Annotated in this window: 105 protein-coding genes, 1 other RNA gene and 1 pseudogene (2 of these 107 cut by a window edge); 58 read left to right on the plus strand and 49 right to left on the minus strand. The window is 38.6% G+C overall.

Annotated elements, in window-relative coordinates; translation table 11 throughout:
• The 4 genes from F960_RS08660 to rimI form a co-directional block, all read left to right on the plus strand.
• Window positions 1-471: the final stretch of a beta-ketoacyl synthase N-terminal-like domain-containing protein gene (locus tag F960_RS08660; RefSeq protein ID WP_004862755.1), read on the plus strand. Its footprint begins 762 nt before the window's first position; 471 of the gene's 1,233 nt are visible here — the last part of the coding sequence; its start codon lies off the left edge, out of view; it ends in the stop codon at window positions 469-471.
• Window positions 472-489: 18 nt separating this feature from the next.
• Window positions 490-942, plus strand: a complete 453-nt coding sequence (gene hemJ, locus F960_RS08665) for a protoporphyrinogen oxidase HemJ (RefSeq protein ID WP_004862759.1) — start codon at window positions 490-492, stop codon at window positions 940-942.
• A gap of 239 nt (window positions 943-1,181) precedes the next feature.
• The gene (locus tag F960_RS08670) at window positions 1,182-2,063 is read left to right on the plus strand and encodes a metal-dependent hydrolase (protein WP_004862761.1); all 882 of its coding nucleotides are present in this window, start codon (window positions 1,182-1,184) and stop codon (window positions 2,061-2,063) included.
• Window positions 2,064-2,190: 127 nt separating this feature from the next.
• Window positions 2,191-2,649 carry a ribosomal protein S18-alanine N-acetyltransferase gene (gene rimI, locus F960_RS08675; RefSeq protein ID WP_004862765.1) on the plus strand — a complete coding sequence of 153 codons (459 nt, stop codon included), beginning with the start codon at window positions 2,191-2,193 and terminating at the stop codon, window positions 2,647-2,649.
• A 198-nt stretch (window positions 2,650-2,847) separates the two neighbouring features.
• Here rimI and F960_RS08680 read toward each other — a convergent pair whose 3' ends face one another.
• The 4 genes from F960_RS08680 to trxB all read right to left on the minus strand — a co-directional run bounded on the left by F960_RS08680 (window position 2,848) and on the right by trxB (window position 7,107).
• Window positions 2,848-3,663, minus strand: coding sequence for an arginyltransferase (locus tag F960_RS08680; RefSeq protein WP_004862768.1), 816 nt, complete (start codon window positions 3,661-3,663; stop codon window positions 2,848-2,850).
• A gap of 25 nt (window positions 3,664-3,688) precedes the next feature.
• Window positions 3,689-4,414 (minus strand): leucyl/phenylalanyl-tRNA--protein transferase, encoded by a 726-nt coding sequence (gene aat / locus F960_RS08685; protein WP_020846932.1) that lies wholly within the window; start codon window positions 4,412-4,414, stop codon window positions 3,689-3,691.
• A gap of 64 nt (window positions 4,415-4,478) precedes the next feature.
• A complete protein-coding gene (locus F960_RS08690) occupies window positions 4,479-6,029 on the minus strand; it encodes a methyltransferase regulatory domain-containing protein (protein ID WP_004862770.1) in 1,551 nt (516 codons plus the stop codon).
• Window positions 6,030-6,153: 124 nt separating this feature from the next.
• Window positions 6,154-7,107 (minus strand): thioredoxin-disulfide reductase, encoded by a 954-nt coding sequence (gene trxB, locus F960_RS08695; RefSeq protein ID WP_004862775.1) that lies wholly within the window; start codon window positions 7,105-7,107, stop codon window positions 6,154-6,156.
• A 346-nt stretch (window positions 7,108-7,453) separates the two neighbouring features.
• Here trxB and F960_RS08700 point away from each other — a divergent pair, with 346 nt between their 5' ends.
• The 3 genes from F960_RS08700 (at window position 7,454) to F960_RS08710 (ending at window position 13,161) form a co-directional block, all read left to right on the plus strand.
• The gene (locus F960_RS08700; RefSeq protein ID WP_004862778.1) at window positions 7,454-10,531 is read left to right on the plus strand and encodes a DNA translocase FtsK; all 3,078 of its coding nucleotides are present in this window, start codon (window positions 7,454-7,456) and stop codon (window positions 10,529-10,531) included.
• Between the two features lie 67 nt (window positions 10,532-10,598).
• The gene (locus F960_RS08705) at window positions 10,599-12,350 is read left to right on the plus strand and encodes an SWIM zinc finger family protein (protein WP_004862781.1); all 1,752 of its coding nucleotides are present in this window, start codon (window positions 10,599-10,601) and stop codon (window positions 12,348-12,350) included.
• Between the two features lie 190 nt (window positions 12,351-12,540).
• On the plus strand, window positions 12,541-13,161 hold the full coding sequence (locus tag F960_RS08710) for a LysE family transporter (RefSeq protein ID WP_004862784.1): 621 nt from the start codon (window positions 12,541-12,543) through the stop codon (window positions 13,159-13,161).
• Between the two features lie 53 nt (window positions 13,162-13,214).
• Here the strand turns inward: F960_RS08710 and F960_RS08715 are convergent, their stop codons facing one another.
• The 6 genes from F960_RS08715 to yihG form a co-directional block, all read right to left on the minus strand.
• Window positions 13,215-13,502: a PA4642 family protein gene (locus tag F960_RS08715; protein ID WP_004862788.1), complete on the minus strand. Its 288-nt coding sequence runs from the start codon at window positions 13,500-13,502 to the stop codon at window positions 13,215-13,217.
• Window positions 13,503-13,603: 101 nt separating this feature from the next.
• Entirely contained in the window at window positions 13,604-13,876 is a 273-nt protein-coding gene (gene minE, locus F960_RS08720) for a cell division topological specificity factor MinE (protein WP_004862791.1), read from the minus strand.
• Window positions 13,877-13,878: 2 nt separating this feature from the next.
• Window positions 13,879-14,691 carry a septum site-determining protein MinD gene (gene minD / locus F960_RS08725; RefSeq protein ID WP_004862794.1) on the minus strand — a complete coding sequence of 271 codons (813 nt, stop codon included), beginning with the start codon at window positions 14,689-14,691 and terminating at the stop codon, window positions 13,879-13,881.
• 65 nt (window positions 14,692-14,756) lie between these two features.
• On the minus strand, window positions 14,757-15,473 hold the full coding sequence (minC, locus tag F960_RS08730) for a septum site-determining protein MinC (RefSeq protein ID WP_004862797.1): 717 nt from the start codon (window positions 15,471-15,473) through the stop codon (window positions 14,757-14,759).
• Between the two features lie 114 nt (window positions 15,474-15,587).
• Window positions 15,588-16,649 carry an ion transporter gene (locus tag F960_RS08735; protein ID WP_004862798.1) on the minus strand — a complete coding sequence of 354 codons (1,062 nt, stop codon included), beginning with the start codon at window positions 16,647-16,649 and terminating at the stop codon, window positions 15,588-15,590.
• Window positions 16,650-16,679: 30 nt separating this feature from the next.
• Window positions 16,680-17,633 (minus strand): 1-acylglycerol-3-phosphate O-acyltransferase, YihG family, encoded by a 954-nt coding sequence (yihG, locus tag F960_RS08740; protein WP_004862801.1) that lies wholly within the window; start codon window positions 17,631-17,633, stop codon window positions 16,680-16,682.
• Between the two features lie 277 nt (window positions 17,634-17,910).
• Between yihG and F960_RS08745 the strand changes: the two genes are divergently transcribed.
• The 10 genes from F960_RS08745 (at window position 17,911) to F960_RS08790 (ending at window position 28,178) form a co-directional block, all read left to right on the plus strand.
• Entirely contained in the window at window positions 17,911-18,573 is a 663-nt protein-coding gene (locus tag F960_RS08745) for a YiaD family glycine zipper/OmpA-like lipoprotein (protein ID WP_004862803.1), read from the plus strand.
• Window positions 18,574-18,856: 283 nt separating this feature from the next.
• Window positions 18,857-20,896 carry a UvrD-helicase domain-containing protein gene (locus F960_RS08750; RefSeq protein ID WP_004862806.1) on the plus strand — a complete coding sequence of 680 codons (2,040 nt, stop codon included), beginning with the start codon at window positions 18,857-18,859 and terminating at the stop codon, window positions 20,894-20,896.
• A gap of 24 nt (window positions 20,897-20,920) precedes the next feature.
• Window positions 20,921-21,373 carry a dUTP diphosphatase gene (gene dut / locus F960_RS08755; RefSeq protein WP_004862809.1) on the plus strand — a complete coding sequence of 151 codons (453 nt, stop codon included), beginning with the start codon at window positions 20,921-20,923 and terminating at the stop codon, window positions 21,371-21,373.
• 214 nt (window positions 21,374-21,587) lie between these two features.
• Window positions 21,588-23,012: a phosphomannomutase/phosphoglucomutase gene (locus F960_RS08760; protein ID WP_035373853.1), complete on the plus strand. Its 1,425-nt coding sequence runs from the start codon at window positions 21,588-21,590 to the stop codon at window positions 23,010-23,012.
• A gap of 10 nt (window positions 23,013-23,022) precedes the next feature.
• Window positions 23,023-23,931 carry an acetylglutamate kinase gene (gene argB, locus F960_RS08765; RefSeq protein ID WP_004862817.1) on the plus strand — a complete coding sequence of 303 codons (909 nt, stop codon included), beginning with the start codon at window positions 23,023-23,025 and terminating at the stop codon, window positions 23,929-23,931.
• A gap of 120 nt (window positions 23,932-24,051) precedes the next feature.
• Window positions 24,052-24,840 carry a GNAT family N-acetyltransferase gene (locus F960_RS08770; RefSeq protein ID WP_004862821.1) on the plus strand — a complete coding sequence of 263 codons (789 nt, stop codon included), beginning with the start codon at window positions 24,052-24,054 and terminating at the stop codon, window positions 24,838-24,840.
• A gap of 98 nt (window positions 24,841-24,938) precedes the next feature.
• Window positions 24,939-25,787: a class II glutamine amidotransferase gene (locus F960_RS08775; protein ID WP_004862826.1), complete on the plus strand. Its 849-nt coding sequence runs from the start codon at window positions 24,939-24,941 to the stop codon at window positions 25,785-25,787.
• Between the two features lie 256 nt (window positions 25,788-26,043).
• Window positions 26,044-26,499 (plus strand): bacteriohemerythrin, encoded by a 456-nt coding sequence (locus tag F960_RS08780; protein WP_004862829.1) that lies wholly within the window; start codon window positions 26,044-26,046, stop codon window positions 26,497-26,499.
• A gap of 276 nt (window positions 26,500-26,775) precedes the next feature.
• Window positions 26,776-27,858, plus strand: a complete 1,083-nt coding sequence (locus F960_RS08785; RefSeq protein WP_035373825.1) for a membrane protein — start codon at window positions 26,776-26,778, stop codon at window positions 27,856-27,858.
• A complete protein-coding gene (locus tag F960_RS08790; protein WP_004862836.1) occupies window positions 27,855-28,178 on the plus strand; it encodes an RnfH family protein in 324 nt (107 codons plus the stop codon). The genes F960_RS08785 and F960_RS08790 overlap by 4 nt, the downstream gene beginning before the upstream one ends.
• Before the next feature lie 92 nt (window positions 28,179-28,270).
• Here F960_RS08790 and F960_RS08795 read toward each other — a convergent pair whose 3' ends face one another.
• Window positions 28,271-28,669, minus strand: a complete 399-nt coding sequence (locus tag F960_RS08795; protein ID WP_004862841.1) for an outer membrane protein assembly factor BamE — start codon at window positions 28,667-28,669, stop codon at window positions 28,271-28,273.
• Window positions 28,670-28,781: 112 nt separating this feature from the next.
• Here F960_RS08795 and fur point away from each other — a divergent pair, with 112 nt between their 5' ends.
• Complete coding sequence (gene fur / locus F960_RS08800; RefSeq protein WP_004862846.1) at window positions 28,782-29,219, plus strand: ferric iron uptake transcriptional regulator; 438 nt, start codon at window positions 28,782-28,784, stop codon at window positions 29,217-29,219.
• 109 nt (window positions 29,220-29,328) lie between these two features.
• On the opposite strand, the gene F960_RS08805 is transcribed toward fur, so the two are convergent.
• Window positions 29,329-30,459 (minus strand): PilT/PilU family type 4a pilus ATPase, encoded by a 1,131-nt coding sequence (locus tag F960_RS08805; protein ID WP_004862848.1) that lies wholly within the window; start codon window positions 30,457-30,459, stop codon window positions 29,329-29,331.
• Window positions 30,460-30,473: 14 nt separating this feature from the next.
• Window positions 30,474-31,511, minus strand: a complete 1,038-nt coding sequence (locus tag F960_RS08810) for a type IV pilus twitching motility protein PilT (RefSeq protein ID WP_004862851.1) — start codon at window positions 31,509-31,511, stop codon at window positions 30,474-30,476.
• Between the two features lie 122 nt (window positions 31,512-31,633).
• On the opposite strand from F960_RS08810, the gene F960_RS08815 reads away from it, so the two are divergent.
• The 3 genes from F960_RS08815 (at window position 31,634) to F960_RS08825 (ending at window position 34,371) form a co-directional block, all read left to right on the plus strand.
• Entirely contained in the window at window positions 31,634-32,323 is a 690-nt protein-coding gene (locus tag F960_RS08815) for a YggS family pyridoxal phosphate-dependent enzyme (protein WP_004862854.1), read from the plus strand.
• Between the two features lie 130 nt (window positions 32,324-32,453).
• Entirely contained in the window at window positions 32,454-33,287 is an 834-nt protein-coding gene (locus F960_RS08820; RefSeq protein WP_004862856.1) for an undecaprenyl-diphosphate phosphatase, read from the plus strand.
• Between the two features lie 286 nt (window positions 33,288-33,573).
• Window positions 33,574-34,371, plus strand: a complete 798-nt coding sequence (locus F960_RS08825; RefSeq protein WP_004862860.1) for a YajG family lipoprotein — start codon at window positions 33,574-33,576, stop codon at window positions 34,369-34,371.
• Window positions 34,372-34,899: 528 nt separating this feature from the next.
• Here F960_RS08825 and F960_RS08830 read toward each other — a convergent pair.
• From F960_RS08830 to F960_RS08840, 3 genes are all read right to left on the minus strand, one after another.
• On the minus strand, window positions 34,900-35,808 hold the full coding sequence (locus tag F960_RS08830; RefSeq protein ID WP_004862864.1) for a cation diffusion facilitator family transporter: 909 nt from the start codon (window positions 35,806-35,808) through the stop codon (window positions 34,900-34,902).
• A gap of 103 nt (window positions 35,809-35,911) precedes the next feature.
• Window positions 35,912-39,508 (minus strand): AAA family ATPase, encoded by a 3,597-nt coding sequence (locus tag F960_RS08835; RefSeq protein ID WP_004862867.1) that lies wholly within the window; start codon window positions 39,506-39,508, stop codon window positions 35,912-35,914.
• Between the two features lie 9 nt (window positions 39,509-39,517).
• Complete coding sequence (locus F960_RS08840; RefSeq protein ID WP_004862869.1) at window positions 39,518-40,771, minus strand: exonuclease SbcCD subunit D C-terminal domain-containing protein; 1,254 nt, start codon at window positions 40,769-40,771, stop codon at window positions 39,518-39,520.
• A gap of 283 nt (window positions 40,772-41,054) precedes the next feature.
• Between F960_RS08840 and F960_RS08845 the strand changes: the two genes are divergently transcribed.
• The 4 genes from F960_RS08845 to F960_RS08860 all read left to right on the plus strand — a co-directional run bounded on the left by F960_RS08845 (window position 41,055) and on the right by F960_RS08860 (window position 43,463).
• Window positions 41,055-41,471, plus strand: coding sequence for a hypothetical protein (locus tag F960_RS08845; RefSeq protein WP_004862873.1), 417 nt, complete (start codon window positions 41,055-41,057; stop codon window positions 41,469-41,471).
• A gap of 86 nt (window positions 41,472-41,557) precedes the next feature.
• On the plus strand, window positions 41,558-41,788 hold the full coding sequence (locus F960_RS08850; protein WP_035373830.1) for a hypothetical protein: 231 nt from the start codon (window positions 41,558-41,560) through the stop codon (window positions 41,786-41,788).
• 235 nt (window positions 41,789-42,023) lie between these two features.
• Window positions 42,024-42,473, plus strand: coding sequence for an ABZJ_00895 family protein (locus F960_RS08855; RefSeq protein WP_035373832.1), 450 nt, complete (start codon window positions 42,024-42,026; stop codon window positions 42,471-42,473).
• A gap of 84 nt (window positions 42,474-42,557) precedes the next feature.
• Entirely contained in the window at window positions 42,558-43,463 is a 906-nt protein-coding gene (locus F960_RS08860; RefSeq protein WP_004862879.1) for a TIGR01777 family oxidoreductase, read from the plus strand.
• Here the strand turns inward: F960_RS08860 and thiO are convergent.
• The gene (thiO, locus tag F960_RS08865) at window positions 43,452-44,570 is read right to left on the minus strand and encodes a glycine oxidase ThiO (protein ID WP_004862884.1); all 1,119 of its coding nucleotides are present in this window, start codon (window positions 44,568-44,570) and stop codon (window positions 43,452-43,454) included. The two genes, F960_RS08860 and thiO, sit on opposite strands and share 12 nt — an antisense overlap.
• A gap of 71 nt (window positions 44,571-44,641) precedes the next feature.
• Complete coding sequence (hemB, locus tag F960_RS08870; protein ID WP_004862886.1) at window positions 44,642-45,655, minus strand: porphobilinogen synthase; 1,014 nt, start codon at window positions 45,653-45,655, stop codon at window positions 44,642-44,644.
• 107 nt (window positions 45,656-45,762) lie between these two features.
• Between hemB and F960_RS08875 the strand changes: the two genes are divergently transcribed.
• From F960_RS08875 to F960_RS08885, 3 genes are all read left to right on the plus strand, one after another.
• Window positions 45,763-46,260, plus strand: coding sequence for a thioesterase family protein (locus tag F960_RS08875; protein ID WP_004862890.1), 498 nt, complete (start codon window positions 45,763-45,765; stop codon window positions 46,258-46,260).
• 319 nt (window positions 46,261-46,579) lie between these two features.
• The gene (locus F960_RS08880) at window positions 46,580-47,734 is read left to right on the plus strand and encodes an HlyD family secretion protein (protein WP_004862894.1); all 1,155 of its coding nucleotides are present in this window, start codon (window positions 46,580-46,582) and stop codon (window positions 47,732-47,734) included.
• 27 nt (window positions 47,735-47,761) lie between these two features.
• Window positions 47,762-49,273 carry a DHA2 family efflux MFS transporter permease subunit gene (locus F960_RS08885; protein ID WP_004862898.1) on the plus strand — a complete coding sequence of 504 codons (1,512 nt, stop codon included), beginning with the start codon at window positions 47,762-47,764 and terminating at the stop codon, window positions 49,271-49,273.
• 365 nt (window positions 49,274-49,638) lie between these two features.
• Here the strand turns inward: F960_RS08885 and F960_RS08890 are convergent, their stop codons facing one another.
• On the minus strand, window positions 49,639-50,352 hold the full coding sequence (locus F960_RS08890) for a YidX family protein (RefSeq protein WP_004862900.1): 714 nt from the start codon (window positions 50,350-50,352) through the stop codon (window positions 49,639-49,641).
• A 106-nt stretch (window positions 50,353-50,458) separates the two neighbouring features.
• Window positions 50,459-51,943 carry a glycerol kinase GlpK gene (gene glpK / locus F960_RS08895; RefSeq protein WP_004862903.1) on the minus strand — a complete coding sequence of 495 codons (1,485 nt, stop codon included), beginning with the start codon at window positions 51,941-51,943 and terminating at the stop codon, window positions 50,459-50,461.
• Between the two features lie 129 nt (window positions 51,944-52,072).
• On the opposite strand from glpK, the gene ssrA reads away from it, so the two are divergent.
• Window positions 52,073-52,431: a transfer-messenger RNA gene (gene ssrA, locus F960_RS21795) on the plus strand.
• 326 nt (window positions 52,432-52,757) lie between these two features.
• On the opposite strand, the gene F960_RS22955 is transcribed toward ssrA, so the two are convergent.
• Entirely contained in the window at window positions 52,758-53,411 is a 654-nt protein-coding gene (locus F960_RS22955; protein ID WP_035373839.1) for a DUF4145 domain-containing protein, read from the minus strand.
• A 544-nt stretch (window positions 53,412-53,955) separates the two neighbouring features.
• On the opposite strand from F960_RS22955, the gene F960_RS08905 reads away from it, so the two are divergent.
• Entirely contained in the window at window positions 53,956-54,339 is a 384-nt protein-coding gene (locus F960_RS08905; RefSeq protein ID WP_004862910.1) for a hypothetical protein, read from the plus strand.
• A 162-nt stretch (window positions 54,340-54,501) separates the two neighbouring features.
• On the opposite strand, the gene F960_RS08910 is transcribed toward F960_RS08905, so the two are convergent.
• The 7 genes from F960_RS08910 to F960_RS08940 form a co-directional block, all read right to left on the minus strand.
• Entirely contained in the window at window positions 54,502-55,893 is a 1,392-nt protein-coding gene (locus F960_RS08910; RefSeq protein WP_004862914.1) for a GntP family permease, read from the minus strand.
• 114 nt (window positions 55,894-56,007) lie between these two features.
• On the minus strand, window positions 56,008-57,315 hold the full coding sequence (hisD, locus tag F960_RS08915) for a histidinol dehydrogenase (protein ID WP_004862920.1): 1,308 nt from the start codon (window positions 57,313-57,315) through the stop codon (window positions 56,008-56,010).
• 147 nt (window positions 57,316-57,462) lie between these two features.
• Window positions 57,463-58,497 (minus strand): LacI family DNA-binding transcriptional regulator, encoded by a 1,035-nt coding sequence (locus F960_RS08920; RefSeq protein ID WP_004862922.1) that lies wholly within the window; start codon window positions 58,495-58,497, stop codon window positions 57,463-57,465.
• Window positions 58,498-58,796: 299 nt separating this feature from the next.
• Complete coding sequence (locus F960_RS08925) at window positions 58,797-59,723, minus strand: SphA family protein (protein WP_004862924.1); 927 nt, start codon at window positions 59,721-59,723, stop codon at window positions 58,797-58,799.
• Window positions 59,724-59,878: 155 nt separating this feature from the next.
• The gene (locus tag F960_RS08930) at window positions 59,879-60,454 is read right to left on the minus strand and encodes a cupin domain-containing protein (RefSeq protein WP_004862927.1); all 576 of its coding nucleotides are present in this window, start codon (window positions 60,452-60,454) and stop codon (window positions 59,879-59,881) included.
• Window positions 60,451-60,798, minus strand: coding sequence for a Rieske (2Fe-2S) protein (locus tag F960_RS08935; protein WP_004862929.1), 348 nt, complete (start codon window positions 60,796-60,798; stop codon window positions 60,451-60,453). The genes F960_RS08930 and F960_RS08935 overlap by 4 nt, the downstream gene beginning before the upstream one ends.
• Window positions 60,799-60,821: 23 nt before the next feature.
• Window positions 60,822-61,736: a VOC family protein gene (locus tag F960_RS08940; protein ID WP_004862931.1), complete on the minus strand. Its 915-nt coding sequence runs from the start codon at window positions 61,734-61,736 to the stop codon at window positions 60,822-60,824.
• A 111-nt stretch (window positions 61,737-61,847) separates the two neighbouring features.
• On the opposite strand from F960_RS08940, the gene F960_RS08945 reads away from it, so the two are divergent.
• From F960_RS08945 to F960_RS08970, 6 genes are all read left to right on the plus strand, one after another.
• Window positions 61,848-62,768 (plus strand): LysR family transcriptional regulator, encoded by a 921-nt coding sequence (locus tag F960_RS08945; protein WP_004862934.1) that lies wholly within the window; start codon window positions 61,848-61,850, stop codon window positions 62,766-62,768.
• Between the two features lie 307 nt (window positions 62,769-63,075).
• Window positions 63,076-64,233: an alpha/beta hydrolase family protein gene (locus F960_RS08950; protein WP_004862939.1), complete on the plus strand. Its 1,158-nt coding sequence runs from the start codon at window positions 63,076-63,078 to the stop codon at window positions 64,231-64,233.
• A gap of 19 nt (window positions 64,234-64,252) precedes the next feature.
• Window positions 64,253-65,392, plus strand: coding sequence for an FAD-dependent monooxygenase (locus tag F960_RS08955; protein WP_004862941.1), 1,140 nt, complete (start codon window positions 64,253-64,255; stop codon window positions 65,390-65,392).
• 446 nt (window positions 65,393-65,838) lie between these two features.
• Window positions 65,839-66,546, plus strand: coding sequence for a CoA transferase subunit A (locus F960_RS08960; RefSeq protein ID WP_004862942.1), 708 nt, complete (start codon window positions 65,839-65,841; stop codon window positions 66,544-66,546).
• Between the two features lie 2 nt (window positions 66,547-66,548).
• Window positions 66,549-67,178 carry a CoA transferase subunit B gene (locus F960_RS08965; protein ID WP_004862944.1) on the plus strand — a complete coding sequence of 210 codons (630 nt, stop codon included), beginning with the start codon at window positions 66,549-66,551 and terminating at the stop codon, window positions 67,176-67,178.
• Window positions 67,179-67,333: 155 nt separating this feature from the next.
• Window positions 67,334-68,518 (plus strand): acetyl-CoA C-acyltransferase, encoded by a 1,185-nt coding sequence (locus F960_RS08970; protein WP_004862949.1) that lies wholly within the window; start codon window positions 67,334-67,336, stop codon window positions 68,516-68,518.
• Window positions 68,519-68,607: 89 nt separating this feature from the next.
• On the opposite strand, the gene F960_RS08975 is transcribed toward F960_RS08970, so the two are convergent.
• Window positions 68,608-69,996, minus strand: coding sequence for an MFS transporter (locus F960_RS08975; RefSeq protein ID WP_004862951.1), 1,389 nt, complete (start codon window positions 69,994-69,996; stop codon window positions 68,608-68,610).
• Between the two features lie 472 nt (window positions 69,997-70,468).
• On the opposite strand from F960_RS08975, the gene F960_RS08980 reads away from it, so the two are divergent.
• Window positions 70,469-70,852, plus strand: a complete 384-nt coding sequence (locus F960_RS08980) for a carboxymuconolactone decarboxylase family protein (protein WP_004862953.1) — start codon at window positions 70,469-70,471, stop codon at window positions 70,850-70,852.
• An 86-nt stretch (window positions 70,853-70,938) separates the two neighbouring features.
• Here the strand turns inward: F960_RS08980 and F960_RS08985 are convergent, their stop codons facing one another.
• Entirely contained in the window at window positions 70,939-71,715 is a 777-nt protein-coding gene (locus tag F960_RS08985; protein WP_228134721.1) for an IclR family transcriptional regulator, read from the minus strand.
• Window positions 71,716-71,899: 184 nt separating this feature from the next.
• Between F960_RS08985 and F960_RS08990 the strand changes: the two genes are divergently transcribed.
• The 10 genes from F960_RS08990 to F960_RS09035 all read left to right on the plus strand — a co-directional run bounded on the left by F960_RS08990 (window position 71,900) and on the right by F960_RS09035 (window position 82,749).
• A complete protein-coding gene (locus tag F960_RS08990) occupies window positions 71,900-73,444 on the plus strand; it encodes an acetolactate synthase large subunit (RefSeq protein WP_004862961.1) in 1,545 nt (514 codons plus the stop codon).
• 10 nt (window positions 73,445-73,454) lie between these two features.
• Window positions 73,455-74,942: an aldehyde dehydrogenase family protein gene (locus tag F960_RS08995; protein WP_004862966.1), complete on the plus strand. Its 1,488-nt coding sequence runs from the start codon at window positions 73,455-73,457 to the stop codon at window positions 74,940-74,942.
• Window positions 74,943-74,973: 31 nt separating this feature from the next.
• Entirely contained in the window at window positions 74,974-75,768 is a 795-nt protein-coding gene (locus F960_RS09000; RefSeq protein WP_004862968.1) for an SDR family NAD(P)-dependent oxidoreductase, read from the plus strand.
• A gap of 27 nt (window positions 75,769-75,795) precedes the next feature.
• Window positions 75,796-76,833 carry a WD40/YVTN/BNR-like repeat-containing protein gene (locus tag F960_RS09005; protein WP_004862972.1) on the plus strand — a complete coding sequence of 346 codons (1,038 nt, stop codon included), beginning with the start codon at window positions 75,796-75,798 and terminating at the stop codon, window positions 76,831-76,833.
• An 8-nt stretch (window positions 76,834-76,841) separates the two neighbouring features.
• Window positions 76,842-77,300 (plus strand): VOC family protein, encoded by a 459-nt coding sequence (locus F960_RS09010; protein WP_004862975.1) that lies wholly within the window; start codon window positions 76,842-76,844, stop codon window positions 77,298-77,300.
• Window position 77,301: 1 nt separating this feature from the next.
• Window positions 77,302-77,904, plus strand: a complete 603-nt coding sequence (locus tag F960_RS09015; RefSeq protein WP_004862978.1) for an amino acid synthesis family protein — start codon at window positions 77,302-77,304, stop codon at window positions 77,902-77,904.
• Window positions 77,905-77,976: 72 nt separating this feature from the next.
• Window positions 77,977-78,819, plus strand: a complete 843-nt coding sequence (locus F960_RS09020; RefSeq protein ID WP_004862980.1) for an alpha/beta fold hydrolase — start codon at window positions 77,977-77,979, stop codon at window positions 78,817-78,819.
• A gap of 32 nt (window positions 78,820-78,851) precedes the next feature.
• Window positions 78,852-80,462: a bifunctional 3-(3-hydroxy-phenyl)propionate/3-hydroxycinnamic acid hydroxylase gene (locus F960_RS09025; protein WP_004862983.1), complete on the plus strand. Its 1,611-nt coding sequence runs from the start codon at window positions 78,852-78,854 to the stop codon at window positions 80,460-80,462.
• A complete protein-coding gene (locus F960_RS09030) occupies window positions 80,447-81,223 on the plus strand; it encodes a 2-keto-4-pentenoate hydratase (RefSeq protein WP_004862988.1) in 777 nt (258 codons plus the stop codon). The genes F960_RS09025 and F960_RS09030 overlap by 16 nt, the downstream gene beginning before the upstream one ends.
• A 68-nt stretch (window positions 81,224-81,291) precedes the next feature.
• Complete coding sequence (locus F960_RS09035; RefSeq protein WP_004862990.1) at window positions 81,292-82,749, plus strand: NAD-dependent succinate-semialdehyde dehydrogenase; 1,458 nt, start codon at window positions 81,292-81,294, stop codon at window positions 82,747-82,749.
• A gap of 104 nt (window positions 82,750-82,853) precedes the next feature.
• Here F960_RS09035 and F960_RS09040 read toward each other — a convergent pair whose 3' ends face one another.
• The 3 genes from F960_RS09040 to F960_RS09050 all read right to left on the minus strand — a co-directional run bounded on the left by F960_RS09040 (window position 82,854) and on the right by F960_RS09050 (window position 86,443).
• Window positions 82,854-84,380: an AMP-binding protein gene (locus F960_RS09040; protein ID WP_004862995.1), complete on the minus strand. Its 1,527-nt coding sequence runs from the start codon at window positions 84,378-84,380 to the stop codon at window positions 82,854-82,856.
• 79 nt (window positions 84,381-84,459) lie between these two features.
• A complete protein-coding gene (locus F960_RS09045; RefSeq protein WP_004862997.1) occupies window positions 84,460-85,590 on the minus strand; it encodes a DUF5938 domain-containing protein in 1,131 nt (376 codons plus the stop codon).
• Between the two features lie 49 nt (window positions 85,591-85,639).
• Window positions 85,640-86,443: an SDR family NAD(P)-dependent oxidoreductase gene (locus F960_RS09050; protein ID WP_004863000.1), complete on the minus strand. Its 804-nt coding sequence runs from the start codon at window positions 86,441-86,443 to the stop codon at window positions 85,640-85,642.
• A 201-nt stretch (window positions 86,444-86,644) separates the two neighbouring features.
• Here F960_RS09050 and F960_RS09055 point away from each other — a divergent pair, with 201 nt between their 5' ends.
• Window positions 86,645-87,292, plus strand: coding sequence for a TetR/AcrR family transcriptional regulator (locus F960_RS09055; RefSeq protein ID WP_004863002.1), 648 nt, complete (start codon window positions 86,645-86,647; stop codon window positions 87,290-87,292).
• A gap of 134 nt (window positions 87,293-87,426) precedes the next feature.
• Here F960_RS09055 and F960_RS09060 read toward each other — a convergent pair whose 3' ends face one another.
• From F960_RS09060 to F960_RS09090, 7 genes and pseudogenes are all read right to left on the minus strand, one after another.
• Window positions 87,427-88,569 carry a YgeY family selenium metabolism-linked hydrolase gene (locus F960_RS09060; protein ID WP_004863007.1) on the minus strand — a complete coding sequence of 381 codons (1,143 nt, stop codon included), beginning with the start codon at window positions 88,567-88,569 and terminating at the stop codon, window positions 87,427-87,429.
• Window positions 88,570-88,582: 13 nt separating this feature from the next.
• The gene (locus F960_RS09065; RefSeq protein WP_004863009.1) at window positions 88,583-89,908 is read right to left on the minus strand and encodes an MFS transporter; all 1,326 of its coding nucleotides are present in this window, start codon (window positions 89,906-89,908) and stop codon (window positions 88,583-88,585) included.
• A 48-nt stretch (window positions 89,909-89,956) separates the two neighbouring features.
• Entirely contained in the window at window positions 89,957-90,919 is a 963-nt protein-coding gene (locus tag F960_RS09070) for an N-carbamoyl-D-amino-acid hydrolase (RefSeq protein ID WP_004863013.1), read from the minus strand.
• Window positions 90,920-90,950: 31 nt separating this feature from the next.
• A complete protein-coding gene (locus F960_RS09075; protein WP_004863015.1) occupies window positions 90,951-92,174 on the minus strand; it encodes a Zn-dependent hydrolase in 1,224 nt (407 codons plus the stop codon).
• Between the two features lie 22 nt (window positions 92,175-92,196).
• Window positions 92,197-93,432 carry a diaminopropionate ammonia-lyase gene (locus F960_RS09080; RefSeq protein WP_004863018.1) on the minus strand — a complete coding sequence of 412 codons (1,236 nt, stop codon included), beginning with the start codon at window positions 93,430-93,432 and terminating at the stop codon, window positions 92,197-92,199.
• A 27-nt stretch (window positions 93,433-93,459) separates the two neighbouring features.
• Entirely contained in the window at window positions 93,460-94,320 is an 861-nt protein-coding gene (locus tag F960_RS09085) for a MurR/RpiR family transcriptional regulator (RefSeq protein WP_004863022.1), read from the minus strand.
• A 348-nt stretch (window positions 94,321-94,668) separates the two neighbouring features.
• Window positions 94,669-95,583 (minus strand): annotated as a pseudogene (locus tag F960_RS09090) (LysR family transcriptional regulator).
• Between the two features lie 145 nt (window positions 95,584-95,728).
• Between F960_RS09090 and F960_RS09095 the strand changes: the two are divergent.
• The 5 genes from F960_RS09095 (at window position 95,729) to F960_RS09115 (ending at window position 100,850) form a co-directional block, all read left to right on the plus strand.
• Window positions 95,729-96,763 (plus strand): cupin domain-containing protein, encoded by a 1,035-nt coding sequence (locus tag F960_RS09095; protein ID WP_004863031.1) that lies wholly within the window; start codon window positions 95,729-95,731, stop codon window positions 96,761-96,763.
• A 27-nt stretch (window positions 96,764-96,790) separates the two neighbouring features.
• Window positions 96,791-98,011 carry a 3-hydroxybenzoate 6-monooxygenase gene (locus F960_RS09100; protein WP_004863033.1) on the plus strand — a complete coding sequence of 407 codons (1,221 nt, stop codon included), beginning with the start codon at window positions 96,791-96,793 and terminating at the stop codon, window positions 98,009-98,011.
• A 2-nt stretch (window positions 98,012-98,013) separates the two neighbouring features.
• On the plus strand, window positions 98,014-98,664 hold the full coding sequence (maiA, locus tag F960_RS09105) for a maleylacetoacetate isomerase (protein ID WP_035373859.1): 651 nt from the start codon (window positions 98,014-98,016) through the stop codon (window positions 98,662-98,664).
• A 25-nt stretch (window positions 98,665-98,689) separates the two neighbouring features.
• Window positions 98,690-99,394 (plus strand): fumarylacetoacetate hydrolase family protein, encoded by a 705-nt coding sequence (locus F960_RS09110; RefSeq protein WP_004863039.1) that lies wholly within the window; start codon window positions 98,690-98,692, stop codon window positions 99,392-99,394.
• A gap of 112 nt (window positions 99,395-99,506) precedes the next feature.
• Window positions 99,507-100,850, plus strand: a complete 1,344-nt coding sequence (locus F960_RS09115) for an MFS transporter (RefSeq protein ID WP_004863041.1) — start codon at window positions 99,507-99,509, stop codon at window positions 100,848-100,850.
• Between the two features lie 112 nt (window positions 100,851-100,962).
• Here the strand turns inward: F960_RS09115 and F960_RS09120 are convergent, their stop codons facing one another.
• From F960_RS09120 to F960_RS09150, 7 genes are all read right to left on the minus strand, one after another.
• Window positions 100,963-101,928, minus strand: coding sequence for an MBL fold metallo-hydrolase (locus tag F960_RS09120; protein ID WP_004863044.1), 966 nt, complete (start codon window positions 101,926-101,928; stop codon window positions 100,963-100,965).
• Between the two features lie 31 nt (window positions 101,929-101,959).
• Window positions 101,960-102,976 carry a 4-hydroxy-2-oxovalerate aldolase gene (gene dmpG / locus F960_RS09125; protein WP_004863050.1) on the minus strand — a complete coding sequence of 339 codons (1,017 nt, stop codon included), beginning with the start codon at window positions 102,974-102,976 and terminating at the stop codon, window positions 101,960-101,962.
• Between the two features lie 11 nt (window positions 102,977-102,987).
• Window positions 102,988-103,914 (minus strand): acetaldehyde dehydrogenase (acetylating), encoded by a 927-nt coding sequence (locus F960_RS09130; RefSeq protein WP_004863052.1) that lies wholly within the window; start codon window positions 103,912-103,914, stop codon window positions 102,988-102,990.
• 19 nt (window positions 103,915-103,933) lie between these two features.
• On the minus strand, window positions 103,934-104,719 hold the full coding sequence (mhpD, locus tag F960_RS09135; protein ID WP_004863054.1) for a 2-keto-4-pentenoate hydratase: 786 nt from the start codon (window positions 104,717-104,719) through the stop codon (window positions 103,934-103,936).
• Window positions 104,720-104,782: 63 nt separating this feature from the next.
• Window positions 104,783-105,625, minus strand: a complete 843-nt coding sequence (locus tag F960_RS09140; RefSeq protein ID WP_004863057.1) for an alpha/beta fold hydrolase — start codon at window positions 105,623-105,625, stop codon at window positions 104,783-104,785.
• A 13-nt stretch (window positions 105,626-105,638) separates the two neighbouring features.
• A complete protein-coding gene (locus tag F960_RS09145; protein ID WP_004863060.1) occupies window positions 105,639-106,553 on the minus strand; it encodes a VOC family protein in 915 nt (304 codons plus the stop codon).
• Window positions 106,554-106,576: 23 nt separating this feature from the next.
• Window positions 106,577-108,136: a bifunctional 3-(3-hydroxy-phenyl)propionate/3-hydroxycinnamic acid hydroxylase gene (locus F960_RS09150; RefSeq protein WP_004863063.1), complete on the minus strand. Its 1,560-nt coding sequence runs from the start codon at window positions 108,134-108,136 to the stop codon at window positions 106,577-106,579.
• Window positions 108,137-108,509: 373 nt separating this feature from the next.
• Between F960_RS09150 and F960_RS09155 the strand changes: the two genes are divergently transcribed.
• The gene (locus F960_RS09155; protein ID WP_004863066.1) at window positions 108,510-109,154 is read left to right on the plus strand and encodes a TetR/AcrR family transcriptional regulator; all 645 of its coding nucleotides are present in this window, start codon (window positions 108,510-108,512) and stop codon (window positions 109,152-109,154) included.
• Between the two features lie 282 nt (window positions 109,155-109,436).
• Window positions 109,437-110,093 carry a hypothetical protein gene (locus F960_RS09160; protein WP_004863068.1) on the plus strand — a complete coding sequence of 219 codons (657 nt, stop codon included), beginning with the start codon at window positions 109,437-109,439 and terminating at the stop codon, window positions 110,091-110,093.
• A 106-nt stretch (window positions 110,094-110,199) separates the two neighbouring features.
• On the opposite strand, the gene F960_RS09165 is transcribed toward F960_RS09160, so the two are convergent.
• Both F960_RS09165 and F960_RS09170 read right to left on the minus strand, forming a co-directional pair.
• Window positions 110,200-110,952, minus strand: a complete 753-nt coding sequence (locus tag F960_RS09165; RefSeq protein WP_004863072.1) for an IclR family transcriptional regulator — start codon at window positions 110,950-110,952, stop codon at window positions 110,200-110,202.
• Between the two features lie 12 nt (window positions 110,953-110,964).
• Window positions 110,965-111,510, minus strand: a complete 546-nt coding sequence (locus F960_RS09170; protein WP_004863075.1) for a VOC family protein — start codon at window positions 111,508-111,510, stop codon at window positions 110,965-110,967.
• 113 nt (window positions 111,511-111,623) lie between these two features.
• Here F960_RS09170 and F960_RS09175 point away from each other — a divergent pair, with 113 nt between their 5' ends.
• The 3 genes from F960_RS09175 to F960_RS09185 all read left to right on the plus strand — a co-directional run.
• Window positions 111,624-112,475 (plus strand): fumarylacetoacetate hydrolase family protein, encoded by an 852-nt coding sequence (locus tag F960_RS09175; RefSeq protein WP_004863078.1) that lies wholly within the window; start codon window positions 111,624-111,626, stop codon window positions 112,473-112,475.
• A gap of 80 nt (window positions 112,476-112,555) precedes the next feature.
• A complete protein-coding gene (locus F960_RS09180; RefSeq protein ID WP_004863081.1) occupies window positions 112,556-114,049 on the plus strand; it encodes a bifunctional 3-(3-hydroxy-phenyl)propionate/3-hydroxycinnamic acid hydroxylase in 1,494 nt (497 codons plus the stop codon).
• Window positions 114,050-114,098: 49 nt separating this feature from the next.
• Window positions 114,099-115,343, plus strand: the 5' portion of a protein-coding gene (locus F960_RS09185; protein WP_004863084.1) for an MFS transporter. Its footprint extends 123 nt past the window's final position; only the first 1,245 of its 1,368 coding nucleotides appear in the window; its start codon is at window positions 114,099-114,101; its stop codon lies off the right edge, out of view.

The following is a 115,343-nucleotide window of genomic DNA, read 5'->3' on the forward strand; positions in this document are numbered from 1 at the left end:
GAAGTTGTTGCTTATGCTGCAAACAGTGATGGTGCGGATATGGTTGCACCATCGGGTGAAGGTGCTACACGTTGTATCTTGATGGCACTTGAAGAAGCTAAAGAGCACGGTGTGGATCAAGTTGACTATGTCAATACACATGGTACATCTACACCAGCTGGTGATGTGACTGAACTTCTTGCAATGCAACGTGCATTTGGTGAAGGTCAAGTTCCTCCACTCAGCTCTACTAAGTCAATGACAGGTCATAGCTTGGGTGCTGCAGGCGTTCAAGAAGCGATTTATAGCGTATTGATGATGCAAAATGACTTTATTGCACCAAACATCAACGTGACTGAACTTGATGAAGGCGCAAAAGGTTTTGATATTGTACTTGAAAAACGAGATGCAAAATTGAATACTGTGATGAGTAACAGTTTTGGTTTTGGCGGCGTAAATGCTTGCCTCATTTTCAAAAAGTGGGATGAATAATCCTACGTAGGATATTCAATGGATGCACCATCTGATGCTTTCTTGTGGGTAAAAGCATTACATATTATCGCTGTGGTTTGTTGGTTCGCTGCTTTGTTCTACTTACCACGTTTATATGTCTATCACGCGATGAGTGATGACACGGTCAGTCACCAACGTTTTGAGGTGATGGAACGCAAGTTGTATCGAGGAATTATGTGGCCATCTATGGTGGCTACCCTGATTACAGCGCATTTTCTAGTCGATTGGGGAGATGCAACGCGTCATTATCATGAAGCACTTTGGTTCTATATCAAAGTGGCGTTGGTGGGTTTATTGGTGATTTACCATTTTGTATGTGGTTATTATCGTAAAAAACTGATTGGTAATGCACATTATAAATCACATAAATTTTGGCGTTTTTTCAATGAAATGCCAACTTTGATTTTATTCGCTGTGGTCATTTTAGTGGTGGTGAAACCGCATTTTTAATATGATATTTTAAGTACTTAAAGCCAATTCAGTCATGAGTTGGCTTTTTTTATGTGAATAGATAATGCTTCAAAATAACATGAAATTGTCCGACAATTTGTCCACAAGCTGTCCTTAACTGATATTTCACTGTCCTGATCTGCACTTATCGCATTTTCATAAAGTCGTAATATAAGAATCAAGAAAAACAAACATAAAGTTATTTCAGATGTCTTTCACATTTGAAAGGAGATACGGCAATGAATGCTAAGGTAACTATTTCTAATCGTGCAGGCGCAACATTTCCAGTACGACGTATGAATTTTAACTTTGATGATGTACCTGAATATTGGGCAAATAATTCTGCAGGGATTACTCATTTCTTGACAGCATTATCAGCATTGTTCCCAGATGGCGAAAAACTGTTTATCGATTCAGTTCGTGCAGTACGTTACCATCCTGCGATCAAAGACAATGAAGCTTTGCAAAAAGAGATCAGTGCTTTTATTGGGCAAGAAGCAATGCATACCCAAGAGCATGTAAATTTTAATTTTTCTGCTCAAAAGTATGGTCATGATGTGGGTAAATTTGAGCGTGAAACGGGTGTGGTCATCCAAGCTGCTCGTAAGGCTTTTGCTAAATTGGTAAAACCTTTTGGTATGACTCAGGAAATGGTTGACTTGACTGCGACAACTGCACTTGAGCATTTTACTGCGACGATTGCATCACAGTTATTGACCAATAAACATATCCAAGAATTGATGACTGATCCAACCATGTCTTATATGTGGTACTGGCATGCGGTCGAAGAGAATGAACATAAAGCCGTTGCTTTTGATGTTTATGAAAGTATTTTTGGGAAAGGTGTTAAAGCGTATGCGTTACGTAGTTCAGCACTGGTTATGGCAATGACTTTGATTTTCCTTGTACAAAGCTCATTTGTGATTCGTTTGTTAAAAGAAGATGGCAAATTGAATCTGAAAGAATTGGGTACGATCTATAAATATGCATATAGCCCGTCAAAAGGCATTATTGCAGGCATGACAAAAGAAATGCTGGCGTATTTTAAACCAAATTTCCATCCAAATGATTTGGATACGGTTTCACTTTTGGAAACTTGGAAAGCAAAATTAGGTTTATAAGCGTAAGGTTGACTCTTTGGGGCAAGAAATTGCCCTATTTTTTTGCCTATTGTTTAATGTGGATTTTAATACTTCGATTTTATTGAAATTTTGCATATAATTTCTTTTTTTTATTAGATGAACGAAGATGATTCGTTTGATGCAAAAGTCAGATCTTTCAAGTGTTGCGCAAATCGAAAAGTTGGTGCAAAGCCACCCTTGGAATATCGCTCAGTTTGAAGAGTCTTTAGCAAGTTATCAATGCACTGTATTTGAAAAATCCAATCAAGTGGTTGGCTTTTGCATTTTGCAGACTGTGCTCGATGAAGCCAATTTATTGCTTATGGCGATTCATCCAAATCAACAAGGGCAGGGCTTGGGTTATCAGCTTTTGGATGAATCGATTCAAATGTTAAAAAACAATCCAATACAAATCTTTTTAGAAGTACGTGAAAGCAATACTGCCGCTATCGCTTTATATGAAAAAAGCGATTTTCATCAAATCGATCTTCGAAAAAACTATTATCCAAATAAGGATGGTAGTCGTGAGCATGCGATTATTATGGTTAAGGCATGTAGTGATGATTTTAGTCAGTTGTTTAAATAACTGATGATTTGAAAATGAAATGATCAAAAATAAAAACCCATAAAATATTATGGGTTTTTATTTTAAGTGTTAATATTGGTGTTAAGTTTTTAAATTTATTGCATTTATTTGGTAAGTTAAGTGTAATCTGGATTTTACTTGGCTTTGTAAAGACCAGAAAAACATATGAGCTAAAACTCAATATTCACTGTGTTGAACTTATTTGATGATCAAATCATTCCATTCTGAGGGAAGCGTTGTCATCAGCATCTCACCCAATTGTTCAATTTCTTCTTGGCTAAGGGTACGATTTAAACGTCGCCATTGACCATCTAAAAGCAGCTCGATTGGAACATATTGAGATTTATAATTCATTTTTGCTGAATGCGGCACCCAATAGCCTAAGTAAACATAATCTTGACCAAGTGATTGCACATATTCGATTTGTTTTAAAATTGCAAAAACACCTAAAGAACGATGTGCAAACTCAGGGTCGAAGAATGTATAAACTGCAGAAACACCATCATCTAGCATGTCACAGGTTGAAACGCTGATTAGACGCTCATCTTTCCAAAGTTCTAAGAAAAAGCTTTCACTACAGCTATGGATGAGAAATTTTTCAAATTGATCATAGCTGGGTGGAAACATATCGCCATCAGCATGTCGATCAATAATGTATTTTTCATATAAATCATAATGGATCGGAGTCGCATCTTTGGTAGAAACAATCCGAACTTGCAAATCTTGATTGCGCTTCCAAGCCTTTTTTTGCTGACTGTTCATTTTAAAACTGTCAACGGGTACACGACAGGAAAGGCATTGGCGACATAAATGACATTCTGGGCGGTAAACAAAGTCACCACTACGTCTAAAACCTAAACGTGAAAGTTCCGATAAAGTGACCACATCAATTCGATGGACAGGATCTAAGAAAACCATGCGTGCTGATTTATTTTCCAGATAACTACAGTCATGTGGAGGTGTGATGTAATACTGTAAATCATTCAATAGGGACTTGGGTAAGTATGATTTCATGTTATGTCCCTCCTTATTCATATTGTCATCGGGTGAGCCGCGCTTCTTGCGCTATTGTTTTACTTGAAAATACACCTTCTTGATATTTTTTCCAATTGATCTTTGGTTTATTTATAACAACTTGTAACGATTTTATATATTCTTGGCGAGAAATTGTACTCGCACCGAGACTTAAGAGGTGGTCATTTTCAAGTTGGCAGTCAATCCATTCCAATTGATTTTCTTGAGCAAGCAACATGAGCGCATAAAAAGCCATTTTTGAAACATCAGTTTTACGGCTAAACATGGATTCACCAAAACATCCCTGACCAATGTTCACGCCATATAATCCTCCAACCAATTTAGCTTGATCCCAAACTTCGATGCTGTAGCCATAACCTTCAAAAAATAATTCACAATAGCCATGAATGATATCTTCTGAAATCCATGTTTCATTTGCATAACTTCTTGGCAGGGCACAGCTACGAACGACGTCTTCAAAAGCATGATTAAAAGTGATTTGATAATCAAACTTCTTCATATTTCTCACTAAAGATTTGCTTGGATGAAAATCTTCTGGACGAATAATGCAACGTGGTTCTGGACACCACCAGCAAATGGGGTCACCCTCGGAAAACCAAGGGAATAACCCGTGTGTATAAGCCTCATAGAGCGTTTCTGGTGCCAGATCAGCACCGACACAAATCAGTCCTTGTCCTTCAGGATCATGCTGTATTGGATCTGGAAAAATGTACTGAGATGGAAGCATCATATTTGAGTGAATTAAAAAAGGATCAACTTTATCTTAGCTGATCCTTTGCGAAAAAAAGTCATTTTTATGCAAATAGTTTTAACTGTTTTGCGATAAGGATTTTATCGCCATCGATAAAATATTGCGCCTTTTGTTTTAAAATTTCTAAACTTTGCTGTTTGTCAGAAACAGATTGTCCATCCTTATCTAAAACGAGCCAATTTAAATCATCAAGGACAAGTTGCACAGATTGGGCAAACGCATCGGCTGAGTTATGACCTTCGATAAAATGTGCTCGATAAAATAGTTGAGTAAACTGATCAGCTACAATACCGATCCCCGTAAATGGACATGCGACTGCTTGATAGTTAATGTGATATCTAGCTTGATCTATCACATAACGGTTAAATCGTTGAGCTTGCTCAATGACTTGATCATTCACTTGATTTAGACAAGGTTGCATCACACCTAAATGGCAAAGAATCGTGATGGCATTGATCAATTGTGAATAGTTAAGCTCAGGAATAGCTTCCTCAATTTGACTGATACTTTGAGGGGCATAATCAATGTTTTTGAAATATGCGCCCAAAGGCTCATAAATTTCACTTTTTAAAGTAAATGCACCAAGAAGCCCAGCAACAGATTTTGGAAGTTGCTCTGGTGAGTTCAGCAAAATAAAAGGAATTTTGCGTAAGCGCTCTTTGGTTTGTAGCTGTGTTAAATTGTTTTTGCCTCGGATAAATAAATCTTTTCTAAACTGAGTATTTGCAAAATAATCCTTACATTGTTCTTTGAAAATAGGATGTTCAATTTGTTTTAAAAACTGTTGATGTTCTTCACTAAAATTGATGTGATCCAAATGACTAGAGAGGTTGGTTGTACCTGCATAAGACAGTTTGATATCTTCTAAAGTCCGAACAATTTGCTGAAATGAAAAGCATTGCCAATCCTGATTTAAATATTCATGAATCAGATAATTTGGATTTTGGTTTTTTAATTCTTGAACTTTGTTGAGCGCATTGGGATTACGTTTGGCAAATTCTGGATTTTGATTGAGCAAAGCTTCACTAAACTCGAGTGAGTCTTTGACATTTTGAACTGGATTGGTGCTATGGCTATTAAATTTAAAGTGACTGTGAAATAGCTCACGGATGGGCATGTTGGCAGCCCAGCCAGTAAGGCAGTTGTAACTGATATAGACTACGCCGTTGGGTTTGAGGTGTTTCCGAATAAATTTGAGGATAATATGTTGATTTTCATGGCTTATCCAGCTCCAAATTCCGTGTAAGCTAATTGAGTCAAAGCTCGGTAAATCTCGATTGAATAATTCCTCAAAACTATCATCATAAAAATGATGGGAAATGTGACTTTGTTCAGCCAAAACATTGGCATGCGCTGCATGAGCCGGATTGAAATCTGTCCCATAAAAAATGCCTAAATTTGAAACTGCATGAATATTTAAACTGACACCTTGCCCAAATCCTAGCTCACAGTGCTGATGATTTTCATTGTTTTCAGGACAGTCAATACCATTTAGAAGCAAACAAAATTTTTGAAAATTAGGACTTAAATCTCGATAATAACCATAGGTGTAGTTGACTACGGTCTGATAACCATCTGTCCAATTTGTTGTCATATTTATTCCATTCTTTTTCATGTAAAAATTCTGGTTATATTTTATAGTTCAAAAACAAAAAAACTGCCACAACGGACAGTTTTTTTGTTGAATTATTTTATGAAAAAAAGCTTATTTAGCCTTATTACTCTAAACCATCCAAATAACGGTCTGCATCAAGTGCTGCCATACAGCCTGAACCTGCTGAAGTGATCGCTTGACGATAGACATCATCAGCTACATCACCCGCTGCAAATACACCTGCAACAGAAGTCGCTGTTGCATTACCCGCTGTACCACTTTGAACTTGGATATAGCCATTACGCAGTTCAAGCTGACCTGCAAACATTTCTGTATTTGGTTTATGACCAATCGCGACAAACATGCCTGAAACATCTACAGTTTGAGTGCTGTCATCTTGAGTAGATTTCAAACGTACAGAAGTAACACCTGCAGTTTGGTCACCCAAGACTTCATCGACTTGATGATTCCAAACAATACTGATTTTTCCTTCTTTTACTTTTTCATTTAGATGATCTTGAAGGATTTTTTCAGAACGTAATTTGTCACGACGATGTACCAAAGTTACGTGTGATGCAATATTTGCCAAATATAAAGCTTCTTCTACAGCTGTATTACCACCGCCAACAACCATAACTTTTTGGTTTTTATAGAAGAAACCATCACAAGTTGCACATGCACTTACACCTTGACCCATATACGCTTGTTCAGATTCAAGACCAAGATATTGAGCTGTTGCACCTGTTGCAATAATCAATGCATCACAAGTGTATTCATCCATATCGCCTTTGAGTACAAATGGACGAGTTTTAAGATCAACTTCATTGATGTGGTCATATAAAATTTCTGTACCAAAACGTTCTGCATGGGCTTGCATACGTTCCATTAGTGCAGGACCTGTTAAACCTTCAGGATCACCCGGCCAGTTTTCTACATCAGTGGTAGTGGTCAACTGTCCACCCAATTGCATACCAGCAATGAGTGTTGGTTTTAAATTGGCACGTGCAGCATATACAGCAGCACTATAACCAGCAGGACCTGAACCTAAAATAATTAACCGAGAGTGACGAGCGCTCATGAGTCATCCTTTTTATAAAAAATATAGAAATTGCCAAAATTATACGTGAAACTTTATACTATTTGTGCGACAACTATGTAGATAATATTGATCATCTAAATCGAATTGAGCTATGAACTCTGCGATCAAGAAAGCACGATGATCATTTGAGGTATTTGTGAATGATAGCGACAGAATGAATATATCAATTTAATTCGCTGAATTCTCAACAAAGCTTTACAACACAAGTAAATAATCATGCATCTTTTTTTCAAGAACGAGTGCATAATATAAAGTTTAGTCTTTGAAGATAGCACATCGCTTCTCAAGAAAAGAGCAATTTGAATAATTGGTTACAGGACAGTATATGACTGCGGTGTCAAGTGTTTATGCACAGCGCTTATTATTAACATTTTTCTTGATTTCATTTGGGATTTATCTGTTTTTAGCAACAGTAACATATACCCCTTTTGATCCGGGTTGGATGCATATTTCAAGTGATACACAACAAGTATCAAATGCAAGTGGCGTAGCAGGTGCTTGGATTGCGGATTTGCTGTTTGGATTTTTAGGTTGGGCGAGTATTTTAATCCCAATCTTTTTATTTGTTGAGGCGATACAAGTTTGGTGGCCACATAGCTTTTTAAGTCGCCCATTTAGATTTGCTGCACAATTTTTTATTATTTTAACAACAGCAAGTATTTTGTATCTGCTTTGGAATGTTCCTGCGGATACTTTGGGTAATGCTTCAGGCGGTATCATCGGCTACGAGTTGGGCGAAAGTCTTTCTGGCTTGGTTACGATTTATGGTGCTGTATTCTTTTTAGTTGCACTGTGGTTAGTTTTATTTACGCTTGCTTTTGGTGTGAAGTGGAATAAAACATGGGCAACACTCAAAGCGACACCTGCTTATTTACAAGATCTATTTTATAAAAATGTCCCTGAAAGCGAATCTGATTTTGATTTGACCGCACCGACACAAAAGAAAAAAACTGTGGCAATAAAGGAAAGTACTCAGCCTACAGCTCAAGATGCAGAAGCGATTGCAGCATTGTCTGCAACTGAGGCAGTGACAGCAGATGCAAATACGGCTTTACATGATGCAAAAGCTGAGCGCTTATTTGCGGATATGGTTGCACGTGAACATGCTGATTCTACATATGAAGATATCGATGATGCTGAGCTTGAACAAACGATTCAAAAAGCACATGCGCTTGAGCAACAGAGCCAACGTGTTGTGGCTACTGGTGAAGTTTGGAAAGCCTTACATCAAGAAAATAATCACAAACAAGAAATTGATGCTTTATTGCGTGCAGCGGATGATGAAGAACGCGCGCGTATGCAACCAGAGCATTTGAGTGAAATGCTACAAGAAGGTACGCATACACTTCACAATACGGATGCTTCAGGGCAAAATTCGCATGATGATAAACTTGATTGGAATGATGATCAGGTTTTTGATGATTTACTGGCAGCCGTTCCAAATGGTGAAACAGCAACAGATTTACATAGTCCGTATAACCAAGAAGTCTTAGCAGATCATCAAGTGATTGGGGCAAGCGTTATCGCAGGGCAGGGCATAGCAGCAACAGCGAATCTGACAAATCAACCGCTCGAACAAGCTGCAAAAGTACCGCATAGTTTGGCAGAAGAATTAGATGATCTCGCATCACTTGTGGATGAACCTGAAGAAGTAGCACCTGCAGTGCGTACAACCAGTAGCTATGCTCAATCTACTCCATTTGTAAAAGCAGATATTCAAACCAATCTCACTAATTCACATGTATCTGAAGAAGAGAAAAATATTATTTCTTCAAATAAAGATGCATTTAGAGAGGCTTGGCAAGATACAGCAGGCAAACCAACACAAGACGAAGATGATTTTGATCTAGATGCACCTTTAACGGATGCATTTGGTCGTCCAATGTCACGTGCAATGCAAGTCGCTGAACGTCGTAAAGACTTGTCTCCGTTACCGGGGCTTGAGTTGTTGGATAGCGTTGACCCAAATAAAAAAGTCAATTTTACTGCCGAACAGCTTGCACGATTATCTGAACTTCTTGAAATTAAATTACAAGAATTTAATGTCAAAGCCAAAGTTATCGAAGCTCAACCGGGTCCAGTGGTGACACGTTTTGAACTTGATCTTGCGCCAGGTGTTAAAGCCTCTAAAGTAACCAATATTTCACGTGATTTGGCACGTTCAATGTCAATGGCTTCGGTCCGTGTAGTTGAGGTGATTCCGGGTAAACCATATATCGGTATCGAAGTGCCAAACAGTAGCCGTGAAATGGTGCGTTTGATTGAACTCTTGGAAACACCAGCATTTCGTGACCCAAGTGGCTTGATTTCTATGGCGATGGGTAAAGATATTTCTGGTAATCCTGTTTTAACTGATTTGGCAAAAGCACCACATATGTTGGTTGCGGGGACTACAGGTTCAGGTAAATCTGTTGCAGTAAATGCGATGATTTTATCGATGTTACTGAAATATACGCCTGATCAACTGCGCTTGATTTTGATCGATCCGAAACAGTTAGAACTCGCAAACTATAATGATATTCCTCATTTATTGACCCCAGTGGTTACAGACATGAAAGATGCTGTGAGTGCATTGAACTGGTGTGTTAATGAAATGGAACGCCGTTATAAACTGATGTCATTTTTGAAAATACGTAAACTGAGTGATTATAACATTAAAGTCGAAGAGGCTTTGGCAAATGGCGAAGACCTGATTGATCCGACGTGGAAGCCAAGTGATTCAGCAACACAAGAACGTGCGCCACGTTTAACTCCATTACCATCAATTGTGATTGTTGCCGACGAATTTGCAGATATGATCATGCAAGTGGGTAAAAAAGCAGAGGAAATGATTACGCGTTTGGCACAAAAATCACGTGCTGCGGGCATTCACTTATTGCTTGCGACTCAGCGTCCTTCTGTAGATGTGATTACAGGGTTGATCAAAGCCAATATTCCGACACGCGTCGCTTTACGTGTGAACAGTAAAATTGACTCGCGTACAATCTTAGATGCTGGTGGTGCAGAAGACCTGCTTGGTCATGGTGATATGTTGTTCTTAGGGCCGGGTAAAATCGAGCCTGAGCGTGTTCATGGTGCATTTATTGCGGATGATGAAGTAAACCGTATTTGTGATGCATGGCGTGAGCGTGGTTCACCAAATTATGTGGATGAAATCTTAACGCCTTACGATGAAGAACCGACTTCACGTGGTTTTGAAGACGGTGATGGCGATTCAAATCGTGATGCTTTATATGACCAATGCGTTTCCTTTGTACTTGAAACACGTAAAGTCTCTGTATCATCCCTACAACGAAAATTTAGTTTGGGTTATAACCGAGCTGCCCGTATTGTCGATCAAATGGAAGAACAGGGCATCGTCAGTGCAATGGGAGCCAACGGCAAACGTGAAATTTTGGTGTAGTTGTTTTTAGTTTAATGAAAGCCATATACTTTTACGAGGATATGGCTTTTTTAATGAAATAAGTTATATGACATTAAAATTTTTAAATGATGAAAATATTTTAGCTTTATCGACTGAGCAAATATTTCAACGTGGTATGAAATATTATCAACAAGGACGTGTTGTTGATTTAGTTCAAGCCGAAGGCATTTTTCAGGTTCAAGTCATCGGTACAAAGCTTTATAACGTATCATTGAATACACATAATTTTGCAGCGACTTGTAACTGTCCATCATTTCATGCGGAGTCATGGTGTAAACATTTGGTGGCTTTAGGGTTAACTCTGGCTCATGGGCAAATCATAGGTTCTAAAAAACCAAGCATTAAAAAAACGACAGTTAAAACAGAAAAAAATATCCCTGTAAAAATTGACTCTAACGAGTCAGCACCGAAATGGCTCGATCAAATTTCACCTGAATTGGATCAGGTACTTTCTAAATTGAGTATCGATGATCAAAATCGTATCTTTAGGCATATCCTGAGCTATTATCCTGCCGTGGAAAAAGAAATCTCGGCGATATTGGTCAAAAGAACAGACATTCTCGATTTCACTAAAAAATTAAAAAAAATAGTGAGTGCAGTAAAAAGGGCAAAAAGCATTGAAGGTATTCATCGCCAAGCTGACTCTCTCATTGCGTTATTGCAAGATCAATTTAGTCGCCTAGCTCAAAACCTTGAGGGGATGAGGATGCGTCTGGAGTGCGCTCGGCAAGTGCATACGCATATTGAAGCATTTGCGATGGCGCAAGATTATATTATTGATAAGTTATTTACCTACCTGTCGCCTATTGAAGTGTTTTTGCAAATCCATCCCAAAGAAATGCTGGATATTCTACAGGAATACTTAACAGACGAGAGTTATTTAGCCGAAGGTTTATTGTCTCAGGTGATACATTCAAGCCAAGCTGAATGTATCGAGCAAGTACATACTTGGATCGAGCAGAGTAATGTGCGTAAGATCGCTGTTGCTCAAGATAACGAATTATTTCAAAAGCATACAATGTCGATCCTCGCTGAAAATGGTCGCTCAAATTTTTTAACTTTGATTGAAGAGTGTGATCTTATCCAAGATAAGGCGGTTTATTATCGGCAGTATTATCAGAGTATTGAGGATTGGACAAACTATCTAAAGCATTCAGCTACGATCGATAATGCCCGATATGATGCGACACGTGCTCAAGCACTATTCCAGCTTGAACAATATCCGTCCTTATATATTGAACTAGAAAAATATCTTGAAAATAACCAGATCCAGCGTTCAAGGCATTTTTTTGAAATCTTAAAATTGCAAAATCAGGTGATACAACATTTAGCATTGAGTGATGCTGAAGCGCAGCAATTGCAGCAGAATATCATGCAAATGGCTTTGGATAATGCTTATTTTGATTATTTAGAAAAAACTGAATTTTATCTGGATTTGGGTAATATTTTTTATGCAAAACAAGCCTTTATTTTATTTAAAAAAGATTTGATCTACACAAAGAATAATAGTTTTGGCTTTGATGAACGTCTAAAGAAAAAATATAAAAGATTATTTGCCCGCTGGGAAATGTTGGATCATCCTCAAGCACTTGATCTTTTCATTCAACTGTTTAACTTGGAAAGTGAGTTTATCCAAACCTCAAAAAATAATAACTATGAGTATTTATTTAGTTTGCTACAGATTTTAAAAATACGTCAACAGAAGGAAGTGATTGATAAATTTTTAGATTTTGCACATACCTATCTTGCTCATAGAAAAGCATTGTTACGCCGTTTAGAAGCAGAATTTAGCCTTTAAATTTTGCTTTAAATTTATTTGAAGTTTTTAGTGAATAGTCATGCAAATATTCAGAAAAACTTTTGTGTAACTATGCTAAATAATCACACAAAAAATATATAAATTAGCGAATATTTAGTTTAGACTAATTTTGACTTCGTTATTATCCCTAACGTTGTTCATCTACTCAAAACATCCCAAAGGTAAGCTTATGTTGATCACATTATCTACCTTGGTGTTTATCCATTTGTGTGCATTGGTAACACCAGGGCCGGACTTCTTTTTAGTATCGCAAACTGCGATTAGTCGTTCACGTCAACAATCGATGTTCGTTGTAGCGGGCATTACTATGGGTATGATGTTTTGGGCAATGTTAGCAATGCTGGGTTTGAATATCATTTTTGACAAAATCACTTGGCTTAGACATGTTCTTTTGGTTTTAGGTGGTTTATATCTTTGTTATTTAGGGATTCAAATGTTACGTTCTGCCTTTGCCAAGAAGCAAAATCAGGAGATTCAGACCTTTGAATTGCCACAGTCAAATTTGTCTTTTTTTCTAAAAGGGCTATTGACCAATATTTCAAATCCTAAAGCGGTCATTTATTTTGGTAGTGTCTTTTCGGTATTTATGGCAAATCCGATTTTAGATAACGTACATTTTGTGATGTTCATTTTGGTATCAATCGTGACATTTCTATGGTTTAGTTTTGTTGCATTTGTCTTTTCATTGGCTAAGTTCAAGCAAGCATATAAAAATGCAACGCAATGGATTGATGGCATTTCAGGTGGTGTTTTTACAGCATTTGGTCTGTTTCTGATTGGTAGTAAATAAGTTTATTTTGAACATAAAAAAACCTGCATGAAGCAGGTTTTTTTATGTGAAATTTAAGCAAATTTTGCTAAAACTTCTAAAAATCCATCACGTTGACGTGGAAATTCATTGATCACGTCTTTGATGGTTTGTCCTTCTGGATTTTTTGCATTGATGTCACGACCATCGGCTTTGAATTTTACCAATAATCTTTCAAAATCATTTGGACGCATGTGTTTGTATGCATTATACAACACATGAAAATCAGCATTTACACCATCAGGAGGAAGTTGGTTCAAATAGGCAAATACACGTTCATCTGACCATTCTTCGTTGAAAGTTGCAGGCTGTGATAATGCCATGACGCAATCTCCTTAAAATTTATTTTTGTGCCTATGAAAAAGGCAAAATAACTTGCGATATTTTGCCTTGATTCAATTTATTTGACTAATCAATTATAAAATTAACGTTCTTCAGGTAAATTGATATTCATTTCCAACATTTCAATATTCGCTTCTGAGCGAACTTGCATTTGGATATGTTGTTCATCAACTCCGCTAACGTAACGGCTGACCACTTGCATGATCTCTTTTTTCATTTGATTAATCTTATCTTGACTCAAGCGACGACCTAAACCTTGTTCAGATGCCACGATTACTTTTAAACGATCTTTAGCAGTTTTGGCACTCGATTGTTTGTCATCACCTGAAAAAAGTTTACTCCAAAATCCCGCCATTATTACGCTCCAAATAGTCGTGCTAACCAACCCTTAGGTTTTGCTGTGATATGTCGATAAGGACGCTCTTCACCAAGGAAACGCGCAACAAGGTCGTCATACGCTTGTCCTGCAGCAGCTTCTGAATAAAGGATAACTGGTTTACCTTCGTTAGATGCTTGTAACACGCTTGGACATTCAGGAATTACCCCTAAGGTTGGAATACGCAAGATATCTTTAGAAATATCTTCAATGGTCAACATTTCTTGTTTATCAGCACGTTCCGGATTATAACGAGTAATACATAAATGCTTACGTATACGTCCTTCATTTTGTTCTACTTTTTTGGTTTTGCTGTCTAGCATACCAATAATTCGGTCAGAATCTCGAACGGATGAAATTTCTGGGTTGGTTACGATGATTGCTTCATCTGCATGGTACATTGATAAAATTGCACCACGTTCAATCCCAGCAGGTGAGTCACAAATAATATAATCAAATTCTTGTGAAAGCTCATCAATAACGCGAGCAACACCTTCATCTGTTAATGCATCTTTATCGCGAGTTTGCGATGCTGGCAAGATGTATAAATTTTCAATGTCTTTATCACGAATAAGTGCTTGTTGTAATCGTGCTTCATTATTGATGACATTTACAAAATCGTAAACGACGCGACGTTCACAGCCCATAATCAAATCAAGATTACGTAAACCTACGTCAAAATCGATAACAACAGTTTTATGACCACGAAGGGCTAATCCTGCTGCAAAAGATGCACTCGTTGTAGTTTTACCTACCCCGCCTTTGCCTGATGTAACGACAACAATTTTGGCCACCGAATCCACTCCTGTTATGGTCATTCCCCTTTTTTAGGGGCTTTTTTGGTGATTTAATTTATACCTTAAATTTCTAATGCCTTAAATTCAAGTTCTTGGCTATCATTTAGAAAAATATGAACTGACTTTTTAATCAAATTTTGCGGAATATCATCTGCAACGCAGTATGTCCCTGCGATAGAAATCAACTCTGCTTCTAGTGAATGACAAAAAATTCTCGCCTTGGTATTACCGCCTGCGCCTGCAATGACTCTACCACGGACATTACCGTAAATATGTATATTTCCTGAAGCAATGACTTCTGAACCGCTATTTGTCCCTGCGTTGATAATGATGTCACCATGATCTTGAACGATGCATTGTCCAGTTCTCAATATTTCATCATGATAAGATGTCGCATAACTGACATTTTTTGGCTGCGAAGTTGTAACAGATTGTTGATTTTTAGCATCAGCAGGCTCTTTTTCAACAATTTGTTCTTGAGTCGGCTTAATTTTTTGTAATGGACGATCAACGGGTAAAACAGGGAATTGAATCGAACGAGCTTGATCCCCCATCAATCCATCAATAACCGCCATAGGTTGTAAATCAAGATCAATTAAAAGCTGAATCAAAGCAATCAGTTCTTGTTCTACTGTCGTATCTAAGACTACTAAAGCTCCTTGATAAGAAGTTTCGTCGAGCATAGTACTAAGTTGCTTGCGGATGACATCATGATCATTTGTATCAAAGGTTAATCGGGTAAAATTAACCATTCTGCCAGTAATCCGAATATCAGCCATAAAAATTCCTTAAAGGGCTTTTGACCGCATAAAGTGAAGGTCAATGTCATATAGTTTAGTTGTGCAAATGCTAGAACACTTTTGCATTAATCTCTAGCAAAGATACAAATATTTTCAATGAATTGATGCTTCTTTAGCTTGATCGTTTTTTTCTAATACAAGTTGCCACTGTTTAATTTTAACTTGCTTGCGAATTGATTCTAAACTTTCATAGACTACAGATTCAACCAATTGTTCGAGTGCTTGATTTTCGATATTCATTTGGCTGACTTTTTCCGCAATCAATTCGAAGCTGGCATTGGGTTGTTTGGCATTTCCAGCGACAAAGGGATCAATTAAACCTTGAGTAATATTTTCCCCAAGTCGTTGTCCTATACTTTGTATCTGATGTTCAATCGTAGAACCTACGATAGGGATCAGTCTCAATAATTTGGTCAATTCTGGCGTGTCTGCGATGGCTTTACTAACGATCTGCCCAACATTGTCTGTGATATTGGCCTGTTGATTTTTAAGTTCAGTCGCCAATGATTCTTGTAAAACTTGTGCCAAAGTTTGCGCAAACATTTCACGGTGATGGTCAACTAGATCATGAATAATTTTTTTATGACTTGAGCTGGTATCCAATTCATGACGGATACTATCAATGACTGTAATTACAACACGATCAGAAAGTTCTTCCATGACTACACGATAATAAAACAGAGCCGTTTTCTTCCAATTTTCAGGAATTACTTTAAAGCCCAATTCTTCTAAGCGATAAGCAATGATGACTGCGCGAATCAATCTTAAAAAACGTAAATAGGGAATAATCGCTAGGACTTCGTACCAATGGATAAACGGAAAAAAGAACCAGCGTTTATGATGTTTGTGAATGATGGCAATGAACCAACGTAGCAATAATTCGCAGATTAAAAAGGTAATAAACCAGCTTTCAGTTTTGACGACCCATGGATGTAAATCTGTTTTATAAAAACTTAAAAGCTGAGGTAAATGAATTTCGTTAAATAGCCAATCGGCAAAATGACTTAACAAAAAAGCATTTAAGCAAAGGCAGACCAGATTGACGATGATAATGACCATCATAAAGATGTCATAAATCAAAAATAATTTCCAAGCTGGCGTATTGTAGTTACGCTCAAGCATGTGGATCTTTTTAGAGTTTTCTGAATCTGCCATAGCTGTCCTATTTTGTTATTTTAATATGCTTTAATTTGTAGTTTGTTGTGGTTCAGGGATTTGTGCATGAGACTGATACTTTTGTTTCATACGACTAATCAATTGATCTTTCTCAGTCCATATTTCATCGACCCATTGCTGAAAATGCTCACGGTACTCTGCATCATCTTCATAATTACCGCCTTTCACCCAATCTGGAATATCAATCTTACGCAGATTGACTGCGATACGAGAGACATCACCTAACCAAAATTCACCATAACCGGGCACACCATCAGGATAGACAATCGTCATATCGACCAAGGCATCGATTTTATCGCCCAAAATATTTAACGCAAGCGCAAGACCACCAGCCTTAGGTTTCAAAAGATTTGTATAGGGTGATTTTTGTTGATCGTGCTTTTCTTGAGTAAAACGTGTACCTTCCAAATAGTTGAGCAGGGTAAAAGGCTGGCTGAGCAATTGTTCACAAGCTTTACGTGCTTCTTCCATATCACGATGTTTTAGTTCAGGATTTTTTGCGATTTGCTCTTTACTGTGACGTTTCATCATTGGGAAGCCCAAGATTTTAAATGCCTGACCCACAAATGGAATAAAAATAAGTTCCCATTTCGTAAAAAAGCGGGTTAGAGGCATACGGGTCAAACCAAAGTATTGATTGACTGTGGTATCAACCCAGCTTTGATGATTACAAGTCATGAGGTAGCGGCCTTGCATATTGAGATCAAGACTCTCGTCAATGCTGATATCCCATTCTAAGTGTGGTAAGACATGATCAATGAGCCAATTATTTACACTGAGCCAGCTATTGGTGATTTGAATATTGGTTTCATCAACTTTGCGTGATTTCTTAAAAAACTTGGTAAAACCTAAAGCAAGTACAGGAGGGCCATGGAAAAAAGTACTTCCTGTAATGACCGATCCAACGGTTAAACCTCGTGTGATTTTTTTTAATATAGGTTGTTTAGGTTGTTCAGTTGACATACAACATTCCTGTTAAATGAAATTTTCTGAATTGAACGAATACTTGAATTTTGCAAAATGTTTGTTCATGACATGAAAGATATAATAATCAAATTCTAATCAAGTAGTATAACTTTGGATGAATTATGTTCATTGGTAACGTAAAAACATGAACATCATTACAAAATGTAAAAAATATGAAGGAATTTAACAAAAAATCAATGGTATTAGGCATATACTTGATTCATTATTTGTTTACTGTATTAAATACTAATATTTTTTTTTGAGGAGGCATGCGATGCGTGCACTAGTCATTACAACTGTTGTAGGTGCATTGGCGCTTACTGGCTGTCAAACAACTCCAACAAACGGTCAATCAAGCGGTGGCATTAGCGATTATAAAAAAACTGCCATCGGTTCTCTAATTGGTGCTGCTGCGGGTTATGGTTTATCTCGTTCAAATGCTAACTCATCTGCACAAAACAACCGTGCAGCTGCAATTGGTGCAGTTTTGGGCGCTGGTGCTGGTTTATATCTTGATAATAAAGAGAAAAAACTTCGCCAACAAATGCAAGGTACTGGTGTAGAAGTTAACCGTAATCCAGATGGTTCTGTAAACTTGATTATGCCTGGTAGCATCACATTTGATACGAACAAATCAAACATCAAACCTAACTTCTATACAACTTTGAATAAAGTTGCGCAAACTTTGACTGAAGATAACAAGAGTGCAATTCTTGTAACTGGTTATACAGACAGCACTGGTAATGACTCAATCAACATTCCATTATCACAAGCTCGTGCTCAATCAGTAGCGAACTACTTGGCTGGTCAAGGTGTTCCTTCTGCACGTATTAATGCTCAAGGTCACGGTGCTTCAAACCCTATCGCAGACAATGGTACTGCTGCGGGTCGTGAACAAAACCGTCGTGTTGAAATTAGCATCTACGCTACTCAATAATTCGACCGAATTAAAAAAATCGCAAATTTTATATTTGCGATTTTTTTTGTCTAACATTTTAGAAATAGAAATTTAAGAATCTCAGATTAGATTTTAAAACGCTTGAAATATAATCTGACTAAAATAGATATACAGCTTTTAAATCAAAATATTGCAGCCAATTTTTCTGAATGATCTTCAAATTTTTCTTTGACCTTTGCGTAAATTTTTCCGATGAAACTAACCCTAGTCATCCCAGTTTGAGATGTCTATAATCATGCTCTGATTTTAACGAGGTACTCTTATGTCATCTGCAAGTCAATTGAATGACAAGCAACTTGAAGCCATGAAATACACTCAAGGACCCTTGTTAGTGCTTGCAGGCGCAGGTTCGGGTAAGACTTCGGTAATTACAAGAAAAATTGCATACTTAGTAAAACAATGTGGTATCCCTGCATATCGTATTACAGCAATGACATTTACCAATAAAGCCGCACGTGAAATGAAAGAACGTGTCGGTAAATTATTATCAAAAGAAGATTCAAAAGGGCTTTCAGTTTCGACATTCCATACTTTTGGTCTAAATTTATTGCGTTTAGAGCTTAAAAATACGCCATTGAAAAATAACTTTTCAATTTTAGATGCGGATGATTGCAAACGAATTTTGATGGACTTAATGCATCGTGACAATATGTCGGGTGCTGAAAGTAAAGATTTGATCGCAAAAGCGATGAAAAAGATTTCAGATTGGAAAAACGATCTGATTTTGCCTGAACAAGCGCATACAACCTGTGAAACTGCAGATGATGTTCAATTGGCACATCTTTATCAGCTTTATGAGCGTAATTTACGTGCTTATAATGCGGTTGATTTTGATGATTTGATCGTGATGCCTACTCGTCTTTTACAAGACAATGCAGAGGTTCGTGATCGCTGGCAAAATCGTGTGCGTTATCTGTTGGTCGACGAATATCAAGATACCAATACAGCACAGTATATTTTGGTTAAATTGTTGGTTGGTGTCATGGGGCAGTTCACTGCCGTAGGTGATGATGACCAATCAATTTATGCTTGGCGCGGTGCAAAACCTGAAAATATGGCATTGCTGAAAGAAGATTTCCGCAATTTAAAAGTGATTAAGCTTGAACAAAACTATCGTTCGACGAGCCGTATTTTAAAAGCAGCCAACCATGTGATTGAAAACAATCCGCATATTTTTGATAAAAAATTGTGGAGTGACAAAGGTCATGGTGAAGTGATCCGAGTGATTACTTGCCGAAATGATGATGATGAATCTGAACGCGTTGTGAAAGATTTGCTAACGCATAAATTGATGAATGGCAAAAACTGGAAAGATTATGCGGTGTTATATCGTGGAAATTTCCAAGCACGTGTACTCGAAACTCAGCTTCGTCAGATGCAAATTCCTTATAAGTTATCAGGTGGTCAGTCATTCTTTGCGCGAGCAGAGATCAAAGACATCATGAGTTATTTGCGTGTCATCATCAATCCAGAAGATGACAGTGCTTTTTTACGCATTATCAATACACCTAAACGTGCGATTGGTCCTGTGACTTTGGAAAAATTGGGCTTATTTGCGCAAGAAAATCATTTATCATTGTTAAGTGCGGCAAGTGACCAACGTTTAACGATGGTTATGCCAAAAAAAGCCACAACACAATTGGCTGAATTTGCAGATTTTATCAATACCTTTACTCGCGAATTGCTCGATGATGATGAGCCAGTGCCGAAGATTCGTCAGATGATGAATGAAGCAGGCTATATCGATTATCTAAAAGAATCAGCTGCAACGCCTGCACAAGAGAAAACCAAGCTGGATAATGTGGAAATGCTGTATAGCAGTATCCAGAGTTTGATCAATCGAGCAGAAGATGTAGACGAAAAAAATATTGAAAGCGTTATTCGTAAAATGGTGCTTTTAGATATGCTGGAACAACAGCAAGAAGAAGAGGATACAGATAAGGTTAACTTGTTGACTTTACATGCCTCTAAGGGACTTGAGTTCCCATTTGTCTATATTATGGGTTTGGAAGAAGAATTGCTTCCACATAAAAACTCGATTGCTGCTGAAACGATCGAAGAAGAGCGCCGTTTGATGTACGTAGGGATTACCCGCGCACAGCAAGGTTTGACGCTGACTTTGGCAGAACAGCGTAAAAATGGTGGACAAATGAAGCAAATGACCCCGAGCCGTTTCTTGGATGAGTTACCTCAAGAAGAAGTGGATTGGTTGGGTCGCAAGAAAAAATTGGCTGAAAATGTTGATCCTAAATTACAGGCTCAGCAGTATTTGCAAAATTTAAAAGCTTTATTGAAAAAATAATTTTCTCCCTAATAGGAATTTCTTATGAAAGTTCAAGTAAAAGTACTTGATCAACGTCTAGGTCAAGAATGGCCTTTACCGACTTATGCAACAACGGGTTCAGCAGGTTTAGACTTACGTGCTTGTGTTGATGAAGCCATTGAAATTGCACCAGGGCAAACTGTTTTAGTGAAAACAGGTATGGCGATTTATATTCATGATCCAAAATATGCAGGCTTAATTTTGCCTCGTTCAGGCTTAGGTCATAAGCATGGAATTGTATTGGGTAACTTGGTGGGTTTGATTGATTCAGATTATCAAGGTGAGTTAATGGTTTCTGTGTGGAATCGTGGTCAAACAACTTTTAAACTTGAACCAGGTGAACGCTTGGCTCAGTACGTTTTAGTACCTGTTATGCAAGCAGAATTTGACATCGTCTCTGAGTTTGAAGAAACAGAACGTGGTGCAGGTGGTTTTGGGCACACTGGCAAACAATAATGTTTTAAAAATAAAAGCTTGAAATTTCAAGCTTTTATTTTGTTTTAAGATGAAATGTAACAAAAAAGCAATCGAAAAAAATCTGAAAAAAATCAAATATGACTTAATATGAGCTTAAATTAATGTAAAAGATTTTACAGAATTTATATAAGGCATGGATTTGTTTGCCTTTTTTGAAGCGTTTAAAGAGGTTAAGCAACAAGAAGTATTGCTTATGAATATACAACAACAGTTTTTTCCCACGGAAATTTTCCGTGCTTACGATATCCGGGGCAAAGCATCATTACTCAGTCCAAAAGTCATTCTTGCGATTGCCAAAGCTTTAGCTCACCAATATCAACAATTTGCCCAAGACCAAATCGTCATAGGTTATGATGCGCGTTTAATGAGTCCGATTATTGCGGATTTATTAGAGAAAAGCTTTATTCAACAAGGGTTTAAAGTTGAAAATATAGGTTGTTGCTCAACACCACAAATGTATTTTATTGCAAAACAGCAACAGGGCAATGGCATTATGATCACTGCCAGCCATAATCCTAAAACGGATAATGGCATTAAATGGGTGATCAAAGGTGAGCCACCTACACCAGAAATGATTCAGGAAGTAGGACAAGAAGCATTACAACATATTCATTCAGTTGAAGATTTAACTGATCTTTCGATCGGGCATCATCTATTTAAAGTAAATTATCTTGATCAATATCAACAAGCAATACTCGCTGATATCAAACTTAGCAAGCCATTGAAAGTCGTGATTGATGGTTTAAATGGTTCGGCAGGACAGAGTTCAGCTGAGATTTTAAAGAAATTGGGCTGTGAAGTGGTCGCGATTCGATGTGATGCCAATGGCCATTTTCCTGATCATGCGCCAGATCCATCCAAATCGATCCATTTAACAGAACTGAGAAAGCAAGTCTGTGAAACCCATGCCGATTTGGGTATTGCACTCGATGGTGATGGTGATCGGGTCGTATTGATTGATGAAAATGCCAAAATCATCAGTGCAGATCGTTTGCTTGCACTTTTTGCCAAGCTTTGCTTGACAGATCATCCGCACAAAGAAATTGTTTATGATGTGAAATGTTCAGTCATGGTACGCCAGACGATTGAAGCCTTAGGCGGTAAAGCAAAAATGCTGCGCACAGGCAGTAGTTTCCTACGTAAATATTTAGCTCAGTCAAAAGGGCAAGCTGTATTTGGTGGAGAATACGCCGGGCATTATGTCTTTAATGATGGTCGTGGCATGGGCTATGACGATGGCATTTATGCTGCACTTCGAGTCATGGAATATTTAAGTCAAAATGATTTAACTTTATCGCAAATTTTGGCTGCTTATCCTGAGCGGTGTCATACTGAAGATACTTATATTAGTACCCATAATATCAATCCATCGGTTTTATTAGATGATATTGAAACATTGAGTCAAAAAACTTCTGCCGAAATGAGCAAAATAGATGGTGTACGACTTGATTTTGATCATGGATTTGGCATTATTCGAGCATCGAATACAGGTGAATACTTTACCGTACGATTTGATGCGGATAGTCCATCAAGTTTAAATGATATCCGTAATACCTTTGTTACCATGTTAAGTGATCGATATCCCAAAATCGCACATGACATTTTAAATGCTCAATAAGGAGAGGCGAATGCCACATCAGCATACTGGCATCGACAAAGCTCAAATTTTGACTGAAGCTTTGCCGTATATTCAACGTTTTTCAGGAAAAACGCTGGTTGTGAAATATGGTGGCAATGCAATGACTGATCCTGCTTTGGAAAGTTCATTTGCTCGCGATATCGTGTTACTTAAAACTGTAGGGTTAAACCCTATTGTTGTGCATGGTGGTGGACCACAAGTCGATTCATTTTTAAAACAACTTGGTCGTGAGTCTGAACGTATCGATGGTATGCGTGTTACAGATCCAGCAACCATGGAAGTTGTAGAAATGGTGCTTGGAGGAAGTGTGAACAAATCGATTGTCAATCTGATCAATAAGCACGGCGGTCGTGCTATTGGTTTGACTGGTAAAGACGGAAATTTACTCCGTGCTCGTAAGCTTTTGATGGAAAAAGCGGACGAAAATGGTTCAGTGCAACAAATTGATTTGGGCTTGGTTGGTGAAGTGGTTGGGGTTAAAACTGACGTTCTTGAAATGTTTACCCAAAGTGACTTCATCCCAGTGATCGCACCGCTGGGTGTCGATGATCAAGGCAATACTTACAATATCAATGCAGATTTGGTTGCAGGTAAAGTTGCTGAAGCATTGGGTGCAGAAAAATTGATTTTATTGACCAATATCACGGGTGTATTGGATGAAAATAAAAATCTTTTGACTGGACTCAGCACGCAAGAAGTAGATCACCTGATTGAAACAGGTGTGATTTACGGTGGCATGATACCGAAAGTTGGTTGTGCACTGGATGCGGTCAAAGGTGGTGTGGTGAGTGCACATATCGTCGATGGACGTGTACCACATGCGACATTATTAGAAATCTTTACCGATCATGGTGTCGGTACTTTGATTACCAATCGTAGTAAAGCGGTTAAATCATAAAAACTTAAAAAGCCACCGATTTACGGTGGCTTTTTTATGTCATCATCTGTTCATTTTTACGTCATTAAGTTGTCACTGGCAATGCTTAGTGTTAATTAAAACACCAAGAGAGCCATGCAGATGTTTGCAAAATTAAATCAATATCGCCAAACTTTAAATAATTTTCCTTTACCGAAACCGAAAAAGAATCAATCACAAAATCAATATAAATTTGAATGGGCAGAAGATCTAAAACAAATACAGGAGGTTCAAAAATTTCGTGCAGAACAATTCTCTAAACAGTTTGGTATCCATTTTGCCAATGGATTAGATCAGGATGTCTATGATTTTGGCTGTGAACATGCAGTTTTGCGTGATCGTTTGACCAATGAAATCGTGGCATACACCCGCTTAAAACGCTTTCAAGGTTTTGAGCTAGCAAAAAGTTATAGCGCACAAGAATTTAAAATCGTTCCCGAATTGTCAGATTTGAGTAATGTCGTTGAAATCGGACGCACCTGTGTCCATCCACGCTATCGAAATGGACGTGCGTTATCGATTTTATGGATGAATTTGGTTCCTAAAGTCCTTTGGGAAATGCGTGCAAAATATTTGATTGGATGTGTCAGTATTCGATTGGATGGCAACGAAGCACGAGCTTATTACACCCATAAAAAGTTGCAAAATTTGAGCTTGGCACAGAAGATCAATATTCCATCACAAATGAAATTTGAACCTAAGCATCCGAACTATAGTTTTGCTCAAGATGAAAAAATACCAAAACTCTTTCAAGTCTATCTCGATATGCAAGCGAAATTGTCACCTGAAGCATTTTATGATGAAGAATTTAACTGCTTAGATTACTTCGTATATCTAGAAGTGAACAACATCGCAAAAAACTTTGTGCTAAACAAGATGGCTCACCGTTAATCAATAACGAAATAAATACTGCTTGCAAATATTCTTATTTGCAAGCAAAGCCACACTCATGCACAATATTCGTATAACAACATACAATTTGAATGAATATGTGCCAATTGCTTGGAATGAACTGTGCAACACCGACAGACATTACGTTTTCTTTTCGTGGCTTTTCCCAGCGCGCGGGGATTACATCTGACCATTCCGATGGTTTTGGGATCGCATTTTTTGAAGACAAAGCCTGCCGTTTGTTTGTTGATAATCAATCAGCAGTTGAATCGCCTATCGCAGAATTAGTCCGTAATTATCCAATCAAATCACGCAACGTGATTGCACATATTCGTAAAGCAACTCAAGGTAAAATCACTTTAGAAAACTCACATCCATTTATTCGTGAACTCTGGGGAAGACAGTGGATTTTTGCCCATAATGGTGATTTACACGACTTTGAGCCTAAACTTGCTGGACGTTATACCCCAGTAGGCAATACTGATAGTGAACGTGCTTTTTGTTATTTATTGGATCATTTGGTTGAAAAATTTGGATTTGTAGAGCCAAAAACAGAACAGATTTTTGATGCGCTAAAAGAAATCGCACCGAAGATCGCTGAATATGGAACATTCAACTATTGTTTGTCCAATGGACAAGCTTTATTTAGTTATGCAACAACCAAGTTACATTGGCTTGTTCGTGAATATCCATTCCAACATGCACAACTGATTGATATCGATGTTGAAGTTGATTTTAGTCAAGTGACGACACCGGATGATCGTGTTGCTGTGATTACGACCGAACCTTTGACACAAAATGAAAACTGGATTGCATATAAACCAGGAGAAATGATTTTATTTCAAAATGGTAAGCCGACACGCCAAGAATTAACGCATGTTGAGCGCTTAAAAAGAGAAGCAGAAAATCCGAGTTTAAAACGAATAACACAAGCAGATATATATTAATATATTTAAAATACATTTATTATAAATTTGACTATTTGCGAATTAAATTTAGTCATTAAATAATAACATTTGTATAAATTGGTTAAAAAATAACTTACTCTTTTACTAGGGTATAAATATATTTCAATTAAAAAACATAGGTTTATATATTTTTAAAAAATAAAGCATTAATCCCGACTTAAATGCTTTATTTTTATTTATTTTTTTTTATATAAGATGATTAACAACAAGCAAGTTTGATTTTAAGGGTGGTCACATGAAAATGAACTGGATTCCAGCTTATAATACTGGTATCGATGTGATCGACGATCAACATAAAAGAATCTTAGACTATATTAATCAATTAGATTCAGTAGAAGAAAATACCAATCGTGATGATATAAAAAATATTCTAAACGATATTATTGACTATACACAGTCACATTTTACTTTTGAAGAAAGCTTACAAGTAGAAGCACAATATAAATATGCTGTACCACATAAAAAAGTGCATGATTTATTTATAAAAAGAATCGAAGGATATAGACAAAAATTTCAGGACGGGGAATCAATAGAAAATGAACTGCATGAAGTTCTATCAAAATGGCTTATAAATCATATACAACACGATGATGCAGATTATGTCGATTCGGTAAAAGAAAATATGATTGGGGTAATAAAAAAGCAAGAACAACAAAAGGGAAAAGGTTGGTTTAAACGACTATTTTCCTAAGATTTATAATAATAAATAACAATAAGTTTTCAGAATAATAATTTTCAAGACTCAGCGCAGCAAATCATCATTTACATGGTGATTTGCTCTTCTTTTTAACAGTAAGTTTCATTTAAATTTTGACATCGTTATTTGATCTTATTTTGATGTTTTAAAAGATATTTAGTGAGCCAAAGAAGCCTATTTTCGAAAACATCTATAGATTGTGCAAGAAGTCTTTTGATTTTAAAGCGTGACAAAGGCAAAATAGCATCAGTTATATAGACGGAATACGGTATGCAGGACAATTCTATGTCGAGATGGTTAGCTCCACTGATGGCATTTTGCGTTTCATTTTTGATTATCGCTGCAATTGCTTCAAGTGTTGATATCTCTATTGATCGCCAATTAGATTTTTGGTTGCTTTGGTTAGGCACGATGTGCATTTTGGCATTACCTGTGGTGTTTTTGGAAATTGCCTTAGCAAAACGTGCAAAAACATCTTCATTGAATGCTTTAATGAGTTTAACCCGAGATGCGGATGCTTCATCTAAATGGCGTATCGTGGGTTGGTTGGCCGTTGTCTTCATACCATTTTTATCAGGGGCTATGCTCAGCAATAGTAGTCAAATATTGATTGCGCAATCTGGGCTGAGCTTTGCACCAAATCTTGTCTTTATCGGTTTGGCTGTTGTAGCTTTTGCTTTATCTTTTTTGCCACGTCAAATTTTGGCGATTATCACTGCTTTAGGCGTGATTGCATCATTGGTGATGGCAAATGTCATGGGTACAGCTTTGCAACCTTGGCATATGACTGCTTTAGGTTTCAATGAATGGGGCAATGCAACGGTCTTGGCATTGATTGCAAGTGGTCTTGGTTTGGGAATTTATTGGCAAACCAATACTTCTTTGACCCAACAAGAAAGCGCGACTAAATCTGCATTGCCGATTTGGATTGCACAATTACTTGCTGTGATTGCATTTGGTTTCTTTGCGGTTTCAAATCAAATTACAGGCTATACCATCATTGCTGCAACTTTGGCTGCAACTGCTTTATTGTTGCAATTGGCTCGTGAACAACTGCAACAACGTCAAATTTCAATCCTTATCCAATTTGCGGTGATTCTTATTGCACTATTGGTGTGGGCAATCCCACAAGTGAACTCAATTTTCAATGTTGTGTTGATGCTTTGGGGCTTGGTGATTTGTTTGATCTATTCAGTTTTTGTTGGATGGATCATGAAAATCAGTCATTTACGTAAAGCAATGAATTTTAGTAGCGAACTTTTTTATAATGTTTGGCGTATTTTCATTCGTATCATTTTACCGTTGGCTATTGTTATTGCGATGATTTCTGTGATTGGACAGTTATTGGCATGAGTAATCAACAAAAAGTATGGGTTGCTTATGCTGCGCTAGATGAGCAATTTGTGATTGAAGTGGCATTCCAAGAGCAGATGAGTATCTTGGATGCCATAGAGCAAAGTGGTATTCAAAATAAAACAACACTGCCTGAGCCTCTAAACTGCGGTATTTTTGGCGTTAGAGTCAAAGATTTACAAAGTAAATTACAAGCAGGGGATCGGGTAGAGATTTATCGTGCCTTGACGATTAATCCGAAAGATATTCGTCGTAACCGTGCGATCAAAAATCCAGTTGGTCGGTATTGTCGTGGCAATCGTTTTAAGTTATCAAAATAAAATTATTGCTCTGTTTTACAGATAATCGCTTTAAGCTATCGCATTTATTAAAAAAACCCCTCATTGAGGGGTTTCTTTTTATTTTAAAGTGTCTATAGTGAGGGCGCACTTAAGATTGCTTCTTTTGAAGCAGGTAAGCCCGGTTGAGATTCAGGAATGGTATCTAAACCGTCAATTTTGTTGACTACACCAGTGTCATCAAAGTAAATTGTTAAATGCTGACCATGTGCAGCAGGAATCTTAGCTTTTTTGGCATAGGTTCCTGGGATATAGTTGTAAACGTAATCCCAACGTGTTGGATTCAGAGGATCCGCAATTGTTGGGCTACCAAGCAAAAAGCGAACTTGTTGATAATTCATTCCTACTTGAATTTTTGAAGCTTGAGCTTTGGTTAATGGTGTTCCTTGTGGTATATCTACTTTGTATACGCCGAAAACTGAGCACCCACCAAGTAGTAAAGTGACAAATAAGGTCAACATGATTTTTTGCATTTTGCTACACTATCCCAATTAATTATTGATGCATTTGATCTAGGGATAGATCATACTGCATCTCAACATTATTGCATATTCCAACTTAAAATTTGTTTAGAGACCCTTCTTCATGGCTATTTCAAATCAAGATTTACGTAAAGCTGGACTAAAAGTAACTCTTCCACGTATCAAGATTTTGGAATTATTAGAAAATTCAAAACAACACCACTTGAGCGCGGAAGACATTTATAAAACATTACTAGAACAAGGTGAAGATGTTGGTCTAGCTACGGTTTACCGAGTGTTAACGCAATTTGAAGCTGCAGGTATTATTCAGCGTCATCACTTTGAAAACAATCATTCTGTTTTCGAAATTATGCAGGATGACCATCATGATCACCTTGTTTGCCAAAACTGCAATAAAGTAATTGAATTTACTAATGATTTAATTGAAAGCGAACAGCATTCAGTCGCTGATAAACATGGCTTTACCTTGACTGGACATTCACTTAACTTATACGGTTATTGTGATGAGCCTGAATGTCAGGAAGCGATGCGTAAAAAATAAAATCACATAAATACAACAATTAGGGGGAGTTTTATAGCTTCCCCTATTTTATTGCGGTTTAAAAAAACGCTAAATTATACTTTGCGCCACTCTGTTGAATTATTCAACATCATTTTATTTCATCAAATTTATCAAAAGAAATTTTATAATTTAAATTTCTAAAGGCTTGATCTCCACCATTGGCCAATTTAATTTGTAGTCTAAGATCATTGGCCGAATCTGCATATTTCAAAGCATCTTCATAAGTAATCATTTTATTTTGATAGAGCGAAAAAAGTGCTTGATCGAAAGTTTGCATTCCCAATTCATTTGAACGCTGGATGATTTCTTTAATTTCGTGAATATTACCTTTGCGAATCAGATCAGAAATAAGCGGTGAGTTGATGAGTACCTCAATCGCTGCATGTCTTTGACCGCCGTTGCTAGATGGAATGAGTTGTTGTGCAATGATGGCTTTTAAATTTAGAGATAAATCCATATAGAGCTGATTGTGGCGGTCTGTTTCAAAGAAATGAATGATGCGATCCAAAGCTTGATTGGCATTATTTGCATGCAAAGTTGCCAAAACCAAATGTCCAGTTTCAGCAAAAGCGATAGCATGATTCATGGTTTCTCGCGTTCGGATTTCACCAATGACGATGACGTCTGGCGCTTGGCGTAACGTGTTTTTTAAAGCAATCTCATAAGAATCAGTATCAATACCGACTTCACGCTGCGTAATAATACAGCCTGCATGTTCATGAATAAATTCAATCGGATCTTCAATCGTGACGATATGTCCTTTGGTTTTTTGATTGCGATAACCAATCATTGAGGCGATAGAGGTTGATTTTCCTGTGCCAGTTCCACCGACCAAAATGATGATACCACGTTGAGTTAAGGACAAATCTTTTAAAATAGGTGGCAATGCCAGTTCATCAATACTCGGAATTTTGCTTTCGATCCGTCGAATGACCATCGCAGGTTGATCTTTTTGCTGAAAAGCGCTGACCCGAAAGCGGATTGAACTTTCATGATGCGTGATAGCAAAATTACACTCATGGGTTTCAGCAAATTCAATACGTTGTTTTTCACTTAATATAGAAAATAAAATTTGTTGAATTATCTCGCCATTCAATTTAGTTTTAGTGACGGGAATAATTTGCCCATTTATTTTTAATGAAGGTTCTACACCAGCAGTAATAAATAAATCTGATGCTTTTTGCTCGCTCATCAAAGAGAGTAAACCGTAAAAGTCCATGTCATTTACTCCACTTATAGAAATAATTCGGGTTGTTTTGCATAATTTCGAGCAGTCGTTGCAGCAATCGTTCCTTTCGTGACTAAAGCTTTTAAACTCTGATCGAGTGTGGTCATGCCATAACTTGCTCCAGTTTGAATGGATGAATACATTTGAGCGACTTTATTTTCACGGATTAAGTTACGAATCGCAGGAATGCCAATCATAATTTCATGCGCCGCGACACGACCACCTGTTGCTTTTTTTAATAAGACTTGTGATACCACTGCCTGCAAAGACTCAGATAACATGGCACGGATCATGTCTTTTTCTGCGGCAGGAAAGACATCAATTATTCGGTCAATGGTTTTTGAAGCGGAACTGGTATGTAAAGTACCAAAAACCAGATGCCCAGTTTCTGCAGCCGTTAAAGCTAAACGAATGGTTTCCAAATCACGTAATTCTCCGACTAAAATGATGTCAGGATCTTCACGTAGGGCAGAGCGTAAAGCTTCGTTGAAACCGAGTGTATCTTTATGGACTTCACGTTGATTGATCAGACATTTTTTTGAGAGATGAACAAATTCAATCGGATCTTCGATGGTGATAATGTGGTCATAACGGTGATCATTTATATAATCCAACATTGCAGCTAAAGTTGTTGATTTGCCTGAACCTGTAGGACCAGTAATCAAAACGATTCCTCTAGGAAATTCACAAATATCTCGAAATATTTGCCCCATTCCCAATTCTTCTAAAGTCAGTACTTGGCTTGGAATAGTACGAAATACGGCACCAGCCCCCCTATTTTGATTAAAAGCATTGACACGAAAACGGGCAATATTGGGAATTTCAAATGAAAAATCCGTTTCCAAAAATTCTTCAAAATCACGTCGTTGTTTATCAGACATAATGTCGTAGATCAACTGGTGGACATCTTGGTGGCTTAAAGCAGGTAAATTAATCCGTCGTATTTCCCCATCGACGCGTATCAATGGTGGCATTCCTGCGGAAAGATGCAAATCTGAAGCCCCATTTTTGACAGTAAATGCCAATAATTCAGTAATATCCATGAATTCCCCAAAACAAACAAAAAAAATAATTATTTTGTAGGATAATAAGACTTTCCCCAAAGTGAACCAAGCCAATTTTACTGGGGAAAATAAAATAGTTTGAGCAAATGAGAAGCGAATCAATGAATCAGCTAAAAGATGCACTTAGTCTAGTTTTAACAGAGATTGGAAATGCCTGTGCACAGGCAAATAGAAGTGAAAATTCAGTTCAACTTTTAGCTGTGTCTAAAACCCATCCGAGTGAAATGCTCAGAGAAATGTATCAAGCAGGGCAGCAGCGATTTGGTGAAAACTACTTGCAGGAAGCATTAAATAAAATTGAAGAACTTCAAGATCTTGATATCGAATGGCATTTTATAGGGCATGTGCAACGTAATAAAACTAAGCATTTGGCTGAAAAATTTGATTGGGTGCATGGTGTAGATCGCTTTATTATTGCTGAGCGACTTTCAAATCAACGTTTGCCAGACCAAACACCGATCAATCTATGTTTACAGGTCAATATAGATCAGCAAGACACGAAAGATGGCTGTGAGCCAAGTGAAGTTGCGACTTTGGTCAGTGAAATTAGCCAGCTCGAAAATGTAAAACTTCGTGGAATAATGGTGATTCCTGCACCAAATAATACTGCAGCATTTGCAGATGCAAAAAACTTATTTGATCAAGTGAAGTCATCACATGCGCATCCTGAAGATTGGGATACCTTGAGCATGGGCATGTCAGGGGATATGCAAGCAGCAATTTCGGCTGGCTCGACCATGGTTCGTATCGGGACAGCACTTTTTGGTTCACGTGATTATTCTCAAAAATAAACGAATAAAAAGTGAGGAAGTTTTTGAGTAGAGTGGTCTTTTAAAAATAGCACTTTTTAAGCAATTTTTAATACATGCTTAATGCTCAAAACGTATAAGGCATCAATGATTTTAAAATTAGAGAAAATTGATGTCTTTACTGCATGTATTGATTTTAGCAATCGTACAAGGCTTGGCAGAATTACTTCCTGTTTCAAGTTCTGCACACGTCATTTTAGCTGAGAAATTGATGGGATTTGATCCATCAGCTCCTGAAATGACTTTCCTCTTGGTGATGCTACATACAGGAACAATGTTTGCTGTAATCGTATATTTTTGGAAATCTTGGAAGAAGACTTATTTTTCAACATGGCAAGATTTTAAACGCCAAGCATTTTATGTCATCTTAGCGACAGGGATCACAGGTGTTTTAGGGCTAGCTTTACAAGCGATTATCAAACACGTGTTTTTTGGCGGTGCAAGCAGTTTTGAGATTGAACATTTATTTAGCAATTCAAAATTGATGGCGGCAGCATTGGCAACCGTCGGGATTATTATCATTATCGCATCAAGATTTGATGGCAAACAGACAGGCGAAATCAACTTTAAACGCGCTTCAATTATTGGTGCAGTACAAGCGTTTTGTTTGCCATTCCGTGGTTTTTCACGCTCGGGTGCGACGATTTCGACCAGTTTATTTTTAGGGATTTCTCGTCAAAAAGCAGAAGAGTTTAGCTTTGCTTTGGCTGTTGTTTTAACGCCTGCTGTGATTGTCAAAGAGTTTTATCGCTTGATCCATTCACAAGGTTTGCAAAGTAGTCAAATAGGGCATTTGATGATGCCAAGTTTGTTTGGCATGGTGTTTAGCTTTTTTGCAGGTTTAGCTGCATTGAAATGGTTATCTTCTTGGCTTGAACATGGGCGTTGGTACTTATTTGGGATTTATTGCTTGGCTTTTTCTGTAGTGGTTTTGCTTGTTTCATAAGGCGATTTGATCTTGTAATAGCAGATATAAAATAGATAAAACATATTTGAAAATTTTAAAATAATAGACCATAGGCTGTAAGATCATATTTAATGCTTTTACAGCTTTTTTTATATTTTTTAATCAGTTATAAAATAAAGTACATGACTGGACTTTTGATGAAAAAACAGCTTATTATGCTTAAATAATATACATATTATTTCTTTTGATCATAGAATGATGATCTTTGAATAACCTCAGTCACTTGTTCAATATAAGTCAGTTGCTCAATATAAGGATCCGTAGAATGAAAAAAATATATTGGCTTTTCTCTTTAGTTTTTTCAATTTTTTTAGCCGCATGTAGCCAAAAACCGCAAGTAGCAGAACAAGCTGAAGTTAGCCCGATGCCTAAAGAAACGGCTGATTCTGCCAATGTATCAAGAAGCGCTAAAAGTGCGGATATGAGTCAATCGAATCAGTCGGTTCGTTCCGGTGAAAGACTGGGAACAAGCTGGGGAGATGAACTGAGTTCGGATGTGAAAGAGGTTTATTTAAAAAGATTGTCCTCAAATCCGATTGCTGAAACTCAAGTGAGATATGCAAGTAAACAATTTCAAGGAAAATCCATCAACAATATTGCTTTAAATGCGGGAAAAATTACGTTCTCTATCGTGGATGATAACAAAAGAGTTTTACCGTTATATCGTGATGGTCAGTCTTATTACTTATCTGCAAATCAAGGACAAAGCTACCAACTTTTATATGAAAATAGCAGTGACCAAACTTTTGAAATCGTAGCCAGTGTCGATGGTTTAGATGTGATTGATGGCAGCCGTGCTTCACGAAAAAATAGTGGTTATGTACTGCGTCCACATGATCGTTTGTATATTGAGGGTTTTCGCAAAAGTAATTCGGCTGTAGCTTCATTTACCTTTAGCAAACCAAGTGATGCTTATGCTGCGCATAGTTTAAGTGGTTCAATCAACAATACTGGGGTGATTGGTACAGTGATTTATGAGTTGAGAGCACCAAAGAGTAAAACAGTAAAAACGGATACAGGTGGCTATGCACCAGCACCAAATGCTTTTCCAGCAGATCGATAACAACTCATTTTATTAGATATAATAAAAAAGGAAGATTCACATAATCTTCCTTTTTTATTGGGAATATATTCTGCAAGAAGATGGGAATTTTATTAAAAATTTACTCTCATCCTAAGCTTCTCCCCACTGCGTCTTGCGCTGCGATCAAAGCAGTGCTTTGATTCTTGCTCAGGAAGAAGGGACTTTTGATACTCATTTTACAATATACAAAAATATTGTTTTTTTTGATTTATGAAAGAGAATTAGGGTCTGTTGACATTTCAAATTGGTTGCGACGATGAGTGTTTTTTAGATGATATGAGGCGTAGATTGAGAAATTTAGTGATCTAAATGATCAAGCTACAACGAAATAGCATCAAAAAACACTCTCGTCCCGAAGGGTTGTTGCTAAAATTATCTCAGGCATCATTACGAAATTTGAAAATGGTCTCGCCATTCTCTGCATTTCGTGCCTTGCCTGCTCAATTTTAATCAACAACGCAATTCAGTTGTGAAATGTCAACAGACCCTAGTAAATTCTCATAAAGATTAAATAGGATCGAGATGTGTAATCACATCGATCACATCATGTTTTTCCATGACATTATTTCTGGCATTGACGGCAATATCATGACCTTGTCGAACATTCAGCTCACCACTAATTTCCAAATGTGCATCGACAATAATCATATCGCCCATTTTTCGTGTTCTGAGTTGATGTATACCGAGCACGCCCTCAGTCGCTAAAAATGTTTGTCGAATTGCTTCGATTTCTTCGTTATTTACCGCACGATCCATCAAATCATTGAGTGAAGTCCAGCCAAACTGGAGTCCCATTTTGATAATCATCAAGCCGACGATTAAAGCTGCAATTGGATCTAATATTGGATAGCCCATCATATTGCCAGCAATACCAATCGCAACGACTAAAGAAGAAGCGGCATCAGAACGTGCATGCCAAGCATTGGCAACCAACATGCTCGATTTCACTTTTTTTGCGACATTGAGCATGTATCTAAAGAGTAATTCTTTAAAAATCAGTGCAACGATCGCCATGTACAGCGCAATACTATGGACTTGTGCGATGCTTTCTGGGTTCAATATTTTCTGGATGGCATTCCAAAACATCCCCAGACCGACGATCAATAAAATCAGACCCAATAAAAACGAAGCTGCATTTTCAAAGCGGTAGTGACCATAAGGATGATCTTCATCAGGATCTTTTTGGCTATGTCGATTTGCAAATAACACAATAAAATCAGCAACTAAATCACTGAGTGTATGCACACCATCAGCAATCAAGCCTTGTGATTTTGAAAATATCCCGATGAGAATCTGCCCAATGGATAGAAATAAATTGACAATGACACTGACCCAAGTCGATTTACTCGCGGCTTTTGCCCTGAGTTCTGGGCTAATGTGAGACTCATGATGTGTGGGAGTATTATAAAAATTCATAGCATCATTTAACTCATTTTAAGTGATTGCTGAAGTATAAAAATCTATTCGAGGCACTATTCTACGCTGAATTAAGCTTCATCAATAGTTTAAAAATAAATCATTAACCTACGATTTGAATAGTACTTGCGCCTGCTCCAAGCGGTTTCACTTGGATTTGTACTGGAATACGCTCATGCATATCTTGGATATGTGAAATCAAGACGACTTTACGTCCTTGGTTTTGCAGTTGATCTAATGCATTCATCACGAGATGCAAGGAGGAGGCATCCAATGTACCAAAGCCCTCATCAATAAAGAGTGACTCGATTTTCATCGAACCTGATGCCATATTGGCAATCGCAAGTGAAAGCGCCAGTGCTGTTAAAAATGATTCACCGCCTGACAGTGATGCAACCGAACGGGTTTCTCCATCCATATCATGGTCAATGATCGCCAGACTTAATGAATTATCCAGACGTTTTAGGGTATAGCGTTGCGATAGCATATCGAGTTGTTGATTGGCATGTTCGAGTAAAATATCCAGATTGTACTGCTGTGCATAATCACGGAATTTTTTACCTGTTGAATCACCCATTAATCCTGAAATTTTGCTCCAACGATGTTCTTCAGTGTGGACTTTAGCAATCTGTTCCGCAAATTGTTTTTGCTTGGCAAGATTTTGTTGATGCATTTCCAATTTGATTTTGAGTTGTTCACGTAGATCAAAGCGTTGTTTGAGTATTTCGGTATTTTCAACGATCAAATCTTGTAGCTGTTCAAAGCTATTTTTCGGTTGTTGCAATAGATGCTCACTTAGCTGCGACTGCAAGGTTTTGAGTACGGTCAATGCCTCAGAAAGTTGTTGCTCTACCGCTTGTATTTTATTGCGAATCTGTTGTTCTTGATTTGGATTGATTTGCAATAATTCATGCAGATCATTGAGTTGAAAATCGACATGTTCTTTAAGCCAATCGCTAATATTTGCTGTGATTCTGCTTAAACTTTGCTGATTTTGTTGTGACAAAGCCAATAATTTATCCAGCTCATTTTTTTGCTGTTCAAAGTTATTTCTCAGTTGATCAAAGCTTTGCTTGATCAGTTGATATTGTTTTTGCTTTTGTTCACGCTGGATATCATGCTGATTCAGCCATTCATTTGGCTTAACATCATTTAAACCTGTCATGTCAAAGATCAGTTTTGATGCTATTTCAGTATTTTGCTGACCTTTGTGCTTTATCTCAGTTAAATATTGCTGTGTTTCAACATATTGATGTTCTATGTTTTCTAGCTTGAGTTTTACATGCGTGCTTTGTTGATTGAACTGATCGAGCTGCTGTTTATATTGATCGAGCTGATCAAGTTGCAGATTGCGTTGTTTTAACTGTATTAAAATGCGCTGCGCGGTGATGCTGCACTGTTGTTGCCAATGGGCTTGTTCTGTTTCAGATAGACAAGCAACGATATGTTGAATCTGTGTTTGCCAATTTTTCGCTGTATCGAGCAAATTCGCTGTTTTTTGAATGTGTTGATTGAGCTGTTGTTGATGTTTTTGTGCCTGTGCAAACTGTTGCAACTGTTGATCAATTTGCAGAATTTGATGCTGATATTGTTGCTTAAATTGCTGTAATTGTGTCTGAATATCAGATTGCAAATGATTGAAATCAATTTGCAATTTAAGCAGATTTAATTGTTGAGTCAGCTCATTTTTTAGCTTAGCTCGTTTTTCATTTTGATATTGGATCGCTTGTTGGAGCTGAGCTGATTCTGTAGATTTTTCTGTTAGTTTAAGTTGTAGATTTTGCCAGATTTTAAAGCATTCTCTTTCTTTTTGTTCTGCTTGCTGTTGTTGCTGCTGTTGCAATTCAAATAAGGCTTTGGAGAGGGCAGAGTCATCTGTTTTATAAGGATGTGATGTGCTTCCACAGACCATACACGGTTGACCCTCTTGAAGTTCTGCGCGCAAATGTTCAATGTTTTCAGCATGCAAGAGACGTTGTTGTTGCAATATTTGCTGTAATTTTATTTGCTCATCTTTGCTTATTTGATAATTTTGTTCTGCCGTTTTATTTTCAGTTTCTAGCTGTTGTATTTGTGCCGAACATAATTGCAATTTTTCAACGGATTGTGATGATTCCTGTGATAAATCAAAGTATTGAAAAAAGCTTTTTTCTAGCCCTTGAAATTGGTTGAAATGATTGATTTTCAACTCTCGATCAAGACGTAATTGATCAAGTTGCTGTTCAATTTTTTCAAGCGGTCCAAATTGTTCAATGGTTTGCTTTAATTCTGCTTGGTGTGTAGCAAGCTGTGACTCAGTACTCGATAAATCGCCCAGTTGATTTTCGAGATGTTGAATATGTTGGATGAATTGCTCAAGTTGTTGGATATGTGCCGTTAAACCTTTATCTAGCGTTGCAAATTGTTGGCTCTGCTGTATATCGAAGTTACATTGAGTTTGCTGTTGCTTAAGGACTTCAATTTGACGGTTTAAATCTTGATATTGCTGAGTGAGTGGGTGCTTAACTTGGTCAAAATCCAGTAATTTTTGCTGAGTTTTTTTGAAATCAGCTGCAAGATACTCACGTTCCTGTATGCAATTGCGCACCTGATTTAAGGATTCTCGATGCGTATTTTCAAAATCATGCAGATCATTCAGTGTTTTTTCGGCAGCGAGAAACTGTGTTTTTTGCGTACTAAATTGTTGTTCTAATTCATTAAATCGTTGTTGCTGTTTTACGATCTTTGGAGCAAGTTCTTGCTCTGCTGAGCTAAGTTGTTGCTGTTGAAAGGCAACTGAACGAATTGAGGAAAAGATTTCCAGTCTGTTAAGCAGTGATTGCTCTGTCGATAAATTTTGTTTGGCTTGTTGCTGGGTTTCGACTTGTTGTTGTTTGATGCTGATATCTGCATCAAACTTGTATTTTCTTTCAAACCATTGCTGTTGTTGTTCTAGGCTTATTTTTACAGATTCTGATGCTTTAAAATCGAGATCGGCTTGTTTAAATTGATTTTCTAAGTGAGCAAAATCTTCATCTGAAAGAATTTCGATATGTCCTAAAACATTTTCTAAATCTTTACGCTGACTTGCGACAAGTTTGGTTTTTTCATAAGCCAATTGTCCAATTTTTCCAAAAATAGAAGAATTGGTCAGATATTCAAGTAATTCACCACGTTCATTATCTCGTGCTTTTAGAAATGCCGTGACTTCAGATTGCGCCAATAAAACAGCACGGGTGAATTGTTCAAAACTGAGTTGGGTGATTTTATAGATATTGGCATCTACCGCTTTTGCCTTATCGGCAACGACCACGCCATCCGTTAAACATTTTAAATAACGTTGTACGCTTTGCAGTTTTCCGTCAGCTTTTTCACGTGAACGTTTAAGTTCCCAACGCGCTAAATAATGTTTCTGGTCTTGAGCGACAAAGCATAACTCTGCAAAGCCATGGGCCGTACCACGACGTAAAACAGTTTGCGGAGAATTGGTTAAAAGTTCTGATCCATCAACATCCTGCAGTTTGCCATCGCTATCTTTGAGTCTTGGTATACGATTGAAGAGTGCCAAACACATGGCATCTAAAATGGTAGATTTTCCTGCACCTGTTTTGCCAACGATCGCAACCAAACCTGCATTTGCTAAAGGTTCTGCTTCAAAATCAATAAAATGTTCACCTGCAAGAGATGCCAAGTTTTTTATACGAATCGATAAAATTTTCATGACAAATCCTTAAACATCAAATTCATTTTCAATACGTTTTTGCGCTTCATGAATGAGGCTTTGAAAATCTTTAAAGACCTCATCATCATTTGCATAGCCTTGTTTTTCCCAAATTTGCTGAAACAGTTTTTCAGGTGTTGGTGGCTCTAAGCTGATATGCGAAAGCTTTTGTTCTTGTTCGCCGGCATTCAAATACTGTCTAGAAATACGCACTAAACGATAACGATTTTGCGGTAAAGCATCTTCAAATTGTTGTCTTAAATTGGGCTGTGGAGGCGTATTGGTATGATATTCAATATCTACATATTCACGTTGCTCGATGTCCTCGATTTCACCACTGGCTAAGGCTTTGAGTTGCTGAAAGACATCATTTAACTCACCTTTAATTTTATGAAGCTGCACACTGCGAGGGATGTGTAGTGCTTCAAATTTAAAACGAGAATCGTCATGTTTTGTTGGGTCAATCGTGACTTCAACGACTTGGTGTTTATAATTAACTTCACTAAATGACAGAGGAATAGGTGAGCCGCTATAACGGATATTGTCTTGACCGACTTTTTGCGGTTTATGTAAATGCCCAAGCGCAACATAATCAATCGCATCATCAAATAAAGAAGTAGAAAGTGCTTCTTCATTTCCAATGATAATCGGACGTTCAGAATCAGAAGTTTCACCGCCTTGCATATGCGCATGTGACATTAAAATCAAGGCTTGGTCAGCTGTTTTTCGAGATTGAGCAATCGCAATCAGTTGTTTATGAATGTATGCGATAGCACTTTGACTATTATGGGTTTCTTCATTAAAGCCTGTGATTTCAGCAGATCTTAAAAATGGCAGTGCTACACACCATGCAACGACATTTTGTTTTTGATCATAAATAGGAATAATTAAACGCTCTAAATCCAGTTGATGTTCGGCTGTTTGTCTTAAAACCCCAACCGCTTTTGCATTTTGTTTTTCCAATAATGGCTCAACTTGTTCGATCCGATAACCAGAATCATGATTACCTGCAATCATTAACGTTTGCATTTGCGGAGCGAGATGTTGTGCATCTGCTAAAAATTGGTAGAGCTGACGTTGGGCAGAAGAAGCAGGATTGATGACATCAAAAATATCACCTGAGATCAGCAAGGCATCAGGCTGTTTTAATTTGATCTGATCAAGTAACCAAACTAAAAATTGTTCATGCTCATATTGACGAGAGTGACCATAAAAATACTGCCCCAAATGCCAATCAGAAGTATGAAGAAAACGTACTGCCATAACTGCCCCCATTGTTAAGTTTTATAGTAGCGAAAATGAGGAATCAAGTTCCAGTCTTTTAGAGAATTTAAGGTCAAATTATCGTGAAGTGTTTGGCTGACAGTATTTTACTGGTCTAGTAAAATTTGCCTACTCCAATTTGAAAGCCATTTAAAATACTCATCTAAGATATAAAAGGCTGATTATTGATTTTCAGATAAAAAGTTCATTCCTATATTTAATTTTTACTATAGTATGTGTCGCTAACAGATATTAAAAAATTAAAGTCTTATTTGAGAATAATATGTTCAATAAATTTCTATGTTCAAGTTTCATTTTAACTTCAATTTTTCTTAACTCAGCGCATGCTGACGATGTTTATTATCAATTTGGCGATACGGCATTGGCTTTTGATCTTGATTCAATTGTCTATGATCTTCCAAATAAAAATAAGTTTGATATCACCGCAACCCGAAAAGTTGTCGGGCAGGTTGAGACTCAAAACTATACAGGCAATTTTGATGAGGATAATATCACCCAATATCATATGCGTTTTGATTGTAAAAAGAAGACCCTACAATTTTTAGACATGATGATAGGTGATAAAAATAATGGTGAAGTCAAATATAAAAACACCGAAAAAGGTCCAGTGATAAAGGCTTTGCAAGGCAGTGATCAGGATATGCTCAATCTTGTTTGTAGTAATGCAGAGACAGCTTAGTAGACTTTATAGATTTAAAAAGACTAAACCATGATTTGGCATTTTTGATCACACTTGGAAATGCCTCATCTAGCGAAGTGCGTTCTATGAAATATGCTATAAAAATTGCTCATTTCCTTAATCAATCTGAAATAGCTACAGATGCGATCAAGCGCATTTATTTAAATAATATAAGAAAAAACATAGCCTTAAGATTGATGGGAGGCATTTTGTTTATATTGTTCTATTTAAATGCTATTCAAAACAACGAAGGTCTAAATGTTATTTTTGGAAAAATAAAAGCCAGCGATTCGAGTGATGGTGAAATCGCTGGCTAAAATACTTCTAAAATTGGTTAGGCTGCTATACTAAACCCATCCTTGAAGCATGTTTTATAGTCTCTTGGAGTGATGGAAGGTCACCGAAATGATTGCGGATGCCAGAGCAATTGTGTCGGTTGCTACGACCTTATACTTATATAACGTCAAGAGTTTTACTTTGGTTGACAAGAAATTTAAAAAAAGTTGAATTTTTTTTATAATAGGTAAAATTCTTTCTATTTTGGCGCTAAAGATGCAGTCTCTACGCAGATACTATTGCTACTTTTTTATCCTTTGTCTAGTCCTGACCATGATTTTTGGTGTCATTGCTGCGGTGTTACCTCAACCTGTGGCTGCAGCATTAACAGCGTTCCCGTATTTGATTTCGATGATTGGTATTTTATTTATCTTTTTAAAGAAACAAAAACGTGCACCCAGTACTAAAGAGCGTAACCATTTTGCTTTGGTTTTTGTTTTAATTTTCTTTTTTTACAATTTGGCTTTTGCTTTACTCGGACAGATATTTTTCTCGATGGGTGAACCTGAAGCTTGGCAAAACTGGTGGATGCAAATAAGCAACGGGCAGTTCATTTTTATTTTAATTGCTCAATTATTGATCTACATGATACCACTTTATTTAGTCACTTTTTGGTTTTATGGTAAACAGTCTCACAGAATGGCAGATAAAATGTTTAATTCATAATAAATTGCTCAAAAAAAATGCTTTATTAATTGATTTGTAATGCTTATTTTATAGTCAGGGTGTTTAGATTTTATAGGTGGTGAAATGTACAAAGCCACTGTTTTAATGACAGGTGCTTCGGGCTTTATAGGTAAGCATTTAATAGAATATTTTACTCAACAACAATATTTGGTGATTGGCTTAAGTCGTAAAACAAATAAAGTTTCACCTAAAAATAATTTGATTTGGGTGAATGATTTTTCTGAAATCCAAACCACCCAGATTGATTATGTGATCAATCTTGCAGGTGAAAATATCGGAAACGGTCGTTGGACTGATTTCCGCAAAGATTTGCTGATTTATAGTCGGGTCAATTTAACGCTAGCACTTTATCAATGGTTAGAAAAGCACGGGATACGTCCTAAGTGCATTATTTCTGGTTCGGCGATTGGCTATTATGGCATTGATCCTAGCGAGCGCTGGAATGCAGTTTTAGATGAAACTGCTCCTGCACAAGATATTTTTATGTCTGAACTTTGTCAAAAATGGGAAAGTACAGCGCTTAATTTTTTTGAACAAAATACTAAAATTATTCGATTGGGTGTGGTCTTCGCTAAACAGGGCGGAGCTTTGGCAAAAATGCTCTTACCGATTAAATTTAATTTATTTAAAAAAATTGCGACAGGTCATCAGCCTATCGTTTGGGTGCATATTGAGGATGTGATTCGTTGTATCGAATTTTTATTTAATCATCATTCAACTCAGAAAATTTATAATCTCGTCGCACCTGAGATGATTATGCAAAAACAATTTGCAGAAGCTGCTGCAAATATTTTAGGGAAAAAGCCTTTGTTCAATTGCCCAAAAAAATGGTTAAAACTGCTTTTAGGTGAACAGTCTCAATTGATTTTAAATGGGCAATATGTGATTCCCAAAATGCTGATTCAAGAAGGCTTTCAGTTTAAACATTATGTGCTTGAACATGCCCTTGAGCAGCTTTTAGACAGCTGAAAGGTATTGTTTCAAACGGTCTGTTGCATAGGCTTGCGGATTGACGATGGTTTTTTCGTTCAACATCAATTGGCGAAGTAGACGTGCTGAAGCAGGTCCCATGCACAATCCGTTACGATAATGCCCGAAATTTGCCCATACGTTATTTAAATTAGGCATTTTACCGATATAAGGCACGCCATCTGGTGAGCCTGGGCGTAAACCTGCCCATTGTTTTTCGATTGGAAAATTTACCAACTCAGGAACCATTTCAAAACACGCTGTCAAAATATCCTGTTTGGTTTGCACAGTAGGCTCAGTATTGAAACCGACATGTGCCACACTTGAACCGCAAACAATATGACCATCCATACGTGGAATCAGATACATGACCTTGTTCATACACATGGTCGGCAACCAATTGGGCGGTGTTTTAAAGAGCATCATTTGTCCTTGCACAGGTTGAATAGGAATCGACAGTTCGAGTTGTTCAGCCCATTTTGCAGACCATGCACCTGTGGCTATGATAAATTGATCAGCATAATAATTTTGTCCAGACTTGCTTTTGATCGATTTGATTTGATCATTTTCGATATCTAAATGTTCAATCTCGGTATGTTGGTAAAACTGCACATTGGGATGTTGTTTTAGATATTGCTCAATGGATTGAAGCAAACGTGGATTACGAATATTGGCAATTTCAGGGAAATAAATCGCGTGTTTAAATTGATCAGAAATCAGTGGATTGATTTGTTCTAATTGTTCGCGTTGTAAGTATTCTGCATATTGCATAGGTTCTTGATAACGATCTTTATAATCAAGACCTATTTCAAAATCCTCTTCATCAAAGATCAGCATCCCCGTTTCGTGGATTTGAAAATCAATCGCAGAAACAGGTTGTAATTTGTGATTCCATTCTTGGTAGAGCGTTTTTGCAAATTGTGCAAGTTCATTGACTGCTCGTGGATAGCGCCAAGGATACATCGGTGAAAGTATTCCACCGCCCGCCCAAGAAGCTGCTTTACCCACTTGTTGTTGATCAAAGATACTGATTTGGCAACCTTGTTCAACCAATTCTAAAGCAGACAGTAAACCACTCACGCCTGCACCAATTATGGCGATATGCATCATGCACTCTTTGTTATTTAAAGTCGGAGAAAATTGCTGATAACCGTAGTTATCAGCAAGTGATTTGAGGTTTAACGCATTTCTTTCAATTTGCGCGCAGCATCTTCTGCAAAATAAGTCCAGATCCCATCAGCACCTGCACGACGGCAGCAGAGTAGAGTTTCCATAATGACACTTTCAGATAACCAGCCATTTTGGATCGCTGCTGCAAGCATGGCATATTCACCACTGACTTGATAAATAAATGTTGGGACACCGAAAGTGTCTTTAACCTCACGAACCACATCAAGATAAGGCATACCCGGTTTGACGATGACCATGTCTGCACCTTCTTGTAAATCCAGTGCAATTTCATGTAAAGCTTCAGCGCGGTTACCTACATCCATTTGGTAGTTGTACTTATTACCACCTTTAAGGTTGGAAGAAGAGCCTAAAGCGTCACGGAATGGACCATAAAAACTAGAAGCATATTTGGCAGAATAAGCCATGATATTGGTATAGATATGTCCATTGGCTTCAAGCGCTTGGCGGATTGCACCAATACGGCCATCCATCATATCACTCGGTGCAACGACATCAGCACCTGCCTCAGCATGGCTCAAAGCTTGTTTAACCAAACATTCAACGGTTTCATCATTGAGTACATAGCCTGTATCATCGATGATGCCATCTTGACCATGTGTGGTATATGGATCAAGTGCGCCATCAGTAATCAATACCATTTCTGGTAATTCTTTTTTTAGCAGACGTAAAGTATTTTGGATCAGACCATTTTCATGCCAAGCCGCTTCGGCTGTTAGGCTTTTGTCTTCTTGCGGTGTAACTGGAAATAAGGCAAGTTTAGAGACACCGAGCTCAAGCAAAGTTTCCGCTTTTTTCAGGAGTAAATCAGCCGATAAGCGTTGCACATTTGGCATGCTTGGGACATCTTGAGTTTGTTTTTGACCGGGTAACACAAAAACTGGATAGATCAAGTGGTCAGCAGTAAGTTGCGTTTCACGTACCATCGCTCTTAGTTTGTCATTTTTACGGATACGACGCATGCGAGTGGCAGGAAAAGCAGGACGATTGAACGTATAAGTCATAACAATCTCAGTGATCAGTATTAAACTATGGGCTATTGTAGCCCTATTCATCAAGATTTTGGGGAAAGCATTGGCTTTTTTCTCAATATAGGATTTTTGATATATTTATGACTGACTCCCAAAAAAAATGGACTGGTAATATCCACCTCGGTGCAAAAGTGGATATTAATGTTGTCCTTAGCCAGCTTACTCAAGCATTTAATGCCTCGCCTTATTTTGCCTATAACACCATGAAAATGCGTGTGGTTGATGGTCAGATTCAAGGTTATTTGGAAATGCAACCGAACCTGATTGGCAATACTGCATTTCAAATTTTACATGGTGGCGTTGCTGCGACCTTGTTGGATAGTATTGGTGGAATTGTTGCGATGGGTGAGTTGTACCAACGTGCAGAACCTGAAAGTTTGCCAGAAGTGATGAAAAAAGTGGCTCGTATGGCAACCGTGGATATGCGTGTGGATTATCTCGCTCCAGGTCGAGGTCAGCATTTTATCGCTACAGCTGAAGTGCTGAGAATGGGGCGTAAAGGTTGTACCATGCGGATGCTGATGGTCAATGATGAAGGCAAGTCGATCGCTGCTGGAATTGCATCGTATGCTTTTTAAGCAAATTTAAAGCGATCATACGTATATTAATAGAGACATTAAAGAAATTTTAGTGTCTTTTTTTGATTGAAAATTTGACTAAATAGTAAAAAATTTTGATATTTTTCAATATGATTTAGTAATTGAATACTCTGTAGTTACATTTAAATTATCTTAATTTGAGTTTTGTCGGTAAAATTGCCAGCACAATTGAATAAAAATCGACGTAATTCTACATTTTCATACTTTAGGACATTTTCTAATTCTAAGATATTTAGAATGCAGATTTTGTGACCTTGTAAAAAGTCTGAACATGTAAAAATAGCATTAGGAATATACGATGACGGATGCACAAAATACCACTGCACCTGAAACTGAGGCTGCTGAAGCTGCAAACGATGCAGCAATGAAAGCCAAACGAAAAAAAATGCTGAGCATTTTGGCACTGATCCTCATAGTCGCTGCCATTATTTATTTGCTATGGGCATTTGTATTTCATCAAACAGTAAATACAGACAATGCCTATGTGGGTGCAGATAATGCTGAAATTACCTCAATGGTCAGTGGACAGGTTGCAGATGTCCGTGTGAGCGATACACAAGCGGTAAAAAAAGGCGATATTTTGGCAGTGATTGATGATCGTGATGCCAAAATTGCTTTGTCTCAAGCTGAGGCACAATTGGCTAAAGCAAAACGTCAATATACACAAAGCTCTGCAAATAGTAGCTCTTTGACTTCGCAAATTTTGGTCTCTGCTGATGATATCAATAGTGCCAATGCTCAAGTAGCCCAAGCTCAAGTCGCATTGAGTAAAGCACAAGATGAATATAAACGCCGTACTCAATTGGCTGCTTCTGGTGCGATTTCTAAAGAAGAATTGGCAACATCGTTGAGTACTTTGAATAATGCTCAAGCAAGTGTAAATGTTGCGAAAGCAGGGCTAGCCCAAGCTGAATCAAAACGTAAAGCAGCTCAAAGTAATTTGGATGCAAATGAAGCCTTGATCAAAGGGACTTCGCAAGATTCGACACCTGATGTGTTGGTGGCTTTGGCTCAGTTAGACCAAGCTAAACTTGATCTACAACGTACAGTGATTCGTGCGCCTTTGGATGGTGTAGTTGCGAGCCGTACCATTCAAGTCGGACAACGTGTTGCACCAGGTTCAGTCTTGATGACTGTCGTGCCTTTAACACAAGTTTATGTCAATGCAAACTTTAAAGAGAGTCAACTTGAAAAAGTTCGTGTGGGTCAATCTGCAACGTTGACATCTGATCTATATGGCAGTGGTGTTGAATATCATGGGAAAGTGGTTGGGTTTTCAGGTGGTACAGGTGCAGCATTTGCTTTGATTCCTGCACAAAATGCGACAGGAAACTGGATCAAAGTCGTACAACGTCTACCCGTACGTATTCAATTGGATCCTAAAGAGCTACAGGAGCATCCGCTTCGTGTCGGTTTGTCTATGGATGCTACGATTGATCTGAAATCGAAGTAATCGCCCATGAATAGCACGAGCCATTTCATGCCCGGAGAGCTAAAAGGCGGTAGGCTGATGCTTGCTGCTTTTATTTTGGCGCTTTCCAATTTTATGGTGGTCTTGGATATGACCATCGCCAATGTATCTGTTCCACATATTACCGGAAGCCTTGCCGTATCCAGTTCTCAAGGAACATGGGTGATTACCTCTTATGCAGTAGCTGAGGCGATATGTGTACCACTAACTGGTTGGTTAGCTGGACGCTTTGGTGCTGTCCGAATCTTTTTAATTAGTCTGATTGGTTTTACGGTATTTTCCATTTTGTGTGGCTTGTCGACGAGTTTGGCAATGTTGGTGATCTGTCGTATCGGGCAAGGTTTATTTGGTGGTCCGATTATGCCACTGACACAAACTTTGTTGATGCGTATTTTCCCACCCGAAAAGCATTCTCAAGCCATGGGTATGTGGGCCATGACCACGGTTGTTGGTCCGATTTTAGGTCCAATTTTAGGTGGTTCAATCAGTGATAACTGGTCTTGGCATTGGATCTTCTTTATCAATATCCCAGTGGGGATCGCCTGTGCAATCGGTACGATGCGTTTGTTGCGTAGTGCTGAAACGCCAATTTTAAAATTGAAAATTGATTCCATTGGCTTGGCATTATTGGTGCTTTGGATCGGTGCTTTACAGTTAATGCTGGATCTCGGTCACGAGCGAGATTGGTTTAGTAACTCCTTTATTTGTAGTTTAGCCGTTATCACAGTCGTTGGATTTGTGGTGTTTATGATTTGGGAATTTACCGAAAAACACCCAGTCGTTGATGTGAAAATTTTTAGATATCGAGGATTCTCCATTGCAACGATGTCCTTGGCGTTTGCATTTGCGGCATTTTTTGGCAGTATCGTGCTGATTCCACAGTGGCTACAAATCAATATGGGCTATACCGCAACATGGGCTGGTTATCTGACTGCGACTATGGGCTTCGGTAGTTTGACCATGTCACCCATTGTGGCAAAACTTGCGACCAAATATGATCCACGGGCATTATCTAGTTTTGGTTTGATCGTGCTTGGGCTGGTCACATTGATGCGGGCATTTTGGTCAAATGAAGCTGACTTTTTTACTTTAGCATTACCACAAATGATCCAAGGTTTCGCCGTTCCATTTTTCTTTATTCCTTTGTCAAATATTGCATTAGGTGCAGTTCGACCTGATGAGATCGCTTCGGCAGCGGGTTTGATGAACTTTATTCGTACCATGGCTGGCGCGATTGGTGCTTCGATAGCAGTGACCATTTGGGATGATCATGCCAAGCTTGCACGTAGTGAAATCGTATCAACGATGCATGTGCAACCGACACAGCAAAATTTGATTAATCATGGTATGAGCCCTGAAACTGCCTTGGGTATGATTTCAAATCTCGTTGATAAAGAAGCATTAACTTTATCGGTGAATCATGTCTTTTTAATCTTTGCCATGCTGTTTATTTTTGCAGGACTGATTATCTGGCTTTGCCCTAAACCTAAAGGCAGCGTCGGAGCAGGGCATGCACATTGATTTATAGATGCTTTACAGCACCGAAGCCTAATTTATGCACATAGATTAGGGTCTGTTGGCATTTCATAACTGAATTGCGTTGTCGGCTAAAATTGAGCAGGTAAGGCACGAAATGTAGAGAATGGCGAGACCATTTTCAAATTTCGTAACGATGCCTGAGATAATTTTAGCCACAACCTGAGCAAGAACAAAGCACTGCTTTGTTCGCAGCGCAAGGCGAAGCGAAAGGACGAGAGTGTTTTTTGATGCTATTTCGTTGTAGCTTGATCATTTAGATCACTAAATTTCTCAATCTACGCCTCATATCACCTAAAAAACACTCAGCGTCGCAACCAATTTGAAATGCCAACAGACCCTACACCTTTTTAATGTCCATCGGAAAGTGCTTTAGAAAATCCAACCAGTTGAATAGGTAAAGTCACGATATCAGCAACGACGGTCAAAGGTAAGATTGCCACATGGGCTGCTTTAAATAAACCAGATCGTTCACTTTGCTGTCTCACCAAGAGTTGGACTGGTTCTCTAAATTGGTATTGCAAAGGTTTTTGATTTGCCTGTTTTTTTAATGGAAAAATCTTGTAATGAATTTGTTGGGTACATTGATATTTCTGTGCATTTAAATCAGTTTCACAACTAAAATCTAAAGCTTTCAGCTGATTTTTTTCACTGTTCGTCACTTGATTTAACGCTTTATTATATGAAACATTTAACGCTTCCATAATCGGACGTTTAGGATCCGTAATCACGACACTAAATAGATGATTAGATACCCGTGAACTTGCTGAAATCGTGACATGAGACAAATCCAGTTGTTTGACGATATCCACTAAAATCGTTTTTTTTGAGCTTGAGCGATTGACGACCTCGATCAAATAATCTTGTTTTTGCCCCAAAATAACCAAAGCATTTTCATGCTGAGCAATCGGTTCACGAGGAATCCCATAAGCAAGTAATTGATCCGAAATTAGCGTTTTATATTTATAACTAGACTGATTCATACTCTCAACTGTCGAAAGAGTCATACAGCTACTGAGTAAAGTTGATAGACAGGTGACAATGGCAATGCTTTGAATTTTCATGATTAGTCTTTATTTTCCTTATATTTTTTAAAATGATATTTGTAGCTTAATCGCTCAAAATAGCCTATGTATTTTGAGCGATGGAAATAACATGTTTTACATCGTTTTAGATATTTGACTGCGCTCGTTTTAAAGCTACATTCCACTCAGATAAGCGACTTTCTCGTTCATCTTGACTCATGAGGGGTTCAAACTCACGATCAAGTTGCCATGATTCTGCGATTTCATCAAGATTTGAAAATACTCCTGCATTGAGTCCTGCCATGGCGGCTGCTCCCCAAGCAGTAGACTCAAGCAGTTTAGGACGCAGTACAGGGACATTTAAAATATCGGCTTGAAACTGCATTAACATATCATTTCGACTGGCACCGCCATCAACGCGAAGCTCTTTTAAGGGCTTTTGAATGTCAGCTTGCATCGCCGTCAAGACATCAGAAACTTGAAAGGCGATTGCCTCAAGTGCAGCACGAGCAATATGCGCTTTGGTCGTGCCACGTGACATACCACAAAGCAGTGCTCGTGCATCACTATCCCAATGCGGTGCGCCAAGTCCAGTAAATGCAGGAACTAAAATCACACCATCACTATCCGCAACCTGACAAGCCAGTTTTTCTACATCTTGGCTATTTTGAATAATCCCTAGACCATCTCTTAACCATTGCACAATGGCACCGGCCATAAACACACTGCCTTCAAGTGCATAATTGGCTTTGTTTTGGCAGTTCCAAGCCAGAGTAGTCAGCAATTGATTTTGGCTATATTGAATCTCACCATCGGTATTGAACAGCATAAAACAGCCTGTACCATAGGTGTTTTTGGCTGAACCAGCTTCAAAACAAGATTGACCAAAAAGGGCAGCTTGTTGATCTCCTAAAATGCCAGTAATCGGGATTTCAGCACCCAATAAACCATGTGCAGTTTCAGCAACATGCGTATCAGAAGCAATGATTTTCGGTAATACCGATTTAGGAATATCAAATAATTCTAGTAATTCCTCATCCCAAGCTTGTTCTTTTAGATTCATTAACATCGTTCGAGAAGCATTGCTGGCTTCAATAACATGTTTTGAACCTTGAGTGAGGTTCCAGATTAACCAACTATCGATGGTTCCAAATGCAACATGACCCTGTTCCGCCAGCGCACGTAAACCTTCAACATTTTTGAGTAACCAAACCAATTTCCCCGCACTAAAATACGGATCTATACGTAGACCCGTTTTATTTAAAATTTTATCTAATAAATTTTGTTCTAATAAATGATTGCACCATAACGCCGCGCGGCGGTCTTGCCAAACGATCGCAGGTGCAAGCGGATGTCCAGTTCTTTTGTCCCAAACAACAGTTGTTTCTCGCTGATTGGTCAATCCTATCGCTTTAATATCTTTGGCAAGCAGACGAGCAGAAGCGATCGCTTGTTGGACAACTGCGATTTGTGTAGTCCAGATTTCTTGAGCATCTTGCTCGACCCAGCCTGAATGTGGTGTCTTAATTTGGATTTCTCTTTGAGCTGTTGCAAAGATTTTGCCGTGTTCATTGAAGATAATCGCTCGACATGAGGTCGTTCCTTGATCAAGTGCGAGTAAATAGCTCATATTTTTTATTTTTACCCTTGAAAAAAATTGATAGTAACGCAATTATGTAATTAATCGCAGATCATTTGGTAAATGTTGTGAATTTTCATCGTAATTTTCCGCATTTATGATATGATGGCGACGTTATCTGGGGATGTTATTGGCTTCGACGCTGATGATGAAGCTCATAGATGCATGCCGAGAGCGCATTTTCTCTCGTAAATCAAATTTGCATATTTTAGTCGCAAACGACGAATCATACGCTCTAGCTGCCTAAGGGCAGTTTGTCCGACTCTCTGAATACTTGTGGTTAGAGACTCCGACCGAAGCGCACGCACACAAGTCCGTATAGAGCCAAGCCTCGGGGCTTTATACCAAACTTAGAGGATCGCGGCTTGTACCCTGTTCGTCGGGTCACTTGTTGTTAAAATAATTGACGATATCTAAGCATGTAGTATTCTCGAGTGTAGTGTTGGCGGACGCGGGTTCAACTCCCGCCATCTCCACCAAAATTCTTGTTATAAAAAAGCCACTTAGTCTAAGTGGCTTTTTTATTGCCACATTTTCACCACACTTACCAAAACCGCCACATTATAATAATTATAAAAAAGGCACTCTATAAAGTGCCTGTACTTGTATTTTGTTTCGATTGCTAGAAGCAAGTTGTTTTTAGTGATTAGAAATGCCATAAAAATTGGTCCAACTTAGTGATCCAGTTTTAATTTATATAAAATTTATGCAACTATTGAAATTATATGTTTTTTATTTATTTGAATTTTAATAAATAATTTTGTATGTTAGTCCAGTCCATCATTGGATGAACTGAACAAGATATTTACTTATCTAGGGGACTATCCCTTTTTATTACAGCTTCTCTAGCTTTTTCAGGGGTGAGTCCATATAGATCCTCGATTTCTTTTGGTTCAGTAATCGCTCGCTTGATAATTAAGTTTATTAAAGTGAAGAGCTTAGCAGCAACAAAATCAATATCTTCATCGTTCATTTGACCAGGATGTACAGCATTATTTCCAGTGATTCTTACTGTATCCGCAGCTTTTACTAATTCTGGAGATAGCTTCTCTTTTTTGACTAAATTTTTAAGATCATCATTTATATTTTCCCCTTTTTCACCTAAGTGTTTACAAAGTTTTTGTAATGCTAGTCTTAATAAGGCAGCAGCTGATTTTGGGGATTTATTGAATACAGATTTAGCTTCATCAAAATCTTTTTTTACATCATCAGGCATGTCAATTGATGGGGTAACATTTATAGTTTGGTCAGGGAAAATCATTAAAGTGTTAGTTGGTCTATTATATGTATCTAATTGACTTCTCCATATTGATTGATTGTTGCAATGGGAACATTGAGCTATATCAATTAAAGACTTTCTATCATTTCGATTTATTGTAAACCAATTCATATGAGAATAAGTTTGACAGAAAGGGCAATCGAAAGCATTTGATTTGTAAGTAGGATTTCTGGTAGGCATAAGATATATCTAAAAGTTCGTTTATATTTATAATAATTTTTTGCCACATTTTTTGCCACATAAACTTTACATTCAGTTATATCTTATCAAGTCAAAAACTTTAATTTACTGATTTTAAATACTGATGATTCTATATAGGTTAATAATATATCGCATAAGCGGGTTTAAATCCTGCTATTTCCATCAAAATTTTTATTATAAATCATTAGCTTAATTTGAGTCTCTTTTTTTATTGACTTAATAAATGATTTTTTATTAATTCTCAAATCAGAAGGATCAATTTTAAAATCATCATACATGTTTTTTGTCGTGTATTTCAAAGTTTTAAGTGCGAGATCTATATATTAAGGCTATGTCCAAATGATAAGTATTGGCTAAATTTAGGCAAATATCGTTTATATCATTTCAAATAAAAATTATGAATCATTTAGCATGAATAACAGAATCCATTTTTCTGACTTTTGAATGCACATATTTGTCCAACTTTAGACATTTTAAATTTTATTTGTTATTTTCCCTAAACAAACAACAGGCGAATTAAAAAATGAAAAAAATCATTCTAAGTATATTTTTATTATTTCCAGCAATCTCATTTGCTAACGAGGACATGGATTTCGATGGAGAATGCTATGTTCAAGGCAAAGACAATTCTGAACAAACTTGCAAAATATCAATCACTCGTGAAAATAATTTGAATTATGAACTTTTAAAGCTAGACAAGGCAGAATATGTCATTGAAACATCAGACAATTGTGATGAAGATAGCTGTAAAGCAAGATTGGGCACTACTATGGACAATTTAAAGAGTGCAAAACGACTTTTTCGTGACTATCAATCCAAAAAAGTTGTAAATGAGGTTAATGACTTTGACTGGGTTTGTACTAAACAAACACAGGGGGCTTTGGAAGTGTGTTTTGTCATTAAATGATTTAATCCTTAGCTAAAATGCTAAAAGCTTCGTAAAAATAAGATTTTAGGATGCCGAATTTATATTGTATCGACCAAAAAAACCGCAACATGATTCGATCAAATTGCGGTGATTTGGTTGTATCTTCAATCTGAAATGGCGAAGTCAATTCAAATTAAATGATCACACCCAGCCAGTCAGATAGTAAACACCGATGATCAAGAATGAAGCCGCGATCTTGATAAAAGTAATACTAAAAATATCCTTATAAGCTTGGCGATGGGTCAAACCTGTGACTGCCAATAAGGTAATAATTGCACCATTATGCGGAAGAGTATCCATACCACCCGCAGCCATTGAAGCGACACGGTGTAAAACTTCTAAAGGAATATTTGCGGCATGAGCTGCTGCCACAAATTGATCAGCCATTGCACCTAGAGCAATACTCATCCCACCAGAAGATGAGCCTGTTATACCTGCTAAAATATTGATGGTAATGGCTTCATTTAAAAGAGGATTGTTGATTCCTTGTAAAGAGCCAGCAACGATTAAAAAACCAGGAAGGGCAGCAATGATCGCGCCAAAGCCGTACTCTGAACCTGTATTCATCGCAGCGAGCATCGCACCCGCAATCGCAGTTTTTGAGTTTTCGGCAAATTGTTGAAAAATCGTTTTAAAACTAAAGATTAAAATACATAAAATACCGCTACATAATGCACCTAAGACTGCCCATATCGCCGTGATTTTTTGAATTTCAACAGGAATACTTTCCTTCATGCCTGCAAGTTGCAATTCAAACAAAGAAGGATACCAATGAGGAATATAGTGCGTCAGGGCTAAATTGACTAAGCCAACGATGAGCAGTGGTAATAAAGCAATTAAAGGATGAGCCAGTTTTATATCCGATGGTGTTTGTGGTTCATTTTTATGGTGCTCACCATAACCTTCACCAGCAAGTTGTGCCTTTTTACGACGGTATTCTAAATATAAAATACCTGTAAATACGATAAATACTGAACCAATGATACCCAGAGTAGGTGCTGCCCAACTGGTTGTATTAAAGAAAGTGGTTGGAATGATATTTTGGATTTGAGGAGAGCCCGGCATGGCATCCATAGTAAAAGTAAACCCACCCAAAGCGATGGTTGCAGGCATCAGACGTTTAGGGATATTACTTTGTCTAAATAACTCTGCTGCAAATGGATAAACTGCAAAAACTACGACAAATAGTGAAACGCCACCATAGGTGAGCAAACCGCAAATCGCGATAATGACTGGAATAGCGCGTTTTTCACCCAATATTTTGATAATTGCCCGCACGATTGAACGAGAATATCCTGACAATTCAATCAATTTACCAAAAATTGCGCCAAGTAAAAAAACAGGGAAATACAACTTAATAAATCCAACCATTTTGTCCATAAAAAGGTTGGTAAAAGCAGGAGCCACTGCACTTGGATCAGTGAGTAACACTGCACCTAAGGCTGCAAGAGGGGCAACTAAAATAACACTATAGCCCCGATATGCCGCAATCATTAAAATAAATAAAGCCGCTAAAGCAATAAAAACACTCATGAGAAACCTACTCACTAGAGCAGGGAATATTCAATCATCCATGTTTGAGATCTTCAATTTCCCTGCTTTAAAATACTAAATTCAGATTGTTAACTAACAATCGTCATGATTGAATTATTCTGCGATCCCAGCGTATGGAACATCTTTGTTGCCATAGCGACGTACACGGATATTGGCTTGCTCACCGTGACCTGCGAAACCTTCAAGTCCGCACAGGCGTGAACAATACTCACCAACAAGTGTAGAAGCTTCATCTGTTAAAACTTTTTGATAAGTACATGTTTTAATAAACTTACCTACCCATAAACCGCCTGTATAACGTGCCGCTTTTTTCGTTGGTAAAGTATGGTTTGTACCAATCACTTTATCGCCGTATGCCACGTTGGTACGCGGACCGATAAATAACGCACCAAAGTTTTGTAGGTGATTGAGGAAATAATCAGGATCATGTGTCATCACTTGCACATGCTCAAATGCCAATTTATTTGCAATTTCAAGCATTTCTTCATCAGAATCAGCAACGATCACTTCACCAAACTTGTCCCATGCTTGACGAGCAATCGCCGCTGTTGGAAGGATATTGAGCAAACGCTCAACTTCAGAAATGGTATCTTTGGCAAGTTGCATAGATGTCGTCAATAAGATCGCAGGAGAGTCAGGACCATGTTCTGCTTGACCAAGTAAATCCGTTGCACAAAGCTCACCATCAACAGATTCATCAGCAATCACTAAAGTTTCGGTAGGGCCTGCAAATAAATCGATACCCACGCGACCAAATAATTGACGTTTCGCTTCTGCGACAAAGGCATTACCCGGACCAACTAAAATATCAACTGGAGCAATAGATTCTGTACCAATTGCCATCGCACCAATCGCTTGAACACCACCTAAACAGTAAATTTCATTGGCACCCGCCAAGTGTTGAGCAGCAACAATTGCGGGAGCTGGCTTACCATTAAATGGTGGTGCGCATGTGATGATACGAGGTACACCTGCTACACGAGCAGTAATCACAGACATATGCGCTGATGCTAAAAGCGGATATTTACCACCTGGTACATAACAGCCTGCTGCACTTACAGGAATATTTTTATGACCGAGGATCACCCCAGGCATCGTTTCAACTTCGATATCTTTGATACTATCACGTTGATGACGAGCAAAATTTTCAACTTGAGTTTGTGCAAAACGAATATCGCTTAGATCACGTTTAGATAATTGTGATAAACACGCTTCGATTTCTTGTTCACTCAAAAGAAAGTTATCACGTTCTAATTTATCAAATTTTGCTGAAAGTTCTCTCACCGCAACATCGCCGCGATTTTCAATATCAGCAAGGATATTTTCAACTGTTTCGCGAACTTGAATTTGTGTATTTTTTACAGCTTCTGGCGCTGCACCTTGTTTTAACCAAACTGCCATGTCGAATTTTCCTTAGAGGGTAAAAGCTTCTTTTTTTAAAATAATGCTTTTTGCATACGTATGCAATATTTTTTAAAAAATAAATTTAGATCATTAAAAGATCATGATTTTAAGTGGTTCATAAACTTAATATTTTATTTTATAAGACTATTTAGGCAATCTAGCTGATTTTCGAATGATCAATTGACCTTCAACGATAATATTTTGAGGGGTGCTGCCATGATTTTGCATTTGCTCAAATAAAACTTGAATAGCTTGTTCGACCATTTGCTTTGAGGGCTGAGAAAAAGTGGTGAGCTGAAAAGATTCCCATGCAGCTAAATAGTTATCATCAAAACCAACAATAGAGATATCTTGACCAATTTTCAAAGCAAATTCATGCTGAGCAACTTCGAGTGCTGAAAGTGCCATTTGATCATTGGCACAAAAAATAGCGTCAGGGCGGGGATCTGATTTTAGAAGCTCACGTGCAGCTTGTCTTGACTCCTCGTAAGTATAGTTTCCGAGTGCTTTTTGAATATTTTCAATGCCATGACTTTTCAGATAAGAAAAATAAGCTTCTTCCCGATCCCGATTGGTCGAAGAGGTGTGATCACCTGCAAGATAGGCAAAATTGTGATGCTCACCGGCCAAAAGAAAATCTACAATTTGATGGACGCCTTGAACATTGTTCCCTGTGACACTTGAAATCGAGTTTGACTCAGTTTTACGGGTCAGCATCACCACAGGTAAATCATTTTGCATACATTCATCCGCAAGATGTGAGGATAAATTTACTGCAATAAGAATTAAGCCATCTAATGGATAATGCAAGATTTCTTCCATCAACAAGTCAGAGTTATTTGTCGTTTTATTGGTAAATAATAAAATTCGATAACCATGGCTTGAGAGTTCAAAAGATAATTCTTCTAATATGGTTTGGTAATAGGGATTGGAGTTGAGCGGCAGTACAATGCCAATCAAGTTGGTTTTTTTTGTGATCAGTGAACGAGCAATTAAATTCGGTCTATAACCGAGCTGTTTAGCAGCTTCAATGATTTTTTTTCGAGTTTTTTCAGAAACGCTCGCCCCAGGTGTGAAATGACGAGACACAGCCGATTGTGACACTCCTGCTAATTTTGCTACATCATGAGCAGTAACAGAGCGTCTTGGGTTTAGGGATGTGTCATGCGTATCTGCCATGGATCACGAGTGCCTATTCATTTTGTTGAATTTCGTTCGAATTATAGTTTCAATTGATCAGTTTTTCTAATTGAATTATTTCCGCATTGGAAAATAAAGACTTAGCCAGTGCTGAACAGGCAGTCACGAGTCATATAGTGTCATTTAAATATTCTTTATTAAATATCTAAGCCCGTCCTTTGGTTTTATACAAAATCTAAGCTGGGCATTTTGATCTAGTCCTGAAGAACTCTCCATTTCTAGATCAAAATGCTTATATAAATTATTAAAAATATCAATCATATATCATTTAAATGCAATTAGTATTTAAACATATAGGTTAAATAGAAATTGTTATTTTCAGATTTATTTTCAGCGACGATATCTTTTTGCCACGAAGCGATCACAACAGAGTGATTTGGAAATTGATATTGAAGCGTTGGACCGATACCAAAACCTTTTGTTTTAGAGTCATTTAGTTTTTTTCCATTTAGCTCATCTTCTTCTAATTGATCGGCATAATAGCCACTAACACCAGCTTTCCATTGACCAATTTTATATGCTGCCATGTATTCTACGAAAACCTCTGTCCCAGTTTTATAATTGGTATCCTGATTTTTCCAGTTAAAAGATAATCGTGGTTCAACACCAAGTTCAAATCCCAAGGGGCTTTCATATCTAAGTGCAACAATTGGTTGGATTGAAAATCTATTATTAGAAACATTTAATGCTCTATTTTTAGAATATGAGCCAGTAGGAATCACATAGTCCGTTGCAAAAACTGCATGCCAATTTTTATTTTCACCGAGATCCCATTGAAATAAAAACGGTCCAATAATAATATCGCCTAATCCATCTTGGCTATCTGAAAAATGTCCATCAGGTGTGTTCATCGAGTTTTTTGCATGAGCATAAGTCCCGATAAGTTCTGACGCAAAACTATCTGCACCAAAAATATGACTGTCCCACACGGTGAAAAATCGAACCGTTGCCGCATTTACTTTTAAATCAAAATCAGTTCCCTTAATTTCGTCACCTCTAGAATTATTTAATCGTGACGAGTCTGTTTGAGCTGCCATGACTTGCAGATAGTTACCGGGAACAGGTGGGAATCCTCCGATTAAATAGAGTGAAGCACCCGCTGGAAATGAGTAATTACCATTTTCTGCAGCATGTCCAGAGATTGCAGGTAGTATCATTAAAGCAGGCACAACGAAGCTTGCTTTGATCATTTTTAGATTTAGCATAAGTCTATCCATAGTGTTTTCGCTTATTTTTTCCATTTAAATAAGCACAGTTTTTGTTAATAAAAATTCATTATTGATTTCGCAATCATTTGTTTGTTTTAAAAGATGATAAGTTTTAAGGTGAGGGATGCTTAAAACTTATCAAACTGGTGTAATTATTTAGAAAAATGTTGTTCGAGTTCGCTGTCATATTGGGCATCTGTCAAAATAAATGCCATACGACACACTTGATTGGTTCTGTTTGCCCAAGCATGATTGGTACCACGTTGAACAACAACGCTATTTTCATGTACTTCGATTTCTTCATCATCAAGCAATAATGTAATGGTGCCACTGATTACAATCCCGTAATCAATCGTTTCAGTACGATGCATCATTGGATGTCTAGAGTGAGTCGTTGAAGTAGCTGCTTTGACTTCACCCATATCTTTAAATGATGATTTTTCAGGATCTAGTGATAATTTATGTACATATTCGCTATCTGGTGGAAAATCTACAAAACGAAAGCGTGTGCCAGCAACAGTTGGACTAAGTGTGACTGCACCTGTCGCAACATCTTCAGTTTTTGCTGTAATGACTTGATTTTCGCCAGTATTCCATACTTCATAAAAAATCATGCCCGGCGCATTTTCTAAATGATGGATATTATTTAAGTGACCACTTTTCAGTATGATGGCTTTACCATTTTCATCATGACCAGTCACAACCCGATTAATTTCCTTTAAACTCATTTTATTGTTTCCTTATACAAAAATATTTCATCAGAAATAATTTCAAAATAAATAGGCGTTAATTTTTTTCCTAAACAGGGTCCATGCACACAAAGCCCTGTTGCGATATCAAATTTAGCTCCATGGCCAAAACACATTAAAAACTGCTGATCTGGACTCAGGTATTGATCTTTTTTTAAAGCCATTGCAGGTCCATTTTCATAATGAGGACAAGCATCTAACCATGCATATAATTTTCCATTACGACGTATGAGAATAATGTTTTTACTGAATAAATTAGAATGTTTTGAAAATATATCATTTTGATTTAATTCAGTAATTTTGCATAAATACTCTAATTCCATGAACAGGATCTCCTAGAGGAGATTTATGGAAGAACTCGTTCAGAATATTTCAATAAAAAGCGTTGCGTCGTGTCTTTGGCATAATGTGATGTCCTTGGAGCCCAACTGTCATCGTGTTTATCCATATCGGCATCGTATTCAACATGACAGCCCAAAGGAGAGTTGAAATACCAAAACCAGTTTGATCCCAAAATGTGACGTCCAGGTCCCCAATAAGTGGTGTAACCAAGCTCTGTAAATCGAGATCCAGCAATCATTAATTCAGTCGGTCCAGCTAAATGGAAGGCAAAATGGTCAATGCCTTGCGCTTCAGGAGGAGCTTGAATAATAAGTAATGTATGATGGTCATCATTGGCTTTCGGTCTTAAAAAACAGCCTGCATCTTGCATAATGTCTGAAATTCGAAAACCAAGACGATTGCAATAAAAATCATTTGCCGCTTTTACATCGGGTACAAATAAAACAAAATGACCTAAAGAACGTGGTAATGGAGCATCAGTTGCAGGGATACCTAGTTCATTGATTGCTCTTTGTGGTTTAGCGCCTGGAGAATTGATTTTTTCAGCTTCTAAATGTAATTCTTTGCGAATCGAAACTTGAAATTTGAGTGAGAAACCTGATGCATCAACAGTTTCTAAAGTTCCATCTGCATTGATATTAACGACTCGATCTTTAGAAAGTTCATTGTAAATTTCATTTAGCGCATGTTTATTGACAACACCATAGACTTGTTGTCTCAAAGAACTACCATTCGCTAAAGCAGGAAGATCACAATTTTTTTCATCATAAATTTCTATGGATGTACCATCCAACGCTGAATAAATCGCATGAGTTTCACTCAGATAAGTTTCTTGTAAACCATAATCTTTTAAAAATTGGCAAGACTCATTAAACTGAGTAACTGCAAATACTAAAGTATCGGGACCGATAATATTCATAAAAATTTTCCTTAATTTTCTTTTTTTCATTATTTTAATTTTTTATTATTTACTCAAATGATTATTAACAATACTATGTATTGATTTCATCAATGTATATAAAGGATTATTATGCGATATAAAAACTTAGATTTAAACTTACTGGTTGCATTAAATCACTTTTTAACGGAACAAAGTGTAAGTAAAGCTGCTGAAAAAATGTATATAACTCAGTCCTCGGCAAGTAATGCATTATCTAGATTAAGAGAGTATTTTGATGATGATATTTTAATTCCTGTTGGAAAGAATATGACGCTCACTGCAAGAGCTAAAACATTAGTAAAACCTGTAAAAGAAATTTTATTTTCCATTGATTCTAAAATTATTCAAAAGCCATTTTTCGATCCACATACAGACTTATTAAAATTTAAGATTTGTGTATCAGATTATTCATTAGCAACAGTTTGCCCGATACTCATCGATTACATTAGAGAAAATAATTACAACATTCATTTAGATTTTATTGCCCAGACGACAAAACCAGAATTTGCACTTGAATATGAAGAAGTAGATTTATTGATAATTCCTGAAATTTCAGCAGCACAAAAGCATCCTATAGAGCATGTTTTTGAAGATGATTTTGTTTGTATTTCATCTAAAAAATACTCAAATATAGGTGAGACTATTGGTTATGATGATTTTGTAAATACGCCGCATGTTGTAATGAAACCGACTTTTGCCAGTGGTTCTATAGAATCCATCTGGATGAATGATATCGGTATAGAACGTAAAATTGCAGTATCTTGTTACAGTTTTTCTATGATTCCAGTTTTTGTTGCCAATTCAAATTATATTGCGACTATTCATAGAGGCTTAGCAGCCAAATATGCCGAAAGTCATGATTTAACTATTCATGAATTACCTTTTGAATTTCCTAAGTTTAGACAAACAGTGCAATGGCATAGATATAAAGAAAAGGATCAAGAGCTTTTATTTTTGATCAATATTTTGAAAGAGTGTTATAAAAAAATGTCAATTTTTAAAGAGATTTGATGAATAGTGAAACATGTGATGTATTGATTTCATAAATGTAGCTCATTGATAAGTTTAATTTGAATTGTTTTTGGCAAATATCTAAATTTGATCCATTGGTAGATAAATTAATTTGGTCGATTATAAGATAAGTTGATTAAATTGTTTTATTTAGTTTCATGGATTTAAAGTGGATTTAAAGCCAAGGGAATTAATATATTAAAATATAATGGATTATTTTTGCATTTTTATTTTAGATGAAAATAATTTATTTATTTTATTTTTTGGTTTTATAGCTATTTAAATTAAATAAATAATGAGGTTTTATATGTTTCACTATTTCCCAACAAATTATGTGTGGAGTTTATCTACGTTAATTGCACTTGGTTATGGCGGTAATATCGGTGAAATTGACGAAATATGTAAACCAATCCTTGATGCTTCTAAAAATGGTGATGATGTCAATACAAAAGCATTTATGGAAGTTTGGAGAAAGTTTGCTGATCAATTAGTTGAACTTGCTAATGAAGATTTAGCGCTAGGGCGTGAATTTTCTGCTGGTGAAAAACTCGAACGTGCTGGTTTGTACTATCTTACTGCTGAACGTATGCAGGAACATGGTGATCCTGAGCGAGTATTTGTTTATGCCAAGGCTCTAGAATGCTACGACTTATCTCGAAAATATAAAAAAGAAAATGTTACTCGTGTAGAAATTCCGTATGGCGATAGCCACATCAGTGCAATTTATATTAAGGCTGATACTGGAAATGCCAAATCTCCAGTCGTCGTTATGATGAATGGTTTAGATTCAAGCAAAGAACTTCTTTATGGAACCCCTTTAACTGAAAAATTACGTAAACGTGGCGTTTCACTTTTATGTATTGATCAACCTGGTACTGGCGAAGCTTTGCGTTTGCAAAATTTAACTGCTGTATATAACACAGAAGTATGGGCGTCTCCGATCGTTGATTGGCTTTATCAACAACCAGAAATTGATTCAAAAAATATTGGTGCTTTAGGGATTTCGTTGGGTGGATATTATGCTCCTCGTGCAGTCGCATTTGAGCCACGTTTTGCATGTGGTGCTGTTTGGGGTGCAAATCATGATTGGCGTGAAGTTCAACAAGCGCGTTATAAAAATGAAGGTGAAAGACCAGTACCTCATTATTGGAAACATGTTGAATGGGTGTTTGGTGCCAAAGATTTAGAAGACTTCTTTAAGAAAGCTGAAAACATGCATTTAAATGGCGTATTACAAAATATTAAAGTGCCATTTTTAGTCACTCACGGTGATAACGACAGACAGATTCCATTGAAGTATGCCTATGAAACATATGAACAATTAGTCAATAGCCCTAAACGTGATTTGGTTGTATTTACCGCACGGGAAGGTGGTGTCGAGCATTGTTCATTGGACAATCCGTATAACGCAGCCGATACCCTTGCGGATTGGTTAGCTGAACAATTGAATTGCCGTGTAGCTTAAATAATATAAGGGATAGATCATGAAAGGGATGAATAAAGTTGCCATCGTAGGTGGTGGTATTGCTGGTATGACTGCGGCAATTCTATTGGGTAGACAGAATCTTACAGTTGATTTAATTGAAGAAAAATCTTCTCTAACCCCAATCGGTGCAGGTATTACCTTAAGTGCGCCAACTTTAAGAGTATTTAAAGAAATTGGCATCATGGATGAGTTGGAAAAATATGGCGGTCGTTTTGATTCAGTAGATCAATACACAGCTCAAGGTGAATTCCTCAGAAGGATTCCAATGTTTCCAGGGATTGCTTCAAACGATCTGCCGGGCGGTGTTGGTGTTATGCGTACTAAACTTGCTGAGATCTTAGCGGATAAAATGAAAGAATATAATGTCAATGTTCTTTTAAATACCACCATCGAAAGCTTGGAACAGACTGCTGAAAACGTCGATGTGACATTTTCAGATGGTCGAAAAGATACTTACGATATTGTCATTGGAGCAGATGGCGTTCGTTCGCAAATCAGAAACTTACTTTATCCAAATTTTCAAGGTTCTACCTTTACTCACCAAGGCGTTTGGCGTGTTGTTGTTCCAAGATTTGTTGATCAATGCACGATTTTCTTTGGTAATGAGATTAAAACAGGCTTCACACCGATTAGTAAAACAGAGTGCTATATGTTCTTTAATGATCATATTGAGAAAGAAGAATATATCGCTGAAGAACGTTTGACAGGTTTACTTGCAGATCATTTAAGTGAGTTTGGTGGAGAAATTCCATCGATAGTCAAGTTAATCCATGAAGGTAAAATCACTGCTAAAGATATTATTTTTAGACCGCTTTCATATCATATGCTTGAAGAAGAATGGCATAAAAATCGTATTGTCTTGATTGGGGATGCCGTACATGCAGCGACACCACATCTAGCAACAGGTGCCGGAATTGCTGTGGAAGGCGCGCTGATACTGAGTCAGGAAATCGAGAAAGAACAAACGATAGAAGAAGCATTTAAAAATTATCGACGCAGACATTATGCACGAGCGAAGTTGGTTGTTGATAATTCTGTTCAATTAGGTCAATACGAGATCAATCATGAGCCTGATGAAAAAAGAGGCTTATTAATGAAAGAATCTTATGAACAGCTCAGTAAGCCAATAAGTGCTTAAACATGGATTGATATAACCAAATAGGGTCTGTTGACATTTCATAACTGAATTGCGTTGTCGGCTAAAATTGAGCAGGCAAGGCATGAAATGCAGAGAATGGCGAGACCATTTTCAAATTTCGTAACGAAGCCTGTGATAATTTTAGCCACAACCCTTCGGGACGAGAGTGTTTTTTGATGCTATATCGTTGTAGATTGATCATTTAGATCACTAAATTTCTCAATCTACGCCTCATATCACCTAAAAAACACTCATTGTCGCAACCAATTTGAAATGTCAACAGACCCTAATGATTCTGGTGAATTGTTATTTGGTAAAACTCTATCGAATTAGAGGTTTAGCTGTATTTATTGAGTGAAAATGAAATCAACATTATTCCAAGCATTCAATAAATATGTTTTCAGTTACAACAGGTTTAACTGAAATAGGCCTAACAGGGATTATGTATGAATAAGGTTTATCAAGATTCAGTATCGGCATTGGCTGATGTTCTCAAAGACAATTTAAGCATTGCGGTTGGTGGATTTGGCTTATGTGGCATACCAGACCAACTTATATGTGCTGTAAGAGATAGTGATGTAAAAAATCTCACCTGCATTTCCAATAATGCGGGACTGGATGACTATGGTTTAGGAATGCTCTTAAAAACCAGACAAATCAAAAAAATGATTGCATCTTTTATTGGCGATAATCAAGAGTTCGAAAGACAAATGATTTCAGGTGAATTGGATGTTGAACTCATCCCACAAGGAACTTTGGCTGAAAAACTGAGATCGGCTGGTGCAGGTATTCCTGGATTTTATACACGTACTGGTGTTGGAACAGTGATTGCGGATCATAAAGAAATTCGTATTTTCAATGGGCAAGAATATTTATTAGAACATGCTTTTGATGTCGATGTTGCTTTAGTCAAAGCTTATAAAGCGGATAAAGCAGGTAATTTGGTTTTTAGAAAAACCGCACGTAACTTTAATCCAGATTGTGCTGTAGCTGGGAAAATAACTATTGTTGAAGTTGAAGAACTCGTTGAAGTCGGTGAAATTGATCCAGATGACGTACATTTGCCTGGAATCTATGTACAAAGAATTGTTCATGTGCCAAATCCTGTAAAACGGATAGAACAAATCAAACTAAAAGAAAATGTCGGAGTATAAAAATGGGCTGGACGAGATTAGAGATGGCGCAACGCGCTGCCCAAGAATTAGAAGATGGCAATTATGTAAATTTAGGCATAGGTTTGCCGACCTTGGTGGCAAGTTATATTCCTCAAAATTTTCAAATTTGGTTGCAATCTGAAAATGGTCTATTGGGTATGGGTGATTATCCGACCGAAGAAAATGTGGATGTTGATTTAATTAATGCAGGAAAAGAGACGGTTACCACCATTCCCGGCGCTTCTTTTTTTGAAAGTTCAGCTTCTTTCGCAATGATTCGTAGCGGCAATATAGATGTTGCGATCTTGGGTGGAATGGAAGTTTCCGAACAGGGTGATTTAGCGAACTGGATGATTCCAGGGAAAAAAGTAAAGGGCATCGGCGGAGCTATGGATTTAGTTTCAGGCGCTAAAAAAATTATTGTTTTGATGGAGCATCTTTCTCGAGCAGGTCAACCGAAACTTTTGCAACAGTGCCAACTTCCGTTAACAGGTAAACAAGTCGTAGACCGAATTATTACTGATTTAGGCGTTATAGATGTTACGCCGCAAGGTTTTAAGTTAGTTGAACTCGCAAAAGATGTAACCCTTGAACAGATTCAACAAGCGACAGCAGCAGAGCTGATTATTTAATTGCTCCAAATATTTCATTATGTTTTAAATCGAAAATATAGATTTACCATGAAAATTAATAAGTTAAATCGATATTTTTGATGTTTGAAAAACTTCATCGCTGCGTATAAACATGCATAACTCAGCCTAAAGTTGATAGAAAAGAGGAAAAAGATATGCGCGAAGCCGTAATTGTTTCAACTGCTCGAACTCCTATTGGTCGGGCTTTTCGTGGTGCATTTAATGATATTAAATCGCCGACGTTGCTAGGACATGCCATACAAGCAGTTGTTGCTAAAACAGGGCTAGAGGGTGATATTTTCGAAGATGTTATTATCGGTTCAGTTTTAAACGCAGGTACAGCAGGCAGTAATATTGCACGTATGGGCTCTTTCGCTGCAGGGCTTCCCGTATCAGTTCCAGCCCAAACTATAGATCGACAATGTTCATCAGGTCTTATGGCTATCGCGACAGCAGCAAAACAGATTACTTTTGATGGAATGGATGCTGTAATCGCAGGTGGACAAGAAAATATCAGCGCGGTACAAGTTCCTTATTTTGAGTGGACCAGCCGAGAAATTGACCCAAATGTAGTAAAACTTGTGCAAAATGCTTATATGCCAATGCTACAGACTGCAGAATATGTTGCAAAGAAATATGGGATTAGTCGAGAAAAGCAAGATGAATATGCTTTGCAATCCCAAATAAGAACAGCAAATGCCCAAAAAAATAAGATCTTTGATGACGAAATCATCTCTGTGACTTCACAAATGAAAATTAAAAACAAAGAAACAGGTGAAGTTTCTTATAAGCAAATTACTTTATCCCAAGATGAGGGCAATCGCCCTGAAACTATTTTATCTGATTTAAGTAAACTTAATCCTGTCATTGAGGGTGGAGTAATTACAGCTGGAAATGCTAGTCAATTGTCAGATGGAGCATCAGCATGTGTTTTACTTGAGGCAAAAAATGCAGAAAGACTCGGTTTACAGCCATTGGGTGTGTATCGAGGTATGACTGTTACAGGTTGTAGCCCTGAAGAAATGGGAATTGGCCCTATCTCAGCTATACAAAAATTATTGAAACTGAATGGTTTGAAAATAGATGATATTGGTGTTTGGGAGCTAAATGAAGCTTTTGCTTGCCAAGTATTATATTGCAGAGATTTTTTAGGGATTGACCCTCAAAAATATAATATTAATGGCGGAAGTATATCTATCGGACATCCTTATGGAATGACTGGATCGCGTATGGTTGGTCATGCGCTTTTAGAAGCAAAACGCCGTAAAGAAAAGTATGCAGTTGTCTCTATGTGTATTGGCGGTGGAATGGGGGCAGCAGCTTTATTTGAAGTTTTCTGATTTTAAACTTTGTAATAGATTGCTGATTTTAATAAATAAAAGAATCATGCTGTTATACAGCATGATTCTTTTTGTGATTGATTTAAATATTAATCCTTCTGCCATGAAAATGGATTAGCACGTTGTAATGCTTCATGGTCTGGATCTAAAGGAATATCTTTTCTATCTCGAAGGCATGTGATTGCCACTAAAGAAAGAATGGTCATTGCCGCAAGATAATAAGTCACAGAAGCACTCTCTCCAGTTTTTGCAATGAGCCATGCTGCGATCATCGGTGAAAATGCTCCACCTAAAATCGATCCCAAAGCATAAGCGATGGACACTCCCGAAAATCGAATAGAGGCAGGGAACAGTTCAGAATAGAAAGCAGATTGAACACCACAGGCCAAGCCAACGCTAATCGAAAGTAAGACTAAAGCTAAACCGATTGAAAAAACAGTACCGTGATTGACCAATGGGAATAGCATGAATACCGTGATCAATTGCAAAATATAGCTTGCATAATAGATTTTTTTACGACCAAATTTATCTGCCCAACCGCCTGCAAGCCATGTAAAAATAAGCCAAATAAATGCAGCAAAAGTGACAACCAATAGCATCGTTGGTCGGTCCATACGGATTGAACCATTTGGATCAGTGGTATAGTTTTGGATAAACCCACCCGTAGTCATATAGCCCACGGCTTGAGTTCCAGCCAATAACAATGCAGCTAGCATCAGTATTGGAAAATGTTGCGTAAATAGATTTTTGATCGGTGTATGGGTTTCGACTTTACGTTTTTTTATTTCTTTAAATACAGGGGTTTCATCTAAAGAAATACGAATCCAGTGACCAATCACTACAAGGACGATACTCAATAGAAACGGGATACGCCAGCCCCATTCAAGAAAAGCATCCCCTGGAGAAATAACACCAGTCATAAGCACCAGTACTGCTGAAGAAAGTAAAAGACCTAGTGGTACACCCAGTTGAGGAAAAGATCCAAAACGTCCACGTTTACCTTCAGGTGCATGTTCTACCGCCATTAAAATCGCGCCACCCCATTCTCCACCAGCTGAAATTCCTTGCAAAATACGCAAGAAAATTAACAGTGCGGGGGCGAGCAAGCCGATACTTGCATAAGTTGGTAATAAACCAATCAGTGTGGTACTTCCTCCCATCAAAACCAGAGAAAGCACAAGCATGGTTTTACGACCAAGCTTATCGCCATAGTGACCTGCGATAAATGCACCTAATGGTCTAAATAGGAAACTAATTCCGACAGAAGCAAAGGCAAGAATTACGGCAAAGCTTTCCCCAGCAGGAGAAAAGAACGTGTGCTTGAATACCATGCCTGCAATTGCTGCATAAATAAAATAATCATAAAATTCAATCGCTGTGCCTATCATGGTAGCAAGAGCAACTTTTCTTTCTGATTTTCGATCATATTCATGAGTATTGGTCTGGACTAGATTTACATCCGGGCTGTTAACGCTCATAAATGATTTCCTCCGTGATCATCATTTAACGATTAGTCTGATAAGTACTGGTTTTACTGATCATTAAAATAATTTAATAAAATCAGATATATATTTCATATTTTGGAGTGTTTAACTTTCCAAAAATATTTTAGCGAACATCGCTTTTAAAACAGAAAATATCTATAACTCATATATTTGAAAAATTCCAAAATGCGGGATATTTGTTTTTATTTTTTTATTTCCATATGGAAAAATCCCTGATAGTGGAAATCAGTGAATATTAATTAAGCATATATTTAAAATAAAATAAAGAAAAATTTTAAAAATTCCATATTGTGAAAAATTATTAAAATAATATTGTTAAATTTTATAAATAATTATATATATCCCTTTATATGGGAATTTATTTATTTTGTATTTCTTGGTTTTGCTGGTGTGGTCAAATTATAAATTTATTCAATATTTCAATTGAGCGAGTGAGGAGAGTGAAATGGGATCTGAAAAATACATGCAAGGGCTAAAAATCCGAAAGCAAGTTTTAGGTGAGGAATATGTCAATCAAGCCATCCAAAACATGGATGAGTTTTCAGGACCATTGCAGCAGCTTGTGACGGAATACTGTTGGGGAACGATCTGGAGTGATGAAACTTTGAGTTTGCAACAACGCAGTTTAATCAATATTGCGATGATCTCCGCGCTGAATCGACCAAATGAATTAAAACTTCATATCAAAGGCGGACTTAGAAATGGTTTATCTAAAGAACAGATTAGAGCAACGCTGATGCAAGTTGCGATTTATTGTGGAGTACCGGCAGCAGTAGATAGTTTTAAACTTGCTAAACAGGCATTTTTAGAGTTTGAAGAGCAAGGCTGATTTTTAAATTAGTAATTGTAGCTAATTTATTATTTTATATGTATTCGTTAAAAAACTCCTTATACGGGATATAAGGAGTTTTTTTATTATAAATGGTCAACCTCATCAGCATTGATCAGATGTAAGCGATCAAGCGCATGTTTTTGCTCACTTTGTACAGAAATTTCAGTCAATTTTGCGGATGTATCGACTAACATTTCAATGATTGTTTCGAGGCGTAATAATTCAAATTGTTCTAAAGAACCGACCACACTGATACTGGTATGTGTTTCTTTTGAATTCGGTTCAATAAAGATCGGCGTCGCGATCCCTGTTTGCCCCTTATTTAATTCATTGTTCGTTAAACAATAACCATCTTTGCGTATTTGTTTGGCTTGTTTCAAGATTTCTTCTAATGAATATTCATTTTGGGGATCATATTGAATTTTCTTTTCATATAAATCTTTAATTTTTTTAACACCTTGATAAGACGTTAAAATTTTTGCTTGTGCACCTCTAAATAAAGGTAATGGACGACCTCGCCCAAATGAATAATTGAGTGCGTTATTTGGAGAAAGAATATAAGTATTGATGATTTTATCATCATAAAAAGCACTGACAAATACGGTTAAACCTGTTCTTTGGCTCAATTGCTCAATATAAATTCGTCCTGTACTGAGTACGGGGTCATATTTGCGCATCATCCAGTCAAGCTCAATGAGTCGTGGACCCAATACATATCCGCCCGGACCGCGTTTTGCAATCAAACCTGCATCACAAAGCTCCTTAAGGTAGCGATAGGATGAGGTTCTGGATAGATCATATTCTTCTGCAATCACTTCTGCATCAATCACCAAGCGTTCAGGCGTAAACAAATTTAACACGCTTAATATTCTAGAAAGGCTGCTGCTCATAATTTCATATAGTGGAAATAATGCAGATAAGTTAGCATTAAATGGAAAATAAAGAAATATTTAAAAAAATACCGTATTATGGAAATAATTGTTGATTTATTAATTTATAAATTATATAAATCTCTTAATAAGGGAAAAATTGGAGTTTCTTTAAATGATTGGTGCTGAATATTTAGTCAAAGTTGCAGCAAATTTGGGATTTGAGTACTGTTTTGCCAATCCAGGGACGACAGAAATTCCTATGGTTGCAGTCATGGATCGAGAAACTCGTATTAAGCCTATTTTGAGTTTATTTGAAGGTGTGTGTTCAGGGGCTGCGGATGGCTATGGTCGTGTTGCAGAAAAACCGGCATTGACGCTGACCCATCTTGGACCGGGTTTCGCAAATAGTTTGGCCAATTTGCACAATGCCCGTCGTGCCAATACACCGATTGTGAACATTATTGGTGATCATGCTTCTTGGCATGTCAATTATGATCCACCACTTGCAAGCGATATTGAAGCAATGGCTAAAACTGTCTCAGGATGGGTTCGAGTCACAAAAAATGCTGAAAGCATTGGTGCAGATTTGCAGGCAGCGATGCAAGCTGCATGGCAATCCAAAGGGCAAGTGGCAACTTTGGTGATGCCTATGGATTTTCAGGCAAAAGAAATCATCAATCCTGATTTAAATTTATCGGTAAAAGCGCCTCAACGTCATTTTATTGCTCAACGAGCAGAGCAAATTGCTGAATTATATAAAGCAGGGAAAAAGCTAGTTTTTATTGTGGGGGATTCTGGTGTCTATGAAGAAGGACTAAAAGCCGCAGGGCGGTTGGCAAGTTTGGATGGCATCAAAATGTTTGCGGAAACATTTCCACGGATTAGTCATCGAGGGGGTGGGCTTCCAGATCTAGATCGTCTGCCATATTTCCCAGAAGTTGCAATCGAGATTTTGGATCAATACGACTATGTCGTTTTGGCAGGTGTGATTGAGCCGATTAGTTACTTTGGTTATGAGGGTATTCCATCTCGTTTAGCTGAACCTGATCGTCTGCTTTTATTGGCAGATGTTGGGGAGGATGTCACTGGCGCTTTAAATACTTTGGCAGATCAGCTCGAAGCCAAACCATATCACTTGGCTGAGCCTCAAGCGATTGCTATGCCAAATCCGCAAGAAGCTTTAGTTCCCCAATCAGTAGCGGCTATTTTGGCAAACAATCTTCAAGAAAATTCTATTGTTTCTATTGAAGGTGGAACTTGTGGTTATCCATTTTTTACGGCTTCAAATCATGCAGTTAAACATCGTGTTATGACCAATACTGGTGGCGCAATTGGGCAAGGAATCCCTGCTGGTTTTGGTGCGGCTTTGGCTGAACCGGGTACGCGAGTGTATTGCTTACAATCTGATGGCAGCGCGCAATATACCATCCAAACTTTGTGGAGTATTGCCCGTTCAAATCTTCCGATCACAATTTTAATTTCTGCAAATCATCGTTATGCCATTTTACAAAATGAGTTGCGACGCTTTGGAATTGAAAAATTTAGTGATACGGCACTAGAGCTCACTGAGTTAAATCAGCCCAAGATTGATTGGACCGCATTATCTCAAGCTTATGGTATTGCTTCGACGGTTGCTCGTAGCAATGAAGATTTAAACAGAATCTTAAATATGACCAATCAATCACAACAACCTCACTTAATCGTAATGGAACTATGAGGACTCAATCATGACTGCAAATGTGATTTTAAAAGAAGTACAGGCTTTTTTAGACCAGCCGAGTCAGCTTTTTATAGGTGGACAATGGCAGGATGCCAAAAGCAAACAGACCTTTATGATCGAAAATCCTGCAACAGAACAGTCTTTAGCTGTCGTTGCAAAAGGTAATGCAGATGATGTCGATCTCGCAGTTGAAGCGGCACAACAAGCCTTTAAATCTTGGCGCTATGAAGCCCCTGTGGTCCGTGCAAAATTGTTAAATAAGCTTGCTGATTTGATTGAGCAGAAAGCTGAAGAATTGGCACAAATCATAACTTTGGAAAATGGTAAACCGTTATTGTACTCACGTCGTGAGTGTCTAGGAGCGATTAATTTACTTCGATATTTTGCTGGGTTTGCGACAAAGATCGAAGGTCGTACCGTGCCTGTATCTACCGCACCTACAGCTAATTTTTTAAATTATACCTTGAGAGATCCCGTTGGGGTTTGCGCTCTGATCGTACCGTGGAATTTCCCATTGACCATGTGTGTGGGCAAATTAGCGCCTGCAATGGCAGTCGGGTGTACCACCATTTTAAAACCTGCTGATCAAACACCATTGATTGCAATTCGTTTGATGCAACTTTTTGAAGAAGCAGGTTTTCCTAAAGGCGTAGTCAATCTCGTTACTGGCTCTGGACGAGATGTGGGAGAACCACTGAGTTCACACATGAAAGTCAATAAAGTGACATTTACAGGCTCTACCGATGTTGGTAAATCCATTGCCCAACAAGCCACTTCTAATATGAAACGTGTGACTCTCGAATTGGGTGGTAAATCTCCAAATATTATCTTGCCAGATGCTGATATAGATAAAGCAGTTGCAGGTGCAGCAAGCGCGATTTTTTATAACCAAGGTCAAGTGTGTACAGCAGGTTCACGACTCTATGTGCATGAAAGCATTTTAGATGAAGTATTGGAAAAATTGAAAATTGCTGCACAGTCGATGACCATCACAAATGGTCTAGATGAATCTTCTACGATGGGTCCACTCGTTTCAAAACGTCAATATGAAACAGTGATGAGATATATCGAACGTGCTCAAGAAGATGGTGCCGAGTTGATTGTCGGCGGTCAACGTCCAGAAGGATTGGAAAAAGGGTATTACGTACAACCGACCATTTTCCTTGATAAAGACGAGAAAACGTGTATCGCAAAAGAGGAAATTTTTGGACCAGTCTTAACAGTTATGCCGTGGACAGATATTGATGATCTCGTTGAACGAGCAAATAACTCCGTATATGGCTTGGCGGCAGGAATTTGGACCAAAGATCTTGCAAATGCACACACGATCGCAGCACGTTTAGAGGCAGGATCCGTTTGGATTAATTGTTATAACGTTGTCGATCCAGTTTCTCCATTTGGTGGCTATAAACAGTCAGGATGGGGACGTGAAATGAGCCATGATGTGATTGAAGCATATACAGAAACCAAAAATGTCTGTGTAAATTTAGTTTGAAAATGAATGTATTACTTAAAAGGATGTTGAAATGAATCTCGAATTACAAGATCGCGTTGCTATTGTTACTGGCGGTGGAATGGGGATTGGTAAAGAAGTCGCAAGACTACTTTCTCAAGAAGGTTGTAAGGTTGTTGTCTGTGCTCGTCGTATGAGTTATTTGCAACAAGCAGCGCAAGAAATTTCAGAAGAAACAGGCAATGAAGTATTGGCATTGACTTGTGATACGACCGATATGGCAACGGTTCAAGAGATGGTCAATAAAACCGTCGAAAAATTTGGTCGTATTGATATTTTGGTCAATGGTGCTGCTGCGCCATCAGGTGTAGTACGTAATGATATTGAATTTGCAGAAGATCATGAATTATTGGGTGATTTAGATACCAAAGTGATTGGTTATTTCCGCTGTGCAAAAGCTGTAGTTCCTCATATGAAGAAAAATGGTTTTGGTCGCATTATCAATATCGGTGGCTTAACAGGTCGTGGCAGTAAAGTGATGTCAGGCATGCGCAATTTGGCAATTGTGCATATGACTAAAACACTTTCAGACCAACTTGGTCCAAATGGAATAACTGTTAATTTGATCCATCCGGGTGTCGTCGATACACCTCATATTGAAGAGCTTTATGAGCGCGAAGGAATTAAACAAAACAAAACTCCAGAACAAGTTCGACAAGGCTATATCGACAATACCCCGATTCGTCGCACCTTAGCACCGATTGAAATGGGTTATCTCATCGGATTCTTGGCATCTCCTAAAGCTGGTGCAATCACTGGGGAATCTATTGGTATTGATGGCGGTTTGACACGCGGTATCTTTATCTAACAGTCCAAGTAATAAAGGAGGTTGCTCATGTCGAACGGAACGATTTTAGTGGCAACAGCGGGGCAGGCGGTGATTCGCTCTGGGGATGATGGAAAAACTTGGCATCGCTTAGGTGTAGGTCAAGCCATTGAGTTCGATGCGATTACACGTTCGCTATCCCAAGACCCTGTTCACCATGAAGTTAGTTATGCTGGTACAGATGTTGGATTGTGTGTCAGTAAAAACTGTGGCGGATTGTGGGAGATTGTTGATTCGCCATTCAATGGTGAAACGGTCTGGAAAGTCGCAGTTGATCCAAAAAACAATCAACGTATTTTTGTGGGAACAGGAGCACCATCTAGAGCAGTTTTATGGCGCACATTGGATGGTGGCAAAACTTGGACTCGTGCCAATGTTGAGATTCCTGAGTTCTGTGCAGGGGTAAATCGACCACGATTATTGGCTTTTGCCTATGATCCAACGGATGCAGATCAGTTATGGTTTGGTCTAGAGGAAGGGGGCTTATTCCATTCAACGGATGGTGGTGGAAATTGGCAGCGAGTCGATGATCGTCTACTTTGGGACTTCAATTCCGATATTCATAGCATCGCGGTATTGCCAAATCATGGTCAAAAAGTCGTGATCGTGCTCTGTGTAAACGCAATTTATCGTAGTGTTGATAATGGCGAAACTTGGACAGGAATTGTTGGTAAAGAGCAATTTGATTTGTATTACGTTCGGGCGATGTCGGTTCACCATGCTGCCGAAGATACCGTATTTGTCAGTATCTCAGATGGGACACCAGGAAGTACCAGCAAAATTTTGCGTTCTAAAGATGCTGCTCAAACTTGGGAAATCCTACCTTTGCCAGTTCAACCCAATTCTTGTATTTGGGCGATTCAGCAAAATTTTGATGATCCAAATAAAATTGTGATTGGCACAAAATATGGACATTTATTTACTTCTGAAAATGGTGGAAATAGCTGGATCAAACAATGGCGAGAGTTTAGTGAAATCAGCGATGTGCTGTGGACACCAGCTCGTACAGAAATCAAAGCATTACACCAGTCTGTGATAGAAAAATAGGAGCGCGTATGAATATTAAAGTGATTCGTACCCATCTATCGCTTTTTGTCAGTGATCCAGAATATTCGGCGAAATGGTATGCCGATGTACTAGGAATGGTCGAACATGCCCGTGGTGCACAGTGGATAATGATGAGTTTTGGTGAAAAGCATCATGATATTGCTTTAATCAAAGCTCCCGAAGGCGCACAGCAAGGTGGTCTTGGCTTACAGCACTATGGGATTGAAATAGATGGGACATTTGAAACATTGCAGCGCTTACACGGCATGTTGCTTGATAAAGGCGTACAAATCGTAAAAACAACCGATCATGCTGTTGGAAATGGATTGTATTTCAATGATCCAGATGGAAATCGACTTGAATTCTTTTTAGAAACGGTACATGACAATCAACAGGCGATTGATCTGTTTAGAGAAACCTGTGCCCCAAGTAATCCAATTGAAATTCCTCCTATTTTTGAGAAATAACATGAAAAAAGCAAATTTTGAAAATTATCACATTCGTAAATGGTTTAGTTTTACCGAAGAAACTTTAGCCAATGAAACAGGTCAATTGGCTGATGGAGAACCCGTTTATAAATATGCAATTGCGGCGGCTATTCATAATCTATATGCAGGACGATTTTCAGAAGATTTAAGTGAGTTGATTGAGCATTCTCCTGATTTGGGGCGAGAGTTTGGTCGCCGAATTCAAGAACTTGCCAATGGTCGTGAAATTGTCAGTTATGGGAAATCTATTTTGGTTGGCATGAACTGTGAATATGAACATGGCAATGCATTTTTAACCAATCCTGCGGCAGATCCAATCCGTGTGGCTTTAGGCGGTGGTAAATCATGGGTTCCTTCAACAGGAAAACGTGGTGTAGCAGGAACAATTATTGATGTGCCTTTAGCACATAAAGATGCACTTTATGTACGCTCACATTATGACAGTATTTCCCTATCTTTTAATGATGGACCGGGAAATGATGAACTGATTATTATCTGGGCTTTTGCAACGCGAGGACGTTTGCATGCTCGATTAGGTGGATTAAAAGCTGAAGAAATTCAGGGTGAAAATGGTCTTATCTAAGTAAAAGTTTTGAGGAGAAACCCATTTTTCTCTTCAAATTGTTCATTCCATGTTTGAAGAGGTTTTGCCCAAATGAACCATTCGCAAAGTCATTATTTAAAGTCCCGTGATGGACTAAATTTGCATTATTTAACTTGGGGCGATCGTGCATCTCCTGCGATTATTTTATTACATGGCTTAAGATCATACGCACTCACTTGGGCACCATTGGCTGAAATACTCTCCCAGCAATTTTATGTTATCGCACTAGATCAGCGTGGTCGTGGCTTAAGTGATTGGGCTGAAAATTATGAAACATATCAAACCAAAGTGTATGTCGAAGACTTAGAAGATTTGGTGAAATGTGAAAATCTAGAAAAGTTCATCATTGTTGGGCATTCATTAGGCGGGACAAATGCACTCGAATATAATCGCCTGCACCCTGAAAAAGTAAGCGCTTTGATTATTGAAGATATTGGTCCGGGTTCATCTATACAAGGGGATGGTGCAGAACGAATTCGACGTGAAATGCAGAATACGCCTTTGGAATTTGCTACTTGGCAACAAGCCATCGATTTTTGGAAAAAATTAAGACCTTTGATTGGTCAAGAAGGGATTCAATCTCGTGTTGAAAATACGCTTGTTGAGAAAGATGGAAAAATTATTTGGAAACATGATCAGCAAGGTATTGCAAAAGCTCGATTGAATATCGCATCAACGGATCTTTGGCCTGCCGTAGAGCAAATTGATTGCCCGACATTATTTATCAAGGGTGGGTTATCTGATTTTTTACCTTCAACAACGCTAGAAGCAATCAGATTTAAAAAACCTGATATTGAGTTTATAGAAATTGCAGATGCATCTCATTATGTTCATGATGACCAAGCAGAAATGTATAACCAAGCCGTAATTCAATTTTTAAGCAAAATAGACTGAATTTAAAATAGACGTAATAGGGAAAATTGACCATGAGAAACGAGCAAACGGATGTTGTGATTGTCGGTGGTGGACCAAATGGTATCGCACTGGCTCATTACATGGGCATTTATGGAATCAAAACGATTGTTTTAGAAGTGAACCCAGATATTTTACCTTATCCCCGTGCAGTGGGTATGGATGATGAAGCGCTTCGCGTTTTACAGACAACTGGGGTGACTGATGAAGTCGTTAAAGACATGATTCACAACGTTCCATTACGTTATTTTAATGCTGCGGGTGTTTGTTTTGCTGAGGTCAAACCGACTGTTGCTGATTATGGTTGGCCCATGCGAAATATTTTCATGCAACAACTCTTTGAAAAAAGTATGCGTGAACTGCTAACAAAATATTCAAATGTTGAATTGCGTTCAGGGCACGAAATGCTTGATCTCGAACAAAACGATCAAGCGGTTCAGGTACAAGTCAAAGATCAAAATGGTGAAACTTATCAGATCACTGCACGTTACCTGATTGGTGCAGATGGCGGAAGATCTGGCGTACGTAAAAAAGTCGGTATCCAACTTGAAGGATTGACCCATCCTCGAAAATGGGTCGTTGTTGATGCTGCAAATGATACATTAGATGCACCTTATACAGCTTTGCATGCTGATCCTAGTCGTCCTTTTGTCTGTATTTATCTTCCGTACCAACAACGACGTTGGGAGTTTATGCTCTTTGAAGGTGAAGACGAGGAGCAGATGTGCCAAGAGGAAAATATTCGAAAGCTCATTCGTACACATATCGGCGATGATGTTGATCAATTAAACATTATTCGCATTCGTGCTTATACCCATAATTCACGAGTTGCCAACCGCTTTATCGAAGGTCGAGTCGTTTTAATTGGCGATGCCGCACATATTACACCGCCGTGGGCAGGTCAGGGTTTAAACTCAGGCATTCGTGATGTTGGAAATATTGCTTGGAAACTGGCTGCTGTCATCAAGGGCTATGCTGCTGAAAAAATCATCGAAAGCTATGATGTTGAGCGACGTGGGCATGCGACTGATTTGGTTGCACTCGCGGATAATATGGGCATGGTCTTGGGGCTGACAAATCCATTGGTGGCAGGAATCCGTGACTGGATTTTCCAAGCATTTAACAATGTTGATGCATTACGCAGTCATTTAGTTGAATTTAAATTTAAACCGAAACCATTTTTAAGCAAAGGGCTGGTATATCACCCACGTAATAGCGTCCAAAAAGACGATATTGTCGGTAAGATTTTTATCCAACCTGATGTTCAGACCGTTGATCAGCAGCGTATAAAATTTGATGAAGTTTTGGGTAAATGGTATTCCGTTATTGCATTTAGAAAAAATCCAATGCAAGGATTATCAAGTGAAATGCAACAATTTTGGCGCGACCGAGAAACCAATTTTATCCAAGTTAATCGTTCAAAAAGTGGTTTGACTCGAAACCAACCTTTGCTTTCTGGTGAAAATGTAATCAGTGTTGAAGATATAGATCATAAACTTGAAAATTGGTTTGTAGATGCGCGTGACGAGGTTGTGATTGTACGTCCTGATCGTTTTATTGCTGCGACATGTTCTATCGAACAACTGAATGCAACTTTGGAGAAGCTCGCATGCCAACTCCAGTAAATGATCAAGTGATAAAAAATTTATTAGATGCCCGCCTACACAATCGAAAAGTTGAAACTTCACAGTTTTCATCTATAGAAATGCAGCAAGCTTATGAGATTCAACAGCGTTTAATCGCAGGGTATCTCAAACAAAATCAAGCGAAACACAGCGGTTGGAAGGTCGCTTTATCTGGTGCACCTGCCCAACATAAATATGCAATTGATGAGCCTGTATATGGTCGATTAACCACTGATATGCAACTGAACACAGGCGATACGATCTACTGTTCTCAAGATGAATTGCCAAAATTTGAGATCGAACTTGCTTTTCGATTGAAGCAGGATTTGCTCGCTCAGCAAATATATACAGACCAGTCACTTATCCAAGCGATTGATGAGGTTATTCCTGCTTTAGAAATTGCCAATGTGCGTTGGCAAGATTGGAATTTTAGTTTGGGGCAATTTATCGCGGATAATTCTGCTGCATCAAAGTATGTTTTAGGCAAGCCATTAAGCATGACACTTGATGAAGTGATGGCAAATATTGAGATAGAGCAAAGTAGTCATGCGCTTGTCCTGACATTTTCAGAGCAAGACAATGCTCTAAAAAATTATTTATGGCTGGTCCGTAAATTATTATCCCAAGGGATGACTTTAAGCGTAGGTGAAATTATTTTGACGGGTTCACTGATTCGACCTTTAAATATGGATCGTGCTAGCTACGAAGTACAATTGTTTGGGCAGACATTATCGATTGAAATCGCCAATGCAGTAAGCTGATTTGCATCAAACAATGATTTTAGTACTCTTGAATATTCAAAATAAAAACTCATGCAGGTAGGGATTAGATGCAATATGAAAATTTAACATTATTACGCTCGCAAGCCTTTATCAATGGTGAATGGCGAGATGCAGATGATGGCTCCACGCTAGAGGTATTTAATCCAGCAAATGCAGAAAAAATTGCCACTGTACCCAAGATGGGAAGATCAGAAGCATTGTCTGCTGTAGACGCTGCACAGAAAGCATTTAAAAGTTGGAGTCGAAAAAGTGCCAAAGAGCGTGGTCAGATTTTAAGAAAATGGTTTGATTTATTGATTGAGCATCAAGATGAATTGGCGACCATTTTGACTTTGGAACAAGGTAAACCTTTATCCGAGGCAAAAGGTGAAATTCTTTATGGTGCCTCATACCTAGAATGGTATGCAGAGGAAGCCAAAAGAATTTATGGAGATATTATCCCATCTCCAGGAAATGATCGGAAAATTTTGGTAAATAAACAAGCAATTGGGGTGTGTGCTGCGATTACCCCTTGGAATTTTCCAAATGCAATGATTACTCGTAAAGTGGCTCCAGCTTTGGCAGCAGGTTGTACGATCATTGTGCGTCCTGCATCTCAAACACCTTTTTCAGCATTTGCAATCGCAGCATTGGCTGAGCAAGCAGGCATACCTAAAGGGGTATTTAATGTAATCACTGGATCATCAAGTGAAATAGGTCAAGTTTTGACAGAAGATGATCGAGTAAAAAAATTTAGTTTCACAGGTTCTACAGAAGTCGGCAAAAAACTCATTGCGCAATGTGCTTCAACAGTTAAAAAAGTTTCCATGGAACTTGGTGGAAATGCGCCTTTTATTGTTTTTGATGATGCCGATCTCGATGGTGCTGTAAAAGCAGCGATTGCATGTAAGTTTAGAAATGCAGGACAAACCTGTGTTTGCGCCAACCGACTTTATGTCCAATCTGGGATTTATGACACGTTTGTAGAAAAGTTATCAGTGGCTGTTCAGGGCTTAAAAATAGGCAATGGACTCGATCAAGGAATTGATTTTGGTCCAGTGATAGATGCGTCAGCGATTAAAAAAGTGGAAGAGCATATTTCTGATGCGGTATCTAAAGGCGGAGATATTGTATTAGGTGGACATAAACATCATTTAGGTGGATTGTTTTTTGAACCAACGATTATTCGTAATGCTACGCAAGCAATGAAAGTGGCCAAGGAAGAAACATTTGGACCATTAGCGCCTGTGTTTAAGTTTGAAACTGAGCAAGAGGTGATTGACTATGCAAATGACACCGAGTTTGGTTTAGCAGCTTATTTTTTCACTAAAGATTTAGGTCGAGCGATGCGTGTTTCCGATGAATTGGAATACGGTATGGTCGCACTCAATACCGGTTTATTATCCAATGAAGCTGCACCATTTGGCGGAGTGAAACAGTCTGGATTGGGCAGAGAAGGATCAAAGTATGGGATTGAAGATTATTTAGAAATTAAATATTTTTTAATGGCTGGTTTGACTGACTAATATAGGGTCTTAATACATCCTCTATTTACCAACCTCAAATACTAAAAAGACAAGAAAATGATGATTCATCTTCTTGTCTTTATGTTTTGAAGAAAATATTTCCCTCACCCTAATATTTTACTTTTAATCTCTGCTTTCAATACTTTACCGACCTTAGAACGTGGTAGATCTTCCCAAACTTCAATATGTTTTGGCGTTTTGACACTGCCGATTTTAGCTTTTACAAAAGCCATTAATTCATCAGTATCAATGCTCATATTTGCACGTGCCTGAACCACAGCAACGATACGCTCCCCCCATTTTTCATCAGGCAAACCAATGACTGCACAGTCTTGAACATTTGTATGGGCTTGTAATGCTTGTTCAACTTCAATTGAATAGACATTAAAACCACCTGTGATAATCATATCTTTGGCACGATCCACGATATACAAATAATTGTCAGCATCCAAATAACCAATATCTCCTGTGTGATGCCAACCGTGTTGTGAAACATCCTCTGTCGCTTGAGGATCTTTATAATATCCCGCCATAACCAAAGAGCTACGCACTACGATTTCACCACGTTGATTTTGTGCCAAAGGCTTCCCTTCAGGACTTAAAATAGCAACTTGTACCAATGGACTTGGATGTCCAGCCGAATATAAGCGCTGAAAAGCAATAGAACCATCAGCAAGATAATGATCTTTGGGCGACATGGTTGAAATCATCATCGGAGCTTCGGTTTGACCAAATAATTGAGCCATCGGTCCAATTTTTATGAGCGCATCATTTAAGCGAGCAGTGGAAATAGGTGCAGCGCCGTACCAGAAACATTGCAAGGATGTGAGATTAGTCAAGGCAAGTTTAGGATGATCAAGCAACATATAAATCAGAGTAGGCGGTAAAAAGGTGTGGCTCACTTGATGGCGTTCAATCAAATCTAAAAATTCATCCAAATTAGCCTGCGACATAATCACGATTTGCCCACCCAAAGCCATGATGGGAAAACACAGCACACCAGCAGCATGGGTGAGTGGAGCAAAAGCCAGATAAGTCGGACGAGACTCGAAGGGATAACTCATCAAAGTGATCGCCGTCATGGTTTCTATGTTTTGCCCTGAAAGCATGACGCCTTTCGGACGACCAGTTGTTCCTCCCGTTCCTGCAATCAGTGCAATGTCATCGACAGGCTCAACTTGAAAGAATGAATCATCGACCTTATCAAGCCATACATCAAAATTTTGTGCATACAAAAATGTGTCATCTAAACAAATCATGGTATGAACTTTGGGTAAAGCTTCCCGAATTTTTTCAACCATAGGCGCATAATGACTATGGAAAATCAGTACATTACAATCAAAGCGATCCAAGATAAAACGATTTTCAGCCGCTTCATTTCTCGGGTTAATTGGGCACCAAACTGCGCCAGCACGAGAGATACCAAAGACACAGCTAAATGCAACAGGATCATTTGCCGACAAAATTGCGACTTTATCGCCAGCTTTGATGCCAGACTGGACTAAAGCACGGGCGATTTTGTAGCTCAGGCGTTGCACATCGGCATAGCTATAAACAACATCATTTTTGACTAGGCAAGGGGCGTCTACTCCGAGAGATGCACCTTTGTCTAAATAATCGATCAAACGCATAAATATCCACTCCAAAAAGTGGAAGAAGATCTTCCACTGGGTTTGGGATCTGCTTAAACATCTATAATGTCAGCAGCCTCTATACATTGACCGTAAGAATAGGGGCTTGGACTAAACCAAATGCACGTAAGGCACCCAATAACTCATGATGACCAAATGCTTGGCAGCCAGAGGCAAAACCATATTTTTTCGGTGCTTGCTGTAACAACCAAGAGGCTGCAAAGGCATTGAGTAAGCCTGTTTGTTTATAATTACAGTTCCCAAAAATCACACAATGTGCTCGTCCAAGAGGTCCTTGCGCATGAACCGAATCCACTGATTTATTGATACGAGGATTTTCACGAGGCGGCATGGTATTCATGACACCTGCTGCTGTTTCCGCTAGTGCTGCATAGCGTTCCTCAGCATTCATATGTTTGGTTGCTTCAAGCGCAGCTTCAACGATTTTGGGTACACCGAGCATCAGTGGTTTATTAAATACACCACCTAAGACTTTGACATTGCTGACACGTGGGTCACGCTTAAACCAAACAGGGTGTGAAGTACCTCCCCAAGGCAGTGCAAGTGCTGTTTCATGTTGTCCGGGAATGGCTAAGGTATAAAGTCCTGCATCGGGTTGCCATTCTTTATATTGATTTTGTTCCAAATAAAATGCTTTAGAGGTCGCAGCATTGACCAAGATGGTTTGTGTCGATGCGATGGTTGGGCTACCGCCCCAAAACACTGCGATATCAAGTGTGTCTAAGCCGGGATGTTCTAAGCAAAGCTGTGCTGCAATTTCACCAATGGTATACATCTGTGCCAGACCGGGGCAGAGCAATAATCCAGCATTGGCAAATTGCGCACCATAGTTTTCATCTAAAGTGATCAGCCAATCTTGTTCACCAGTGGTATCGGTATAGTGACATCCTGCCTCTAAACAAGCTTCAACGACTTCTGGGCCAAATTTTGAAAATGGACCAACGGTATTGATGACGACTGAAGCGCCTTTAAATAAATGGCTCAGTGCTTCGACATTGTGTTCTACAGAAAGCACTTCAAAATCAGCGGATTCAATACCGGGAACATTGGATTTCATTGAGGCATCCAATTTTTCCTTGTTTCGTCCTACTGCAAGATACGGAATGCCATATTCACGTAAATATTCACAAACTAATCGACCAGTATAGCCACTGGCACCATAGACAATAACGGGCTTTTTACTATTCATTGTTGTATTTCCATATATTTAAGTTATTGATATTTTATAAAATAGGACATTACATTCCCATTCCACCGTCCACAGAAAGCCCTACGCCCGTAATGAAACTGGCATTGTCAGAGCATAAAAATACGGTTGCATTGGCAATATCTTCAACAGTTGCTAAACGTCCAAGTGGCGTTTGCTCAACGACTGAATTGACCGCTGCATTGAAGTCAGGTGCGAGTTGATTCCTGACGATATCATTGGCTAACTGCATGCCCATTTCGGTCGGAATAAGTCCGGGATAAATACAATTTACACGGACCCCATAACCTAGTTTTCCAGCCTCCATAGCCGCTACACGGGTCAAACGATCGACAGCAGATTTTGTTGCGGAATATCCCGCGATCGCAGGAAAGGCGATGGTGGCTGCAACAGAAGAAATGTTGATGACAACACCACCTTTGCCAGCAGCACCATTGGGTTGCATATTTAAAAATGCATGTTTCATCCCAAGTCCGACCCCGACGATGTTGACATCACACATGTGGCGTAAGTCTTCAGCTTTGATATTTGCAACCAAGGATGTGACTTCAATCCCTGCATTGTTGATTAATATGTCAAAGCCCCCAAGTTGTTGAATGACTTGGGAAATGGCATTTTCCCATTGCACGTCATCAGTGACATCAAGTTGAACAGCACTGGTTTTAACGCCTGATTTGGCCAGTTCATTTGCAGTTTCTTTGGCAAGATCCAGCAAAATATCCCCAATGACAACATCTGCGCCAGCTTGAGCTAAGGCTTGTGCAATAGATGCACCGATTCCTCTCGCTCCCCCAGTTACAAATGCTTTACGACCTAAAAGATACTTATTTTCCATGTCACATCTCCGTGTTGATAGATCTTTTTTATTGCATTTTGCTTATTATTTTTTGATCATTAAATTTATTTAACCAACTGTCAAGTTTTTTCTATACAAGTGGTTAATTTTTTTTATACGAGTGGTTAGAGATTTTGACAAAAAGTATGCGACATGGCAGTATGGTGCTATAAAAATGAGCAATAGTGATAAGAGCAAAGCATGGTACAACGGGACGTAGTGGAACTAGATGCACCTCCACGCAAAACACGGGTGCGCCAAGATCCTATAGACAAATATGAAATGCGACGTATAGAGCTTGCAGAAGCAGGGCTGAAAACACTCGCAAAGCTTGGCTATGCAAAAACTAGTATGCGTGAAATTGCTGAAAATTCTGACTTTACCCACGCCGTTTTGCACTATTACTTTGCCGATAAATCTGACCTAATTTGCTACAGTATTAAGCACTTCAAAGCCAAGTGTGTGACTCGTTATGATGTGGTTGTGGCTGAATCGGGTACATCCGATGAACTGTTGCAGGGATTTATTGAAAAATTAAAAGAAACGATTGTGAATGAAACGCAGCTGCATTGTTTGTGGTATGACTTACGTTCTCAGGCTTTGTTTGAACCTACGCTACGAGATGTCGTTACAGAAATTGATGAAAGTTTAGAAAAAATGATCTGGCGTATCGTGCTTCGTTATGCAGAACTCAAAGGTGGTGTGCCATCGATCAGCTCTAGCTGTGCTTATGCGACTTTAGATGGTTTATTTCAAATGTATTTGCTTCGCATCGTGTCTGGAGATGCAGAAAATGTTGAGCATTTTTTGGATGAGATTCGCAATATTGTGCCGTTGTTGGTGAAATAATCTGATTCTATTTAAGTAAATTTAAGCACTGCTTTAAGGCTAAGGCAGTGCTTAAAATAAATTTGAAGATCTACTTTGATTTATTGATAGATCAGAAATTTAGATCCATTTACCCAAATCAAATTGCAAATAGCCTAGGTACAAATCTCTTTGATAATTTTGGCATAAATTTCCGTGGCGGCAGTCAATTGACTGAGTTCAATCGACTCATCAATGGTATGTGCATCTTCTTCTGCCCCCGGTCCTAGCCCGATAGTCGGGATCTGACGTTTACCTGCGGACTCAGAACCATTGGTACAAAAAGGCCATGCACCAATTTCAGTATCTAAACCAATTTCTTGCAAAGCTTGAAGTGCCGCTTCTAATATCTGTGAATCCTCTTTGGTTTTCCATGCTGGTAACCATCTTTCAGGACTTATTTTTTGACCTGTAAAAGTATCAATCGCATCTTGGGTAAATTGGATAGAAAAGTCAGAAATATCAGCTTGATGTAAACAGTTCTTAATCTGCTCAATGACAATTTCTTGTGTTTCATTGACCAAAATACGTCGATCAAATCGGATAGTGACAGCATTTGGAATCATAGAAATCGAAGGATATGGATCTGAAATAATATCCGTAGGCACGAGTATAGCTGCGCCTAAAACTTCGTCTTTGGGAAGTTGAATATTTTCAAGGGCGAGCAAAGCCTTCGATGCAATTAAAAGTGGATTGATACCGACTTCAGGATTGGCTGCATGAGCAGGTTTACCGTGTAAAGTCAGCAATATTTCCGCACGACCTTTTTGTGCAGATTTCAGTTTTAATTTTGAAGGTTCGCAAATCACCACAGATTTAGGCTGATGAATATCTAAAATGTGTCCGAGTGCAAAACCTTCGATGACTTCCTCTAAAACACTTGCTGAAATAGCCACACGTTTTTTTAAAGTATGATGTTGGGCAACGTGGGAAATGGCACAAATCGCTGAAGCCAATCCACCTTTCATATCGGTTGTCCCTCGACCATAGAGACGACCATTAAAAATTTCACCGCCAAATGGATCAAATTTCCATTCGCCTATCACAGGTACAACATCCATGTGCCCATCGAACAAAATTTCGATTTCTTGATTTTTAGGTCCCATGACGCCAACAACTGAACCATTTTGATCCGTGTAAACTTCATCAAAGCCAAAATCTTGCATGATGTTTTGAATATAACTTGAAACTTTATTTTCTTGACTTGGAAAACTCGGGATTTGTACCAGTTTTCGGGTCAGTTCGATGACATTATCCATATGATCATTGCCTTTATTTAACTGTTTTATTGACTAAATCTTTTGGAATGAGGTAAACCAAAATCGCGCCAATGACGGTAAAACTTGCTAAGAAATACATTCCCAAATCTGTTGAACCCGTTGTTTGTTTGATCCAGCCGATGATAAAAGGGCTAAAAAATGCAGCTAAACCAGCAAAAGAATTGATTCCTGCAATCCCTGCAGCAGCGCTTCGACCATCTAAAAAGGCAGTTGGCAGACTCCAAAATAATGGCGAACAGACCATCGTTCCAGCTGCGGCGACAGAAAGCATTGCGATCGCCAAAGTTGGATTATGTCCAAATAAAGTACTTAAGGTTAATCCAACCCCACCGACTAAAAATGGGATGATCATATGCCAGCGACGTTCACCTGTTTTATCTGAATGCCCGCATACACAGATCATTGAAATAACAGCGAAAATATAGGGAACAGCGGTGAGCATACCGACATGTAAAATCGAGTTTACCCCTGTAGATTTGATAACGCTCGGTAACCAAAACGATAAACCTGATAGGCTTGAAACAGTGCAATAACAAATCAGTGCCATGTGGATCACACGTTTATCTTTCAATAAACTGAACAGTGATACATGTTCGATTTGGTTTTTCTTTTCTAAGATGATTTTTTCATTTAAATACTGTTTTTCTTGTGTACTTAACCATTTGGCATCTTGGATTTTATCATTCAATAATTTGAAGACCAATAATCCTAAAATCAAAGAGGGTACAGCTTCAATGATAAACATCCACTGCCAACCTTGAAAGCCATGCGTATTATGCATATCTTGCATAATCCAACCAGATAATGGTCCGCCCAAAATACCTGCCATCGGTACAGCTGTCATAAAAATAGCAGTGATTTTCCCTCGACGATTGGATGGAAACCAATAGGTTAAATATAAAATAACCGCTGGATAGAAACCTGCTTCAGCTGCACCTAGTAAAAAGCGTGCGATATAAAATTGGGTGGGGGTTTGTACAAAAGCCATAGCAGCAGAAATGATGGCCCATAAAATCATAATTCGTGCGATGGTTTTTTTCGCGCCTATTTTGTGCATCAATAAATTACTGGGCACTTCAAATAAGAAATATCCAATAAAAAAGATCCCTGCACCTAAGCCGTAGACGGCTTCACTAAATTGTAATGCATCAAGCATATGCAATTTAGCAAAGCCAACATTGACACGGTCTAGATAGGCTGCGATATAACAGATCATTAAAAATGGAACGAGTTTAAAGGCGACTTTCCGATATAAATTGTTTTCGAATTCCGTTTCTGTAACTAAGTTGGATGGTGCATACGTAACTTTATTTTCCATGTGTAGTACTCCTGTGCCTTTGTTTAGCTCAGCTCATTGGATAAAACCTCAATTTAATGATTCAATTTTTTGTACTGGGGATGCTGGTTTGATCACGCCACGTTGTGAAGTAATCAGTCCATAGGCTTCAGGGCGACGATGTTTTTCAAAGTTGAAAGTGGTATTTTTATATGAGTTACAAAGGTCAAGATCACAGCGCGCAATCGCAAGTTCATCACCTTTGGTTGAGCAAGCCGCAACGATTTCACCTGATGGCGCAATAATGCAAGTCCCACCAATCATTTCACAATTTTCTTCATTACCCGCTTTAGCAACGCCAATGACCCAAGTGCCATTTTGGTATGCACCCGCTTGCATCACTAAGTGATTATGAAACATGGATAAATCGTCATGCTCAGGTGCAGGAGGATTGTGCACAGGTGTGTTATATCCAAGTAGGATCATTTCAGCACCTTGAATCCCCATTACACGATAAGTCTCAGACCAGCGACGGTCATTGCATAGAGCCATACCAAAACGACCACCAAAAGCATCCCAGACATCAAAAGATTGACCATATTCAAAATAGTATTTTTCTAAGTGCTGGAAGCGGCGCCATGGTTCATTTTCAGCATGACCCGGAAGATGAACTTTGCGATATTTACCGATGATCTGACCTTGCTGTGAGACTAAAATGGCACTGTTATAGCGATGCGTTCCTTGACTGCTTTGTTCAAGTTCGGCATAACCTAAATAAAAGCCTATTCCTAGCTTTTGCGCTGTATCAAATAAAATCTGCGTGTCAGCATTTGGCATTGATTTTTCATAATAATGATCAAAATCAGCAATATTTTCAGCATACCAACGTGGAAAGAAAGTGGTGAGCGCAAGTTCTGGGTAGACAATCAAATCACATCCCATTTTTTTTGCATCGATCATGAGCTGCACTAAACGCTCAACGACTTCTTTTTTACTATGACTATTTTGAATAGGGCCAAGCTGTGCAGCAGCGACATTTACGATACGTGTCATATATTTTCATCCTTGTAAATAAATTTGAAGTTTATGCAGTTGCCAAGTGGACCAAGCTATTGATTAAAATATTTGCCCCAGCTGCAATGTCTTCTGCCGATGTAAACTCTGCTACATTGTGAGAAAGCCCTTTAACACTTGGTACAAAAATCATGCCTGAAGGACACATCGCCGCTAAGATTTGCGCATCATGTCCTGCGCCACTGGGTAAATGCATATGTGAAAATGAGTGAGAATCTGCAAAACTTTCAACTAAATTGATAATTTCTTGATTAAAATTAACAGGTTGAAAATCTGCTAAATTGCGATGAGTAATTTCTACGCCGTGTTTGCTTGCTATTTCATTTGTATAAGAAAACAGCAGCTCTGATGCTTGTTTGAGTACTGCAGCATCGACATTGCGTAAATCGACGGTGAATGTCACTTTATTTGGAATGACATTGATCAGATTTGGGGAGTATTGCACCATTCCTGTGGTCGCCAATTGCCCTAAACCCAAGCGTTCTGGCAAGCTTTGTGCAAAATGAATAATCGCAGCACTGGCTGCTCCTGCATCATGGCGTAAATGCATAGGCGTTGTGCCTGCATGGTTTGAAACACCTGTGACAGTAAATTCGGTCCAGTAAATTCCTTGCACACCTGTAACCACACCAATGGTTTTTTGTGCTTGTTCTAAGACGGGACCTTGTTCAACATGCAACTCCATAAAGGCATGGACTGGATGATTGCCGACCGAACGTGGACCTGCATAACCGATTTTGTTGAGATTGTCTTTTACAGTACTGCCATCAATACCTACGGTATTTAAAGCATCTTCGAGATCTAAACCACCTTGAAATACCAGACTTCCCATCATATCTGGGGCAAATCTGGCACCTTCTTCGTTGGTAAAAAAGGCGACCGTGATCGGGTGATCTGTTTCGATGTTGTGGTCATTTAGAGTCGCAATGACTTCTAAACCAGCCAATACACCGAGATTGCCATCATATTTCCCGCCAGTTCTCACGGTATCGATATGTGATCCAGTCATGACAGGAGGCAGATCCAAGCGACCTTTTCGGGTCGCAAAAACATTGCCGATCGCATCAATTTCAACATCTAAATGTAGGTCATGCATCCATTGAACAACCAGATCTCGTCCTTGCTTATCAGCATCCGTCAATGCCAGACGACAGCAACCACCACCTTCTATTTCACCGACTTTGGCTAAATCAAAGATATAACGCATCAATCTTTCTTGATTAATTTGATACATGACCTATCCCTTTTTTTTTAAATTATGCGAATACTTCTTCTGCTACTTTTCCAACGATTTGTGCATATAGCTCAGGATCTGTGGCACCTTCGCTACCAAAGATCAGCACACGGCTATTTTCATTTAGCGCAAGCTTTTCTCGAAGATCGGAACTATTTGCACTTGCCAAGACCGCGGCTAAACCAGCGACAGCAGATTCTCCTGCAACAATTTTTGCATTGTCCTCTTCATCACCTTTGGCAAGCAGGCGTACAACATCAAGTGCCGATTCATCATCAATTTGGATAAAATCACTGACCGCAGGTTTTAAAACTTCCCAAGCCAATAACGAGATCTCACCACAAGCAAGTCCAGCCATGACAGTGTCTAAATCTCCTTTGATCGCAACAGGTTCGCCAGCGACAGCACTTTCAAATAAACATGCTGCTTTATCAGGTTCGACCACGATAAAACGAGGATGTTCTTTGCCTAATTTTTCCCATAAATGGGCAACGACTGCGGCAGCAAGTCCCCCGACACCACCTTGTAGAAAGACGTGTGTCGGTAGGGCAGCATGCGTTGCTTTAAATTGTGTTAGTGCTTCTTCAGCCATGACTGCATAGCCTTGCATGACATCTTTTGGCACTTCCATATAGCCTTCATAGGATGTATCTGAAACGACGAAACGACCGTATTTTTCAGCATCGACAGCGGCTTGATGAACAGCATCATCATAATTTCCATCAATACGTACCACTTCTGCGCCGTATTTTGCGATGGCATCTTTACGACCTTCACTAACTGTGGCATGGATATAAATGACGCATTTACAATGGAAACGCTGTGCGCCCCAAGCGACTGAGCGACCATGATTGCCATCAGTTGCGCATGTGACCGTAATTTCTTGGGTAATGTCACGATATTTACCACTGGTTAGATCGCTTGCTGAAACTTCTATATTTCCCAATTTGGACTGGATGGCTTTGATCAATAAGCGACTCACCGCATAAGCACCACCAAGTGCTTTAAAACTCCCTAAACCAAATCGCCCACCTTCATCTTTATATGAAATACTTGCAATGTTGAGGTCTTGAGCCAGATGATCTAATTCAACCAAAGGGGTGTGTTGATAACCGGGCCAATTTTGAATTTGCTTGAGTGCGCTCGTAAATTTTTCGCCACCCAAGATGTCTAACAGTGCTTCTGGATAAGCATTTTTCGCACTAAAATTTTGATTTGAATGATATTTAACTTGAGCGTTAGGTAGGTGTTTTTTCATTACATTTTCCTTTGTATTGAATCAAATTTAATTGCTTAGATCATCGTAAATATCATGTAATAATTCGATATTTTCTAAGCGTTTATGGGCAGCAACTTCGATTTTGCTATAGACAGAACCACAGAAATAATTGATTAAACTCATCGCGCTGCTATAAGAGTCAAATAACAAAGCAGCATTGCTATAACAGCTCAATACAATGCTGGTCGGAGGCGCAGTTTGTTTATCTTGAGATTTACCATCAGTGAAAATCACTGTTTTGGTTTTGGTATATTTGGTGAGTTTGAGTAATTGATCGAGTTGTGTCGTTCTACGACGAAAATCCATAATAATCAGTAGGTCTTCAGGATTAATGTCGGAAAGTGTTTCGACCAAACGGTTTGACTCAGGAGGGAGATTGATCACATCTGGGCGTAATTGTAGTAATAAAGTCCAGCAATATTGAGCCAACATTGAGCCATTTCTAAAACCGACAACATAGACTTTTCTAGCCTGACTGGCGAGATTGGCGGCTGTATCGACCAAACTTGGGTCAATATTTTCAAAAGTATTTTTAATATTATTGAGATCATTATTTAAATGATCGGTGACTTGATGGTTTAATTGCGGGTGATTAAATAATTTACGTTCCTCAATTTCATATAGGGGAGAGCCTTCATGAAATTCTTGTTTCAGTTCTTTTTTGAGATCTGAAAAATTTTCATAACCCAAGCGTTGAAAGAAACGCGAAGTTGTGGCTTTGGAAACACCAGCTTTATCAGCAATTTCACTTGCAGTAAATGTGACGAGTGCAGTGTTGTACTCTAAAATGACTTTGACCAATTGCTGCTCACTTTCTGTGAGCTGCTCAGTGAGTGAAAAAATTTTTTCATGTAATGATGTTTGCATAATATTCTTTGAAAAAGTATTTTCATTAAAAATAGTTTAATGAAAAATAAATTTCAATGGTTTTTTCAAAAAAAACATCATATTTTTTTAAATTGTTGATATTAAATATAAATATTGTTGAATGCATTTGTAACAGAGCAAAGCGAAACTAAGCCCAAAGCATAAAATTAGACTTGAATGACTGTGAAAGAGATTTTGAGAAGGGGTGTCAGAGGATATGTGCTGCGATTATTGGCTGCGTATATTTAGCCCCAAAAGAGTAAAAATCTGCTCAAATTATTAGAATAAATTTCCAGCAGATTTTTACTTGATATGTGCAATTTTAGATGGATGATAAGTGTTTATATATTATTCAAAATTGTCATTGCGGTATTCAGAAAATAATTTAAAACAGGTCTGTCTAAACCACTGATTCACAGGGGTTTGGTGAACACGGGCATGCCAGTGCTGCTTCACACTATAGTTCGGTATTTCATAAGGCAATTTGAAGATTTCTATATCGCATTATTTGAGTAAAATTTGACTCAAATAATGCGGGACAGTCGCAATCGCATCGGTTTCTTGTACCACTAATCCTACCCCAAGATAGCCCGGAAGTCTGACTAAAACATTGCGTTTGACCCCATATTTTTGCAACTCATGTTCCAAAACATAGTGCCCGCCAGTCGCCAAGACATCGACATGCAACTCATTACAATACTGTCTTTTAGTGATTTCAGGAAGTTGTAATCGTGGGTGATTTTTCTTTGCAACACCGATGTAGTGCTGAGGAAATAAGGTTTGCTGATAAAAACCCGCTTCTAACTGTGGAATAAATCCAATCGCTAAATCAATCTCACCATTGGACATCATTTTTGCTGTATTGGCGCTGATAGGAAGAATTTCGATACGAATATTGGGTGCATGTTCACGTAAATAATTCATCAATTTAGGTAATAAAACCAGATGACTAATATCTGTCATGCTGATTTTAAATTCATAATCTGAGCGTTTCGGATCAAAACCAATATTATAATTTTGGATGAGTTTTAATCTGTTTAAAACCTCATTGACCATAGGATAAATTTGATTGGACAACTCTGTTGGCTGCATTTTATTTTCAATGCGAATAAACAGCGGATCATTAAAATGTTCACGTAATTTATTGAGAGCAATACTTAATGTCGGCTGTCCAATGCCGAGTTGTTCAGCCGCTTTAGACACACTGTTTTGTTGATAGATCTCAAAAAAAATAACTAGTAGTCGTGTATCGATATCAAGCACATTCACATCCCTGTATTGATATTTTCAATACAGCATATTGTTTTTCAAAAATAGATTCAATAAATATCGTTTGTTACATTGCTTGAAACGGACAAAAAACCCAGTCGTAAAATTTTACATGGGGATGCTGTCAGGGAGAAAGATGATGGAACAATTAGCGACACTTGATGACTTACCAAAAAACTATGTAAATCAACTCACCGAATCCAATCTTGTACCACTTTGGCCAAGTTTGAGAAATGTCTTGCCACCGCAAAAACCTGTTCCTGCAACGATTGAAACAGCTTGGTATTTTAAAGATATCAAACCGCTTTTGCTTGAAGCAGGTGAACTCACGCCGATCGAAAAAGCTGAACGTCGCGTTTTGGTTTTAGCCAATCCCGGACATGGCTTGGAAAATATGCGTGCAAGTGCAGTGATGTATTTGGGGATGCAGTTGTTGTTGCCAAACGAATGGGCGCCATCGCATCGACATACTCCAAATGCTGTACGCCTGATTGTAGAAGGTGAGGGGGCATATACCACAGTTGAAGGTCAAAAATGTGTGATGGAACATGGTGATTTGATCCTGACCCCATCCGGTTTATGGCATGAGCATGGACATGATGGCGATCAGCCTGTGATTTGGTTGGATGTTTTGGATCTGCCATTGGTTTATTACATGGAAGCTTCTTATGTTCAAGGTGGTGATGTTCAGGAAGTGACCAGTGTCGGACATGCGCATCGCTATGGTGTGGGGATTGCGCCAACAACAGATTTTGTCCGTGAAAAAAATGCTTATCCGATCATGCGATATTCATGGAAAGAAACCAAAAAGGTTCTACAAGCGATTGCACAAGATCCTACGCAAAAAGGTCCTATCTTGGTCAGCTATATCAATCCTGAAACAGGTCAAGATTGTCAAAACATTATCGGTTACTCAGCTTTGATGCTCAAACCGAAGCAAACTGTTCAATTGCAAGCTCGATCAACTGCACAGATTTTTCATGTGATTGAAGGTCATGTGCATTTACAAATCAATGCCAAAACATTTGATTTGGATAAGGCGGATACCGCATGTGCTCCTTGTTTTGCACATATTGATTTAATCAATAATACGGATCAAGAAACCTTTATTTTCATTGCTGATGAATCGCCTTTGCAAAAGAAATTAGGCCTGTACTCAGTTCGCCCACGTTAAGACAAATTTCAAAATAAGGATATTGTGATGTCAAATTTAGATCAGCCAATTTTGATTGTTGGTGGTGGTATTGGTGGTTTTGCAGCAGCACTAGCATTGGTTAAACAAGGTTTTAAAGTTCAGGTTTTTGAACAAGCACCTGAAATTGGTGAAATCGGTGCAGGGATTCAGTTGGCTCCAAATGCCTTTAATGCTTTTGATGCGCTAGGCATCGGTGAGCGTGCCAGAGCACGTGCTGTCTATACCGACTATATGGTGATGCATGATGCGCTTGATGAATATTGTGTCGGGCGAATTGATACTGATGAAGATTTTATAAAGCGCTTTGGCAATCCTTATGCAGTGATTCATCGCGCTGATATTCACACTTCATTGGTTGAGGGTGCCCAAGAATACGGTGATATCGAAATTATCACCAACTGCCATGTCCAATCTGTTGAGCAAGATGAGCACGAGGTTCGTATCACAGATCAACATGGTCGTACTTATACAGGTCAGGCTTTGATTGGTGCTGATGGGGTTAAATCCATCGTCCGTGAAAAATATGTTGCAGATCCTGCTTTGGTTACAGGGCATGTGGTTTACCGCGCGGTGGTTCCAAAAGAAGAATTTCCTGAAGATTTACAATGGAATGCAGCAAGTATCTGGGTGGGTCCAAACTGCCATTTGGTTCATTATCCATTGCGTGGTGGAAAAGAATATAACGTCGTCGTGACATTCCATAGCCGTGAAAAAGAACAATGGGGTGTCAAAGATGGTTCTAAGGAAGAAGTGCTGTCGTATTTCCAAGGCATTTGTCCTAAAGCTCGCCAATTGATTGAATTACCAAAATCATGGCGACGTTGGGCGACGGCAGATCGTGAGCCTATTGAGCAATGGACCTATGGACGGATTACTTTACTTGGTGATGCGGCGCATCCGACCACCCAGTACATGGCACAAGGTGCATGTATGGCGATGGAAGATGCAGTGACTTTAGGTGAGGCACTTCGCATAAGCCAAAACAATGTCGCTCAAGCCTTTGATTTATATCAACGTGCTCGTGTCGCAAGAACGGCTCGCATCGTTTTATCGTCACGGGAAATGGGCAAGCTTTATCATGCCAAAGGTGTCGAACGTATGGTTCGCAATGATCTATGGCGTGGTCGACCAAATGAACGTTTCTATGATGCGATGGAATGGCTATATAGCTGGAATATCCATAACTGTTTGGATGCTGCTAAAAACTATACAGGGGATGCAGCATGACATTGAAAATGTATGGTTTTTTTCGCAGTGGAACCTCGCATCGAACCCGAATTGTTTTAAATCTGAAAAATATTGAATATGCGTTTGAAGGGATATCATTGGCAAAAAATGAGCATAAAACTGCTGATTTTAAAATGAAAAATCCTCAAGGCTTTGTCCCAGTTTTAGAAGTTGATTTGGCGCATGGATCAGAAACGCTTTTACAAAGTCCAGCCATGATTGAGTGGTTGGAAGAACAATATCCTGAACCTGCTTTACTGCCTAAAGATGCGCTTGGTCGTGAGAAAGTCCGTGCGCTTGCTGCGATGATTGGATGTGATATGCATCCAATCAACAATAAACGCATTTTGGAATATCTGCGAAATTCAGCAAATTTTGATGAATCAGCCATAGAACAATGGTGTCAGCACTGGATCGAAGAAGGTTTTCAGGCTTTGGAACAAATTTTGTCTGCTGATACTGAGCGTGGAGATTATTGTTATGCAAATCAAGTTTCTATCGCTGATGCCTATCTGATTCCTCAAGTAGATTCGGCTAAACGCTTCAAAGTCGATATGCATCAATATCCAAATATCCAAAAAATTTATACGACATGTATGGCACTTCCAGCATTTCAGAAAGCTGCGCCACAAAATCAACCAGATGCCATTTAAAGATTTATTTTATAAGGAAATAGTCATGAGTTATGTTTTTGAACCAATGCCAGTTGTGGGTATTCCAGTACAAGGTACAGAGCAATTGTATCCTGTGCGCCGTATTTATTGTGTAGGGCGTAACTATGCTGCCCATGCCCGTGAAATGGGTTTTGATCCTGACCGTGAGCCACCATTTTTCTTCTGTAAACCAAATGATGCTCAGTCTGTTGTTCCTGTATTTGAAAACCAAGCTGTTGATTTACCTTATCCAAGCCAAACTTCAAATTATCACTATGAGATTGAACTCGTTGTAGCGATTGGCAAAGATGGCAAAGATATCTCAGTCGAAGATGCAGCAGATTATATTTATGGTTATGCCGTGGGGCTCGACATGACACGCCGTGATTTACAAATGGCAATGCGTGAAAAAGGCAGACCTTGGGAAATCGGTAAAGCATTTGATTATTCAGCACCTGTTGGTCCGATTCATCCAATTTCGACTTTGGGTAAACTCAATACAGGTGATATTCATTTGACGGTCAATGGTAAGACAGTTCAGCGCAGTGACCTGACCCATTTGATTTGGAATGTGGCAGAAGTGATCTCAAATCTTTCGTCACTATTTGAACTAAAAAAAGGTGATTTGATTATGACTGGTACGCCTGAAGGGGTGGGTGCAGTTGTGAAAGGCGATCAAATGAAAGCTGAGATTGCTGGCTTAACAGGAATCACTGTCAATGTGAAATAACAACATTGCATGAGTTTGAATGAAATGGGTACTCAATTTTAATAACAAAAACAATTGAGTACCTTTTTGCTATGGAGAGCAAGTCAGTTGATGAACTGGCTAGGGAATCGTTATGTCTCAAAAAACTATGGATGTACAAAGTTTTATCGATGAAACCCCACTATCTTTTACCCAAAAATTGATTATGTGGCTGTGTTTCCTCATTGTTGCGATTGATGGTTTTGATACTGCTGCTGTTGGATTTATCGCACCTGCATTAAAAGCTGAATGGGCATTACAGGCGACAGATTTGGCTCCATTATTTGGTGCGGGATTGTTTGGTTTAATGGCTGGCGCAATGGTTTTTGGTCCACTTTCAGATAAGTTGGGGCGTAAACCGATCTTAATTGGCTCAGTGATGATGTTTGGTTTAGCCAGTGTCTTTGCTTCTTTTTCGGCTGATTTGGAGGCGCTCATTATCTGGCGCTTTTTGACGGGCTTGGGCTTGGGTGGAGCATTGCCAAATGCGATTACTTTAACGTCTGAATATGCACCGACCTCACGTCGATCAAATCTTGTGACTTTAATGTTTTGTGGATTTACCATTGGTTCTGCTTTGGGTGGAATTTTTTCAGCTCAATTACTTCCGCATATTGGCTGGCATGGCATTTTATTGATGGGTGGGATCATGCCTTTATGTACGGTGCCATTTTTATATTTTTTATTGCCAGAATCAATTCGCTTTTTGGTACTGAAAAAGAAAAGTGTGGAAAAAATAGAGCAGATCGTTCGTAAAATTGCACCGAAAATCCAGCAAATTCCAAAGTTAACGCCTACGATCAATGAAGTTGAAAAATCCAGTCTAAAAGATTTATTTGAAAAAGGTTATGCACTTGGGACCTTTTTGATCTGGTTTACTTTTTTCATGAGTCTTTTGATTATTTATATGATTTCAAGTTGGATGCCCACTTTATTGACCAATCACGGTTTCAATCTTTCCAATGCATCTTGGTTAACGTCCATTTTCCAAATTGGTGGAACGATTGGCGCAATTGTGTTGGGCTTGCTCATGGATAAAAAAGGCGCAACCACGATTTTGAGTATTGCTTATGTTTTTGGCGCAGTATTTTTGATTTGTCTTGGTTTGGGAATAGAGCAATCCAATACTATTTTACTGATGTTTGCGATGTTTGGCGTCGGTGCAGGGATCAGTGGATCACAAGTTGGAGCAAATGCTTTTGCTGCAAGTTTTTATCCAACACATTGTCGTGCGACGGGTGTAAGCTGGGCAAATGCGATTGGGCGTTCAGGTTCTATCGTGGGTTCGATTATGGGGGGTTGGCTCATGTCATTAAATTTATCGAGTTTAGAAATCATGAGTCTTTTGGCTGTACCTGCTTTTTGTTCTGCAATTTCATTGTTATTGATTAAATTTTTGAAAAAAGAACATGCTTCTGTGGTGTCGAGTTTAGGTTAATTTATGGCTTAGTGATCATAAAAGTATTTGAAATTTAATATCTCGATGAAAAGAGCCTTTTATGTAAAAGGCTCTTTTTTTGTGAGTTCACTTTGGCTTTTAAAAGACTGCCTTAGTCGATAATCACCTTGTCATCTGCAAGGATAACTTTTCCAGCGTATTGATCTGTCACTTCTTTAAGTAATCCTGATTCTGATTGGCTTAGAAAAATAGCATGATTTAGAACCAAGGTTTTAGGTTTGACGACATTTGCAATATCAGCAAGTTGTTGTGTTGTGGTATGCGCACCGAGCATATAGTTTTGCCAGTCCTTCGGCAGTTTTTTATAGGCTACATCACTCATTACCTCATGAATCAGAACATCTGCACCTTGATAGTATTTTAAGTTATTTTCATCAAAACGAGTGTCGCCACTCATCACGATAACTTTATCAGGTGTTTCCACGCGATAACCAAAAGCGATTTTCCAACTGCTATGTGGAACTTTAAAGGCAGTGACTTTGATATTTTGATCTTGGTAAATGAGCCCTGTATTAGCAATCTCGTGTACCTTGGCTTTAAAACCAGTTGGATTGGAAGGCTGAGGTCCACCAGTACGGTGATCTATATCGGATTTGAAAGCTTTGATTGTATAGTCGACCAAGTTTTTAGTTCCGGGTGGTCCATATACATCAGGTTGGCTGGAACGACCCTGCACCCATGGTCTTAATAAAAACTCTCCAATTCCTAGAGTATGATCAGAATCTAAATGCGTGATAAACAGTTTATCAATCGCACCATATACGGACTGATTGGAAAAAATGGTATTGGATGGCATCCATTTTTGATCACTTAGATAGTTTATGTTTTTCATAAACCCGGGACCAGCATCAAACATATATAGCTGTTTGTTGACCACGATCAGGATGTTTTGTCCATCCCTTTTATAGTCAAAGCCTGGATTGCCTGTTCCAAGCATGACTACTCGGGTTTTATTCTCGGTTTCATTGATCTTTGTTTCATTGTTTTCAGTTGCATGACTCAACTGAACCGTTGCTAAAATAAGACTCAGGGGTATAAATAAATTCTTTAATTGCATGATCAATCCTTTGTATCCTTGCATTTTTTTATCAATGGCTTTGTTTCGCCAACAAATCTAAAGCAACATCAACAATCATATCTTCCTGCCCACCGACCATACGACGTTTACCAAGTTCAACGAGGATATCGACCGTTTTCAGTCCATATTTTTCAGCAGCACGTTCTGAGTGACGTAAGAAACTTGAATAAACGCCTGCATAACCGAGCGCTAAAGTTTCACGATCGACACGCACAGGACGATCTTGTAATGGACGGACGATATCATCGGCAGCATCCATCAAGGCATAAAGATCAGTGCCGTGTTGCCAACCCATTTTTTCAAAAGCTGCAATACAGACTTCAAGCGGTGCATTACCTGCTCCAGCGCCCATACCTGCCAAGCTTGCATCGACACGGTCACAACCTTCTTCAACGGCCATGATAGAATTTGCAACACCCAGACCTAGATTGTGGTGTGCATGAATACCTGTTTGTGTACTTGGATCAAGTTTGTCTTTTACTGCGCGGAAACGATCACGGATATCATTCATATTCATCGCGCCGCCAGAATCCACCACGTAGATACAGGTCGCGCCATAACTTTCCATCAGTTTTGCTTGTTCAGCCAAACCTTGTGGACTAATCATATGACTCATCATCAAAAAGCCAACGGTATCCATCCCCAATTCACGGGCATATTGGATATGCTGTTTTGAAACATCTGCTTCGGTACAGTGAGTTGCTACACGGACTATACGTGCGCCAGCTTGATAGGCATTTTTCAGATCATGAACTGTGCCGATGCCGGGTAATAACAGTGTTGCAATTTGAGAATGTTCAATCACATCGGCAACAGCCTCGATCCATTCCAAGTCAGTATGTGCTGCAAAACCATAATTAAAACTAGAACCTTGTAGGCCATCACCGTGTGCGACTTCAATTGAATCGACTTTGGCTTTGTCTAAAGCTCGGGCAATATCTTGAACATTTTGGATCGAATATTGGTGACGAATCGCATGGCAACCATCACGTAATGTGACATCAGAAATATAGATTTTTTTTGACATTATTCTCATCCTTAAGATGGGTTGGCAAGTGCCATGCGTTCAGCAGTCGCAAGGGCAGCAGAGGTCATGATGTCGAGATTTCCAGCATAGGCTGGTAAGTAATGAGCAGCACCTTCAACCTCTAGGAAGACTGAGGTTTTTAAACCATTAAATGTGCCTAAACCTGCAATATTTAAATCAGAAACAGGGTCAAACTGAACTTGTTGTTTTAGGCGATAGCCCGGAACATAGCGATTGACTTCTTCGACCATTTTTTCGATTGAAGCAGTGATGAGTTTTTCATCGACTAGATCAGAAAGGATGTAAACCGTATCTCGCATGATCAAAGGTGGTTCAGCAGGATTTAATACAATAATGGCTTTACCTTTGCTTGCTCCACCAATGACTTCAATGGCTTTAGAGGTTGTTTCGGTAAATTCATCAATATTTGCACGTGTGCCCGGACCTGCCGATTTACTCGAAATTGAGGCAATGATTTCGGCATAATGTACTTTGGCGATTTGCGATACAGCAGCGACGATTGGAATAGTCGCTTGACCGCCACAGGTCACCATATTGACATTGAGCTGCCCAAGGTTTTCTTGCAAATTGACCACAGGTACACAATAAGGACCGATTGCTGCTGGAGTTAAATCGATCAGTTTAATGTTGGCTTTATGTTGGCGTAAAAACTGGTCATTGTAGCGGTGTGCATTGGCAGAGGTGGCATCAAATACGATGTCGATATCTGCAAATTCGGGCATTTTAACCAAGCCTTCAACACCTTGATGTGTGGTATTGACGCCCATGCGTTTTGCACGTGCTAGACCGTCAGAGTTTTCATCAATTCCGACCATTGCTGTGATTTCTAGGTTGTTCGAATTACGCAAAATTTTGATCATCAAATCTGTACCGATATTGCCTGATCCGATAATTGCCGTTTTAATTTTTTTGCTCATGATTTATTTCTCACCCAGATTAATGGCTAAATGAAACAGCAACTTGACCGATTCCTTCGATCACTGCTTCAAAATGATCGCCTGCTTGTACTGTTGCCATAGGTCCTAATGCACCTGTCAGGATGATGTCGCCTGCTTTAAGTGGTGTATTCATTTCGACCATTTTTCGTGCTAACCAAAGGGCAGCATTGAGTGGATGACCTAAGCATTCAGCACCACTTCCGCTAGAAACGACTTGTCCATTTTGGCTCATGCTCATTTGTGCATTTCGTAGGTCTAAACCTTGGATTGATCTGGCTGGACCACCCAATACATAACAACCACTTGATGCGTTGTCAGCGACAGTGTCGACAAAGCTAATTTTCCAATTTTCGATACGGCTTCCCACGATTTCTAAGGCAGGCACCACCCATTCAATCGCTGAAATCAATTCGCTGATACAGAGATCTTTTTGAGTTAAATCTTGTTTTAAAATCAGGGCAATTTCAGCTTCAATTTTGGGTTGTAATACACGATTAAATGGAACGACTTGGTTGTCGCCATAACACATATCACTAAAAAGTGTACCGAAATCAGGCTGATCTACACCAAGTTGGGCTTGTACTTTGGGGTTGGTTAATCCGATTTTTCGTCCAATGACTCGTCGACTATTGGCAGTAGCATAAGCGACGTTGATTTGTTGGATGGCATAGGCTGCCTCAGCATTATTTTCACCAATAATATTTTTTAAAGGTGCAATCGCCGTAGCTTCTGATTCGGCATGACGTAAGCTTTGTGCAAGAGCGTCGATATCTGGTGTCGTCATTTTCATATCCTTTGAAAAAAATCCCCCAATGCTTCGAGCAAAGATTGGGGGGCAAGAGGGAAATTACTGTTTGAGGAATTGAGTCACCAGATTGTTAAATTCATCTTCATGTTCGATCATTGCCCAATGACCACATTGGTTGATGAGCACTAAGCGTGAATTTGGAACATGTGCGGTTAACAATAATGATGTTTCATAAGACACGACACGGTCATCACGACCATGAATGAACATGGAAGGTACTTTGATTTCATGTAATTTATTGACATCGACCCATTTTGGTAATGGTGCGCCTTTAGGCAAGCCCGCAACATAATTTTGTAGATGTTCAGGACGTGCCATCGCTGCATCAGAGCGAGCTTTGCAAAGTTCAGGTGTTGCAAATTTAGCTTTGTCAAAACACATGATTTCAACAAGCTTTTGCATATTGTCAGGGCTTGGATCTTGGTAGGCTTTGATTAATACTTTTAAGCCTTCAGATGGCCCATCGCCTGCACCAAATAATGTGGGGAATTTACCTACAGGAGGACCCATAGTGATGAGGTGCGAGATACGGTCAGGATGTTCTGTGGCAAAGCGCAGTGAGGTTTGACCACCCATTGAGTTACCGATAAATGCAGCTTTTTCGATACCCACGGCATCCATAAATTGCAGTACGGCTTCAACATGATCAAGTTGCTCAACTGTTGCAGCATCTGATTCACCCCAACCCGGCATATCGACAGCATAGACATGGAAATGCTCAGCCAATGCACCAATATTGCCTTTAAAATTACTCCAGCCAGTTGCACCCGGACCACTACCATGCAACATGATGACAGGTAAACCCTGACCAGCTTCGTAGTAACGCAAAGTCCAATCTTTAGTTTTTACTTCACGTGAAATATTGTCTTTTTCGATTTGCATTTTGATTCCATCCTTAGGGTTTTACATTTGCTAAAAGTTTTTCGGCGACCACTTGACCAGAGCGATGTCCCCAAGCGCTGAGTTGATCTAAGTGTTTCACTTGCCATGTATTTTCATCAATAATCAAGCCACCCCAGCCGAATTCGATGCTAAAGCCAGAAGGGGTTTTGACATAAAAGCTAAACATCTGGTCGTTAGGGTGCATTCCCAATGTCATTTCAAAGTCATAGCCTGCATCCATACAGCGATCATAGGCAGAGCCGACATCACTGATATCTGCAACTTCGATCATGAAATGATGCAAATTCATTGGTAATGGCATATTGGCAAGTGCCAGACTGTGGTGACGACCATTGCAATGTAAGAATGCAACGGAGGCCTTAATCTCAGGGGTAATTTGTTCTTCAATGATATCGGTCAGTTTGAAGCCGAGTAGCGCGTACCAATCCATAATTTTTTTACGGTCTACGCCTTGCTCAACCAAAACTTCGTGTCCAGCACCGCCACGACCTGTCACAAACTGCGAACGAATTTTTGTTGAATGAAAGGGCGTATCTGCATCTTGTAAGCCGTAAATCAATTCGACACAGTTTCCGATTGGGTCAAGGGTGGTATAGATCTGTTCGACTTTACGATCTGCTGCAAGATTTGCATCACCCTCAAGTACTTCATAACCCTGTTCACGTAATGCTTTGACGAGTTCTTGCAATGCATTTTCATCAGCGCAGGCAAAACCTGTAAAAGCATGACCATTTTCTTGATCAAAGTTGATCAAGAAACGATGGGCTTTTTGATCCATTCTCAAGCTCAGTTGTTGATCTGTCTTTTTGGCAAGTTGCATGCCGAGCATATCAACAGCAAAGCTTTCCCAAGCATCAAGATCAGTTGCCGACACACCAAGGTAGGCAAGTTCAGTCACATGTCCCATACGATATTCCTTATTTAAAAAAATTAAGCTAAAGCAGGAACAGCAAGACCATGTACATCATTGGCAGCAATAAATTTGTCTGGTCGAATGGCGATGACTTTTACGCCATAACGCTCCATCCAAGGCAAGATTGCTTGACCGATATCCACCAAGTCATGCGGTGTTTGAGTGTGTTTATCTTTCGGGCGCATGGCGATATAGCGGGTGTTCAATGCATCCCAAGCTGATTTTTCTTCTTCGGTGAGGAAGCTTGCAGGATCACAGTCAGCACCGAGTAGTACAAAACCTTCTCCTAAAATGTCGTCTAAACGTCCAATTTTCCCGATCGCAGTACCAATGATCGGTTGTGGCAACATGCGTCCCACGATACTGGCGTCTGAGATTTCACCACGTAACCAACCTGCAACCATCACAGGTGGGGCGCTAAGTGGCGGTTCAAAAGGAGTTACGGTATTTTTAGGCGCATCATTCATAGCTTTGATTTCAGCTTCTGATGCTTCTTGTTTGATAATGCGACCTAAGCCGACTGCGAGATTGGTATAAAATTCGGCATTTGGGCGACGCTCAGTTTCATAGGTGTCGAGCCAAGCTTCAGGGAGCTGATTTTTAATCACTGCTGCCATTTTCCAGCCTAGGTTATATCCATCACGCATGCCTGTTTGCATCCCTGCACCAGCCCAAGGTGGCATAAGGTGACATGCATCTCCTGCAAGGAAGACACGGTTCACACGCCAAGTTTCTGCCATACGGGTGTGATGTCGATAAAATGCAAATTGATGAATTTCAATGTCATTTTCATCATGACCTAATGCTTTGAGTAGCGGCCAAACTTTTTCATTTGAATCAAAATCTGCTTCTGTTTCACCCGGTTTTAATGGAATTTCCCAGCGATGGTTACCCGCAGACAATGCAATGTCGACCACTGGACGTTCTTTATCGGTCCAAAAGGTCAGTAAATCACGATCTGGCCACCAGCGTTTTACACGGCAGTCGATCACGATCCAAACTTGTTCCAAAGTATCGCCGTGCATTTTGATGCCAAGTTGGTGGCGGACAGCACTAGAACCACCATCGGCAGCGATTGCGTATTTGGCACGGGTTTTCTTCAACTCACCCGTATTTATACATTTTGAGGTGATTGTCACACCTGCATCATCTTGCTCTATGGCTGTGACTTCATAACCAAATTTGACCTGCAATTGATCGCCATATTGAGTGGCGCAATCACGCAAAGTTGATTCCATAATTGGTTGATAAATATTGTAAAAACGTGAAACCACACCAAGTGTTGAATCTGGATGATCAAAGCGTAAAACTTCTTTACCGTCATAGGTCAACCAACGTAAAGCACGTTGCGCTTCTACAACACGAGTGACTTGTTGATCTATACCCAAATTTTGCATGATGCGCATGGTCCAATCATTGATCGTGACCGCTCGTGCACGAGGATAAATGGATTGCTCTCTTTCAAATGCCGTGACCTGAACACCGTTTTTGGCAAGGGTCATGGCAGAAATGATCCCTGTTGGACCATAGCCAATCACCGCAACATCGGTGTCATAATCTTGTTGTGCACTTTGCATAACTGTCGTCTCCTTCGACTAAGGCATGTTTTTATGTTTTGTACCTATCGGTCCAATACGTTTATAATTTGTTCTAAATTGATCACAAGCAATAAGACTATTGTTGAATTGAAATTTTTATTAAAAAATGATAGTTATTTTTAATATTTACTTAATTTAATGATTTTATTCATTTTTATTTAAATGATCGCGACCTCATGCGTTTTTATTCTTGAGTGGTTAATGCGGTTGAAAAAAACTGAAATATGAACGATGACTGAAAAATACTACCTCGATCGTGTAAAATATTGAGGCTTAGAAAGACTTTAACGAACTCAAATAAATACGATTAATTTGTATTAAATCTTTGTTTTATAAACAATATGGAATGTGTATGCAGACTGATCAGCTTCAAGCAGGAAATAGGCGAGGGCAACGATCTCGTAAAGAAATACTAAACGTTGCAGTGCGTTTGATGGCAGAGAAGGGTTATGCCGCAACTTCAGTTTCGACACTTTGTCAGGAAACAGGCTTGCCTAAAAGCGCGATTTACCATCATTTTCAGTCCAAATCGGGTTTGTTGTCAGCTGTTATGGATCATAACGCACGTAGATTCTTTGATGCGATGCAACAATCTTATGCCAACATTCCTCCCTTAGATACTGATTTTGAACGTTTAAATTGGTACTTGCAAAGAACAGGTGAAGTGTTTTTGTCGCATGCGGATTTCTTACGTTTGCATTTGATTTTATTGATGAGTGATGAAGCACCAGAGATCAGCGATATGATCACTCAGGTACGTCAGGATGGTCGAAAATGTATGCATCAAATGCTTCAAGATTCATTTTGTGATTATGATGCTGAGTTGAAAAAAGCCATAGCTGATCGCTTGGTTTACTTTGCTGTTGCAGGCTTTGATGGGGCAGTCATCGAGTTACAAGCGGATCCAAATCAAACCTTGGAAGAGTCAATGACTTTGTTGGCAGAATCAATTGCTCTGATGGGAAAAAACTACGCAGAAAAACATGTAACAAAATAATACTAAGGTGAGTCTGTATTGATATTATTAATACAGACTATTGTTTTTTAGATATAGACGAAAAAAAAAGCTTTGTTAAATTGGTGACAAAATAAGCATCGCTAGCGGAATGGCGATAACACATTTTCTAGGATAGGAAATTATCAATGTCACAGTCGGGAACGCTCCGTTTTTAATACGCTGAACTTATAAAGATTATTTAAGTTTGACTTGTTGCTTTTTGCAATGAGAGCCCCCTTTTGTCCTTGAAAATTTATTATTTCATCAATTAAGGATAGCAAAATGAAAAAATTAAGCCCTAAATTATGTTCTTTATTGGGACTGGCATTGCTGAGCAGTGCCGCATATTCAGAAGACATTCACGGCTATATCGGCACCTATATCGTTCCTCAAGCCGGAATCAAAATTAAAAATCCGGGAGCTGAAAGGATTAAAGATAGCGGTAGAGCTTATGGTGCTGTTGCTGAGATTTCCAAAAATCAATGGTTCGGTTTTGTGCACTATGAAACGGTTTCTGTTGATATCAAAGCTTTACCGCAACCGGGAGTGGATGGTGAAGAGTTTAGAGCTGGGTTAGGTTGGCGTCAAAAAATAGGCAGAGGTTCTGTTCAAGCAGATGTCGAATATTTTAAGCAAAAACAAGAATATGACTTTGTCATGATTCCGACTTGGAAAGATGATGGCGTTGCCATGCATGTGGGTGGTGAATATCTACTCGGTGTAATTGGAGGTCAAGTTCCAGTGGTTGGATTTGCTGATTTTGGCTATTTTGATTTGGATAAAAGTGATGCGACAGAATATCGTTTTGGACTAAAAACGATGCTCACTAAAAATGTCGGTTTAATGTCGGCTTATCGTATTTTTAAACAGGAAAAAGATCAGTCAAATGAGAAAACGACATTGAAAGCGATGAATATTGGTCTGTCATACGTATTTTAATGATCAATTATGATCTCATTTAAGTGGTGCTTGGGGCTATTTACAACCCCATTCATCTAGAAATTTTATAAAAAATATAGATATACGCATTCTATGCGATATAGGACTAATCTATTTTCTTACCTAACATATTGTTTTCAATCTCTGTTGCTGCATTTTTTAAAAGATCAACAATCACATTAATATTGGTCAGTTTTAAACGCTTAGCAGAACTCACCACAGTGAGAGCAATTGGATTGGATTTGGTCGAATACACAATTGGAACAGCGATTGCGCCTAGATGAGATTCCAATTCACCAATCGAAAAATAATAACCTTGTTTCTTAATATTGGTCATTTTTTTGAGAAATTCAGCTTCGTTTTGACTAAATTCAGTCAAAGAAAACTGTTCACGGTATTTTTCATAAAAAATCTTTTGTGTTTTTGCTGGGCTAAATGCCAGCATAATTTTCGGCGCGCCTCCTGCATAAGGCGGGCGAGGGCGACCTCGACCATAAGCCAGCAAATCAGAGTCCTTAAAGCTTTGATGATGAATGTCTAAACAATAATCTTCATGTAATTGGGTTAAACAACAATCCATTTCTGTTTGTTCAGCGATTTCCTGCATCAACGGAACACTATAGTGAATCAACGGATTACCACGTTGGGAAATATAATCCAAGACAGAAATTTGCGGACCGAGCGTGTATTGCCCACCATGTAAGCGTTCCAACAAGCCATGATTGACCAAATCTTTGATATAGCGATAGCCTGTTGGAATGGAAAAACTCAATTTTTCACAAATTTCGTCTGCATCCAAAATAGGTTGTTCTATTGAAAATAAAGTCAAAATATTCAACATATTATTTGATGTAGACATGAAATTCTCAGTTTAGTTGAGTGACATTAATTGCTTCATTTTACCCTCCCATTCGGCTCTTTGGCAAAAGCCGGGAAGTTTTCGTGCATGAGCTTCAACCTCAGCCATCAATTCTGCTGCAGCTTTAGCTAAATTTACTGGAATTTTCATAGGTTGAGACACATACCAAGGCGTATCAATAAACAATTCTAAGCGGTTTCCTTCAGGATCGGGCGCATAAAAAGAAATCGCATTGCCATGTGTGATCGCATCAATATTTGGCACATTGAGTTCAGTAAAATTGTGATAAATCTCTTGCAAGGTTTCTAAACTATCTGCTTCTAAAGATATCTGGTTGATTGGATTGAAAATATTTTCATCAGGTCGGCCACTTGCCAATACGATTTGGTGATGTGTTTTAGGGTCACGGCTCAAGAAAACCAACTGAACCTCACCTTTTGGTGTATTGAGGTGTCCGCGATCAGTGACAAAAAAACCAAGAACTTTTGTATAAAATTCTTCCATTTTTTCAAGATCTTTCACATATATTCCGATATGGCTAAAACTGAGTCCTTTCATAAATATTTCTCAATAATTGATAAAAATGTTGACATTAAATTATAACTATACAATTATTATGTCAATAATTATTGATAATTGATAATTATGTTTTTAGATAAAGGAATGCTTCTATGAAATTGTTAAGTTTCAGCAAAAATGGTCAAAGCTCTTTTGGACTGGTAAAGGATGACGCGGTCATTGATCTTAAATCCAAATTTAATCAGCAATATGCGAGTTTAAGAGATTTATTGGCTGTTGATAATTATCTTGAAAAAATTCAGTCTGTTGCAGATTCAACACCTGATTATTTACTTGCTGAAATTCAATTTGAACCTGTTATTCCAAATCCAGAGCAGATTTTTTGTATCGGTCTGAACTATGCAGATCATGTTCAGGAAACCAAACGTGAAGTAACAGAAAAACCAATGATTTTCATGCGCTTATCTCCTTCTCAAGTGGGTCATGAGCAAGCGCTTTTACGTCCTGTTGAAGCAGAACAGTTCGATTATGAAGGTGAAATTGCCATCATCATTGGTCAAGGCGGACGTCGTATTTCTAAGGAAGCGGCTTGGGATCATATCGCGGGCTATGCTTGCTATAACGATGGTTCAGTGCGTGATTGGCAACGTCATACTGCGCAGTGGGGTCCGGGTAAAAACTTTTATAAAACAGGTGCTTTTGGACCGTGGATGGTCACAAGTGATGAAATCAAAGCCAATGAAGAAATGACTTTGCTCACTCGTGTAAATGGTCAAGAAGTTCAACGCGCAACAACTTCTCAACTGATCCACGATATTCCTTCATTAATTCATTACATTTCAACTTTTACACCTTTACAAGCAGGTGATGTGATCGTCAGCGGTACACCGGGCGGCATTGGTTTGAAGCGTACTCCACCATTACTTTTATCTGAAGGTGATGTGGTTGAAATCGAAATTGATCGTATCGGTACTTTGAAAAATACCGTGAAAAATGACGCATAAAAAAAGCGGGTTGATCATCATTTTGCAGTGATTTTGGAGATTTTAAATCGAAAAATCTCCAATCTAAAAGGAAGAAAGAAATGGAACATTCAAAACATTATGATATTGCAATTGTGGGCTATGGTCCGACAGGCGTAACCTTGGCCAATCTTTTACTGAAACAAGGTTTAAGTGTTTTAGTGATAGAAAGGGAAGCCAATATTTTACAGTTACCACGTGCGATTCGTTTTGATGCTGAATGTATGCGTGTGTTTCAAACGATTGGTATTACTGAGCAATTGTTGCAGGAAATTGCACCAGGTCCGGGCATGAAATTTCAAGATGCCAATGGTGAGCTGTTGATTACTTGGGAGCGACCTGTTGTAAAAGGCAATCAGCAATGGAGTTCTGCTTATCGGATACATCAACCTGATTTAGAAAAAGTTTTACGTGATCATATTGCGGATCACCCATTGCTTGATCTGAAGTTGCGTCATGATGTTTATAAGGTGGATCAATCATCTGAATCTTGTAGTATTTATTATGAAGATTTATCAAAAGGAACTTTGCATCAAGCTCAGGCAAAATTTGTCATCGGCTGTGATGGTGCTCGTTCACTGATTCGTCGTTTGATTGGCACGACATTTGATGATTTAAATCTACATAGTCAGTGGTTAGTTGTTGATTTTATAGCAAATGAAAAAGAAAATGACTTGGGCGATTATAGTATCCAATACTGTGATCCGAAACGTCCGATGAGCTATATCAAAGGCACTGGTCAACGTCGTCGCTGGGAAATCATGGTGATGCCTGAAGATGATGTAAAAAGCTTAACCCATGACGAAAAAATTTGGTCTTTGCTTGAAGATTATATCCAACCAGAACAAGCCACGATTGAACGTGCAGCGATTTATACTTTCCATGCTTTATTGGCGAAAAATTGGGTCAAAGATCGTTTGATTATCGCGGGTGATGCGGCACATCAAACTCCGCCATTTATGGGTCAGGGGATGGCAGCAGGGATTCGTGATGCTGCAAATTTGGCGTGGAAATTAAAACAAGTGATTCAAGATCAACAAGATATATCGTTGATCCAAAGTTATTTTACTGAACGCTATAGCCATGTTTCTGAGTTTATACAGGGTGCAGTTCAGTTTGGAAAAATTATTCAAAATTATTGTGAAGATGCAGAATTTCAAGTTCAAACCGCAAAATTAAAAAACTTTATTACACCTATTCCAAAGTTGGGTGCTGGTTTTTATCGCCCTGAACATCATCAGGCTGGATTTATTTCACCCCAGTTTTTATTTGAAAATCAAAAATTAAGTGATGATCTTGTGGGCTATCAATTTGCCTTAGTTACACGAGATGCATCTATTTTAACTGGCTCAGAGTTGCAACATTTACAAGCTGAATATGCAGGACAAATGACTGTTTTAGCAGCAAATGCTGCGATTGCTGATTGGTTACAAACAGAGCAAGCCGTTGCCGCAATTATTCGACCAGATCGTTATATTTTTGGCTTTGCTCAAGATCGAGATTCGCTGATTCAACTTTTAGAACATGCAGGGATTGCCATGTTTGCACAGGTTTAATCGTGAAATGGAGTCGTAAGACACTTTTATATGTTCAGAGGATAGAACAATGGAAACCAAGCAAAATGATTTGCTGCAGCAAGATGCGTTAAAACTCGACTTAACAGTAAAAAAAGTACATCGTAAGTTGTTATATTTCCTATTGATCCTATTTATTTTTTCATTTTTGGATCGGATTAATATCGGCTTTGTGGGCAAACAGCTCAGTGCTGATCTTGGATTGACCGCACTGAGTTTTGGTCTAGCCAACACGATTTTCTATATTTTTTATATTTGTTTCGGTATTCCGAGCAATATGATGCTCAAGAAATTGGGTACACGGATTTGGATCGGTTTTATTATCATCGTTTGGGGGATTGCATCGAGTTGTACGGCTTTTGCGACCGATGAAAGATCTTTATATATCATTCGTGCCATCGTGGGGATTGCTGAAGCAGGCTTTTTACCGGGAATGTTGCTGTATTTAACTCAGTGGTTTCCTGCGACGCATCGTTCACGAGCCAATGCCGTATTTATGTTTGCAATGCCTTTTACCGCAACAATTGGCGCAGTGGTCACGGGTTATATTTTAAATTTGCATGGTTTCCACGGTCTCAATGGCTGGCAATGGGTGTTTTTGCTTGAAGGTCTACCTTGTGTGATTTTAGGGGTGATCGTTTTTGCTAAATTGCCGAACACGCCTAAAGATGCAAAATGGTTAACTGATGATGAAAAAACCATATTGGTCAATGCTTTGGAAAATGAGCAAATAGCCAAGTCACAGCAACTTGGTTCAGCAACAGGTAATACTGCAAGTGCAAAACCACAACGCTTTGCATTTTTAAATAGCTCTGTTATCCGCTGTGCGATCGTATATTTCTGTATCGTGACGACCTGCGGCATGGTCAATATTTGGGTTCCGCAAATTGTCGCAAACGCGATTCCAAATGCATCTTCTGTATTAACGGGTTTTATCGTCGCGATTCCGCATTTGGTGACGATGATCGCACTGTTTTATCTATGTAGCCATTCTGACAAAACGCAAGAACGCTATTGGCATACTTTTGTTCCGATGATTTTAGGTGGCATGGGATGGCTCATGGCAGCTTATCTGGATATGGCTTCGCTTAAATTGATTGGGCTGTGTCTGGCATGTATGGCTGGCTTTAGTACCATGGGAATTTTCTGGGCATTTGCTGATGAAAGCTTGGACAATGATTCTAAATTTATGGGAATTGCTTTTATCAACGCACTTGGCAATTCGGCAACGATCGTCAGTTCATTCTTGATTGGCTGGCTCAAAGATATTACCCAT

The organism is Acinetobacter gerneri DSM 14967 = CIP 107464 = MTCC 9824, from assembly GCF_000368565.1.
Lineage (GTDB): Bacteria > Pseudomonadota > Gammaproteobacteria > Pseudomonadales > Moraxellaceae > Acinetobacter > Acinetobacter gerneri.

Excerpts from the sequence above, each read along its gene's own strand:
- F960_RS08680 (WP_004862768.1), bottom strand. The coding sequence starts at position 3,663 with ATGAAATCATACTTACCCAAGTCCCTATTGAATGATTTACAGTATTAC.
- F960_RS08735 (WP_004862798.1), bottom strand. The coding sequence starts at position 16,649 with ATGGCAGATTCAGAAAACTCTAAAAAGATCCACATGCTTGAGCGTAAC.
- F960_RS08970 (WP_004862949.1), top strand. The coding sequence starts at position 67,334 with ATGCGCGAAGCCGTAATTGTTTCAACTGCTCGAACTCCTATTGGTCGG.
- F960_RS09050 (WP_004863000.1), bottom strand. The coding sequence starts at position 86,443 with ATGGAAAATAAGTATCTTTTAGGTCGTAAAGCATTTGTAACTGGGGGA.
- F960_RS08745 (WP_004862803.1), top strand. The coding sequence starts at position 17,911 with ATGCGTGCACTAGTCATTACAACTGTTGTAGGTGCATTGGCGCTTACT.
- F960_RS08975 (WP_004862951.1), bottom strand. The coding sequence starts at position 69,996 with ATGAGCGTTAACAGCCCGGATGTAAATCTAGTCCAGACCAATACTCAT.
- dut (WP_004862809.1), top strand. The coding sequence starts at position 20,921 with ATGAAAGTTCAAGTAAAAGTACTTGATCAACGTCTAGGTCAAGAATGG.
- hisD (WP_004862920.1), bottom strand. The coding sequence starts at position 57,315 with ATGGCAGTTTGGTTAAAACAAGGTGCAGCGCCAGAAGCTGTAAAAAAT.
- F960_RS09070 (WP_004863013.1), bottom strand. The coding sequence starts at position 90,919 with ATGACACGTATCGTAAATGTCGCTGCTGCACAGCTTGGCCCTATTCAA.
- F960_RS08770 (WP_004862821.1), top strand. The coding sequence starts at position 24,052 with ATGTTTGCAAAATTAAATCAATATCGCCAAACTTTAAATAATTTTCCT.
- minE (WP_004862791.1), bottom strand. The coding sequence starts at position 13,876 with ATGGCGGGATTTTGGAGTAAACTTTTTTCAGGTGATGACAAACAATCG.
- F960_RS08965 (WP_004862944.1), top strand. The coding sequence starts at position 66,549 with ATGGGCTGGACGAGATTAGAGATGGCGCAACGCGCTGCCCAAGAATTA.
- F960_RS08705 (WP_004862781.1), top strand. The coding sequence starts at position 10,599 with ATGACATTAAAATTTTTAAATGATGAAAATATTTTAGCTTTATCGACT.
- F960_RS08935 (WP_004862929.1), bottom strand. The coding sequence starts at position 60,798 with ATGGAATTAGAGTATTTATGCAAAATTACTGAATTAAATCAAAATGAT.
- F960_RS09020 (WP_004862980.1), top strand. The coding sequence starts at position 77,977 with ATGAACCATTCGCAAAGTCATTATTTAAAGTCCCGTGATGGACTAAAT.
- rimI (WP_004862765.1), top strand. The coding sequence starts at position 2,191 with ATGATTCGTTTGATGCAAAAGTCAGATCTTTCAAGTGTTGCGCAAATC.
- F960_RS08690 (WP_004862770.1), bottom strand. The coding sequence starts at position 6,029 with ATGACAACAAATTGGACAGATGGTTATCAGACCGTAGTCAACTACACC.
- F960_RS08700 (WP_004862778.1), top strand. The coding sequence starts at position 7,454 with ATGACTGCGGTGTCAAGTGTTTATGCACAGCGCTTATTATTAACATTT.
- F960_RS08920 (WP_004862922.1), bottom strand. The coding sequence starts at position 58,497 with ATGGCAGATACGCATGACACATCCCTAAACCCAAGACGCTCTGTTACT.
- minC (WP_004862797.1), bottom strand. The coding sequence starts at position 15,473 with ATGGCTGATATTCGGATTACTGGCAGAATGGTTAATTTTACCCGATTA.
- F960_RS08845 (WP_004862873.1), top strand. The coding sequence starts at position 41,055 with ATGTTCAATAAATTTCTATGTTCAAGTTTCATTTTAACTTCAATTTTT.
- F960_RS08940 (WP_004862931.1), bottom strand. The coding sequence starts at position 61,736 with ATGAATATTATCGGTCCCGATACTTTAGTATTTGCAGTTACTCAGTTT.
- F960_RS09100 (WP_004863033.1), top strand. The coding sequence starts at position 96,791 with ATGTCAAATTTAGATCAGCCAATTTTGATTGTTGGTGGTGGTATTGGT.
- F960_RS08775 (WP_004862826.1), top strand. The coding sequence starts at position 24,939 with ATGTGCCAATTGCTTGGAATGAACTGTGCAACACCGACAGACATTACG.
- F960_RS09030 (WP_004862988.1), top strand. The coding sequence starts at position 80,447 with ATGCCAACTCCAGTAAATGATCAAGTGATAAAAAATTTATTAGATGCC.
- F960_RS08790 (WP_004862836.1), top strand. The coding sequence starts at position 27,855 with ATGAGTAATCAACAAAAAGTATGGGTTGCTTATGCTGCGCTAGATGAG.
- F960_RS09060 (WP_004863007.1), bottom strand. The coding sequence starts at position 88,569 with ATGGATAATGTCATCGAACTGACCCGAAAACTGGTACAAATCCCGAGT.
- thiO (WP_004862884.1), bottom strand. The coding sequence starts at position 44,570 with ATGCATATCGCCATAATTGGTGCAGGCGTGAGTGGTTTACTGTCTGCT.
- F960_RS08820 (WP_004862856.1), top strand. The coding sequence starts at position 32,454 with ATGTCTTTACTGCATGTATTGATTTTAGCAATCGTACAAGGCTTGGCA.
- F960_RS09175 (WP_004863078.1), top strand. The coding sequence starts at position 111,624 with ATGAAATTGTTAAGTTTCAGCAAAAATGGTCAAAGCTCTTTTGGACTG.
- F960_RS22955 (WP_035373839.1), bottom strand. The coding sequence starts at position 53,411 with ATGCCTACCAGAAATCCTACTTACAAATCAAATGCTTTCGATTGCCCT.
- F960_RS08880 (WP_004862894.1), top strand. The coding sequence starts at position 46,580 with ATGACGGATGCACAAAATACCACTGCACCTGAAACTGAGGCTGCTGAA.
- F960_RS09130 (WP_004863052.1), bottom strand. The coding sequence starts at position 103,914 with ATGAGCAAAAAAATTAAAACGGCAATTATCGGATCAGGCAATATCGGT.
- F960_RS09140 (WP_004863057.1), bottom strand. The coding sequence starts at position 105,625 with ATGCAAATCGAAAAAGACAATATTTCACGTGAAGTAAAAACTAAAGAT.
- F960_RS08815 (WP_004862854.1), top strand. The coding sequence starts at position 31,634 with ATGAATCAGCTAAAAGATGCACTTAGTCTAGTTTTAACAGAGATTGGA.
- F960_RS09120 (WP_004863044.1), bottom strand. The coding sequence starts at position 101,928 with ATGCAATTAAAGAATTTATTTATACCCCTGAGTCTTATTTTAGCAACG.
- F960_RS08980 (WP_004862953.1), top strand. The coding sequence starts at position 70,469 with ATGGGATCTGAAAAATACATGCAAGGGCTAAAAATCCGAAAGCAAGTT.
- F960_RS09150 (WP_004863063.1), bottom strand. The coding sequence starts at position 108,136 with ATGCAAAGTGCACAACAAGATTATGACACCGATGTTGCGGTGATTGGC.
- F960_RS09035 (WP_004862990.1), top strand. The coding sequence starts at position 81,292 with ATGCAATATGAAAATTTAACATTATTACGCTCGCAAGCCTTTATCAAT.
- F960_RS08990 (WP_004862961.1), top strand. The coding sequence starts at position 71,900 with ATGATTGGTGCTGAATATTTAGTCAAAGTTGCAGCAAATTTGGGATTT.
- F960_RS08795 (WP_004862841.1), bottom strand. The coding sequence starts at position 28,669 with ATGCAAAAAATCATGTTGACCTTATTTGTCACTTTACTACTTGGTGGG.
- F960_RS08860 (WP_004862879.1), top strand. The coding sequence starts at position 42,558 with ATGTACAAAGCCACTGTTTTAATGACAGGTGCTTCGGGCTTTATAGGT.
- dmpG (WP_004863050.1), bottom strand. The coding sequence starts at position 102,976 with ATGTCAAAAAAAATCTATATTTCTGATGTCACATTACGTGATGGTTGC.
- aat (WP_020846932.1), bottom strand. The coding sequence starts at position 4,414 with ATGATGCTTCCATCTCAGTACATTTTTCCAGATCCAATACAGCATGAT.
- F960_RS09095 (WP_004863031.1), top strand. The coding sequence starts at position 95,729 with ATGGAACAATTAGCGACACTTGATGACTTACCAAAAAACTATGTAAAT.
- F960_RS08785 (WP_035373825.1), top strand. The coding sequence starts at position 26,776 with ATGCAGGACAATTCTATGTCGAGATGGTTAGCTCCACTGATGGCATTT.
- F960_RS08855 (WP_035373832.1), top strand. The coding sequence starts at position 42,024 with ATGCAGTCTCTACGCAGATACTATTGCTACTTTTTTATCCTTTGTCTA.
- F960_RS09025 (WP_004862983.1), top strand. The coding sequence starts at position 78,852 with ATGAGAAACGAGCAAACGGATGTTGTGATTGTCGGTGGTGGACCAAAT.
- F960_RS08905 (WP_004862910.1), top strand. The coding sequence starts at position 53,956 with ATGAAAAAAATCATTCTAAGTATATTTTTATTATTTCCAGCAATCTCA.
- F960_RS08715 (WP_004862788.1), bottom strand. The coding sequence starts at position 13,502 with ATGGCATTATCACAGCCTGCAACTTTCAACGAAGAATGGTCAGATGAA.
- F960_RS08955 (WP_004862941.1), top strand. The coding sequence starts at position 64,253 with ATGAAAGGGATGAATAAAGTTGCCATCGTAGGTGGTGGTATTGCTGGT.
- F960_RS09045 (WP_004862997.1), bottom strand. The coding sequence starts at position 85,590 with ATGAATAGTAAAAAGCCCGTTATTGTCTATGGTGCCAGTGGCTATACT.
- F960_RS08760 (WP_035373853.1), top strand. The coding sequence starts at position 21,588 with ATGAATATACAACAACAGTTTTTTCCCACGGAAATTTTCCGTGCTTAC.
- hemB (WP_004862886.1), bottom strand. The coding sequence starts at position 45,655 with ATGACTTATACGTTCAATCGTCCTGCTTTTCCTGCCACTCGCATGCGT.
- F960_RS09110 (WP_004863039.1), top strand. The coding sequence starts at position 98,690 with ATGAGTTATGTTTTTGAACCAATGCCAGTTGTGGGTATTCCAGTACAA.
- F960_RS09160 (WP_004863068.1), top strand. The coding sequence starts at position 109,437 with ATGAAAAAATTAAGCCCTAAATTATGTTCTTTATTGGGACTGGCATTG.
- F960_RS08825 (WP_004862860.1), top strand. The coding sequence starts at position 33,574 with ATGAAAAAAATATATTGGCTTTTCTCTTTAGTTTTTTCAATTTTTTTA.
- F960_RS08960 (WP_004862942.1), top strand. The coding sequence starts at position 65,839 with ATGAATAAGGTTTATCAAGATTCAGTATCGGCATTGGCTGATGTTCTC.
- F960_RS09155 (WP_004863066.1), top strand. The coding sequence starts at position 108,510 with ATGCAGACTGATCAGCTTCAAGCAGGAAATAGGCGAGGGCAACGATCT.
- fur (WP_004862846.1), top strand. The coding sequence starts at position 28,782 with ATGGCTATTTCAAATCAAGATTTACGTAAAGCTGGACTAAAAGTAACT.
- F960_RS09115 (WP_004863041.1), top strand. The coding sequence starts at position 99,507 with ATGTCTCAAAAAACTATGGATGTACAAAGTTTTATCGATGAAACCCCA.
- F960_RS08670 (WP_004862761.1), top strand. The coding sequence starts at position 1,182 with ATGAATGCTAAGGTAACTATTTCTAATCGTGCAGGCGCAACATTTCCA.
- F960_RS09080 (WP_004863018.1), bottom strand. The coding sequence starts at position 93,432 with ATGAAAAAACACCTACCTAACGCTCAAGTTAAATATCATTCAAATCAA.
- F960_RS08885 (WP_004862898.1), top strand. The coding sequence starts at position 47,762 with ATGCCCGGAGAGCTAAAAGGCGGTAGGCTGATGCTTGCTGCTTTTATT.
- F960_RS09065 (WP_004863009.1), bottom strand. The coding sequence starts at position 89,908 with ATGGAAAATAAAGTTACGTATGCACCATCCAACTTAGTTACAGAAACG.
- F960_RS09040 (WP_004862995.1), bottom strand. The coding sequence starts at position 84,380 with ATGCGTTTGATCGATTATTTAGACAAAGGTGCATCTCTCGGAGTAGAC.
- F960_RS09180 (WP_004863081.1), top strand. The coding sequence starts at position 112,556 with ATGGAACATTCAAAACATTATGATATTGCAATTGTGGGCTATGGTCCG.
- F960_RS08890 (WP_004862900.1), bottom strand. The coding sequence starts at position 50,352 with ATGAAAATTCAAAGCATTGCCATTGTCACCTGTCTATCAACTTTACTC.
- F960_RS08780 (WP_004862829.1), top strand. The coding sequence starts at position 26,044 with ATGAAAATGAACTGGATTCCAGCTTATAATACTGGTATCGATGTGATC.
- F960_RS08950 (WP_004862939.1), top strand. The coding sequence starts at position 63,076 with ATGTTTCACTATTTCCCAACAAATTATGTGTGGAGTTTATCTACGTTA.
- F960_RS08945 (WP_004862934.1), top strand. The coding sequence starts at position 61,848 with ATGCGATATAAAAACTTAGATTTAAACTTACTGGTTGCATTAAATCAC.
- F960_RS08710 (WP_004862784.1), top strand. The coding sequence starts at position 12,541 with ATGTTGATCACATTATCTACCTTGGTGTTTATCCATTTGTGTGCATTG.
- F960_RS09145 (WP_004863060.1), bottom strand. The coding sequence starts at position 106,553 with ATGGGACATGTGACTGAACTTGCCTACCTTGGTGTGTCGGCAACTGAT.
- F960_RS08810 (WP_004862851.1), bottom strand. The coding sequence starts at position 31,511 with ATGGATATTACTGAATTATTGGCATTTACTGTCAAAAATGGGGCTTCA.
- F960_RS08925 (WP_004862924.1), bottom strand. The coding sequence starts at position 59,723 with ATGCTAAATCTAAAAATGATCAAAGCAAGCTTCGTTGTGCCTGCTTTA.
- F960_RS09010 (WP_004862975.1), top strand. The coding sequence starts at position 76,842 with ATGAATATTAAAGTGATTCGTACCCATCTATCGCTTTTTGTCAGTGAT.
- F960_RS08850 (WP_035373830.1), top strand. The coding sequence starts at position 41,558 with ATGAAATATGCTATAAAAATTGCTCATTTCCTTAATCAATCTGAAATA.
- F960_RS09170 (WP_004863075.1), bottom strand. The coding sequence starts at position 111,510 with ATGAAAGGACTCAGTTTTAGCCATATCGGAATATATGTGAAAGATCTT.
- F960_RS08995 (WP_004862966.1), top strand. The coding sequence starts at position 73,455 with ATGACTGCAAATGTGATTTTAAAAGAAGTACAGGCTTTTTTAGACCAG.
- F960_RS08875 (WP_004862890.1), top strand. The coding sequence starts at position 45,763 with ATGACTGACTCCCAAAAAAAATGGACTGGTAATATCCACCTCGGTGCA.
- F960_RS09085 (WP_004863022.1), bottom strand. The coding sequence starts at position 94,320 with ATGCAAACATCATTACATGAAAAAATTTTTTCACTCACTGAGCAGCTC.
- F960_RS08930 (WP_004862927.1), bottom strand. The coding sequence starts at position 60,454 with ATGAGTTTAAAGGAAATTAATCGGGTTGTGACTGGTCATGATGAAAAT.
- F960_RS09165 (WP_004863072.1), bottom strand. The coding sequence starts at position 110,952 with ATGTCTACATCAAATAATATGTTGAATATTTTGACTTTATTTTCAATA.
- argB (WP_004862817.1), top strand. The coding sequence starts at position 23,023 with ATGCCACATCAGCATACTGGCATCGACAAAGCTCAAATTTTGACTGAA.
- F960_RS08750 (WP_004862806.1), top strand. The coding sequence starts at position 18,857 with ATGTCATCTGCAAGTCAATTGAATGACAAGCAACTTGAAGCCATGAAA.
- F960_RS08830 (WP_004862864.1), bottom strand. The coding sequence starts at position 35,808 with ATGAATTTTTATAATACTCCCACACATCATGAGTCTCACATTAGCCCA.
- F960_RS08835 (WP_004862867.1), bottom strand. The coding sequence starts at position 39,508 with ATGAAAATTTTATCGATTCGTATAAAAAACTTGGCATCTCTTGCAGGT.
- hemJ (WP_004862759.1), top strand. The coding sequence starts at position 490 with ATGGATGCACCATCTGATGCTTTCTTGTGGGTAAAAGCATTACATATT.
- F960_RS09055 (WP_004863002.1), top strand. The coding sequence starts at position 86,645 with ATGGTACAACGGGACGTAGTGGAACTAGATGCACCTCCACGCAAAACA.
- F960_RS08840 (WP_004862869.1), bottom strand. The coding sequence starts at position 40,771 with ATGGCAGTACGTTTTCTTCATACTTCTGATTGGCATTTGGGGCAGTAT.
- glpK (WP_004862903.1), bottom strand. The coding sequence starts at position 51,943 with ATGAGCTATTTACTCGCACTTGATCAAGGAACGACCTCATGTCGAGCG.
- yihG (WP_004862801.1), bottom strand. The coding sequence starts at position 17,633 with ATGTCAACTGAACAACCTAAACAACCTATATTAAAAAAAATCACACGA.
- F960_RS09000 (WP_004862968.1), top strand. The coding sequence starts at position 74,974 with ATGAATCTCGAATTACAAGATCGCGTTGCTATTGTTACTGGCGGTGGA.
- F960_RS08805 (WP_004862848.1), bottom strand. The coding sequence starts at position 30,459 with ATGGACTTTTACGGTTTACTCTCTTTGATGAGCGAGCAAAAAGCATCA.
- F960_RS09075 (WP_004863015.1), bottom strand. The coding sequence starts at position 92,174 with ATGTATCAAATTAATCAAGAAAGATTGATGCGTTATATCTTTGATTTA.
- F960_RS09015 (WP_004862978.1), top strand. The coding sequence starts at position 77,302 with ATGAAAAAAGCAAATTTTGAAAATTATCACATTCGTAAATGGTTTAGT.
- mhpD (WP_004863054.1), bottom strand. The coding sequence starts at position 104,719 with ATGACGACACCAGATATCGACGCTCTTGCACAAAGCTTACGTCATGCC.
- trxB (WP_004862775.1), bottom strand. The coding sequence starts at position 7,107 with ATGAGCGCTCGTCACTCTCGGTTAATTATTTTAGGTTCAGGTCCTGCT.
- F960_RS08910 (WP_004862914.1), bottom strand. The coding sequence starts at position 55,893 with ATGAGTGTTTTTATTGCTTTAGCGGCTTTATTTATTTTAATGATTGCG.
- F960_RS09005 (WP_004862972.1), top strand. The coding sequence starts at position 75,796 with ATGTCGAACGGAACGATTTTAGTGGCAACAGCGGGGCAGGCGGTGATT.